This is a genomic window from Stenotrophomonas sp. 2YAF26, from assembly GCF_052114625.1.
In the GTDB taxonomy this organism is placed as follows: Bacteria; Pseudomonadota; Gammaproteobacteria; order Xanthomonadales; family Xanthomonadaceae; genus Stenotrophomonas; species Stenotrophomonas indicatrix.
The window spans coordinates 57672-150073 of sequence record NZ_JBFRFC010000010.1 but is presented as its reverse complement, the minus strand read 5'-3'; the positions used below and the strand labels follow the sequence as shown (position 1 = coordinate 150073).

The window sequence follows — 92402 nt, the reverse complement described above, 5'->3', positions numbered from 1 at the left end:
ATACACCTTCATCCACGCATGGCGTGGAGAACCAACCGTCACCGGAAATCTGTCGGGGGTGGGGCGGTGTGGGTGGGCAGGACCGTTGGCGCCATGGATGGYGCCATCGAGCCCCCAGGGATGGGTTTACGGCGTGTCCTGCCCACCCATACCGCCCCGCCCAACCAGCAATAACCCAGAGCCGCCTTGGCTTCGGCCCTTGCCTTTGCCTGAAAAAAGCGGTGCAGCCGCAGGCTGCAAAACACCCTCAATCCTGATCCTGCGCGCGTGCTGCCTCCGCCTGGGTCTCTTCCTGCGCTGCCATCTCGCGTGCGATCCACGCATCGATCATGCGTCGCTGGCGCTGCGCCTGCCGCCGCTCCCGCGTGTACTCCTGGTCCAGGACCCGGTACAGCGACACCATCACCAGCACCATCAGCAGCGCGAACGGCAACGCGGCAATCGTGATCATGCCCTGCAGCGCATCCAGCCCGCCCGCCAGCAGCAATGCCGCCGCAATCAACGCTACCGCGATGCCCCAGGCCAGCTTGCGCTTCAGCGGCGGATCCCCGGCTTCGTCGGTGGACATGCTGGCCAGTACCAGAACCGCCGAATCGGCCGAGGTCACGAAGAAGATCATCAACAGCACCAACGCCACTGCCGACAGCATCAGCGACGCCGGCAGGCTGTCGAACAGGGTGAACAGCACCGTCTCATAGCCATTGCCCAGCGCCTGCACAAGGTCGGCGTGGCCGAAGATCTGCGCCCACAATGCCGTTCCCCCAAACACGGCGAACCAGAAGAAGCCCAGCAGGGTCGGTGCCAACACCACGCCGATCACGAACTCGCGCACGCTGCGGCCGCGCGAGATGCGCGCGATGAAGGAACCCACGAACGGGGCCCACGAAATCCACCAGGCCCAGTAGAAGATCGTCCAGTCGGCCACCCACGTGCTGCCGGAGAACGGTGACATGCGCAGGCTCATGGTCACCAACTGGTTGAGGTAGGAACCCAGCGTGGTGGTGAACGTATCGAAGATGAAGCCAGTCGGCCCCAGCACAAGTACGGTCGCGGCCAGCAATGCAGCCAGTGCCAGGTTGAAGTTGGACAGCCACTTCACGCCGCGCTCCACACCGCTGGCGGTCGAGGCCATGTACAGCACGAAGGCAATGGCGATGATGGTCATCTGCACCGGTACAGTCGCCTGCAGGCCAAATACGCGCTCCACGCCTGCAGCGATCTGGATGGTGCCGAAGCCGAGCGTCGTCGCCACGCCGATCGCCGTGGCGACCACCGCCGCGATGTTGACGACACGGCCGATCCAGCCGCGATGGTGGCGGCCGATGATCGGCTGCAGCATATCGCTGACCAGCCCGCGCCCATTGCGGTTGAACTGGAACCAGGCCATCGCCAGGCCGATCAGTGCATAGATCGCCCACGGATGCAGGCCCCAGTGGAAGAACGCATAGCGCATCGATGCACGCGCGGCATCCATGCTCTGCGGTTCAATTCCTTCCGGTGGCTTGGTGAAGTGTGAGATCGGCTCGGCCGCGCCCCAGAACACCAGGCCGATGCCCATGCCGGCAGCGAACAGCATCGACATCCAGCTGGCGCGCGAGAACTCGGGCTCGGCGTCTTCGCCACCGATGCGCAGGTTGCCGAAGCGGCCGAAGGCCAGGTACATCAGGAACACCAGCGCCAGGAATACCACCAGCAGGTACAGCCAACCGACGCTGCGGATAACATCACCCAGCGCCGCCTGCACGACGGTATTGAAGGGGCCGGGCGCGAGGCCGGCGAGCAGCACCAGGGCAAGCACCAGTGCGATGGAAATGCGAAACACCATGAAGGAGCTTCTCCGATCAAGGGATTGAGGGGAGCGAGCGAAAGCTTGCAGGGAGTGGGCCGGCGAAAGTGTGCGCACCGGACAGGTACCGCTATGGCGGCAGGGAAAGCGCCGCGTGCAATGGTGCGGCGCGCGTGCACGTTACTGAATGCGACGTCACGGTTCTGTTAACGCAGGCGCGGTAGATCCGCGCCCTGCGTGGGCGATCGGCCAGGAGACCGAGTGGTTTCTATGCTCTAATGCCCACCAAGAAGCGGGGGTACCGCGGCCTTGTGGCCACGGTTGAGATAGTCCCTTGGAACCTGATCCGGCTCATACCGGCGTAGGGAAGCTTTGCAATGCAGCCGTACCCGGAACCTGCCCAAGGAGCGCTTTGGTGCCGTCCGGGCGCGGGGGCAGTGCGCCGCCGCTTCGTCCCTGACCTTCCTGGACGATGCCCGATGAACGCACAGCTCTCCGCCCTGCAGCAACAGGCCCAGCAACTCTCCGAGTCCGTGACCCGGCCCATACCCGGCTCGCGCAAGATCCACGTGCCCGGCTCGCGCCCGGATCTGCAGGTGCCGATGCGTGAGATCGCGCTGACCCGCACGCCCACCGTGTTCGGTGGCGAAGAGAACGCACCGGTCACCGTCTACGACACCTCCGGCCCGTACACCGATCCGGACGTGCGCATCGATCTGTCTGCGGGCCTGCCGGCATTGCGGCGTGGCTGGGTGGAGGAGCGCAACGACACCGAACAGCTCGACGGCCTCAGCTCCTCGTTTGGCCGCGCGCGCGAACATGATCCGAAGCTGGACCCGGTGCGCTTCCCCGCGCGCAGCCTGCCACGTCGCGCGCGGGCCGGCGCCAACGTCACCCAGATGCACTATGCGCGCCGCGGCATCATCACCCCGGAAATGGAATTCGTGGCAATCCGCGAAAACCAGCGGCTGGAAGCCATCCGCGATGCCGCACTGCTGCAGCAGCATCCTGGCGAGGCATTCGGTGCGTCGATCCAGCAGATCATCACCCCGGAATTCGTGCGCGAGGAAATCGCCCGCGGCCGTGCGGTGCTGCCCAACAACATCAATCACCCGGAAAGCGAGCCGATGATCATCGGCCGCAACTTCCTGACCAAGATCAACGCCAACATCGGCAACAGCGCGGTGTCCTCGGGCATTGCCGAGGAAGTGGAAAAGCTGGTGTGGGCGATCCGCTGGGGCGGCGACACGGTGATGGACCTGTCCACCGGCAAGCACATCCATGAAACGCGCGAATGGATCATCCGCAATTCGCCGGTGGCGATCGGTACGGTGCCGATCTACCAGGCGCTGGAGAAGGTCGACGGCCGCGCCGAAGCGCTGACCTGGGAGATCTTCCGCGACACCCTGATCGAACAGGCAGAGCAGGGCGTGGACTACTTCACCATCCATGCCGGGGTACTGCTGCGCTATGTGCCACTCACCGCCAGGCGTGTTACCGGCATCGTCAGCCGCGGCGGTTCGATCATGGCCAAGTGGTGCCTGGCCCACCACAAGGAAAACTTCCTCTACACCCATTTCGAAGACATCTGCGAAATCATGAAGGCCTACGACGTGACCTTCTCGCTGGGTGATGGCCTGCGTCCTGGCTGCATTGCCGATGCCAACGATGCGGCGCAGTTCGGCGAGCTGGAGACGCTGGGTGAGTTGACGAAGATTGCGTGGAAGCACGACGTGCAGACCATGATCGAAGGCCCCGGCCATGTGCCGATGCAGCTGATCAAGGAGAACATGGACAAGCAGCTGCGCGAGTGCGGCGAGGCGCCGTTCTACACGCTTGGCCCGCTGACCACCGACATCGCACCGGGGTACGACCACATCACCAGCGCGATCGGTGCGGCGATGATCGGTTGGTTCGGCACTGCCATGCTCTGCTACGTCACGCCGAAGGAGCATCTGGGCCTGCCCAACCGACAGGACGTGCGCGACGGCATCATGGCCTATCGCATCGCCGCCCATGCTGCTGACCTGGCCAAGGGGCATCCGGGGGCGCAGGTGCGTGACAACGCGCTGAGCAAGGCACGCTTCGAGTTCCGCTGGGAAGACCAGTTCCACCTCGGCCTGGACCCGGAGAAGGCCAAGGAATTCCACGACGAGACCCTGCCCAAGGACGCGCACAAGCTGGCCCACTTCTGTTCGATGTGCGGCCCGCATTTCTGCTCGATGAAGATCACCCAGGACGTGCGCGAGTACGCAGAGAAGGGCATGCAGGAGAAGTCCGAACAGTTCCGTGCAGCCGGCGCCGAGGTGTACCAGCAGGGCTGATCGCAGAGGGGCAGTGCCGGGTCATGCCCGGCACCGTCCAGTCCCCCATCTCACAGCCTTGCCGTTATCCTCGCCCCAACGTTCCCTGGGGATAAGGAACCATGCCCATTGCCGTAACTACCCGCTGGCTGGCCATCGCCCGCCGTCACCCCTCTGCCTGGCTGCTCGGGGCACAGCTGCTGTCGGTACTGCTGTACCCGGCGTTGGACGAAACTGCTGCCGGGCGCGCGGCAGTAGGCATATTCGGCATGGCCGTGCTCGGCCTGGCCCTGTGGGTGGTGCAGCGCAGCCCGCTGGGGACATGGCTGGCGTTGGTGCTGGCCATCCCGGCGGTGGTGTTTTCCCTTTCGGCGGCCCTGCTCGACCGGCCTGCACTGGGCATCACCGCGCAGCTGCTGGAAAGCCTGCTGTATTTCTACACCGCCGGAGCGCTGATCGCTTACATGCTGCAGGACCACAAAGTGACGCGCGACGAGCTGTTCGCCGCCGGTGCCACGTTCACTCTGCTGGCATGGGCATTCGCTTTTACCTTTGCCGTATGTCAGCAGTGGTATCCGGGCAGTTTCCAGGGCGCCAGTGGCGGCGCGCAGCGCACATGGATGGAGCTGCTTTATCTGAGCTTCAGCTTATTGTCCGGGGTAGGTCTCAGCGACGTCGTGCCACTGCATCCGCAGGCCCGCGCGCTGGTAATGCTGGAGCAGTTTTCCGGCGTCATGTACGTAGCGCTGGTGGTTTCGCGGCTGGTTGGCCTGACCATGCTGAAACGCTTCTGAAAATGAACGCCAGATAAAAATATCGCGCCCAAAAGGGCGCGAATGATGATGCGTATTATGTGAATGCGTCGGCGAGAGAGAGCCTGATGTCGACCACGCGATAGGCGAGGTAACCCGCATAGGCTAATATCCGGAGGCTTCGTTTTTTTTGCGGTATGCGCCGATGCTTTGTGCGGAATCTGGCTTCTTGCTGTGCCAAGGATGGGAAGGGATCGATGGTGAACAGTGTTTGCGGCCTGTTTCAGCCCCATAGCAACGAATGATCAACAGCGAAATCCAGTCGCCTGAATCCGACCGCGTCCGCGTCGGTGAGTGCATCGTTACTTTGTCCTCGCGTGAGGTCGAAGTCGCCGGTGCCCGCCGTACACGCCGTTTGACGCCCAAGTCGCTGGGCGTGCTGCGCATGTTGATGCGGCAGCCGGGGCGGGTGGTGACCCGTGACGAGCTGTTCGCCGAAGTGTGGCCGGACACGCTGCCGACCAACGATGTGCTGACCCAGGCTGTTACCCAGCTGCGCAAGGCGTTCAGCGTCGACGACGACAATGGCCAGGCGTACATCGAGACCATTGCCAAGACCGGCTACCGCCTGCTGGTGCCGGTGCAGCCGTTGCCGGACCACGAGACCGATGCGATGGCTGTTGCAGAGGAATCGTCCGCACCGCAGTCGCCTGCGCCGAACGCCGTGGCCCCCGCAGCCGCGCCCGTGGTTGAACGCGGGAGCCGCCGCTGGCGCCGTCTGCGCCGTCGCCTGCTGCTGGCGCTGGGCGTGGTGATGCTGCTTGCGCTGGTGGTGTTGAGCGTACTGCTGCTGCGCCGCCCGGCGCCGGTGAATTCTCCGGTGGATGCGGCAGTGGAGAACGGCACGCGGGTGATCGGAAGCCCTGAGCGGCCGTATCGATTGATTACCGCGACGGCCGGTTTTGAGACCTATCCCACACTTTCTCCTGATGGATCGCAGGTCGCCTACGAAGGCGCCAACGACGATGGCACCGGCGGCAACGCCATCAAGGTGCAGACCTCCGGCAATGCGCCCGCGCGCCAGCTGCTTTCGCCACCGGCAGGTGCCAGCGACCGCTTCCCGAACTGGTCGCCCGATGGCCGCGAAATCGCCTTCGCCCGCTTTGGTGCCGATGCCAGCTGCCAGGTGCTGATCGCCAGCGCCACCGGCGGCGCCGTGCGCAAGGCCACACGCTGCGACGGCACCGAGCTGCTCAGTTTCGACTGGACGCCCGATGGCCGTGGCCTGGTCTTCGGCAGCATGGTCGGTCGCTATGCCCATCGCGGCATCCGCGTGCTCGATCTGGCCACCGGCCAATGGCGTGCGCTGGAGTACGCTGTCGACGAGGATGATTTCGACTACGCCCCGCGCTATTCCCCGGATGGCCGATGGCTGGTGTTTGTCCGCAACCCTCAGCTGGGCGATCTGTGGCGGATGCCTGCCAGCGGCGGCACGCCCGAGCAGTTGACCACCGAATCGGCCGAACTGCGTGGATGGGCGTGGCTGGGCGACGGTCGGCATATCGTGTTCGGTCGCCGCGTGGACAGCGAAGCACGCCTGTACTACCTCGACGTCGAGCGCCGCACATTGCGCGACGCTGGGCTCGACGATGCGCAGTGGCCGGCAGTGTCCCGCCGCGGCGACATGCTGGCGTTCGTGCATCGGCGCGCGCAGTTCGGGGTGTTCAGGATGCCCGCGCAGGGCGGTGCCGGTGAGCGCCTGTTCGCCTCCAGTGGCCGCGACGGGCAACCGATGGTGGCACCGGATGGGCGGCAACTGGTGTTCAGTTCCGATCGTTCCGGCAGCTTCGCCCTGTGGTGGGCCGACATGCAGCGGCCGGAGTCGCTGCGGCCGATCGAGGGGCTGAAGCCCGAGGCACGGCAGGCGCCCGACTGGTCGGCCGACAGCCGGCATCTGCTGGTGGTGGGCCGCGATGAGCATGGCGAAGCGGTTGTCTACGAGATCGCACCGCGCGATGAACAACTGCATCGCCTTCCGGTTCCCGCCGAGCAGCCATTGCAGGCGTTGTACGGCGCAGACGCGGAGCAGCTGCTGGTGGTTGAACGTGATGCCGACCAGCACACCCGCTTGAGCCTGTTCGACCGCAGCGCGCAGCCGTGGCGGCGGTTGGCCAGCCTGGAAGGCGTATCGCAGGCGCGTTTCGACCGCAGTAGCGGGCGGGTGCTGTTCACCCGGCTGGCAGCCGGTGGACTGTGGTCGGTGGACGCGGCGTTGACGCCTGCCAGCGTGCAGCAGGTCAGTGAGGACCGGCCCAGCCGTTGGCGCTACCGGACCTGGACGGTGGCCGGCAACGGCAGCATCGACTACCTCGGCAGCAGTGCCAGCTGTGGCACGACCCTGGTCCGTATCCAGTCCGGACGCGAAGAAGCGGAGCGTTGCCTGGACGCGCAGCGGCTGAGCGCGGGCAATGGACTCAGCGCCAGTGCCGACGGAAACAGCCTGTACCTGGCCCTGGCCATCAGCGATGGTGCCGACATCGGTGTGATGCGATTGCCCGAACAACCGCCCGCACTGTTCCCGGCATTCTCCAAATTATTGATCTTGAACGAGAAAGGGCCTTCGTAATTTCTTCGTGACGATCTCGCCGCGAATTCGTGGCGATCTCGGCAGTCTTTCCTGACGCGCTGTCACCTCATTTGGCAAAACGGAGGCCTGTACTTGGCAAATCCGTGGTGCCCCTATGCGTCAACTCTCGCTGGCTGATCGTGGCCAAACCGTATCCCTGGACAAGGCGATCGACGATGTCGCGCCGACCTGCATGGGGGTTGCCCGCCTCGGCAGCCTGCAGACCGCCGGCACCAGTTTCAGCGTCTGGATGCAGGTGCGCGGCACCTCGTGGGTGGAAGCCAAGGAAGGGCGGTTCCGGCTGCGCCAGGGCGAGTGGATCGCGTTCGAGAAGGAGTCCAGGCCACTGGTCCAGGCCGGACGCAACGGCTTGTGCGTGGGCATGAACCTGAACGTGGAAGCGCTGCGCGTGCTGACCGAAATGGCCGACTGCGGCCTGTACGCCGGTCGTGGCCAGATGAACCGCGCTGATGCGCGGGTGGCATTGCGCCTGTGGCGGGACGCCCTCGCCAGCGGGCAGCCGGCGCAGGCACTACGTCCGTTGCTGCTGCATCTGGCCGGTCTGCAGCGCAGCCTGGCCGACAACGTACAGCGTTGCCCCGGCCGCTCGCGCAGCCGCAAGCGCCAGGTGTTCGGTCGCATGCAGCGTGCGCGCCTGTATCTGGAAGGCAACAGCCACCGTGTGGTGCGCATCGGCGAACTGGCCGAGCTGACCAACTTCTCCAGCTGGTATCTCTCCAAGACGTTCCAGAGCCTGTACGAGGAAAGCCCGCAGTCGCTTTCGGCACGGTTGCGTCTCGAGCGCGCAGCCGATCTGCTGCGCGACACCGACATGATGGTCGGCGAGGTCGCTGCCGCCAGCGGTTTCGACAACTGCTGCAGCTTCGCGCGCGCCTTCCGCGCCCGCTACGGCCAGTCCGCCTCGCGCTTCCGCGAGAACGACGGACAGCTTCCGCCACACTCCGCAAAGTCTCCGGTTGTGTCGCGCAAATACAGCGCTGCAACGCAATCGTAACGTGCTACGGCGTTTTAACACGCTACTAACACGTACCTTGGAGAGATTGATGAACGTTCGTATTCCCGCAGTGCGGCTCGGCTTGCTGCCGGCCGGCATTGCGCTTGCCTTGGCACCGTCCTTCGCTTCGGCGCAGGACGCAGCTGCCGGCGGCACGACCGACCTGGACCGCATTTCGGTCACCGGTTCGCGCATCCGCCAGGCGAGCATGGAAACCGCGCAGCCGGTGATCGCGCTGCAGCGCGCCGACATTGAAAAGCAGGGCTTCACCAGCGTTGCCGACATCGTGCAGAACCTGTCGGCAACCGGTTCGCCGGCAATCAGCCGCGCCGATGCCCTGACCTCGGGCGAAGAAGTCGGCGGCCAGTACGTCGACCTGCGCAACCTCGGCCCGGAGCGCACCCTGGTGCTGCTGGACGGCAAGCGCATGGGCACCAGCACCGGCGGCTACACCGACCTGGCCTCGATCCCGACCTCGGTCGTGGAACGCATCGAAGTGCTGACCGACGGTGCATCGGCCATCTATGGTTCCGACGCCATCGCCGGCGTGGTCAACATCATCACCCGCAAGAACTTCGACGGCCTGGAAGCCAGCGTCTACGGTGGCCAGTACGGCCAGGGCGACGGCCAGAAGCAGGTCTACAACTTCGTCTACGGCCAGACCGGTGAGCGCGGTTCGATCACCTTCGGCGCCGAGTACAGCAAGGAAGACGAGGTCCAGGCCAAGGATCGCTCCTTCAGCCGCTACCCGAACGGTCGCTTCCATCCGAACCCGACCGCGGACGATGCCAATGGCTGGTCGCCGGCTTCCAACCATGGCGTGCTGATCGACGACATGGGTACCCCGAAGGACGCCAACGACGATATCTGGTACACCCGTGCCAATACCGGTGCCGGCAACGGCATGGGCGACTTCCGTGAGTTCGGCACCGCCGACTACACCAATGCCAGCCAGGAAATGTGGCTGCAGAACAAGCTGACCCGTCGCTCGGTCTTTGCCAACGGCAACTACGACCTGACCGACAACATCCGCGCCACCGCGAACGTGCTGTACACCAAGCGCACCGCGACCTCGCAGATTGCCGGCTACCCGTACCAGTCCGAGGTCTACGGCACCCCGCTGTCGGCCGACAGCATCTACAACCCGCTGGGCAAGGACGCGAACTTCATCCGTCGCACCTCCGAATTCCCGCGCCAGACCGAATCCGAGCAGGAAACCTTCCGCTTCTCGGCCGGCCTGGAGGGTTCGTTCGAGTTCGCTGACAAGTTCTGGGATTGGGACGTGGGCTACGTCTACAACCAGAACAAGGGCGTCAAGACCGGCACCGGCAACCTGTTCATCCCGAACGTGCAGAACGCCGTCGGTCCGTCCTTCATGGACGGCGACGTTGCCCGTTGCGGCACCCCGGGCAAGGTGATCGCTGGTTGCACCCCGTGGAACCCGCTCGCACCGTACGGCTCCACCGGCAACGGTTCGCTGGCTGACCCGGCACTGCAGGCCTACCTGTTCCTGCCGAGCCACGACACCTACACCAACACCACCAAGGCTTACAGCGCCAACATCTCCGGCTCGCTGTTCACGCTGCCGGCCGGTGACCTGGCCATCGCCGCCGGTTACGAGCACCGCCAGGAAAGCGGTGAGTACAACCCGGATGCACTGCTGCAGTCGGGCCTGAGCACCGACCTGGCCGGCGCGCCGACCAAGGGCAGCTACAAGCTCGACGAGTTCTACGTCGAACTGAACGTGCCGGTGCTGGCCGACATGCCGTTCGCCAAGGAACTGTCGCTCGACATGGCTGGTCGCTACTCGGACTACAACACCTTCGGCGACACCATCAACAGCAAGTTCGGCCTGAAGTGGAAGCCGATCGACGACCTGCTGGTGCGTGCGACCTATTCGACGGGCTTCCGCGCGCCGAACATCGCCAACATGTACGGCGGCACCTCGCAGACCTTCGACGCCTACACCGATCCGTGCGACAGCAGCTTCGGTTCGGCTTCGCGCAACCCGTCGGTTGCCGCGGCCTGCGGCGCACGTGGCGTTCCGGCGAACTTCCGCCAGATCACCTCCGGTGGCGCACAGTCGACCGGCCCGGGCACCCAGTCCTACAGCGCCTTCGAATCCGGTTCCAACCCGGAACTGCAGCCGGAAACCTCCAAGACCTGGACCGCTGGCCTGGTCTACAGCCCGAACTTCGTGCAGGGCCTGGACGTCAGCCTGGACTGGTGGAAGATCCGCATCGACAACGTGATCGCCGCCGAGTCGGTGACCTCGATCCTCAACCAGTGCTACGTGCTGGGCGTGGCGTCGGCGTGTGACCGCTTCAGCCGCGGTACCGAAGGCCGCACCGTCAACCAGGTGGTCGACGTTACCCGTACCCTGATCAACGGTGGTTACCAGGAAACCGCAGGTTACGACCTGGGCATCAAGTACCGCCTGCCGGAGTTCTCCTTCGGCAAGATCGTGGTTGACTGGAAGACCACCTACGTCGATTACCTCGAGTACAAGCGCGACAACGAAGCCGAGACTCCGGTCGAGCAGCACACCAGCTGGGCAACCGGCGACTGGGGTGCGAACTTCCGCGTCCGTTCGAACCTGAATGTCGATTGGAGCCTGGGCAACCTGGGCGTGAACTGGGCCGTGCGTTACTACTCGAGCATGAAGGAGCCGTGCTCCTACGACACCGAGTGCAACCTGCCTGACTTCAGCTCGGCCTACACCCTGGGCCAGCCGACCCGCAAGGTCGGTTCGAACACCTTCCACGATGTGCAGGTGCGTTACACCCTGCCGTGGCAGGCCACGGTCTCGGTCGGTGCCAACAACGTGTTCAACCACGAAGGCCCGGTCATGTACAGCCAGCCGAACTCGAGCTTCTCGTACTACGGTGGCTTCGACATCGGTCGCTACTACTACATGAAGTACACCCAGCGCTTCTGATCCATCGAAGCGTGACAGCAGAATGAGGAGGGCGGGCCGCAAGGTCCGCCCTTCTTGTTTGTGGATGCGAAGACGGTGGATACATGGGGCCAGAGTACGCTTGGGCGGCACAGCATCGGGAGGGATAATCCGGTCTGCTGCCGCCGACGCAATTGACTCTATAAAAGATGCTCCGTGCGCTGCTATCTTCGATGTATCACGCGCCACATCACTGGCAGGCGCAACATCGTTCATCCGGCAACGCGGGTCGAGCAGAATGCAGACAGGAAGCAGGTTCAAAGGCGTGGTTCTGATGGCCATGTGTGCAGCGGCGATGGCCCCCGCATCGGCCGCAGACATCATCCGTCATTCATCCGGAGTCGTTCCCGTCGCCTACGCCGTGGAGGTGCCCCCCGGGCGCACGACGGTGTACCTCAGTGGCAAGCTGCCGGAACCGACCGGCGCTGGCTCCCCGCTGGTCTATGGCGATACCAGAACGCAGACGATCAGCGTCCTGCGGCAGATCCGCCAGCAACTGGCAAGCATGGGATTGCGAATGGAAGACGTGGTGAAACTGCAGGTCTACCTCGTCGGCGGTGACGAAACCGATGGCAGGATGGATCTGCCAGGGTTTGCTGCGGGTTACTCGCAGTTCTTCGGCACCGCAAAGAACCAAGCTCTGCCAGCACGCTCGACCTTCCAGGTGGCGGGCTTGGCCCATCCTGCCCACAGGGTGGAGATCGAGGCGATCGCGGTCCGCCCCCTGAGTGATAGCAGCCCCCGCCCGACCACCGTTGTATCTGACCTCCCCGCTATGTGACCCTCAGGCGTCGCTCGGCACCAGCCCCATCAGGCTGTTGGCGTGCTCGCGCCACTGCGGCAGCTTGTTCAGTACACCGGCCCGCTGCAGATACTCTTCATCCACCGGATCGCCGTTGACCAGTGCCAGTGCCACGTGCACCGCACCGGTCACCCAGAAGCTGCGGGTATTCGCGCGTTGCGGCTGCAGATGGAACGCCACGGCCTCGATGATCGGCATCGGCAGCCCCCACAGGCCCAGCAGATAGGCGCCGGCTTCGGCATGCCCGGGGCGATCATCATCGGCCGGCTCCGGTTCGCTGCGCTCGTTGCGTACGCCCGGCAGCAGCAGGCCGATGTCGGCCAGCAGGGCGGCGGTGGCACCGAGTTCGGCGCTGGAGTCGGGCAGCAGGCGTGCGGCCAATCGCGAGGCCATCAAGGCACGCTGCTGCAGCGAGTTGCGCTCGGCGCCGGACAAGGTCGGTGCGGAGAACACCTCGCTGGCCAGCACCAGGTCGCGCAGCGTGGCCAGGCCCAGCCGGGTCACGGCGGTGCGCAGGTCGGCGATGGTGCGGCCCTGGCTGAAGAAGGCCGAATTGGAAAGCTGCAGCACCTTGGCCGCGATCGCCGGATCGGCGGCGACCAGCTTGGCAACATCGGCGCTGTCGGCGTCGTCGTCATGTTCCAGTGCCTGGGTCAGGCTCAGGTACAGGTGCGGCGGCGAGGGCAGCTTCTCGATGCGGCCGATGGCGTCGCGCAGGCGTGGGCTGTCCAGCACTTCGCGCAGCTCTTCCAGGCTGGTCAATGCTTCCAGCAGCACTTCCGGTGCCAACGGCAATGGCAGGAAGCGATGGGCGACCCCGATCAGGCGTGCCGGCGGCGGCCGGTTGCCATGCTGTGCATCGACCAGTGCGATGCGGATGGTCTCCGGGCGCAAGGTGCGGATCTGTCCCAGCAACGTGGTCGCGTTGAGATCGGGCAACTGCGGGCAGACGATCACCGCGTCCACGCCCTGGGTGGCGACCGCGGTCATCGCGGCATGGCCATCGGTGGCGGTCAACGGCTGCCAGTCTTCCCCAAGATCGGCAATGAATTCGGTCAGCTCAGCCGGCAGGCTGGCTGTATCCCCAACAAGCAGAATACGCACGACACATTCCCCTGGCTGTCTCGACGGTCGATGTCGAAGACGTGTGAAGTGACGCAATTTACCTAATACGGCGGCAAAGGTGATGTGCCGCCGTCATGAAACGTGACCCGCATCGCTCCGACGCCGTGCGCCGGAGCAATGCTGTTCAGTCTCAGGCCTTGCTGTCGAGGTGGCGCTGGTGCGCCTCGATCAGGATCTGCTTGGCCTCGGCCGCGCCGCCCCAACCGTCCAGCTTGACCCACTTGCCCTTCTCCAGGTCCTTGTAGTGCTCGAAGAAGTGACCGATGCGCTCCAGCCAGTGGCTGGACACCTGCTCGATGTCTTCCACGTGCGCGTAGCCGCCGAACACCTTGGTGACCGGCACGGCCAGGATCTTCTCGTCGCTGCCTGCCTCATCGCTCATCTTCAGCACGCCGACCGGACGGCAACGCACCACCGAACCCGGGACCAGCGGCAGCGGCAGCACCACCAGCACGTCGGCCGGATCGCCGTCGCCGCACAGGGTGCTCGGCACGTAGCCGTAGTTGCAGGGGTAGCGCATCGGGGTGGAAAGGATGCGGTCGACGAAGATCGCGCCGGTTTCCTTGTCCACTTCGTACTTCACCGGCTCGGAATCCTTCGGGATCTCGATGATGACGTTGATTTCTTCCGGCGGGTTCTTGCCGGGCGAGACGAGTTCCAGACCCATGGTGTGCTCCAGGTGGGGGATGTAGACGGATAGCTCTCCATTTTATGCCTTTGCCGGTCGCTGTGCAGGGTGGGGGGCTGACGGCACGGCGCGGCAGGGGCCCACGCCGTCGGCCGGGGTTCACCGATGGGGGCGGCGCGTCCAGCCCGGCAGGCTGGACGCACCTTCCCGAGGAGTCCCCGCATGAACGTGTTCGCCCTGCCATTTGGCCTGTTCTGTGCGTTGCTGGCCGCGCCTTCGGCCCAGGCCTTCCCCTACGTCGATCTGATCGACTACCCGCATAAGGAAGCCAACTGGGACCGCTTCTTTGCCCTGGAGGGCCGTCTGCAGCATGGCTTCGACGCGATCTGCGGCGACACCTTCTGCGAGGGCGAGTACAGCGATATCCGTGCCCTGCGCCTTCGCTGTTCGGTGGATGCGGTACGCGGCACCGTCCACGAATGCCTGTGGGCGTTTGCCGCCAGCGATCTGGACGTCTCCCGGAATGACGGCACAGTGGAGGCCCGGCAGCCGACCTGGTTGTGCCGCCTTCCGCTGGAGCCGAGTACTCCGGTGGAGGCCTTCCACACCGCGCTCGCCGCCCGCAACCCGCTGCATGACCCGCTGCCCGGTACCTCGCGGAGTACCTATGATGGCCTGACCGAATGCATTCATTGATGAGAACGTGACTGATTCTCATTAACGGAGTAGCATCCGCGGCGCCTTCCGTCTGTCGTCCCGGTTCCGCGCATGTCCTCCAATGCCGCCTCTCTCACCGAACTGCTGATCCGCGAGCGGCCGGCACTGCTGCGCCGGGTGCAACGCATCCTCGGCGGCGACAATGGTGCCGAGGATGTGATCCAGGCGGTGTGGTTCAAGGCCCGCGGGGTCGACGACAGTCAGGCCATCGACAACCCGCGTGCCTACCTGTTTCGGCTGGCGACCAATCTGGCCACGGACCACGGCCGCGAGTCGACCCGGCGCAACCGTCTGCTGGCCGATCACTACCTGTGGGGGCCGGACGAGGTGATTTCGACCGAGGAACAAGCGATGGCACAGGACGAACTGCAGCGCGTGCTTGACGCGGCGGGGCACCTGCCGGAGCCGACCCGCACCATCTTCCATCTCAATCGCCTGCAGGGCCTGACCCAGGCCGAGATCGCGCGCCGCCTTGGCGTATCGATAACCACGGTCGAGAACCATGTGCGTGGCGCGCTGCAACGCCTGGCTTGGGCGCGCACTGGTCGATGATCGCCCGGACTTGGGGATGAGCTTCGCTGAAACGTCTTGATTACTGGACCGCGGATGCGGTCTAGTTCCCCCGCCCGCGCTTGAATGCGCCTGTCTGCCAGCCAATGAGCCCGCCGAACATGCTGCCCGCCGCCAATGACGATGCCCTGGCCGAACAGGCTCAGGGCTGGATCGCATGGCTGGCATCAGGTGATATCTGCGATGCGCGCATGCACGAGTTCGAGCACTGGCTGCAACTGCCGGGACACCGTCGGGCCTTCGAGCACGAGCGCGCGCTGTGGCGCAGCGTGGGCCCACGCCCGCAGGCTGCGACCGTCGAGCGACGCAGACCACATCGCCTGCGCTGGGCAATGGCGGCCACGGCCGCGCTGGTGATGCTGGTGGCCTGGCCGGAAGCGTGGTTGCGCCTGCAGGCCGATCACCGCAGCACGCATGTCGTGCAGAGCGTGCAGCTGCCTGATGGCAGCCGTGCCGTGCTGGATGCGGACAGTGCAATCGCCGTGCGCTTCGATGCGGAGGCACGCCAGATCGAGCTGCTGCGCGGGCGTGCCTGGTTCGAGGTCAGTCCGGATGCGCAGCGACGCTTCAGCGTGCACGCGGGCAATGGCGTGATCGAGGACATCTCGACCGCGTTCACCGTCGCGCGCGGCGATGACCGGGTGGAAACGCAGGTCGGGCAGGGCAGGGTACGCGTGGCCAGCCCGGCTGACGGCGGCTGGACGTACCTGCAGGTGGGCCAGCGTGCGGCCTATGGCGAGCACAGCGGTGTGATGCGTCTGGAGGACGTGCCGGCCGACAGCGTGGGTGCATGGCGGCAGGGCGAACTGCTGCTGGACCAGGCCAGCGTCGCCGATGCCGTGCACTGGGTGGGGCGATATCGCGCCGGTCCGACCTTCGTGCGTGGCGATCTGTCGCGGCTGCCGGCGGTGAGCGCGGCGCTGCGCATCGATCGCCCGGAACAGGCGCTGGACGCGCTGGCCGCAACAGCAGGGTTGCAGGTTACCCGTCTTCCGTTCGGCGTCGCCATCGTGCAGTAGATCCACGCCGCCATCGTGCAGTAGATCCACGCCATGCGTGGATGATCAGCGCGAATCATCCCAGTGTGCCGACCAACGGTCGGCACCCACCGCTGCAACCGGCCGACCAACGGTCGGCAGCCACCGCGACCGCAAATCCCTCTTGGGGTTGTCGCGCGCCCATCCGTCTTACCCCGCGAACGTACTCGCCGCCGCCACGTACGTCGCCGTGTCCGCCTGTGTTGCGGATGACGCCGCGTTCGCGGCACCGATTACCTGACAGGTTCCCCCATGTTCGACTCCCACCGCCCGGGCCGCATGCTGCGCCCGTCCCGCCTGTGCATCGCATTGCTGGCTGCCGGCCTGGCCAGTGCCGCACCCTCCGTACTGGCGCAGAGCGTCAGCGGCGACCACGCTGCCGTTCAGCGCTTCGACATTCCGGCGCAGCCCCTGGACGAAGCGTTGCGCAGCTACATGCGCCAGTCCGGCGTGCAGGTGGTGTACCCCGCATCGCTGGCGCAGGGTGCAACCTCGCGCGCGGTCAGTGGCAGCCTGTCGGCCAGCGAGGCGCTGCAGCACCTGCTGCAGGGCACGGGCCTGGCAATGCGCAGGGTCAGCGCCGATGCGGTCACCCTGGAAGCGGCAACGCCGGTGCAGGCCGGCAGCGGTGTGATCGTCACCGACACGCTCAGTGTGGCCGGCGACCGTGTTGACAGTGGCGCCACCAGCGACGAAGCGCGCCTGCTCGACAGCTATCGCAGTGTCGGCTCCACCACCACGCTCAACCGCGCGCACCTGGAGCGCTTCCGCGGTACCTCCAACGGCGATATCGTCAAAGGTGTGGCCGGCGTCACTGCGGGAGACCCACGCGTGGGCAACGGCTTCGACGTCAACATCCGCGGCATCCAGGGCCAGGGCCGCGTACCGGTGATCATCGACGGTGGCCAGTCCAGCATGGACACCTATCGGGGCTATGCCGGCCAGTCGCAGCGCACCTATCTCGACCCGGATCTGATCTCCAACCTGACCATCACCAAGGGCCCGAGCCTGCAGGCCAATGCCTCCGGTGGCATCGGTGGCGTGGTCGAAATGGAGACGCTGAAGATCGGCGACGTTCTGCGCGAGGGCCGCGACTTCGGCGTGCGCGTACGGGGCGGCCTGGCCAACGCCAGTGCCAACAACCTGCCGGCCTACAGTGCCGCGCCGCGTACCGATCGCAGCGCCACCGGCAGCCAGTTCTTCAACGTGGCTGCGGGAGGTCACTGGGACCGCTTCGATCTGGTCGCGGCCTATGCGTATCGCGACAACGGCAACTACTTCTCCGGCAAGCATGGCTACGACGACTTCCCGCAGACCCGGCGGACGCTGGCGCCACTGAATCCGCCACGTACCGAGGTGTTCAATACTTCTTCGCGCTCGAAGTCAGCGCTGCTCAAGGGCACTTGGCGCATTGATGACGCGCAGACGCTGGAAGCCGGCTATCGCCGCTACGAAGGCACCGCCGGCGAGATCATGGCCTCGCAGATCATCCGCGTCGAACGTGACCGCATCCCGCAATGGGATCCAGGCCACGTCGACATGGACAGCTACAGCCTGCGCTACCGCTTCAACCCGGACAGCGACCTGGTCGACCTGCGCGTCAACGCTTCGTACACCGACACTGACAGCGTGATGTACAACAGCCTGACCGGCATCACGCCGTGGTACTTCGACCGCCGCACCGAGTGGTACGACGCACCCAGCTTCAGCGGCGACCCCGGCTACAAGGATGCCTACCGCAACCCGCTGCGGCAGAAGCGCTTCAACCTGGACGCCAGCAATACCTCGACGTTCGACACCCGCGCCGGTGCGTTCACCCTCGACTACGGCCTGTCCTACAGTGACGAAGACATCGCCCCGGGCAGCTCCGGCCCGATCATGCACGACGACCTGGTCAACAACCGCTTCCTGCGCAATGCCGAGCGCAAGGAATACAGTGCCGTGGCGTCGTTGAAGTGGCAGCCCGACGAACACTGGGAGCTGTTGGCCGGTGGCCGCTGGAACCGGGTGGATGTGCACGACCGCAACCGCCTGGCCACGCCTGACGCCTACGAGGTGCAGGGCCAGTACCGCTACACCGAGCTGCTCAACGGCAACCCCAAGCTGCCGTCGTGGCGCGCAAAGCGCATCGCGCTGCTGAACTGGTATCCGGATGCGAACGGCAATTTCACCCAGGAATCGCTGCTGGCCTCTCCGTACAAGAAGGGCACGGTCGGCGACATCGGTGGTTGGAACTTCTACGACGCCGGCAAGGCGCAGGATCTGGAAGTGCCGGTCAGCTGGACCTGGTCGCAGCCGATCCGCCGTCGCGACACCGCGTTCTCGCCGACCGCCAGCGTGGCCTATCGCTTCAGCGAAGACACCATGGTCTACGTGAAGTACGCCGAAGGCACCAAGCTGCCGAGCCTGTTCGAGACCACGCTGGGCCTGTTCACCGCCGCCAAGCCGGTGGGCGAACTGAAGCCGGAACGTGCGCGCAGCTGGGAGATCGGTGCCAGTACCATCCGCTACGACCTGTTCACCAACGGTGACCGCCTGGCGCTGAAGCTGGCCTATTTCGATACCCGCATCGACGACCTGATCACCCGTGACTACCGCACGTTGTCGGCCGGCCTGATCCGCAACGTCGACCAGTTCAAGGTCTCGGGCATGGAGTTCCAGTCCAGCTATGACAGCGGCAAGGTGTTTGCCGACCTGTCCGCGCACTACTACTTCAAGGCCAAGACCTGCGCGCCGGACATCGCCGCAGAGCGTCGCGCCTACGGCGGACAGCGGAAGAATGACGAGCTGGTCAACACGCCCAACTGCGTGGATGGTGGCTTCGAGGGTTCTTACACCAACACGCAGAACCCGCCGCGCTACATGGTCAACCTGACCCTGGGGTCGCGCCTGTTCGACGAGCGGCTGACCTTCGGTACCCGCGTGGTTCACAACGCTGGTCCGATCAGCAAGCTGGACAAGGACTGGAACGTAGGCCTGTCGGCGATCCAGCAGTTGTACCGACCGACCACGCTGGTGGATCTGTTCGCGAGTTGGAGCTTCAACGCCCAGTTGTCGGTGGAGGCGGGCGTGGACAACCTGACCGACCGCTACTACCTCGATCCACTTGCCCTGGGCGTGATGCCGGCGCCGGGCCGGACCGCGCGATTGGCGTTGACCTGGAAGTACTGATCGACGGGGTCAGAGCCCTTTCCTGTGATCGACGGGGTCGGATCCCTTTCCTGCGGAAAGGGCTCTGACCCCATCGGGTAATGAAGCGGTAGTGCCGGTCCATGCCCGGCGTCTGCTTACAGCCCGGTCGCTGCCTTCACCGCCTCTTCGTGCAGCGCCTCGTTCAGTTCGTCCACCACGGTGCTCCACGCCGCGTCGGCCTGCAGCGATTCGGACAGGAACTGGCGCTGGGCATCGTTCCAGTAGGGTGCCTTGGCCACTTCCACATCGGTGGCCAGCTGGTGCTCGCGGATGAAGCGGGCGATCCCCTCGGCGCTGGCATCCAGGCCCAGCTGCAGGAACAGGTTGGTCATGCGCGGTTCGGTGGTGATCATCGTCGGTTCCGGGTGGAAGAAGGGGATGGCCCATTATCGGTGCACACGAGCTTGGGGAAAGCCCCGCGGTGAACGTCTACAGCAAGACGACCCTCCTGGCATTCCCCCATGAACGCACACATCGCTCCCGAAGACAGCCGCAGCCTGCGGCTCAAGGCCGCCACCCGCGACAGCCACGGCGCGCTGGACAAGCGCATCATGGCCGGCGACATCTTCGCCGACCGCAGCAACTTTGCCCGCTTCCTGCGCGTGCAGTACCGCTTTCACCGCAGCATCGATGCGCTGTATGCCAACCCCGCGCTGGACGCACTGCTGCCTGATCTCGATGAACGCCGCCGCCTGACACAGGTCGCGCGTGACCTGCAGGATCTGGAACAGACCCTGCCGGATGCCGACATCCCCGCACTGCCGTTGCATCTGGCGCTGCCGGCAGCGCTGGGCTGGCTGTACGTGGCCGAAGGCTCCAACCTGGGCGGCACCGTGCTGTACAAAATGGCTGCCAAGCTCGGCCTGGACCGCGACTTCGGCGCCCGTCACCTGGCGGCGCATCCAGACGGTGCCGCGCGCCACTGGCGTGAGTTCACTGCTGCGCTGGACGCGGTACCGCTGAGTGCCGAGCAGGAGCAGCAGGTGATCGATGCGGCCGATGCCGCGTTCCGCAGCGTGCACGGCCACGTCGAAGTGGAATTCTCCTGATGAACGCCGACCGCGTGCAGGCGCAGGGTTGATGCGCTGGCTCTGGTTTGCGCTGGGCTGGGTGATGGTCGGCCTCGGCGTGATCGGCGCGCTGTTGCCAGTGATGCCGACCACCATCTTCCTGATCCTGGCGGTGGGCTGCTTTGCGCGCAGCTCGCCGAAGTTCGAGCAGCGCCTGCTGGCGCATCCGCGCTATGGCCCCTCGTTGCGGTTGTGGCGTGAGCAGGGCGCGGTGTCGCGCAAGGGCAAGGCGTTCGCCAGCGCCGGCATGGCGGTGGGGTTCGCGATGTTCTGCTGGGGCGCCCATCCCTCATGGCGTCTGCTGCTGGGCGTGGGCCTGTGCTTCGCGGTCAGCGCCGGCTATGTGCTCAGTCGACCAGCACCACGTATGGAACCCACGCCGCTGGTGGAAGTGGACGACGCTCATGATCCGCGCACGGCTCGCCGCCGTGCCGTGTCCCCTGATTCTGATGGAACCCGAGATGATGCTGCCTGCTGACCTGGCTCCTGTGGCCGCCCCCGCACTGACCCCGTGGGGCATGTACCTGGCTGCCGATGTGGTGGTGAAAGCGGTGATGATCGCGCTCGCCTTGGCGTCGCTGGCCACCTGGACCGTGCTGCTGGCCAAGGGCTGGGAGCTGGGCCGGCAAGCGCGGCAGCTGCGAGCGGCGCGCGCGCTGTTGCTGCAGGCGGCGAGCCTGCCTAACGAACACGCCGATGCCTGCGTGCAGCAGGGTACCGCGCGGGTGATGCTGGATGCCGCGCGGACCGAACTGCACCTGTCGCAGGATCTGGATGGCCGCGAGGGCATCAAGGAGCGTGTTGCCTCACGCCTGGACCGGATCGAACTGGAAACCGCGCGCGTGCAGCGGCGTGGCATTGGTGTCCTGGCCAGCATCGGCGCGGTGGCCCCGTTCGTCGGCCTGTTCGGCACGGTGTGGGGCATCATGAACAGCTTCATCGGCATCGCACACAGCAACACCACCAACCTGGCGGTGGTTGCGCCGGGCATCGCCGAGGCCCTGCTGGCGACCGCGCTCGGCCTGGTGGCGGCGATTCCCGCAGTACTGGTCTACAACCACTTCAGCCGCGTACTGGCCGGCCTGCGCGGCCTGCTCGGCGATCTGTCGGCGGCGGTGCAGCAACTGGTCTCGCGTGATCTCGACCGCGCCGCTCCACGTGCAGCAGCCGCGCCGCTGCGCGCGGTGCACTGAGGGGCGACGATGGCGATCAGGACCGCGTCCGACCGCGACGACACGCCGGAAGAAGCCCACGAGATCAACGTCACGCCCTTCATCGACGTGATGCTGGTGCTGTTGATCATCTTCATGGTGGCCGCACCGCTGGCTACCGTGTCGGTGCCGGTACAGCTGCCGGCCAGCAGCGCCAGTGCCACGCCGTCGGAACAGGCGCCGGTGTATGTGACCGTGCAGGCCGATCTGTCTCTGCGCGTCGGCGAGCAGGCGGTGGCGCGTGATGGACTGGCGGCTGCGTTGCAGGCAGCTACCCACGATGACACCGCGCAGCGCATCTTCCTGCGTGCCGATACCCAGGTGCCTTACGGCGAATTGATGGCGACACTGGATGCACTGCGTGCGGCAGGGTACCTGAAGGTAGCGCTGGTCGGCCTGGAGCAGGGCGCGCGATGAAAGGACTGCGGCGCTGGGCGACCAGCCTGGCGATCGTGCTGCTGGTGCATGCGCTGCTGATCGGCACGGCCTGCTGGTGGGCGGCACGTACCCCGGCTCTGGCGGCCGCTGCGCCGCCCGCAGCGCTGATGCTGGAACTGGCACCGATGGCACGGGCACCATCGGTGCCGCCACGCGAGGTCGCCACGGGGCCGCTGCAGCAGCAACAGCAGCGGCAGGCGCCGAAACCCGCCCCGCGCGAGCAACCCAAGGCGCCGTTGCAGCCGCAGGGGGACCTGCCACCGCCGCGTACACCGGAACTGGTGCCCTCGCCGGACGCCGCCGAAGCCAACGTCGCACAGACCAGCGCACCACCACAGGTGGCCGCCGATGCGGCCACGCGCTACACGGCACCTCAGACCACGTCCGGTGAGCGCAGCCGTGCCGAGGCGACCTGGGAAGGACGCCTGCTCGGGCACCTGCAGAAGCATCGGCGCTATCCACGCCAGGCCGAACGACTGCGCCAGCAGGGAGTGGTCTACGTGCGCTTCGCGGTGGCCCGTGATGGAGCAATCTCCGGCGTGAGGCTGGGCCGCAGCAGCGGCTTCGCACTGCTCGACCAGGAGGCGCTGGACACCGTGCAGCGCGCCAGCCCGGTACCGGCGCCGCCGGCCGAAGTGGCCGGCGACCCGGTGGACGTGATGGTGCCGGTGTCGTTCTTCCTGCGTGGGCGCTGACCGTCGGCAGGGTCTGCAGCGGGGTCGGATCCCTTTCCGCAGGAAAGGGCTCTGACCCCATCGGAGCCGACATCCACGCATGGCGTGGATCTACAGCAACGGCACCAGCAGCAGCGCCACGATGTTGATGATCTTGATCAGCGGGTTGATCGCCGGGCCGGCGGTGTCCTTGTACGGATCACCCACGGTGTCACCGGTCACCGCTGCCTTGTGCGCCTCGCTGCCCTTGCCACCGAAGTGACCATCCTCGATGTACTTTTTGGCGTTGTCCCAGGCGCCGCCGCCGGTGGTCATCGAAATGGCCACGAACAGCCCGGTGACGATCGTACCGATCAGCAGCCCGCCCAGCGCACGTGGCCCCAGCAGCAGGCCGACCACCACCGGCACCGCCACCGGCAGCAGCGACGGTACGATCATTTCGCGGATCGCCGAGCGGGTCAGCATGTCCACCGCCTTGTCGTACTGCGGCTTGGCGGTGCCCTGCATGATGCCGGGAATCTCGCGGAACTGCCGCCGCACTTCCTCCACGACCGCGCCGGCCGCGCGACCGACGGCTTCCATCGCCATCGCACCGAACAGGTAGGGAATCAGGCCACCGATCAGCAGGCCGATGATCACCGTGTGGTCGCTGAGGTCGAAGCGGAACTCCTGGCCGGGATTGGCCGCCTGCAGGTTGTGCGTGTAGTCGGCGAACAACACCAGTGCGGCCAGTGCCGCCGAGCCGATGGCATAGCCCTTGGTGACCGCCTTGGTGGTGTTGCCCACTGCATCGAGCGGATCGGTGATGTCGCGGATCTCCGAGGGCAGCTCGGCCATCTCGGCGATGCCACCGGCGTTGTCGGTGATCGGCCCGTAGGCATCGAGTGCGACAATCATGCCCGCCATCGACAGCATTGCAGTGGCGGCGATGGCGATGCCGTACAACCCGGCCAGTGCGTGCGCGCCCCAGATCGCCGCGCAGACGGCGATCACAGGTAGCGCGGTGGACTTCATCGAGATGCCGAGGCCGGCAATGATGTTGGTGCCGTGGCCGGTGGTCGAGGCCTGCGCAACATGCTGCACCGGCTTGTACTGGGTGCCGGTGTAGTACTCGGTGATCCACACGATCAGGCCGGTCAATACCAGGCCGATCAGCGCACAGCCATACAGCGCCATCGGCCCGTGCACGTTGTCACTCATCAGTCCGGTGGTGATGGGGTAGAACGCGATCGCTGCCAACACACCGGAGACGATCACCCCCTTGTACAGCGCTCCCATGATCGAACCACCGGGCTTCACCTTCACAAACAGCGCGCCGATGATCGAAGCGATGATCGAAACACCACCCAGCACCAGCGGATACAGCACCGCATTGGCACCAGCTTCGGCCAGCATCAGGCTGCCCAGCAACATGGTGGCGATCACGGTGACGGCATAGGTTTCAAACAGATCGGCGGCCATGCCCGCGCAGTCGCCCACGTTGTCGCCGACGTTGTCGGCGATCACCGCCGGGTTGCGCGGGTCGTCCTCGGGAATGCCTGCTTCGACCTTGCCGACCAGATCGGCGCCGACATCGGCACCCTTGGTGAAGATGCCGCCGCCCAAGCGCGCGAAGATCGAGATCAGCGATGAACCAAAGGCCAGGCCGACCAGCGCATGCAGTGCCTGTTCCATCGGTAGGCCCAGCCGCAGCAGCAGCGCGTAGTAGCCGGCCACGCCGAGCAGGCCCAGGCCGACCACCAGCATGCCGGTGATCGCGCCGCCGCGGAAGGCCACGTCCATTGCCGCGCTGATGCCGTGGCGCGCGGCCTCTGCGGTGCGTACGTTGGCGCGCACCGACACGTTCATGCCGATGTAGCCCGCAGCACCGGACAGCACCGCACCGACCGCGAAGCCGATCGCGGTGTACCAGCTCAGGAAGACGCCGACCAGCACGAACAGCACGACGCCGGCGATGCCGATGGTCAGGTACTGGCGGTTGAGGTAGGCGCGCGCACCTTCCTGGATGGCCGTGGCGATGGCGACCATGCGTTCATTGCCGGTGGGTTGGCGCAGGATCCAGCGCGCCGAGACGATTCCGTACAGGATCGCGAGAATGGCGCAGCCCAGCGCCAATGACAGCCCGTGACGTTCCAGCATTAGACCCCTCCGCAGAATGGATGGACAAGCATCCAGTGGCGATGAACGGCACCACGAGGGGGACGACGGGCTGCAGCCTGGAACCAACCCGTACCGACCTTGGTGGTCGTCCGACGTATGGCGGTGTTCAGCATTCCCTGGTGTCCGCAGTATGCGTGCCACCACCTGTGGAGTCGAGCGGCGCTCGGCAGGGTCTTCTTTGCACCCCGTTAAGCCAGCCTCTGCAAGCCTGCGCGCAGTCCCGTCGGAGATTCCCCATGCGCCTGTCCCTGTTGATGCTTGCCGTTCTGGCCCCGGCCATGCCTGCCTTCGCGGCGGAAGCACCGGAACTGCAGCGAGCGGTGGGTGCACCACAAGCGGTCGGCGCCGTGCATACGCTGCGGCAGATTCCCGAAGCCTGTGCCCGCCTGGAAGGCGCGTTCACCGGCCAGGCCGCCGAGCCCTATCGTTTCTCGGCGGTGCGTACCAGCGAGCAGTGCCAGCCGCGTGCCCGGTTTGTCGACTACAGCAAGGCGCAACCAAGCGCGGACAAGGGCTGGAAACTCAATGATGTGATCCGTGTTCCGAATGCCGCCTGTCCGGCACAGCAGGCGGTGGTGCGCGTATGGCGCCTTCCGGTGAACAACGCGCAGGCGCTGGATGGGCAGGGACAGTCGCGCATCTATCTGGAAGAAGCCAAGAAGCAGGCCGCCGCCGGCAAGATCCCGCAGGTGACGATGTTCGCCGCGCAGCTGCAGATGGAAGGCAAGGCCTGCAATTGAGGCTGAGCATCCACGCATGGCGTGGATCTACTGGGAGGGAGACCTGGGCAAGGCCTGCAATTGAGGCCAGGCATCCACGCATGGCGTGGATCTACTGGGAGGGAGACCCGGGTAGTGCCGGCCGCTGGCCGGCAACCCCGCGATCAATCCGCAAGCCTCGCTCCACGCGCCACCAGCAGCTCGCGCAGTGCCGATCTGTGGCACTGCGCCTCGTCCTCGCAATAGCAGCCCACCGCGATATCGCTGTGCTGCGATAGTGCGGCCAGCAGATCCAGCGCATGCGCCGCATCAGGCGCCTTCATCTCGGCTTTGTAGTGGCGGAAGAACGCATTCCAATCGGCAGCGGTCTTCGCCTCATGCGCCTGCTTCACCAGCTCGGCGCTGGGTGACAGTGTCGGGAACCACACGTCGTACCAGTCCTGATCCGCGAACTTGCTGCGCGGCACACCGCGCGGCGGGCGCCGCACAGTGCCGATGCGCAGGCCTTCACCGGGCGCACGCGGAGAGCCAAGTCGAACAACACGCAACGCCATGGCATTCCTCGCAAAAAGGGGGCGGAGGGGATTAAGTCGTATCCGACCCGCTGCTGACACTGGTGGAGGTGACGGAAGGGCGTATACGACTTAATCCCCTCCGTCCCCTTTACGGCTTCAGCCTTCGAACGCTGGCAGCTTCTGCTTCACCGCCACGTTCTTCAGCGTCACGTACTTCGGCAGGCCGTCGGCACCATACGGAAGCGGCGCTTCGCCCTTGATCAGCGGCGACAGGTAGGCGCGTGCCTTGGCCGTGATGCCGAATCCATCGCGACGGATGAAGCTGGCCGGCATCTTCTTCTCGTGGTTGGCAATCTTCGACAGCGGTGCGGCTTCGATCTTCCAGCGATACGGTGCATCGCTGCTGCGCACGATCACCGGCATCACCCCGTTCTGACCCTTCAGCGCCAGCTGCACCGCAGCCTTGCCGACCGCCTGGGCCTGTTCCCAGTCGGTTTTGCTGGCCAGGTGGCGGGCTGAGCGCTGCAGGTAGTCGGGCAGGGCCCAGTGCACCTTCAGCCCCAGCTGGTCCTTGACCCGCCCGGCCAGATGCGCGGCCACGCCGCCCAGCTGCGAATGGCCGAACGAATCCTTGCCGCCACCGGCGTCGGCGACGAAGCGGCCATCGGCGGTAGCTATGCCTTCCGAGGCCACCACCACGCAGTAGCCGACGCGGTCGACCACGGCCTTGACCTTGGCCAGGAACACCGCCTCGTCATAGGCGCGTTCGGGCAGCAGGATGATGTGCGGTGCTTCGTCATCGCCGTTGCCGGCCAGGCCAGCGGCCGCAGCCAGCCAGCCAGCGTGGCGGCCCATTGCCTCGTAGATGAAGACCCGGGTGGAGGTCTCGGCCATCGCCGCCACGTCCAGCGCCGCTTCGCGCACCGACACGGCGGTGTACTTGGCCGCCGAGCCGAAGCCGGGGCAGGTGTCAGTCACCGCCAGGTCGTTGTCGATGGTCTTGGGCACACCGATGCAGGTCAGGTCGTAGCCAGAGGCCTTGGCCAGCTGCGAGACCTTCAGCGCGGTATCGGCCGAGTCGTTGCCACCGTTGTAGAGGAACCAGCGCACGTCGTGTGCGCGCAGCACCTCCAGCAGGCGGTCGTAGCGGGCGCGGTCGGCGTCCAGCGATTTCAGCTTGACCCGGCATGAGCCGAAGGCGCCGCCCGGGGTATGGGCCAGCGCGCGGATGGCCGCGGCGCTCTCCTTGCTGGTGTCGATCAGCTCCTCGCGCAGGGCACCGAGGATGCCGTTGCGGGCAGCCAGGACCTTGATGCCCTTGGCCCGGGCCTGCTCGATCACCGCTGCGGCTGTGGCATTGATGACCGCGGTGACACCGCCGGACTGGGCATAAAGGAGAGTACCGTTGCGCATGCTTCTACCTGCTCGGGGGAGGGGACATTGCAGGGACATTACCCGTATGCGGTAAAGTGGCGCTATTGCGGTGCAGCGATACCGGACCGTCCGGGACGCGAACCTTCTTAATTTTCAACACGTTGGAGTCAGGTCAATGCGATTGGTTCTGTTGGGACCGCCCGGTTCGGGCAAGGGGACACAGGCGACGCGCCTGAAGGAAAAGCTGGGTATCGCCCACATTTCGACCGGTGACATGCTGCGCGCGGAAATCGCTGCCGGCTCCGAGCTGGGCAAGCAGGCCAAGGCGGTGATGGACGCCGGCAACCTGGTCTCGGACGACATCCTGCTGGGCATGCTGGAGTCGCGCCTGACCCAGGCCGATGTCGCCAAGGGCTTCATCCTGGATGGCTACCCGCGCAATGTGGCCCAGGCCAATGCGATGGACGGCCTGCTGGCCAAGATCGGCCAGCCGCTGGACGCGGTGGTGCAGCTGGACGTGGCCACCGAGCTGCTGGTCGACCGCATCGCCGGTCGTGCCAAGGAGCAGGGCCGCGCCGATGACAGTCCGGAAGCGGTGCGTCAGCGCCTGCAGGTCTACAACGACCAGACCGCCCCGGTGGTCGACTTCTACGCTGCCCGTGGCACCCTGGCCCGCGTCGACGGCGTCGGTGAGCTGGACGAGATCGAAGCCCGCATCCTGGCGGCGATCAAGCGCTGACCCTCGTGGCCGGTTGATGCCGGCGACTGAAGGCGCAAAAAAACAGGCCTGATCCGCGAGGATCAGGCCTGTTTTGTTTCATAGGTGCCAGCAAAGGGCTTGCTCAGGGCCCCCACAGCATGAGCTCCCTTGGGGATGGCCTCTTGGGGAGTAGGACCGGTTCGGGTACTGCGGCTGGCATCCTGAATTGTGTCCGGGTTCACAGAACATCGCTATCGGGAATTCCCTGACATGCGGTTGGAGTTTTCTCACAGTGGCTGTAGGGGTTCTCTTACCCTGTTGCCGGCAATGGCCCTATACAGCCGTGATCGGTCACAATCCACGGTCATGAGCAGCGTACATATCCTTGCAATCGCCGGCACCTTCATGGGTGGCGTGGCCGCCTTGGCGCGGGAACTGGGCCATACGGTCAGTGGCAGCGACCAGGCCATCTATCCGCCGATGTCGACCCAGCTCGAGCAGCTGGGCATCACCCTGGACCAGGGCTACCGCGCCGACAGCGTGCCGGAGGGCACCGGGCAGGTGGTGATCGGCAACGCGCTGTCGCGCGGCAATCCTGCCGTCGAAGCCGTCCTGGATGCCGGCCAGCGCTACATTTCCGGCGCCCAGTGGCTGTCCGAGCAGGTCCTGCCGGGCCGTGACACCCTGGCTGTGGCCGGTACCCATGGCAAGACCACCACCACCACCATCCTGACCTGGCTGCTGGAGAATGCCGGTCGCTCCCCCGGCTTCCTGATCGGCGGCGTGGCCGAGGACTTCGGCGTGTCCGCCCGCTTGGGCCAGGGCCGCGAGTTCGTTGTCGAAGCCGACGAGTACGACACCGCGTTCTTCGACAAGCGCAGCAAGTTCGTGCACTACCGGCCGCTGGTGGCGATCCTCAACAACCTTGAATACGACCACGCCGACATCTTCCCCGACGTGGCGGCGATCCAGCGCCAGTTCCACCACCTGGTGCGCACCGTGCCGGCGCGCGGCCGCCTGATCGTCAATGGCGAAGACGCGCACCTTGCCGAAGTGCTGGCGATGGGCTGCTGGACCCCGGTCGAACGCTTCGGCTTCGACCCCGCGCTGGAATGGCATGCCGAGCTGCTGGCCGCCGATGGCAGCGCGTTCCGCGTCCATCATCGCGGGCAGGCGCTGGGCGATGTGCACTGGTCGCTGCTGGGCCGGCACAATGTGCTCAATGGCCTGGCTGCACTGGCCGCTGCGCACGCAGTGGGTGTTGCGCCGGCCGAGGTGATCCCGGCGTTGGCGCGCTTCCGCAGCGTCAAGCGGCGCATGGAAGTGATCGGCAACCACGATGGCATTACCGTCTACGACGACTTCGCCCATCACCCGACCGCGATTGCGACCACGCTCGAAGGCCTGCGTGCCAGGGTCGGTGATGCCCGCATCGTGGTGGCGATGGAGCCGCGCAGCAATTCGATGCGGTTGGGCGCTCACGCACAAGCACTGGCACCGTCCTTGGCACTCGCCGATGAGGTGGTGTTCCTGCACCGCCCGGAGCTGGCCTGGAATGCGGCAGCGGTGATCGCGGCGGTGCGCGGACAGGCGCATGCCGTGGCCGACACCGATGCGCTGTTGGCGCAGCTGCAGGCCGACGTGCGCAGCGGCGACCATGTGGTGTTCATGTCCAACGGCGGCTTCGACGGCGCGCCGCGCCGCTTCCTTGCAGGGCTGCAGGCACGATGAGCAGTGAGGGTTCGCTGCCGCTGTTCCCGCTGCATACGACGCTGCTGCCGGGCGCGGCCATCGGCTTGCGTGTCTTCGAGCCACGCTACCTGGATCTGGTGCGCGAAACCGGCCGCAGCGGTGAAGGTTTCGGTGTCTGCCTGATCCTGGAAGGAAACGAAGTGGGAGCGCCGGCAACGCCGGCCGCCTTCGGCGTGCAGGTGAAGATCGAGGATTTCGATGTCGGCGCCGATGGCGTGCTGCAGCTGCGATTGCGCGGCACCCGTCGTTTCCACGTCGAGCGCACGCGCGTGCGCGACAACGGGCTGGTGGTTGCCGATGTGCGCTGGTGCGATGAGGATCCCGATGACGAACTGCGTCCGCAGCATGCGCTGCTGGCGACGGTACTGGACCACATCATCGAGCAGGCGGGCACGGCGTTCGCACCGGCTACGCCGGCATTGATGGATCAGGCCAGCTGGGTCAGCTGGCGGCTGGCCGAGCTGCTGCCGCTGAGCGAGCAGCAGCGCCTGCAGCTTCTGCAGCTGGACGACCCGCACCAGCGCCTGCAGCAGCTGCTGGGTTGGATGCCGTAAAAACCGGCCGTCGTGCTCGCCGGGCATGGCCCGGCGGCTTCGGTAGATGCCAACCTTGGTTGGCAGCCTTTCCCGAAAGCGCCAACCAAGGTTGGCGACTACCAGGCGGAGCAGTCGCGCCGGGCCATGCCCGGCGGCTTCGTTACGGCGTGGCGGTCTTCAACCGCAGCACTGGCAGGCCGGTCTCCGGGTGCACGGCTTCCTGCTGAGGCAGCGTCTGCACCGCTTCCTTCACGGCGTTCAACGCCGGATCGATCCCACGCACGGGGTGCCACATGCCGATCCACTGGAAGTGACGCTCGTAGCGCAGGGTCTGCGCGCTGCCCAGCCACAACGGCGTGTCACCCGGCTGCAGCTGCGCCGGCGCCTGCCACAATCGCAGCACGTAGCGCTCATCGGCCTGCGCGCCCTGGCGCACCATCAGCAGTGCTTCGACGCGCGTATCCAGCGTCGCCGGCAGCACCGGCAGTTCATCGGCGCCGGTGTTCTTGTCCAGCATCAGCAGTGCTTCCTGCCAGCCGGCCTGGGCCTGCACCTGCCAGCCGCGCGCTTCCAGCTGCGCCTGCAGCGGCGCCAATGGACCGGCCACCTGCACGTCCAGYGGCCAGCGCTGGTCATCGTCGAATTCGTTGCGGCGTGCCGGCAGCTTCGCCCAGTCATGCTGCCACCAGGCCTGCGCGTCCATCGCCAGCGGCGCCGGAAGGGTCGGCTCGAAGCGTTCCAGCTTGATGGCGATGTTGCGCGGTGCGTACCACATTGCCGCCACCGCGAAGACGCCGTAGAACAGCCATGCCACCGGTTTGACCCAGAACGAGCGGTTGAAGCGGCGGCGGTAGGCGATGCCCAGCACCAGCAGCCAGAAGGTGCCGAACAACATGCCGCCGATGACGTCGCTCAGCCAGTGCGCGCCCAGGTACAAGCGCGAGAAGCCGATCAGGCTGACCACGATGCCCGATACCAGGTACGGCCAGACGCGGGTGCGGCCGGGCATTTCGCGGGCGATCAGCACCGCGAAGAAGCCGAAGGTGATGGTGGCCATGGTCACCGACACCGACGGGAAGCCGAAGCCGCTGCTGGCATCGATCGGGCGCACCACATCGACGGTGGCGCCGAGCAGTTTGGTCAGGGCCAGGCCGAAGGCCAATGCGGCCAGCCAATGTGCAGCCGCCATCCAGCGCCGGCGCCAGACCAGGTAGCCCATCGCTGCAGCGGTTGCCGGCAGCAGCACCTGCCATGCGCCCAGCGATGCCAACGCGGCCATCGGGTAATCGGCCAGCGGATTGCGCAGGGCCAGCATTGCCTGGTGCACCAGCAGATCCACCGCCAGGGGTTCGCCGTGGGCGACCACTACGGTCAACAGCGCGAACCAGCCCCAGCCCAACAGCAGCAGCATCAGCGCCAGCATCGCCAGCGGTACCGACTCGCGGCGCTTCGGATCAAGCACGCCGACGGTGTAGCGGCCGAGTGTCGGGTGGCGGTTGGACCAGTCGAGCAGGCGGGCCAGCCAGTTGTCCATGCGTGCGGCCGACCAGCGATAGCCGTACAGCACGATGGCCCAGACCAGGCTGAGGATCACCGCCAGCAGGCCCGCCACCACGACCAGCCGGCCGGCAACCGCAGCGACGGTGTCATAGGCCTCGCCGAGGATCCAGCCAGGGGCCAGGAACAGTACGGCCCAGGAAATACTGGCGATGCCACTGGCCTGTACATAACGGCTGGCGGGCATTTTCATCATGCCGGCGATGGCGGGCACGAATGGCCGGATGGCACCGACATAGCGGGCGATCAGGATGCTCTTGAACGCATTGCGGCGGAACAGGTTCTCGCCCCGGTCAAGCAGCTGCGGGTAGCGGCTGAACGGCCAGACGCCACGCAGGCGGTCGCCCCAGCGCCGGCCTATCCAGTAGCTGATGCCATCACCGGCGAACGCACCCAGCGCTGCGGCTGCAACCGCATACGGCCCGGAGATCTGGCCCAGGCCGATGAACACGCCGACGGCGAACAGCAACGGCAGCGCCGGCACGATGGCGCCAAGAATGATGACCGCATCGCAGAAGGCGATCAGAAAGATGACCGCACCCGCCAACACGGGATGAGCGGCAATCCACGCGAGGGTGGCGTCGATCCATGAAGAGTCCATTTCCCGATTATAGGGGCGTGAAGGTGACTGGTTCCCAGCCGCTTGGTGACCGTTTGCAACCGGCGCCATCGCCTAGAATGTCGCCATGCCTGTATCCAACGACGCGCCAACGCATGCACTGAAGGCCGACAGCTTTGGCCGGATCCTCCTCGTGCAGGGCCCAGAAGGCCCCTTCGTGCGCCGCGATCTGGGTGCCACGCCGCTGTGGCTGCGGTTGCCTGCATGGTGGTTGGCGCGGCGCGAAGCGCGCGCGCTGAAGCACATCCACGGCATGGCCGACGTGCCGCAACTGCTGGACTGGAATGGTCGTCATCTCGACCGCAGCTTCATGGCTGGCGATGCGATGTACCAGCGCCCGCCGCGCGGCGACGTGGCCTGGTTCCGTGCCGCGCGTCGCCTGCTGCAGCAGCTGCATCGTCGCGGTGTGGCCCACAACGACCTGGCCAAGGAAGCCAACTGGCTGGTGACCGAGGATGGTCGCCCGGCCCTGATCGACTTCCAGCTGGCGGTGATCGGCGACCCGCGCTCGCGCTGGATGCGCTTGCTGGCGCGCGAAGACCTGCGCCACCTGCTCAAGCACAAGCGCATGTACTGCCGGGAGTCGCTGACACCGGTGGAGAAGCGCGTGCTCAAGCGCACCTCGTGGGTACGTGATCTCTGGTTCGCCACCGGCAAGCCGGTCTACCGCTTCGTCACCCGCCGCATCCTGCATTGGGAAGACAACGAAGGGCAGGGCCCCAAGCCATGAGCGCACTTCTGAGCGAAGGCAGCGTGCTGCGTTCGCAACTGCCGGGCGCCGATTTCGTCCATGCCTGCCAGGCGGCGGCGCCACGCAACGGACGCTCGGCACTGCAGGCCTACCGCGATATGGCAGCGACGGTGCCCGGCTGGTTCGATGGACTGATGGCGCTGCGCAACAGGGGCATGCGGCTGCTGGGCATGAAGGATCTCGGCTCGCTGCGCGTGGTGCAGCAGACCGCTGATCCGCAGCCCGGACAACGCCTCGGCATCTTCACCCTGCAGGCGCTGGACGAGGATGCCATCGTGCTGGAAGACAACGACCGCCATCTGCGCGTGCAGCTGGCGCTGCAATGGCACGACGACGCGTTGGAAGTGGCGACGGTGGTGCATACCCACAACGCGTTCGGCCGTCTGTACATGCTGCCGGTGGCACCGGTGCATCGATGGATCGCGCCGCACCTGCTGAGCAAGCAGGTGCGCGGATATCAGTAGATCCGCGCCATGCGTGGATGCGCGTTGCCGCATGGCGCGGCAAACCTCTACGGCGTCACCGGCACCGCCTGCTGGCCGATGAAGTTGCGCTTGCCATCGAAGTCATAGCCGATCTGCAGCTGGCCCACGTCCGGGCACGCATGGCAGTCGCGCAGCGGCGTGCGGTACAGCAGGCGGATGCCGCCCCCGTCCAGCGCTGCGGTACCCGCGGCCTGCGCCGGCGCGAACGGCGTGGCCTGCGGATGCACCTTGAGCACCTCCTGCACGCCGGGATCGGCGCGCAGCGTGTCGTCCAGCTGCACCGCATCCACGTCGATACGCTTGCCTGCGGCATCGACCAGGCGCGTGCCTTCATTGGTATTGGCGCGGAACGGATATTCGACGGTGGCCACGCCCAGGCCGTCGTGCTCATGCCAGGCAGTCACGTAGGCCAGTTCGCCACCGGTGGACAGCTGCTCGGCCGCGGTGACCGCATCAGCACTGGCCCCACCGGACCGCATCGCATCGCGCAGGCAATCGCGGGTGGCCGCGCTGTCGCCCTGGCGGCAGGCGTTGAGGTCACCATCCCAGACAACGGCCTCGCTCCAGCGCAGCTTGCCATCGCCGGCCGCCTTGTCGACGCTGGCGGCGTCATCCTTGGCCGGCGCGCTGCCGGGTTCGGGCGAGCGGCCCTGGCAGGCGGTGAGCAGGGCCAGGCCCAGGGCAGGCAACAACAGGCGGGAACAGCGCATGGCATGGACCTCGTGCAGTGACCGGGGCACCAGTATCRTCAACGTGCGGTGAACTCCGCGTCGGCGCGGCATACTAGCGGCTCATTGCATACGCTGGAGTGTGGAACGTGGGCAGTCTGCAGGGCAAAACCCTTTTCATCACCGGTGCCTCGCGTGGCATCGGCCTGGCGATCGCATTGCGCGCCGCGCGCGATGGCGCCAACGTCGCCATTGCTGCCAAGTCGTCGGTGCCCAATCCCAAGTTGCCGGGCACCATCCACAGTGCCGCCGAGGCGGTGACTGCAGCGGGTGGCCAGGGCCTGGCCCTGAAATGCGACATCCGCGAAGAAGACCAGGTGCAGGCAGCCGTTGCTGCCGCCGTGGACACGTTCGGTGGCATCGACATCCTGGTCAACAACGCCAGCGCCATCTGGTTGCGCGGCACCCTGGACACGCCGATGAAGCGCTTCGACCTGATGCAGCAGGTCAATTCGCGCGGTAGCTTCCTGTGCGCGCAGGCCTGCCTGCCGTACCTGCTGCAGGCCCCGAACCCGCACATCCTTACCCTCGCGCCGCCGCCGAGCCTCGATCCCAAGTGGTGGGGCGCACACACCGGCTACACGCTGGCGAAGATGGGCATGAGCTTTGTCACCCTCGGCCTGGCCGCCGAGTTCGGCCCGCAGGGCGTGGCCGTCAATGCGTTGTGGCCGCGCACGGTCATTGCAACCGATGCGATCAACATGATTCCGGGCGTGGACGTCGGCGGGTGCCGTACGCCGCAGATCATGGCCGATGCTGCACACGCGGTGCTGGTGCGCGAAGCGGCCGGCTTCCACGGCCGTTTCCTGATCGATGATGAGGTGCTGGCCGAAGCCGGCGTGACCGATCTTTCCGGATATGCGGTGGATGCGTCGCGTCCGTTGCTGCCGGATCTGTTCCTGGATTGAGCCAGGAGCATCCACGCATGGCGTGGATCTACTGTGCTGGCTTCGGTGGGGCTTCATCCACGCATGGCGTGGATCTACTGTGCCTACGGTGGTACCGGCCGTCGGCCGGGCTCACCCTCAGTGGCTGAACGTATCCGGCAACGGTCCGCCACACTTGCGGCAGTGCCGTGCATCCGGCTCGTGGCCTTCCAGCCCGCAATGCGGGCAGCCACGGGCATCGCGGCGCGCAGCCAGCTCGGCATCGCGCATGGTGCTGGCCAGTTCGGCGGTGTAGATGCCGGTGGGCACGGCGATGATGCTGTAACCGATCAGGATCAGCACCGAGGTGACGAAGCGGCCGAGCACGGTCTGCGGCACGATGTCGCCAAAGCCGACCGTGGCCATCGTTACCACCGCCCAGTACATGCTGCTGGGAATGCTGGTGAAGCCGTGGTTCGGTCCCTCGATCACGTACATCAGCGTGCCGGCGATGATCGTGATGGTGACCACCGTGAACAAGAACAGCAGGATCTTGCGCCGACTGCGCCACAGCGACTGCATCAGCACGCCGCTTTCTTCGATGTAGCGGGTCAGCTTGAGGATGCGGAACACGCGCAGGATGCGCAGTGCGCGCACCACCAGCAGGCTCTGCGCACCGGGAATGAACAGCGACAGGTAGGTCGGCAGGATCGAGGCCAGGTCGATGATGCCCCAGATGCTCACCGCGTAGCGCAGCGGGCGCTTGACCACCAGCAGCCGCAGCACGTATTCGGCGGTGAACAGGATGGTGAAGCCCCATTCCAGCACGTACAGCCAGTCGGCATGGGCGATGTGGAAGCGCTGCACGCTGTCGAACATCACCACCAGCACGCTGGCGATGATCGCGTACACCAGCAGCAGGTCGAAATTGCGCGAGGGCCGGCTGTCGTGGCGGTAGATGATGTCGAACCACCGGCGGCGCCAGCCGGTCTCGGTGGCGGGGTTCAGCTGGGGGGCGGAAAACGGTCGCATGCGTGCATTGTGCCGCACGGGTTCCAGCGCGAGAATGGGCATTCCTGAACCCTGCTGACCGCCATGACCGCCGCTACCGATCCGCTGATCTCCCTGTCGCACTACTACCTGCCGGTGTACAAGCCCCGCCAGGTGGTGCTGGAGCGAGGCCAGGGCGCCCGCGTGTGGGACAGCCAGGGCCGTGAGTTCATCGATCTGGCCGCCGGCATTGCCGTGTGTGGCCTGGGCCACAACGACCCGGATCTGGTCGCCGCGCTGGTCGAACAGGCCGGCAAGCTGTGGCACACCAGCAACGTGTTCTACAGCGCGCCACCGCTGCACCTGGCCGAGGAACTGGTGAAGGCCAGCCGCTTCGCCGAGCGCGTGTTCCTGTGCAACTCCGGCGCCGAAGCCAACGAAGTGGCGATCAAGATGGTCCGCAAATGGGCCTCCAGCCAGGGCCGCCCGGCCGACAAGCGCGTGATCATCACCTTCCGCGGCAGCTTCCACGGCCGCACCATGGGCGCGGTGACCGCTACCGCGCAGCCGAAGTACCAGGAAGGCTACGAGCCGCTGCCGGGTGGGTTCCGCTACATCGACTTCAACGATGAAGTGCAGCTGGAAACGGCGATGGCCGCCGGCGACGTGGCGGCGGTGATGCTGGAGCCGATCCAGGGCGAGGGCGGGGTGATGCCGGCCAAGTCCGGTTTCCTCAAGCGCGTGCGTGAACTGTGCGACCAGCACAACGCACTGCTGGTGCTGGATGAGATCCAGGCCGGCATGGGCCGTACCGGTACCTTGTTCGCGCATTGGCAGGATGACGTGGTGCCGGACATGGTGACCCTGGCCAAGGCGCTGGGTGGTGGTTTCCCGATCGGCGCGATGCTGGCCGGCCCGAAGGTGGCCGAGACCATGCAGTTCGGTGCCCACGGCACCACCTTCGGCGGCAATCCGCTGGCCGCGGCCGTCGCCCGCGTGGCGCTGCGCAAGCTGGCCTCGGCCGAGATCGCGGCCAATGTCAGCCGCCAGTCGAAGGCGCTGCGCGATGGGTTCGCCCGCATCAACGACGAGTTCAAGGTGTTCAGCGAAGTCCGCGGTCGCGGCCTGATGCTGGGTGCGGTGCTGAGCAAGGAGTTCGCTGGACAGGCCGGTGCCATCCTCGACCACGCCGCCGAACAGGGCCTGTTGACCCTGCAGGCCGGCMCGGACGTGTTGCGCTTCGTGCCGTCGCTGAACATCACCGACGAAGAAGTGGCGGAAGGCCTGAAGCGCCTGCGCGCGGCGATTGCCGCGTTCGTCGCCGCGCGCTGAATTCCCGACGCCGGGGTCGGACCCCTCTCCTGTGGAGAGGGCGCTGACCCCGTTGCTGCCGCTGCGCTAGTCGGGCATGGCCCGGCGCTACCGCACCCTGTAGCGCTTCAGCACCTTCCCCAGTCCGCGTCCGTCCTGCACGGTTTCCGCGTGCAGGCCCGCTGCGCGTGCACCGCGCACGTTGACGAACAGGTCATCGACGAACAACGTGTGCGCCGGTGCCACGTCGAGGGCTGCGAGCGTGCGCAGGAACACCTCCGGCGCAGGCTTGCGCAGGCCGAAGTCCGCGCTGCAGAACACCCGGCCGTGCAGCATGGGATACAGCTCCGGCAGCAGCGTCGGCAGCGCCTGCGTCATCAAGGCACCATTGTTGGTCAGCACCGCCATCGGCACCTGCAGGGCGTTCAGCCGTTGCAGCACGGCGTGTTGCGGGTGGCTGGCCGCGTGCCGTGCGGCGATCCAGGTGTGCAACGTTACCGTTGTGCCGAGCCGTTCGCCAAGCTGGGCCAGATAGCGCTCGCGATCCAGCGCACCGCTGTCGTGTGCCGCTTCGAGTCCGCTGTCGTACAGCGCGGCCTGCACGTGCGCGGCCGGCACTTCCAGCGCCTGCGCCAGATGCAGCACGCGCTGGGCGCGCTGGTAGTGCACCAGTACGCCATCGACATCGAGCAGGAGAAGGTCGATCCGCATCGGTCGAGCATGCCATTGCCGTATCCCCGCGCAAACCCTGGAGCACGACTGCGACACACGGTCGCAGCCAGGCGGACAGGCCGCTGCCTAGAATGGCCATTGAACCTGCAGGAGACGCGATGATGAAGGCTTGGATGGTAGCGGTGGGACTGGGCGCGTTGATGCTGGCGCCGTCGGCGATGGCGCGCGTATGTGCGGTGAGCATCGACAGCACCGACCAGATGAGTTTCAGCAGCCGCGAGATCAAGGTGGCCGCCGATTGCAGCGAAGTTGACCTGACCCTGCGCCACACCGGCAGGCTGGCCGCCACCGCGATGGGCCACAACTGGGTGCTGACCCGCACCGCCGACTACCAGCCGGTGGCGATGGCGGGCATGCGCATGACCCTGGCCGACAGTTACCTGCCGAAGGCCGACAAGCGCGTGCTGGCCCACACCAAGGTGATCGGTGGTGGCGAGACCGCCCGCGTGCGTTTTTCCACGAAGGGCATGCAGAAGGGCGGCGATTACACCTTCTTCTGCTCGTTCCCCGGCCACTTCGCGATGATGAAGGGCAAGTTCGTCTTCGGTTGAGTGCGCAGCAGCCACGCATGGCGTGGCTCTACTCTTGCGACACAGCGCAGTAGATCCACGCCATGCGTGGATGAGGGCAGGCAGTGCCGACCAAGGTCGGCACCTACCAAGCCGGGGTTCAGCCCTTGGCCGCCTTGAACGCCACGCGTGCCGCTGCCAGCGTGGCCTCGATCACGTCATCGTCGTGTGCGCTGGACAGGAAGCCGGCCTCGTACGCCGACGGTGCCAGGAACACACCCTGGTCCAGCATCGCGTGGAAGAAGCGGTTGAACGCCGGGATGTCGCAGGCGGTGGCCTGGGCATAGGTCTCCACCTTCTCAGTGGTGAAGAACAGCCCGAACATCGCGCCCACCTGGGTGGTGGTCACCGCCACGCCGGCGTCGGCTGCTGCTGCTTCCAGGCCCGCGCACAGGCGTGCGGCGCGCGCGCTCAGATCGTCGTGGAAACCCGGCTGCTGGATCAGCTCCAGCATGGCCAGGCCGGCGGCCATCGCCACCGGGTTGCCGCTGAGCGTGCCGGCCTGGTAGATCGGGCCGGCCGGTGCGATCTGCTGCATCAGCTCGCGGCGGCCGCCGTAGGCGCCCACCGGCATGCCGCCACCGATGATCTTGCCGAAGGTGGTCAGGTCCGGAGTGATGCCGTAGTGCGCCTGCGCACCGCCGAGGGCAACGCGGAAACCGGTCATCACTTCGTCGAAGATCAGCAGGGTGCCGTGCTGCGTGCACAGCGCACGCAGGTGCTGCAGGTAGCCTTCGCGGGGCGGAATGCAGTTGGCGTTGCCCACCACCGGCTCGATGATCAGGCCGGCGATCTCGCTGCCACGTGCCTCGAACAGGGCGGTGGCCGCCTCGAAGTCGTTATAGGGCAGGGTCAGGGTCAGTTCGCTCAGGCCGGCCGGCACGCCGGGCGAGGTCGGCACGCCCAGGGTCAGCATGCCGCTGCCGGCCTTGACCAGGAACGAGTCGCCGTGGCCGTGGTAGCAGCCTTCGAACTTGACGATGCAGCTGCGGCCGGTGGCACCGCGCGCCAGGCGGATCGCCGACAGGGTGGCTTCGGTACCGGAGTTGACCATGCGCACCATCTCGCACGACGGCACCAGCCGGGTGATGGTCTCGGCCATGGTCACTTCCGCTGCGCACGGCGCACCGAAGGACAGGCCGTTGTCGATCGCCTTCTTCACCGCCTGGCGTACGGCGGTGTGGTTGTGGCCGACGATCATCGGGCCCCACGATCCCACGTAGTCGATGTAGCGGTTGCCGTCGACGTCGTACAGGTAGGCGCCGTCAGCGCGCTCGACGAAGAAGGGTTCGCCGCCGACCGACTTGAACGCGCGCACCGGTGAGTTGACGCCGCCAGGCAGCAATTCCTGGGCGCGGGAGAACAGGGCGTGGGACTGGTCGTGGTTCATGGGGTTTCCTGGGGGTTACTGCTGCGTATCGAATCGGGCGAGGTAGGCGCGCTGGGTCGCGACCGGGTCCTGCGCGGCGTAGATGCCGCTGACCACGGCCAGCAGATCGGCGCCGGCATCGATGATGGGACCGACATTGTCCGGGCTCAGGCCACCAATCGCCACCCGCGGCACGCCCAGTGCGGCGCTTTGCCGCAGCAGGTCGGGGTGGGCGCGGCTGCTGGTGACCTTGGTGGTGGTGGGGAAGAAGGCGCCGAAGGCCACGTAGCTGGCGCCGGCTGCCACGGCGCGCTCGGCGTTGGCCAGCTGGTCGTAGCAGGAGGCGCCGATGATGGCGTCCGGTCCGAGCAGGCTGCGTGCGGCGCCGATGTCACCGTCGGTGCCGCCCAGGTGCACGCCGGCCGCGCCGATGGCCTGGGCAAGCGCCGGGTCGTCGTTGACGATCAGTGGCACGCCGTGGGCGGCGCACAAGGCCTGCAGCGCCGTGGCCTGTTCCCGCCGCAGGGCATCGCTGGCGGTCTTGTTGCGGTACTGCAGCCAGGTGGCGCCGGCGGCGAGCAGCGGCGCGGTACGCGCCAGCAGGCGGGCGGTATCGGGTTCATCCGGGGTGATCAGGTAGACGCCGCGGGGCGCCGGGGAAGCAGAAGTCATCGATGGCTACCGGTGAGTGGACCGCGATGGGACAATGGCGGCCCGTGAATCCAGCCCTGATTATCCGATGAGCGAAGCCACCCCCACCACCCTGCGTACCTGGATGTGCGTGGTCTGCGGATTCCTGTACCGCGAAGCGGATGGGCTGCCGGAAGAGGGCATCGCCCCGGGCACGCGCTGGGAAGACATCCCCGAGACCTGGACCTGCCCGGATTGCGGTGTGACCAAGGACGATTTCGAGATGGTCGAGATCGATTGATCGGACCTGTCTGTGGGTGCAGACCTTCCTGTGGGTGCGGACCGTTGGTCCRCACACCGGACAACCTCAATGCAGCCGCGGTACCGGTCCGCCCAGGTCGATCAGCTTCTCGCGCAGCCATTGCGCGTCGCTGGCTTCGGGATTGCGCTTCAGGTACAGGCCCAGGTCGTTGCGCGCGCCGGCCAGGTAGTCCAGCTGCAGATAGGCCAGGCCGCGATCGCGCAGGGCATCGTCCTGTTCGGGGGCCAGCTTGAGCAGGCGGTCGGCACTGCGCGCGGCACGGTCCCACTCGCTGGCCTCGGCATAGACCCCATGCAGGTTGCGCAGCATGCGGATCAGGATCGCGCGGCTCGGTGCAGGGTCGAGGATCTGCGCCAGCACCTGGTCGTCGGGCATCTGCCCGCCCAGGTGCGACTTGGCGCGTTCGCGCAGTTCGTCCACGTCCAGTGGGCGGCCCCCATTGAACGGGTCCATCACCAGCACGCCATCGTCAACCGGCAGGCGCACCAGGAAATGACCGGGGAATGACACACCGTCCAACGGAATGCCCAGCCGTCGCGCCACCTCCATCTGCACCAGCGCCAGCGAGATCGGATTGCCCAGACGGCGCTCGAAGACCTGGTTGAGGTAGCTGTTGCGCGGGTCGTAGTACTCCTGGTGGTCGCCGCTGTAGCCCAGCTCATCGAACAGATGCCGGTTGATGGCCGCCATCTTCAGGGGGCTGTGCTCGATGCTGTCCACCTCGGCACGCAGGTGCTCGACGTGGCTCTGCACCAGCGCATCGTAGGTTGAAGGCTGCAGATCGGGATATTCATCGCGCGCGATCAGCAGCGCGGTCGGCAGCAGTGGCAGCGCCTCGTCGTCGAAGTCGGCCAGTGCATCCCAGTCGGGGAGTGTGATCCGGTCCTGCATGTCCACAGACTGGCGGCAATCGCAGGCGGTTTCAAGCAGTGCGGCGTGAATTCATCATCCCTACGTGTCCCCCATCCACGCATGGCGTGGATCTACCGTGTCGACCAAGGTCGACACCTACCAACAGCAGCAGGAAGCTGTCGAAGGCGGGGTGGGTCCGGTTGCGGGGGTGTCCGCGGCATGGATGCCGCGGCCAAGCCCCCAGGGACGGGTTTACGGCGTCCCCCGCAACCGGACCCACCCCGCCAACCCAAGGAATGCACGCTTTTGCTGTTGCTCTGGCCTTGGCTTCGGCGGGTGCCGGGCGCAGCCCGGCCGTACCTTACTTCTCGATGCCCGGGCCGAAGATCAGCTCGGTGCCATCCTTCAGCTTGAGCTTCTCCGCCTGGCCGGCATTGAGTTCCAGCACGAAGCGTGCCGGGCCACCGCTGGGGTAGGGCGGGCACATGTCACCGGCCGAGCACGGCGGCACGTCGCGCTGCTGGCTCACCAGCCGCCGCTCGCTGTCGAAGTACAGGATGTCCAGCGCGATCTTGGTGTTCTTCATCCAGTACGCCTGCATTTCCTCGCGGTCATGCACGAACAGCATGCCGTGGTCCTCGGCCATCTGGTCGCGGAACATCAACCCGCGCGCACGGGTTTCATCGTTGGTGGCCAGTTCAACGTCATAGCGCGCACCATCAAGTTCCACCCAGTGGCGGGCAGCATCGGTGGCGCAGCCGGTCAGGGCCAGCAGCGGGAGCATCAGCAGTGAGCGCAGCAACGACATCGTCAGGGTCCTTCGAAAGGGTCAGAGCACGATCGGCGGCTCGCCGCCGACGATCACCACATCGGCACGGCGCCGTGCGAACAGGCCGACGCAGACCACGCCCGGCAGCTGGTTGAGCTCACGCTCGAGCTTTTCCGGATCGGTGATCTGCAGGTTGTGGATGTCCAGGATCTGGTTGCCGTTGTCGGTCACCACGCCCTCGCGCCAGGTCGGCTGGCCCCCGGTCATGTCGCGGATCTGGCGGGCGACCAGGCTGCGTGCCATCGGGATCACTTCCACCGGCAGCGGGAACCTGCCCAGCACCGGTACCTGCTTGCTCGGGTCGACGATGCAGACGAAGCGCTCGCTGGCCTCGGCGATGATCTTCTCGCGGGTCAGCGCAGCGCCGCCGCCCTTTATCAGGCACTTGTTGGCATCGCACTCGTCGGCGCCATCCACGTACAGCGACAGGGTGCCGGTGTGGTTCAGCTCGATCACCTCGATGCCATGCTGCTTCAGGCGCGCGGTGCTCTGTTCGGAACTGGACACCGCACCCTTGATGCGATGCTGGATGCGGGCCAGCGCATCAATGAAATAGGCGACGGTGGAACCGGTACCGACACCGACGATCATGCCGTCTTCGACGTACTCGATGGCCTTTTCGGCGGCCAGGCGCTTGGCTTCAGACATTGCGGAGAGCTCTCAGGCAGGGAATCAGGATTTCTTTTCCAGCGACAGCAGCAGCTTCCACTGCGCAGCGGTCACCGGGAACACCGACAGGCGGTTGCCCTTGGCAACCAGCGGGAAGCCTTCGCCGAGTTCCTCGGCATGCAGCTTGATCTCGTCCAGCGCGATCACCTGCTTGAGCTTGCGGTCGAAGGCCACGTCCACCAGCATCCAGCGCGGGTTCTCGCGCGTGCTCTTGGGATCGTGGTAGTCGGATTTCGGGTCGAACTGGGTGTCGTCCGGATAGGCCGCGCTGGCCACCGTGGCCAGGCCGACGATGCCTGGCACCTTGGTATTGGAGTGGTAGAACAGGATGCCGTCACCGACCTGCATGCCATCGCGCATGAAATTGCGCGCCTGGTAGTTGCGCACGCCGTTCCAGGGTTCAACCTTGACCTTGGCCAGGTCATCGATGGAAAAAGCGTCCGGTTCGGACTTCATCAGCCAGTAGCGCTTGCGGGCGGTCATGCGTTCACGGGGGCAGCGGAAGGGAGCAGGGTGCCGGCTTCAGTGCAGATCGCATCCACCGGCACGTCCCAGGACGCTACCGGCAAGGACTCGACCTGCTGCACCGAGAATGCCGCGCCAACCAGCCAGGGTGGCGCCGGCCGATCATGGCGGAAGGCGAAGCTGCGATCATACCAGCCGCCTCCCATGCCCAGCCGTCGGCACTGTGCGTCGAAGCCCACCAGCGGCGTCACCACCAGGGCCATCTGTGCCGGTTCCAGCGTGTCTTCGATGGCAAGGTCCGGTTCGGGGATGCCGTAGCGGTTGCTGGTCAAGGGTTGGCCGGGGCGCCAGGGCGCGAAGCGCAGCACGTCGCCGTGCAGTACCGGCAGGCAGTAGGTCAAGCGATCGGGCAGCTGCAATTGCCAGCGATGCAGGGCGATTTCGCCATCCAGCGCCCAGTAGCCGGCCACGGCCCCTTCGCGCGGGGCGAACGGCAGTGCCAGCAGCGCATCGGCCAGCGATTCGGCAGCGGCGATACGGGCGGGGGCGGAAAGGTCGCGGCGGCGTTGCCGCAGGTCGTGGCGCAGGGCCTGTCGCGGGTCGTTCATGGCAGCGTGCGGCAAGGATCAGCCGTCATTGTGCCGGAAAGAACAAGGGCGACGCCCGAAGACGCCGCCCTTGCTGGAATATTGCATTCTCCGCAATGTCGATGCATGCGAAACGACCTTGAACCCGGGGGCTCAAGTGGGAACGCTGGAGAACCATCGGGCTTCCCGCTGCAAGGCGGACCTGCACTCCCGGCGCTGTCGCGCTCCCGGTGTCGTTCTTAAGGGACAAGGCGAATGTTTGCACATGCCGTCGAGTACCGCAGAGAACGCGTGGCCATTATAGCTACCGCGCGTGATCTGGATAGGCCGTTCGTCGGCAACAGTGCGTGCCAATTCAGAAAAGAGAATGCGCATTCCGCGCCTTTCTCACGTGCTGCTGTCGATTGCACGGTCCAGGCGCCGGTTCAGGTCGGCCAGGGTCTGTTGCAGGGCAACCGCCTGGCGGGCGTTCTCGTCGCGCAGCAGCTGCAGCTCGTGCGCCAGGTTGAGTGCCGCCAGCACCGCGATGCGGTCCACCGCGGCCATCCGGTTGCTGCCACGGATCTCGCGCATGCGCGCATCCAGCAGGCGGGCGGCCGCCATCAGGCTGTCGCGTTCATCGCCACCGACGCCGACTGTGTATTCACGGTCGAGGATACGGACGCTGACCGGTTCGGCACTCATGTGTGCTGCTCCAGGGATTTGAGCCGGGTGATCATCGCTTCCACCCGCGAACGCGCCTGCTCGTTCTTGGCCAGCAGCGTCGAGCGCTCGGCCACCAGCTGTTCCTGCTGGTGGCGCAGGCTGCGGTTCTCCTCGGCCAGCCGCTGGTTGCGGTCGAGCAACGCCTCCACACGGGCGGCGAAGGCCTGCAGCTGGGCAAGGGGATCGGCGGGTTCCATGCCCGCACGATAGGCAAGCCGGGTCAGGGCGGTCAAGCACTGCCGCAGCAGGGCCCGGCGGCTACGGAGAGCAGGCGGACAGATTGCTACACTACCCGGCTCACGGGCGCGCGCGTGCGCGCTCCGCAGTTTCCCTTCCGAACGAGCCGCACGATGACCGAACTTCCCTCCGTCGACGACGTTACCCGCGCCAGCCAGGAACTGGGCCTGGGCGCCACTGCTGCCGAGCTGCATGGCGGGCTGTGCGGCTGGCTGGCCGCTGGCGGTGCCCCTGGCAACGATTGGCCGGCGCGCGTGCTGGCCGACGACAATCTGCCGCAGGTGGCTGCCGACAGTGCGCTGGCGCAGTTGCTGGAGGCCACCATCAAGCAGCTGGAAGACCGAGACTTCGCCTTCGAGCTGCTGTTGACCGACAGCAGCGACGTGGCCGCGCAGGCAGATTCCATGTTCAGCTGGACCCGCTCCTTCCTGGGCGGCTTCGGCCTGGGCAGCGGCGGCCACCGGCCGACCCTGTCCGAAGAAGGCGAGGAGGCACTGAACGACCTGGCCAGCCTGGCCCGTGCCTCGAGCGAGGACTTCGAAGCCGGCGGTGACGATGATGACGAAGCCCTGTCGGAGATCGAAGAGTTCATCCGGGTGGCGGTGCTGCTGCTGCACGGTGATGTGGTGCTGGCCGCGCGCCATCGGCAGCGCCTGAACTGATGGATATCAAGCAGCGCACCGGCATCGCTGCCGGCGAGTACAAGCGTCGTCGCCGGCAGCTGATGGACATGGCGGGCGAAGACGCGATCCTGGTGCTGCCGGCGGCATCGGAGAAGGTGCGCAGCCTCGATACCCATTATCCGTACCGGCAGGATTCGGATTTCCAGTATCTGTGCGGCTTCCCGGAGCCGGAAGCGGTGCTGGTACTGATTCCTGGTCGTCGCCACGGCGAAGCCATCCTGTTCTGCCGTGAGCGCGATCCCGAGCGTGAAGCCTGGGATGGCGGTCGCGCCGGCCAGGAAGGCGCCGTGGCGCAGTTCGCGATGGACGATGCGTACCCGATCACCGACCTGGACGACATCCTGCCGGGCCTGCTGGAAGGGCGGTCGCGGGTGTACTACCACTTCGGCCGCGATGCGGACTTCGACCTGAAGCTGATCGGCTGGGTGAACCGCGTGCGTTCGCAGGTGCGCCACGGTGCGCAGCCACCGCATGAGTTCCTGGAACTGGGCCACCTGCTGCACGAGCAGCGGTTGTTCAAGTCCGGTGCCGAGGTGGCGTTGATGCAGCGCGCGGCCGATATCAGCGTGCTGGCGCATCGTGCGGCCATGCAGAGTGCGAAGGCGGGCATCCACGAGTACGAACTGCAGGCCGAGCTGGAGCGGGTGTTCCGTGCCAGCGACGCGGTGCCTGCGTACTGCAGCATCGTCGGTGCCGGCCGCAACGCCTGCATCCTGCATTACCGCGACAACAACGCACGCTCGCGCGACGGTGAACTGGTGTTGATCGATGCCGGCGCCGAGTACCGCGGCTACGCCAGTGACATCACCCGTACGTTCCCGGTCAATGGTCGTTTCAGCGCCGAGCAGCGTGCGCTGCATGATCTGGTGGGTGCGGCGCAGGCGGCGGCGCTTGCCCAGGCCAAACCGGGCGTGGCGTACGAAATGGGCCATCTGGCGGCGGTGCAGACCCTCACCGAGGGGTTGCTGCAGCTGGGCCTGTTGAAGGGCACGCTGGAAAAGAATCTCACCGAAGGCTTGTACCAGCGCTTCTACCGGCACAAGACAGGGCACTGGATCGGGCTGGATGTGCACGACGTAGGTGACTACCGCCTGGCCGGCGATTCGCGCCTGCTGGAGCCGGGCATGGCCTTCACCATCGAGCCGGGGCTGTATATCGGCGTGGAAGACACGACAGTGGAACCGCGCTGGCGCGGTATCGGCATCCGTACCGAAGATGACGTGCTGATCACCGACGACGGCCATCGGGTGTTGACCGAAGGGCTGGAACGCAGCGCCGACGAGATCGAAGCGTTGATGGCGGGGTAAGAGGGGTTTCGGCAGGGCTTGCAGCCCTGCACCCGCTACAGGCCAGGGCAACAGCAACAGCAACAGCGGCATTCCGTGGGATGGCGGGGTACTGTGGGTTTGCGGGGACGCCGTGAACCCATCCCTGGGGGCTTGGTCGCGGCATCCATGCCGCTCACACCCCGCAAACCCACAGTACCCCGCCTTCGACAGTTTCCCGCGGCTGTTGGTAACGGCGGTTGTCGGCACGCGGGACTATTGGTAGGTGTCGACCTTGGTCGACACGGAGCGAGCGCAGCGAGCGACCCGCTTTTGCTTTTCTTTCTTTCTTCCGTGGCTGGACGCACACGGAAACTGTCAGAGGTGGGGCGGGGTGGGTTGGCGGGGGTGTCCGCGGCATGGATGCCGCGGCCAAGCCCCCAGGGATGGGTTCACGGCGTCCCCCGCCAACCCACCCCGCCCCGCCAAGCGCGGCTTTTGCTCCAAGCGACCAGCCACGAGGGGCTCAGCCGTTCGCCGCCGCAAACACCGGCCGCGTCAGGTTGTCCGCCTCGCCATCAGTGCACAGCACTTCGTCTTCAATGCGGATGCCGCCGTACGGACGGAAGAAGTCCACCCGCTCCCAGTTGATCGCATCGCCATGACCGGCGTCCTTCACTTCGTTCAACAGCATGTCGATGAAGTACAGGCCCGGCTCGATCGTCACCACCATGCCCGGCTCCAGCACGCGGGTCAGGCGCAGGTACGGATGACCCGTCGGACGCTCGATGCGGCCGCCTTCATCGCTGGCCGCGAAACCGGCCACGTCATGCACCTGCAGGCCGATCAGGTGGCCGATGCCATGCGGGAAGAACGCGGCGCTGACGCCGGTTTCCAGCGCGGTCTGCGGCGACACCTTGATCACGCCAAAGTCCTTCAGCACGCCCATCAGCGACAGGTGCGCATCCACGTGCAGCTGCTTGTAGTCGAAGCCCGGGCGTACGGCCGCGCACATCGCCTGCTGCGCGGCATCGACCGCTTCGATCATCGCCGCGAACTCGTCATGGCCGGCGGCGGCGTAGGTACGTGTGATGTCGCTGGCATAACCGTGCGCGCTGGCGCCGGCGTCGATCAGGAAGCTGCGCAGCGGCTGCGGTGCCTTGCGGCCCAGTTCGGTGTAATGCAGCACCGCCGCATGCTCGTTCAAGGCCACGATGTTGCCGTACGGCAGCTCGGTGGCGTCCTGGCCCACGGCCTGGCAGTACGCCATGTGGATGCTGAATTCGTCGGCGCCGTTGCGGAACGCCGCTTCGGCTGCCCGATGGCCGCGCACACCCAGCACCTGCGCCTGGCGCATCAGGGCGATTTCATACGGCGTCTTGCTGCCACGATGCCATTCCAGGTAGTTCACCACCGGCGCTGGATTGTTCGGCACATACGCGCCCAGCGCGCTCTGCGGTTCACCCAGGATCGCGCAGCGCGCCGGGTCGGGCGGCAGCAGTGCCAGCGCTTCGTCCGGCGTGCGGATGATGTGGATGTCGAAGTGCTCGACCCACCAGCCGCTCGGTGCATCCGGCACCACATGCCAGTAGTCGAACGGCTGGTGGAAGATCACCGCCGGACGCTTGCCCGGGGTGAACACGATCCAGCTGTTGGGTACACGGGTCAGCGGCAGCCAGGCCTTGAACTGCGGGTTTACCGCATACGGGTAGTCACGGTCGTCGAAGACCTGGTAGTGCAGGGTGCCGCTGGGCACCACCAGGTGGTCGAAGCCGCCGCGTGCCAGCGCCTGCTCGGCGCGTCGGCACAGCACGGCCAGGTGGTCGGGATACAGGGCGCCGGGGTCTTGCTGGATCATTGCGGTGGCTCGACACGGAAAACGGCCCTAGATTCTGCCGGATACCGACGCAATCCGCTGTGCCGGAACCGGCACTCAGCCCGTCGAAACCGGTGTCTCGTCGTTGTCTTCGCCGATCCACCGGCGCAGCAGCTGCCGATGCTCGCGTGACAGGGTCAGGAAGCGGAAGCCTGCCCAGCTCTGGCCGGGTGCATGCGCCGGTTCGCTCCACAGCAGGTGTACGCCGACGTCGATCCACTCGCTGCGGCCATCGGCCGATGGCAGCGGGAAGCGCAACTGATACAGCGCATCGTCGCGCAGCGTGGCGCTGGCCAGCATCAGCATGCCGGTCTCGGACACATTGCCAAGCCGGCCGACCACGCTGTCGCGCATCTGGTCGGTCACCGGTACCAGATCGGAGACCTGCCGGCGCGGCGCACGGCGGGTATCAACGGGCGGTTGCGTGCTCATGCGTTGGGCTCCTGCGGTCGACGTCCGGCGAGCGCGCGCAGTGCGCTCAGGCTCGCCTGCCAGGCGCGGTCGACCAGCCGGCCCTTTTCTTCGGTGACCAGTTGCGCGCGTCCGGCACTCATCTGCCGGGCCAGCGTATCCAGGGTGGTTTCGCCGATCTTCTGCCCACGCGCGTTGACGAACAGCACATGGCCGGTCAGCAGGCTGTACCAGGACAGGCGCTGGCGGCGCAGTGTGCCTTCGCCATCGTCGATATCGAACCAGCTGCCGAAGGGCAGCGTGCATAGTTGCTGATAGCTGGCCTCCTCGGCCTCGCTGCGCGGCGCGGCCTCATTTGCCTGGGTCTGCGCGCCTGCGTGTTCGCCTAGCCGCGCATGGGCCTTCAGGCGCGCACTGAGTTCGGTGCGCGAGGTGCTTTCGTCTTCGCCACCCGGCGTGGACAGGCGGCGCGCGACCGCCGCGGCTTCCTCTGCGTGGTAGCCGACCTGCAGCAGGGCCGATTCAACCTCGGCGGCCAGCGGAGCGTCAGTCGCGCTGCTTTCGCTGGCAGCCTCGGCAGTGATCGTCGCGATGCGTTCGGTCTGCTGCAGGCGCTCCTGCCATTGCGGCGAATCATCACCGTGGCGCAGACGGGTCAGCGTCAATGCGTCCGCCCAGGCCTGGCGCAGCAGTGTCTGCACGAAGCGTGGCGGTTCCTGCGTGTCGCAGCACTGGTCGATCTGCGCATTGGCCTGGCGGCGCGCAAGCTCCAGCCGTTCCTTGCCGCGTGCCGCTTCCACGTGACGGCGCTCTGCCAGTTCAGCGCGGTGCGCGGCGGCACGCTGATGCTGCTGTATCTCTTCGTTGGCGGCGGCAAAGGCCTCGGGCGTGCGCGCATCCTTGCCCAGCAGTCCCTGCACGCTCTGCGCCAGCCGTTGCAGCAGCTGCGGATCGACGTCGTCATCGCCGAGCCAGCTGGCGCCGGCTTCAGCGACATGGTTGAGCAGTTCGCGCGCCGGGTGTTCGTCGCGCACGAAAAACCCCGGGTCAGCCATCGCTGCGCGCGCCAGAGGAACCTGCAGGCGCGCGAGCAGGGCGGCCGGCACCGGGTCCGGCCGTTGCTGCTGCTGAACCTGCTGCAGCAGCAGGCGCAGCAGATCGAGATTGTCGCGGTCGTGGCTGCCAAGGCTTGCCTGCGCGCCATGTTCGCTGCGCAGCTGGGCCACCACGGCCGCCTGCAGATCGGTCATGGCGCTGGCGGCGCTGGCCTGCCCCTGCAGGCGTGCCAGCACGGCATCAACCGCTGCACTGGGCAGGGCCGCCGGATTCGCCGCTGGCTGCGGGGTCTGCCGCGCCTGTTGCAGCATCTCGTGCAGCACGCTGCTGGCCGGTACCGTCATGCCGGCCGACGCACCGGGCGCATCCGCATCGGCGAAGGCGTCCTGCATCAACGTCGACCATGAGCCGGCCGGTGCCGACCCACCCCAGCCGGTCATCGGGGTGGGCACGCGCGGTGACGGGCGTCCACTGCGGCCGCTGCCGACCGACTGGGTGATGATCCGGCGGGTGCTTGAGGAACGGGCCAGGTACGGGGTGTAGACCAGGCCTGGCAGGATCCCGTGCTGCGCCAGCAGCGCATTGGCACGGTCGAGCACATCGCCCAGCCGCTCCAGCACCTGCCGCTCGAAGCTGCGGTACAGCGCCATCTGCACGTCGGCGCTGAGGGCATCCTGTTCGGCCAGCTTGCGCACCATCGCGCACAGGGCCTGCGGTGCCAAGGGCAGGGTGTCGGCTTCAAAGGCTGGTGCGCCGGCAACAACACCCAGACGCTGGCCCAGCAGGTTCAAGGCGTTGGCCGAGCGCAGGGTTTCCCGGCGCACCATTTCGGTCAGCAGCAGGTCGCGGTCGACTTCATGCTCGGCCACCAGGGTCAACCCCAGCATGCCGGGCAAGGGCGGTGGTGTGGCGGCAGCCACGACCGGGGTGATCGGTTCACGCAGCCGCACAAGCGCATCGGCCAGCGCATCGAGCATACGATCGCTGAAGTGGCCGGCGAACGCATGCAGCTGGCCGCGTTGGCCCAGCAGATCGGCTTGCTGTTGCGGGTTGCGGGCATGGTCGGCGTCATGCAGCAGGGTCTGCTCCAGCGCTTCCACGGTCAGGATCAACGGCGCCGTCAGGGCCTGACGGCACAGGCCGATCAACGCGCCCAGCAACTCGCGCACACGCGGCGGCAGGTCGGCCGCGGCCAGGCGGGCAGTGTCGGCACTGGAAAGAGAGAAGACAGCTGACATCGGCGAGGGGGTCCGGATTCCCGCGGATCGATCTTGGAATCTACCGTGTCGGCCGGTGAAGGCGCTACTTTAGCGATGGATTCATTCAGGGCAGCCTTCCATGGCTGCGCCGCAGGCGGATCATTCTTCCAGGAACAGGCTGACCACATCGTTGGTGAAGCGCCGGCCGAGCTCGGTCGGCTGCACGTACCCGTCCGCCACGACCAGCCAGCCGCGCTGCACTGCTTCGGCCAATGGGACATCCAGCACGTTGCGGGGCAGGCCGGTCCGCGATTCGAAGTCGCGCAGGCTGAAACCTTCGTGCAGGCGCAGCAGGTTGAGCATGTACTCGAACGGCAGGCGCTCGGCGGCAATCACCTCATCGCCACCGAACGATGCGGCCGTGCCGGCGGTATCCATGAACGTCTGCGGGTGCTTGTGCTTCCAGCGTCGCAGCACATGTTCTTCGGCGCCGGAACTGATCTTGCCGTGCGCGCCGGCGCCGATGCCCAGGTAGTCACCGAAACGCCAGTAATTCAGGTTGTGCGCACTCTGCCGGCCGGGGCGGGCGTAGGCGCTCACCTCGTACTGGCCGAAACCGGCCTGCGCCAGCAGCGCCTGGCAGTGTTCCTGCATGTCCCAGGCATGGTCTTCATCGGGGATGCCCTGCGGCGGCCGCGCGAAGAACACGGTGTTCGGTTCCAGGGTCAGCTGGTAGTGCGAGATGTGGGTCGGCTGCAACGCGAACGCGCGCTCCAGATCGGCCTCGGCACCGGCCAGGGTCTGTTCCGGCAGTGCGTACATCAGGTCGATGTTGAAATTGTCGTAGCCCGCGTCCTGCGCCATCTTCACCGCGCGCTCGGCCTCGCCACTGTCGTGGATGCGGCCCAGTCTTTTCAGCGCGGCATCATCAAAACTCTGGATGCCGAAGCTCAGGCGGTTGACCCCGGCCGCGCGGTAACGATCAAAGCGACCGTGCTCGGCGGTGCCCGGGTTGGTTTCCAGGGTGATCTCCGCATTCGGCGCGAAGCGCAGGCGGGCGCTGGCCTGCTGCAGGAAGCGGTCGATCGCCTCGGGCGGGAACAGGCTGGGCGTGCCGCCACCGAAGAACACGCTGCTGACCACCCGGCCCCAGACCAGCGGCAGGTCCTGGTCGAGGTCGCGCACCAGCGCATCGATGTAGGCGTCGAAGGGCAGTTCGCCCTTGGCCTGGTGCGAGTTGAAGTCGCAGTATGGGCACTTGCGCACGCACCATGGCAGATGCACGTACAGCGCCAGCGGCGGTGGGACCAGACGTGGTGGGGCGTCGTGGTCGCAGGACTCGCCGGGCAGGTGGTTGCAGTGGTCGTGGTCGTGGGCGTGCGGCATGGCTGGCGTGATGCGGACGTGGGGGAGCGGCAGATCAGTCCGCCGCTCGCAGAAGGGGGTCGACCAGGGAGCGCGGCTGCGCGCGAAGCACGGCAGCGGCAATCTGGCGGAAGAAGGGCGAGGGCCCTTTGTAGCTGCCTATAGCGTTGTCCATCAAACGGTGGCGCGCCGGACTGCAGCCATTGCGCATGCACAGATGGAGACCGGAGACCATGGCCTTGCGCTTGTCGGCAAAACTGTCAATCCGTACTTCCAGCACGTCCACCAACGCTACATGGCGCCACCGATGCAGGCTGCCGATGTTGTGATAGCGCATGTGGCCGGCAGCAGCGTCCAGTTCGACGCGCTGCCACATGATGGGCGCGCCGATGAGCGTGATGACGGTCATGCCGACCAGCGCAACCACCGGTACCGCCCACCAGGATTCCTTCCCTGTCCACGCCAACATGCCGCCAAGGATCGCACCACTGATCAGCCCCAGTACGGCAGGCAGTTGCACCAGTTCCATTCCGGTGCGGTAGCGCTTCACGGTCATCCTTGAGTCTCCTGTCGAATGCTGGTTCAGTCCGCGAACTGCTGCTTGAGCTGCTGCTTGAGCTGCTGCAGGGCGATGGCGCGATGGCTGATGGCGTTCTTCAACGCAGGTTCCATTTCCGCAGCGGTCAGGCCGTGGGTGGTATCCAGGAACACCGGGTTGTAGCCGAAGCCGTTGCTGCCGCGCAGTTCGCGGATGATCTGTCCTTCCCAGCGGCCTTCGCAGATCAGCGGCTGCGGGTCGGTGGCGTGCCGCAGCAGCACGATCACCGCATAGAAGCGGGCGCTGCGCTGGCCATCGGCGATATCGGCCATTGCTTCCAGCAGCTTGGCGTTGTTGGCCGCTGCATTGGTCGGATGGCCCGCATAGCGGGCGCTGTACAGCCCCGGCGCACCACCGAGGGCATCGACGATCAGCCCCGAATCATCGGCCAGCGCCGGCAGGCCGGTCGCTTCGCAGGCGGCGCGCGCCTTCAGCAGCGCGTTCTCAACGAAGGTCAGGCCGGTCTCTTCCACATCGCCCAGGCCCAGTTCGGCGGCCGAAGTGATCTGCAGCGGCAGATCGGCGAGGATTTCCTGCATTTCCACCAGCTTGCCAGCGTTGTGGCTGGCCAGGACAAGCTTCTTCATCAGCGGGGCTCCAACAGGTCCCAGGTATTGCCGTACAGGTCGCGGAACACCGCGACCGTGGCGTAGGGTTCTTCGCGCGGTTCTTCCAGAAACTGGACACCGGCAGCCAGCATCGCCGCGTGGTCGCGGCGGAAGTCATCGGTGTTGAGGAAGAAGCCGACACGACCACCCGTCTGGTTGCCGATACGGCTGCGCTGCTCGTCGTCGCTGGCGCGGGCCAGCAGCAGGGCGGCGGCGCTGCCATCGGTCGGGCCGACCACTACCCAGCGCTTGCTGCCCTGGTCGATGTCGTCCAGCAGCTGGAAGCCGAGCTTGCCGGTGTACCAGGCAATGGCTTCGTCGTAGTCGGCCACCACCAGGGTGGTCAGGGCGATGCGCCGGTTCATGCCGACAGCGCTGCCTGCTGCGCGGCCAGCAGCTCGGTCACGCCCTTCTCGGCCAGGCCCAGCAGCGCATCGAGTTCGTCACGACGGAAGGCATGGCCTTCAGCGGTGCCCTGCAGTTCGATGAAACCGCCGCCGTCGTTCATCACCACGTTCATGTCGGTGTCGCAGTCGCTGTCTTCGGGGTAATCCAGGTCCAGCACCGGGGTGCCGCGGTAGACGCCGACCGACACCGCCGCCACCGCGCCGAGGATCGGGTTGCGCTTGATGTCACCGCGCTTCATCAGCACGTTCACTGCATCGACCAGGGCCACATAGGCGCCGGTGATGGCAGCAGTACGGGTGCCACCGTCGGCCTGAAGCACGTCACAGTCCAGGGTGATGGTGCGTTCGCCCAGTGCGTTGCGGTCCACGCAGGCGCGCAGGCTGCGGCCGATCAGGCGCTGGATCTCCAGCGTGCGGCCGCCCTGCTTGCCGCGTGCGGCCTCGCGGTCGCTGCGGGTGTGGGTAGCGCGCGGCAGCATGCCGTACTCGGCGGTCACCCAGCCTTCGCCCTTGCCACGCAGGAAGCCCGGCACCCGGTTCTCGATGCTGGCCGTGCACAGCACGCGGGTTTCACCGAAGCAGACCAGCACCGAACCTTCGGCGTGGCGGGTGAAACCGCGCTGGATGACGACCGGGCGCAGCTGATCGGGCTGACGGCCACTGGGGCGGAAATCGGACATGGGGCAGGTTCCGTAGGGAAAGGGAGTACGCCACCATCCCCGCGGCCTTCACGGGGCGGGGAAAGGGGCTCAAAAGAGACCGCTAGGGTACCATTCCCCCTTTGCAAGCACCGGATACATCCATGATTCGAAGCATGACGGCCTATGCCGGCGGCGAGCGCTCCACCCCGTGGGGAACGCTGGGCTGCGAGCTGCGCTCGGTCAACCACCGCTTCCTGGAAGTGGGCACGCGCCTGCCCGAGGAACTGCGCGCATTGGAACCGCAGCTGCGCGAACGCATTTCCGCGCGCCTGAGCCGTGGCAAGCTGGATCTGGTGATGCGCCTGCGCGCGCCGGAATCGGCTGCCAGCCTGCAGGTCAACGAGGTGCTGCTGGGCCAGCTGGGCCAGCTGGCGCACCGCCTGACCTCCGATTTCCCCAACCTGCAGGTCAGCTTCACCGACCTGCTGCAGCTGCCGGGTGTCACCCAGGGCGAGGCCACCGATGCGGCAGCCCTGCAGATTGAAGCACTGGCGCTGCTGGACCAGGTGCTGGAGGGCTTCATCGCCGCCCGCGAGCGTGAAGGCAATACGCTGGCCACCGCCGTCGCCGAGCGCGTGGATGCCATCGAGCGCATCGCCGCCGAGGTGCGCACGCTGATTCCGGCCATTCGCGACGGCCAGCGCACCAAGCTCGCCGCCCGCCTGGCCGACCTGCCGCATCCGGTTGATCCGGGCCGCGCCGAGCAGGAACTGGTGATGTGGCTGCAGAAGCTGGACGTGGACGAGGAGCTGGATCGCCTGTCCAGCCATATCGTCGAGATCCGCCGCGTGCTCAAGCAGCGTGAACCGGTCGGCCGCCGCCTGGACTTCCTGCTGCAGGAGTTCAACCGCGAGGCCAACACGCTGGGCTCCAAGTCGGTGGACAGCCGCACGTCCAACGCCGCCGTCGAGCTGAAGGTGCTGATCGACCAGATCCGCGAGCAGGTGCAGAACATCGAATGAGCATTTCCACGCCCCCGGCCGCGATCGCACGCGGCACGCTGTACATCGTTGCCGCGCCCTCCGGCGCCGGCAAGAGCAGCATCGTCAACGCCACCCTGGCGCGCGACCCGCAGATCGCGCTATCGATCTCGTTCACCTCGCGGGCCATGCGCCCGGGTGAAGTGAACGGCCAGCACTACCACTTCGTCAGCGCGGAGAAGTTCGAGGAGATGATCGCTGCCGGCGACTTCTTCGAACACGCCTGGGTGCATGGTGACTGGAAGGGCACCGCCCGCCAGTCGGTGGAGCCGCAGCTGAACGCCGGCCAGGACGTGCTGCTGGAAATCGACTGGCAGGGCGCGCAGCAGGTGCGCCAGCTGGTGCCGGGCACGGTGACGGTGTTCATCCTGCCGCCGTCCAAGCAGGCCCTGCAGGACCGCATGCGCAAGCGTGGCCAGGACAGCGAGGCGGTCATCGCCCAGCGCTTGGGCGCCGCCCGCGATGAAATGCTGCACTTCAACGAATTCGACTACGTCATCGTCAATGAAGTGTTCGACACCGCCGTGGACGAACTGTGCGCGATCTTCACCGCCAGCCGCCTGCGCCGGGACGCCCAGAAGGTCCGGCACGCCGGCCTGATCCAGGCGCTATTGACCCCGGATGCGAGTTCAACTGATTGATTCCTAAAGGGTCCGGTGGGGGTTGGCTTGATTTTGTCCAGCCCCTGCCAGTACACTCCGTCCCCTTTCCCTCATTCGACTGAGCGGCCGACCGGTCGCCGGGAGCCCGTATGGCCCGCATTACCGTAGAAGATTGCCTGGAAGTCGTTAACAACCGTTTCGAGCTGGTGATGATGGCTTCCAAGCGCGCCCGTCAGCTCGCCAATGGCGTGCAGGCCACGCTGGACAACAGCGAGACCGAGGACAAGCCGACCGTGCTGGCACTGCGCGAGATCGCTGCCCGCAAGATCGACAACGCGCTGATCGACGAAGTCGAGAAGGCCGAGCGTGAGCGCGCCGAGCGCGAAGCGCTGGAGTGGGCCGCCGCTGAAGTGGTCGCCGACGAAGACATGTCCAAGAACGACGATTGATCGCATCGATCAACGTCATTGCTGGATACGCCGAACAGCCCGCCCCGTGCGGGCTGTTTCGCATTCAGGGTTTGCCGTAAACGTCGCGCTGGCATAGGCTTTGGCCATGAACCCAGGCCCCACTGCCAAGGTCGCCGCAGTCCCCGCTGCCGCCGTACCCGATTACGTCCTCCAGCTCGAACGCGCCGCCCACTATCTGCCGCCCGAGCAGCTGCCGCTGCTGCGCCGTGCGTGGGAAGTCGGCGCCTCCGCGCACGCTGGGCAGACGCGCAAGTCGGGCGAGCCCTACATCACCCATCCGGTGGCCGTGGCCCAGGTGCTGGCCGAGCTCGGCCTGGACGTGGAAGCGCTGATCGCCGCGATTCTGCACGACACCATCGAAGACACCCCGCTGACCCGCGAGGCCCTGTCCGCCGAGTTCGGCGAAGCCGTGGCCGAACTGGTGGACGGCGTCACCAAGCTGGACAAGCTGAAGTTCCGCGACCGCCAGGAAGCGGCCGCCGAAAGCTTTCGCAAGATGCTGCTGGCGATGTCGCGCGACCTGCGCGTGATCATGATCAAGCTGGCCGACCGCCTGCACAACATGCGCACGCTGGGCGCGCAGAGCCGCGAAGCGCGCGGCCGCATCGCCCGCGAGACGCTTGAGATCTACGCCCCGATCGCGCAGCGGCTGGGCATGAGCCTGGTCAAGAGCGAACTGCAGAACCTCGGCTTCAAGGCGCTGTACCCGTGGCGCCACGCGATCCTGGAAAAGCACATCCGCAGCCAGCCGGTCGTGCGCCGCGAGGCGCTGGCGCAGGTGGAAGTGCAGCTGTCGCAGCGCTTGGCCAAGGAGGGCATCGAGCACCGCCTGGTCAGCCGCATCAAGACCCCGTGGAGCATCTACAACAAGATGCGCGACGAGAACAAATCCTTCGACCAGGTGATGGATGTGTTCGGCTTCCGCCTGGTGGTGCGCGGCGTACCGCAGTGCTACCACTCGCTGGGCGCGGTGCATGCCGCGTTCAAGCCGCTGGATGGGCGCTTCCGCGATTTCATCGCCATTCCCAAGGCCAACGGCTACCAGTCGCTGCACACGGTGCTGTTCGGCCCGTATGGTTCGCCGATCGAGGTGCAGATCCGCACCGAGGAAATGGACCTGATCGCCGAGCGCGGCGTGGCTGCGCACTGGACCTACAAGTTCGGCGGTGATTCGCCCAACAGCGCGCAGAGCCGCGCCCACGCCTGGATCGTCGAACTGATCGATTCGCAGCGGGCCGCCGGTTCGTCGCTGGAGTTCCTCGACAACGTCAAGGTCGACCTGTTCCCGGACGAGGTCTACCTGTTCACCCCCAAGGGCAAGATCCTGGCCCTGCCGCGCAATTCCACCGCGCTCGACTTCGCCTACGCCGTGCATACCGACGTCGGCAACATGGCCGTGGCCTCGCGCGTGGACAAGAAACTGGTGCCGCTGCGTACCAAGCTGGTGTCGGGGCAGTCGGTGGAGATCATCACCGCGCGCTCGGCCACGCCCAAGCCGCAGTGGCTCGAATTCGTGGTCACCAGCAAGGCGCGCACCGCCATCCGTCACCAGCTCAAGCAGCTGGAGCACGAAGACGCCGTGCAGCTGGGCCACCGTATGCTCGATCGTGCGCTGGAAGCGATGGACAGCTCGCTGGAACGCCTGCCCAAGGGCCGCCTGGATGCCTTCCTGGCCGAGCACCGGTTCCCGCGTCTGGAAGCCCTGCTGGCTGAAGTCGCGCTGGGCAACTGGATGCCGACCCAGGCCGCGCAGGCACTGATGGCCTACGCCGAACTGCGCGGCGGCGTGCATTCGCGCCACAGTTCGCAGGAAAAGATTCTGATCAACGGCAGCGAGCGTGGCGTGGTCACCTTCGCCGGCTGCTGCCAGCCCATTCCGGGCGACGACATCATGGGCTACCACACGGCCGGCAAGGGCATCGTGGTGCACCGCATGGATTGCCCGAACCTGGCCGAACTGCGCAAGTCGCCCGAGCGTTGGGTGCTGATCGGCTGGGATACCACCGTATCCGGCGACTACGACACCTCGCTGGTGGTGGAAGTGGAGAACGGTACCGGCGTGCTTGCACAGCTGGCCGCGGCGATCGCGCAGAGCCATTCCAACATCGAGCGCGTGGATTACCTGGACCGCGATTTCAACGCCGCAGTGCTGGCGTTCAACATGGATCCGTTTCCCGCCGGGAAACGGATCCGACCCCAGCCGACATTGCCCCCACCCGGTACAATCACCGCTCTGTTTTCCCCCAACGCACCGGAGCGACCCATGTCCCGCCAGATCATCAACACCGAAAAGGCCCCGGCCGCCATCGGCCCGTACTCGCAGGCCGTGCGCGCCGGCAACACCGTGTATTTCTCCGGCCAGATTCCGCTCGACCCGGCCACCGGCGACATCGTCGGCGTCGGTGACGTCGAAGCGCAGGCCCGTCGTGCCTTCGACAACCTCAAGGCCGTGGCCGAAGCCGCTGGCGGTTCGCTGGACAAGGTCGTGCGCCTGGGCCTGTACCTGACCGACTTGGCCGAATTCGCCAAGGTCAACGCGGTGATGCAGGACTACTTCCAGGCCCCGTTCCCGGCCCGTTCCACCATCGAAGTCTCCGGCCTGCCGAAGGGCGCCAACTTCGAGGTCGACGCGGTGATGGTCATCGACTGACCGCCACGTGGCACGCAAGGCGGCGGTCACCCCGGCACTGGCACCGTCCGGTGAAGCATCGCTTGCGATGCTCGCCGGCGTCGGGCCGGCCGTGGCCGCCAAGCTGCAGGCGCGTGGCCTGGCCACCCTGCAGGATCTCTGGCTGCACCTGCCGCTGCGCTATGAAGACCGTACCCGGCTGACCCGCATCGAAGACCTGCGCAACGGCATTCCGGCGCAGGTGGAAGTGCGGGTGGTCGCCGTCGAGCGCGGCATGCGCTACCGGCCGATGCTGAAAGTAGCGGTGGAGGATGAAGGGCAGGGCACGCTGGTGCTGCGCTTCTTCCATTTCCGCCAGCAGCAGGTCGGCCAGTTCGCGGTCGGCAACCGCCTGCGCTGCTTTGGTACGCCCAAACCGGGGCACCTCGGGTTGGAGATTGTCCATCCCAGCTACCAGGTACTGGGCCGCAACGACGATCCCGATCTCGGCGACCGCCTCGACCCGGTGTATCCCACCGTCGAAGGTGTCGGCCCGATGACGATGCGCAAGCTGATCGGCCAGGCGCTTGATCGCCTGCCGGAAGAAAGCACGCTGGAACTGCTGCCGACCGGCTGGCTCGAGGGCCTCGGCCTGCCATCGCTGCGCAGTGCGCTGCTGACCGTGCATCAACCACCGCCGGATGCAGACCTGGCCGCACTTGCCGCCGGTACCCATCCAGCGCAGCGCCGGCTGGCAATGGAAGAACTGCTGGCGCACCACCTCAGCCTGCGTCGCCAGCGCATTGCGTTGCAGGCGCATCACGCGCCGCCGCTGGCCGGTCCCGGCAAGCTGGCCAAGGCGTTGTTGAAGCAGCTGCCGTTCGCCTTGACCGGCGCGCAGGCACGTGTGTTCAAGCAGATCCGCGAAGACCTTGCGCGCCCCAGCCCGATGTTGCGGCTGGTGCAGGGCGATGTCGGCTCGGGCAAGACCGTGGTGGCGGCATTGGCAGCGATGCTGGCGGTGGAACAGGGCAAGCAGGTCGCACTGGCCGCCCCCACCGAACTGCTGGCCGAACAGCATCTCAACAACCTGCGCGGCTGGCTGGAGCCGCTGGGCGTGCGCATCGCCTGGCTGGCCGGAAAGGTCACCGGCAAGGCGCGCGCAAAGGTGATGGAACAGGTCGCCAACGGCGAAGCGCAGGTGGTCGTGGGTACCCACGCGCTGATGCAGGAGGCGGTGGTATTCCACGATCTGGCGCTGGCCATCGTCGATGAGCAGCACCGCTTCGGCGTGCACCAGCGCCTGGCGCTGCGCGACAAGGGCAAGGGCGGCAACAACGTGCCGCACCAGCTGGTGATGACCGCCACGCCGATTCCGCGCACGCTGGCGATGTCCGAATACGCCGATCTGGATGTATCGGCCATCGACGAACTGCCGCCGGGCCGCACGCCGGTGCAGACCGTGGCACTGAACAACGATCGCCGCCCCGAGCTGATCGAGCGTATCGCCCTGGCCTGCCGCGAAGGGCGGCAGGTGTACTGGGTGTGCACGCTCATCGAAGAAAGCGAAGAACTGGATGCCACCCCGGCACAGGCCACCTACGAATCGCTGCAGGCGCTGCTGCCGGGCGTGCGCGTGGGGCTGGTGCATGGCCGGCTGAAAGCGGCCGAGAAGCTGGCGACGATGGTCGCGTTCAAGGCCGGCGACATAGACCTGCTGGTGGCCACCACCGTGATCGAAGTCGGCGTCGACGTGCCCAATGCCTCGCTGATGGTGATCGAGAACGCCGAGCGCCTGGGTCTGGCCCAGCTGCACCAGCTGCGTGGCCGCGTCGGCCGTGGTTCGGCGGTGTCGCGCTGCGTGCTGCTGTACCAGGCACCGCTTTCGCAGATGGCGCGCGAGCGCCTGCAGACCATGCGCGAAACCAACGACGGTTTCGTCATCGCCGAGAAGGATCTGGAACTGCGCGGTCCCGGCGAACTGCTGGGCACCCGCCAGACCGGCCTGGCCGGTTTCCGCATCGCCGATCTTGCGCGCGATGCGGGCCTGCTGCCAGGTGTGCATGAACTAGCCGAACGGTTGCTGGCGCAGCAACCGGCGCTGGCAGATCGCGTGGTGCAGCGCTGGATCGGCACCGCCGTGCGGTACGCCTCGGCGTAAGCTGTGTGGTCGGATCCCTTTGCATGGCAAAGGGCTCTGACCCCATGCCCTGGCGCTCATCCACGCATGGCGTGGATCTACTGCGCGCTGCGCGCGTGAGTCGAGCACGGCTCGACTCTACAGACAGCCTTCTCGACCATCTCGTGGATGTGTCGACCAAGGTCGACACCTACCAGTACAGGACGCTGTTCCGACAGGCCGCGGAAATCTGTCGAAGGCGGGGTGGATCCGGTTGCGGGGGTGTCCGCGGCATGGATGCCGCGGCCAAGCCTCCATGGATGGATTCACGGCGTCCCCCGCCACCGGGCCCACCCCGCCATCCCCCGGAACCGAGCTTTTGACGTTGACGTAGACGTTGATTCTGCGGGTGCCGGGCGCAGCCCGGCCGATACTTGCAACGGTCATCTTCCCGGTCCACACTTCGTTGCCGATCTGAAGACGGCAACGATGACCAAGAAGATCCCGCTGTTGATCGATACCGACCCCGGTGTCGACGACGCACTGGCCCTGCTGATGGCCTTCGCCGATGAACGGCATGACGTGGTCGCGCTGACCATCGCCGCCGGCAACGTAGGCCTGCAGTACACCGTCCGCAACGCCCTCAAGCTCTGCGACATCGTCGGCCGCACCGACGTGCCGGTGTTCGCCGGCAGTCCCGATCCGCTGCTGCATCCGTCCGTTGACGCCGCCCACGTGCATGGCCGTGATGGCTACGGCGACGTGGACCTGCCGCCGCCCAGTCGCCAGGCCGACGCCGAGCACGCCGCATTGGCGATCCTGCGTTTGTCGCACGAACATGCCGGCGAACTGATGCTGGTGATGCTCGGCCCGCTGACCAACCTGGCGCTGGCGCTGAAGCTCGATCCGACCCTGCCCCAGCGCATCAAGCGCATCGTGGTGATGGGCGGCGCAGTCACCTGCCACGGCAACATCACCCCCGCCGCCGAATTCAACATCGCCTTCGATCCGGAGGCGGCGCATGTGGTGTTCACCGCGTTCCCGCACCTGCTGGTGTCGGACTGGGAAGCCACCGTTGCCCACGGCCTGCCGCTGACCGAAGCCGAACAGTGGCTGGGCGCCGATTCCGATCGCGCGCGCTTCTACGAGCTGATCTCGCGCAAGACCCGTGGCCTGTCCGAAGACAGCAAGGGCGGCCGTTGGTACACCGCCGATGCGCTGGCCATGGCCTGGGCGTTGAACCCGGAAGGGCAGCTGCAGGTCGAGTCGCGGCCGCTGAATGTGGAACTGAACGGCACGTTCAGCCGTGGCGCCACCATCGTCGACTGGAACCGGCAGACCGGCCAGCCCGACAACTGTGATCTGCTGATGGCCTACGACCAGGGGCGTTTCGAGGCCCTGGTACGCCAGGCCCTGGGCGCGGACTGAGATTCGCCCCCCGCACTGGTTGCCCCGGGCGGCAACCAGTGCTTATAATGCCGCTCTTGACCACCAGCCCATTTACGGTGTGAGCCCATGAAGGCCGATATCCATCCGAACTACCGCGACGTCGTCTTCCATGACGTCACCTCCGATTTCAAGATCCTGACCCGCTCGACCATGGCGACGAAGGAAACCATCAAGTGGGAAGACGGCAACGACTACCCGCTGGTGAAGGTTGAAATTTCCTCGGCTTCGCATCCGTTCTACACGGGCAAGCACAAGGTCATCGACACCTCGGGCCGTATCGACAAGTTCCAGAAGCGCTACGCGCGCTGATACGTCGTACCCGGTTCGAACCGACGGCCGCGCTCTGCGCGGCCGTTTGTTTTTGTCCAGCGCCTACCCAACGGGCGTTTGGATGGACGGAACACTGCGTCCTTGTGACAACGCGTTTGCCGATCCCGGCCGCTCGCTGGCAGGGTGCCGGCTGCCTGTCGTCTACGACTTCTGTCTAGCGCCCGGCAAATGCTGCTGTGCGATAATGACCTGATCCCCGGCACAGGCCGAGGACGTCATTCACGTGCCTGACCAATGCGCTTGGGCAGGCGCCTTCCCATGAAGGAGCGCACACAGTGTCCGATCTTGATCAGGTCACGCTCAACGCCGGCGATAAGTCGGTCGTTCTGCCCGTCATCAAACCCACCCTCGGCAACGACTGCGTCGACATCGCGAAGCTGACCAAGGAAACGGGGTATTTCACCTACGATTCCGGTTTCACCGCGACGGCCAGCTGCAAGTCCGCCATCACCTACATCGACGGCGACAAGGGCGTGCTGCTGTATCGCGGCTACCCGATCGAGCAGCTGTCGGAGAAGTCGAGCTACGTCGAAGTGGCCTACCTGCTGATCAACGGCGAGCGCCCGAGCGCCGAGCAGCTGAAGGCCTTCACCGACGAGCTGGCAGCCGAAGCCAACGTCGATGCGTCGATCAACACCCTGATCGGCAGCTTCGCCAAGGATGCCCATCCGATGGCCATCCTGACCGCCGCCATCGCGCAGCTGTCGGGCATCTACCACGCCTCGCTGGACCTGTCCGACGCCGAACAGCGCCGCCAGGCCGCCGTGCGCCTGATCGCCAAGGTGCCGACCCTGTCGGCGCTGATCTACCGCCACGGCAAGGGCCTGCCGGCCAACAAGCCGGACACCTCGCTGGACTACGTTAGCCGCTTCCTGAAGCAGACCTTCGAGTCGGCCGACGGCAAGTACGAACTGAACCAGGACGTGGTCAAGGCGCTGGACCTGCTGTTCATCCTGCACGCCGACCACGAGCAGAACGCGTCGACCTCGACCGTGCGTCTGGTCGGTTCGACCGGTGCCAACCCGTACGCGTCGGTCGCCGCTGGCGTCACCGCGCTGTGGGGTCCGGCCCACGGCGGTGCCAACGAAGCCGTGCTGAAGATGCTGGAAGAGATCGGTTCGGCCGACAACGTCGAATCGGCCGTGCTCAAGGCCAAGGACAAGACCTCCGGCTTCCGCCTGATGGGCTTCGGCCACCGCGTGTACAAGAACTTCGATCCGCGCGCGAAGGTCATCGGTGAGATGACCGGCAAGGTGCTCAAGCAGCTGGGCGTGCAGGATCCGCTGCTGGACGTGGCCGTGAAGCTGGAACAGGCCGCGCTGCAGGACGAGTACTTCGTCGCCCGCAAGCTGTACCCGAACGTCGATTTCTACAGCGGCATCATCTACAAGGCGCTGCAGATCCCGACCGAGATGTTCACCGTCATGTTTGCCCTGGGCCGCACCTCCGGCTGGGTCTCGCATTGGCTGGAACAGCAGGTCGACCCGGAAATGAAGATCGGCCGTCCGCGCCAGGTCTACACCGGTCACGACGTGCGCGACTACCAGGGCTGATCGCTCTGCGTAGTTTGTGCTGAAGGCGCCCCGCATCCGCGGGGCGTTTTTTTTTGCTTCGCTTCGGTAGATGCCAACCTTGGTTGGCACGCTTCGGCATCCGCCAAAAAAACATCCACGCATGGCCTGGATCTACTGCGGCCCTCTGTTTTGGTTGGCACGCTGTTCGCCGCGCCAAGACCGCGTGATTCAAGGGTCTCACCAGCTTCACAAGCGCTCGCGCAGCCTCAGGACGCCAGCTGCACCCGCAGCACCTGATACGGAGCGTTCGACCCCATGAGTACCCGATTCGACCCGCCTGAGCGCGGCCCGCTTGGTCCCGACGTCGTCACTGTCGTCACCCCTCCCATCGTGCCGCCCACCAGCGAAAGCGCCGTGTCCTGGGGCGCGATCCTGGCCGGCGCCGTTGCCGCCGCCGCACTGTCTCTCATCCTGCTCATCCTGGGGGTCGGCCTGGGTCTGTCCTCGGTCTCGCCGTGGTCGTTCGAGGGCGTTTCCAAGGAAACCTTCGGCTGGACCAGCGTCGTGTGGCTCACCTTCACCGCGCTGGCCGCTTCCGGTCTTGGCGGCTATCTGGCCGGTCGCCTGCGCACCAAATGGACGCAGCTGCACGGCGATGAAACCTACTTCCGCGACACCGCGCACGGCTTTGTGTCGTGGGCCGTGGCCACGCTGCTCACTGCCGGTCTGCTGACCTCGGCCATCGGCGGCGTGCTGGGCGCCGGCGCAAAGGTGGCTGGGGCCACCGCAGGCGCCGCAGTCTCCACCGCAGGTGTTGCTGCTGCCGGTGTCGGCACCGCGGCTGCCGGCGGTCAGGAAGGCGACCTCAACTACTGGGTGGATTCGCTGTTCCGCAATGCCACCACTCCGGGCCCGGACGCAGCCGGTGCACCTCCAGTTCCGCCGGCACCGGGCGCAGCGCCGGGCAACGGCCCGATGGACCCTGCCGCACCACCGCCGCCCCCGGCCGCCGCCAGCGTTGGCCCACGTGATGCCCGCATGGCCCCGCCGCCGCGCCCGATGCCGGGCAATGGCCCGATGGGTGACCGTCGCGAAGTGCGTGCCGAAGTGAACCGCATCATCATCAACAGTCTGCAGGGAGATGGCCTGGACCCGGCCGATACCCAGTACCTGTCGCAGCTGATCGCGCGCGAGACGGGCATGAGCCCCGCCGAAGCGCAGGCCCGCGTGACCGATGTGCAGACCCGCATGCGTGCCGCGCTGGAAAAGGCCAAGACCACCGCCAAGCAGGCTGCTGATGACGCCCGCAAGGCCACGGCCTACGCCGCGCTGTGGCTGTTCATCACCCTGCTGATCGGCGCGTTCTTCGCCAGCCTCAGCGCCACCTGGGGCGGCCGTCGCCGCGACCTGTAACCCGCATCTGATGCAAGGAGACCTGCCATGAAGACGCTTCTGCTCTGGTTCTTGGGCGTACCGATTCCGCTGCTGATCCTGTACGCGATCTTCTTCTGAGATCGTGTCGTTGAGTGAGACCCATCAGGCCGCCGCAAGGCGGCCTGATGTCATCCAGGTGCGCATGAGCATCTGTAGCGTCGAGCCACGCTTGACTCACGTGCACAGCACGCACGGCAGCCAGACGCGGGCCCGGTACTACGCCTCCGCGTACCGGCTCGGCGAACACCCTAGTACACGCCGGAAGGCCGCAGAAAACGCACTCGGGCTGGCATACCCCAGGTCCATGGCGATACGGGTCACGGCCTGTCCCTGTGCCAAACGCTCGATGGCCGACAGCAGGCACACCTGCTGCCGCCACTCGGCAAAACCCACCCCGGTATCTGCGCGGAACATGCGCGTGAACGTGCGCCGGCTCATGCCTGCGTCGGCGGCAACGTCATCGAGGCGCGCTGCCAGCGAGGGAGTATCGAACAGGGCGCGGCAGACACGTGCAAGGCGCGCATCGACAGGCAGCGGTGCATGCAGGGAAAGCATCGGCATCGATGCGATTTCCGCAGCCAGCAACTGCATCAGCTTGCCCTCACGCCCGTTCTCGTCGTACAGCGCAGGCAGATCCACTGCGGCCTCCAGCAACTGCCGCAACAACGGCGATACCGCATACACGCGGCACTGCATTGGCAACGCCACCGCCGTCGCCGTCCCGGCAGACAGGAAGGCGTTGAGCATCGTCACCGGCCCCCGCATGGTCATCTCATGCGCCAGGCCTGCAGGCACCCAGCAGGCGCGCCGTGGGGGAACCAGCCAGCGCCCCTGCGGCGTGGCGACACTGATGGTGCCGCGCGCAGCGAACGCGAACTGCCCGCGCCGGTGGGCATGGCGGGGAAAGGTCGATTCCGCTGCGTAGTCGTTCGAGGTGACCACGACATCGCGTGGCAGGTCTTCGTAGGGATCAAGCAGCGAATTGCGCATGGCCCGGATTCTATAGCGATTGACCCGTCATCGACGGCGCCACTGAGGCGCGCTGCCTAGGATCGGGGATTCCCCCAACTGCACTGGAACCCTATGGCCAATACTTTTCATCGCGTGGGGCACGGATCGCACCCTGTCCTGGTCCTGCATGGCTGGTTCGGCGACGCGCACGCGTTCGAGCCCATCGAGCCATGGCTGTCGCGCAACGACTTCAGCTACATCTTCATGGACTGCCGGGGCTACGGCGGCATGCGTGACGCGCCCGGCGCGTACACCATCGACGAGATTGCATCCGATGCATTGGATCTGATGACCGCCCTCGGCCACGAGCGTTTCAGCGTCGCCGGTCATTCGATGGGCGGCATGGCCATAGAACGCATGGCGGTGCTTGCGCCGGAACGGGTGCGCGGCATGGTGGCCATCGCGCCGGTGCCCTGCGGTGGTATTGCCTACGACGCCGCGACGCGAAGCCTGCTTGAAGCGGCAGCCGGGGACGTCGGCATCCGTCGGACCATCATCGATCGCAGTACCGGCGGACGGCTGCCTGCGCAATGGCTCGACTGGAAGGCCGCGTACTCGGCGGCACATGCTTCACCTGCAGCATTTGCTGCCTATCTTCCAGCCTGGGCGGATACCGATTTCAGCAATGAGATCGTCGGCAATCATCGGTTGAAGGTGCTGGTGGGTGGTCACGATCCCACCTTCAACCGTGCACTGATGGAGCGCACCTATCTGCGCCGCTACCGGCAGGCCACGATGGAGGTCCTGCAGGATGCCGGGCATTACCCGATGAACGAGACGCCGCTGGCCCTGGTGGCGGCCATGGAATCGTTCCTGAAAGACGCGTCGGGTCCGGAATGAATGATTTCTGACATGGGATGTCGTTTTCACATCTTTTCGGATCTATTGCATGGGCATCACATTCGAGGCGATAGAACCTGAGGGTACTTATCCCTGCATGGAGAACACCATGAACCGACGACTCACCCTCGCGCTCTTTGCTACCTCCTTGAGCCTGTTCAGCGCTGGGGCCTTTGCCCAGTACACCGGCCCGGGCGCCACCAGTGCCGTCACCACGGTCGCCGAGGCGCGCGACCAGCGTGACGATCAGCCGGTGGTGCTGCAGGGCACGCTGGTGGCCAAGATCGGCCACGAGCGCTACCGCTTCAAGGACGCCACCGGCGAGATCGATGTGGAAATCGACGACAAGGATCTGCCCAGCCACCAGGCCGTCAGCGCGACCACCGTGGTGGAGCTGCACGGTGAAGTGGATACGCATCGCTTCAAGCCCACCGACATCGACGTGGATCATGTGCGGATCGTCGGCACGCGTTGAGACGGCGGCATTGCACCCGTACGTCGAGCATGGCTCGACTCTGCAAAGTGCATGCCGCGCAATGAGGTTTGTTGCAAAGACCGAATGAGGAAGTTTGCATAACCCTCAAACATTGAACGCCTTCAAGGAATCTCCTTAACGTTCAGCTATTTAGGAATGCTTGAATGGCCGGCGAGGGGTAGGCGTACCTAACATTCTCTCGTCGGCCGCACCCACCTCTGCGGACGGCGCTTCCCTCCCTTTCTCCTTGGGGAGGGGAGCTTTCATATCCCCCTGTCCGAGAGAGACAACCATGCACGCCATTCTGAAGAAGGCCACGCTCGCTGCAGCGCTGGCCACCGTTTCGCTGTCCGCCCATGCATTCGACGCCGACATCAAGGTCTGGGCCAATGTCGACCCGACCCTGGCCCTGCTCAAGGCCGATGGCACCGCGCTGGATTCGGTCGTCAACATGGTCCACAACCCGGTCACTGGCCTGGTGCCGTGGTCGCAGCAGGTGCGCGTCTACTCCAACGATGAAGACAAGGACATCGAAGTGCGCGTCGGCAGCACGCCGCAGCTGCTCAACACCGATGGCAGTGGCGCACCGGTGCCGCTGACCGTCAGCCTCAACGGCAAGGCGCTGACCGTGGCCGCGCAGGACTTCTCCGCCTCTGACCTCTACGACGGCGCGCTGCCGGGCGCATCGATTCCGATGCCGCTGCGTATCGCGCAGACCGTCCAGGCGCCGATCGCCAAGGGCGGTACCTACGAAGGCATCGTCACCATCGCCCTGGTGCAGAAGCCCTAAGTCTGCTGCCGCGCCGGCCCGCTTGCCGGGCCGGCCGCTTCCGGTAACACCCCCATGAAATCTCCCGCACCCGCCGTCACCCGGCTGGCGGTCGCGCTCGCCCTGTCGTTGGCCACGCCCTTGGTCGCGGCGCGCGGCGTTCCCGCCGGTTTCGAGGATCTGGTCGAAGGCCAGACCGAACAACTCGAGGTACGCCTGTTCGGTCGTTCGACCGGGCTGGTGCCGGTGCGCGTGACCTTGGAACACGTGCAGCTGGAGGCCCCGGCCGAGGCGCTGCAGGCATTGCAGCTGCCGGCCGAGGCACAGGCCGCGTTGTTGCCGGCGCTGTCGCAGCCGCTGCCGCGCAACAGCCATCTGGCCTGCCGTTATGGCGGCGCCAGTGCCGGTTGCGGTTACATCGATCCCCCCGAGGAGCCCACCGCCGTGCGCGCGCTGTATGACGAAGGCGAGGGCGCCGTGCGCCTGTTCGTCGCCCGCCAATGGATTCCCGGCGAGCCGGCCGCCGAGCGCTACCACCAGGTCAGCGCCAATGCCGAAAACGCCTTCCTGCACCAGCACACGCTCAATGTCAGTGGCGGCCGCGGCTACCAGTCGCTGGCCGCGCAGGGCATGGGTGCGCTGGGCGTGTTCCAGCGCGGGCACCTGTCCGCCGACTGGACCTTCAGCCAGCAGCATTACCGCGGTGGCCGCGCCAACCGCGACTTCCAGCTGGACAACGCCTATTACCGCCATGACCTGGGGCAGCAGCACTACCTGCAGGCCGGGCGCATGGATCGCCGCAACCTGAGCAGTCCGCAGGGCGGCACCTTCAGTTTCAGCATGCTGCCGATGGATCGCTTCCAGGGCCTGCGCCTGGGTACCACGCAGGCCTACGTGGATGCCGCCGCCGCCGTGCAGGCCACGCCGCTCACCGTGCTGCTGGCACGTGATGCGCGGGTGGATGCCTTCGACGGCGAGCGCCTGCTGCAGACCTTCTACCTGCAGGCCGGCATCAACCAGCTCGATACGCGCCGGTTCCCGCTGGGCAACTACACCATCACCCTGCGCATCTACGAAGACGGCGTGCTGGTGCGCAGCGAGGACGCGCCGTTCGACAAGGGCGGCGACTGGACCGACAGCAGCGTGCAGTGGTTCCTGCAGGGCGGGCGCCGCAACGAACGCCGCAGTGATCGTTTCGATGATGAGCTGGCGGCGATGGGCGGCGTGCGCGTGCCGATGTCGCGCAACGTGGCGATGACGGCCGGCCTCGCCGATCTGGGCGGTTTCAGCTATGGCGAACTGCGGCTGGACCTGCGCCACGTCTTCGCCACCCAGGAGATCCGCGCCACCTTCAGCGGCATGCACGGCAGCGATGGCAGCCGTGGCCAGCAGCATCAGCTTTCGTATCGTCTCCGCGCCTCGTGGAATGTGTACCACCAGCGCATGCGTGGCCGCGCCTGCCAGTTCGAGGACGATGCGCGCGACCGGCTCGGTTGTGCTGATTCGCTCAGCGCCTCGATGGCGCTGCCGGTGGCTGGCGGCAATGCCTATCTGGCCTACACCCGTCGCCAGACCTGGCGCGCAGGCACCGTGCAGCCGGGGCTGGGGGATGATCCGCTGGCGGGGCTGGACCCGCTGTTGCCGCCGTGGATTCCACAGCCCACGCGCGTGCCGCAGCTCAGCCGCACCTGGCAGGCCAGCTACAGCCGCAGCCAGCGCTGGGGCGAGTTCAGTGTCTCCAGCCGCATCGGCGTATGGCAGCAGACCAGCGGCGGCGGCCTGCGCGACGGGCGTGACCGCGGCATCTATTTCAACTTCAGCCTCAACCGCCTGCAGCGCGGCGACCACGGCAGCTCGCAGCGTCGCTACGGCCTGGATGTGCGCCAGCCGCATCACGCACGACCGGACGTCAACTACAGCGCCGGCCAGACCCTGCGCCAGGAGTACGAAGACCAGTACCGCGAAGTGTCCGGCGAACTACGCGGCAACAACAACGAACGGTACAGCGCCACGCTGAGCGGGCAGCTGCAGAACCGCATCGGCCAGACCGGTGCCACGGTATCGCGCTACCAGCACCAGGGCGGCAACGAGGTGGCGTACAGCGCCACACACAGTTCCGGCCTGGCCATCGGCTCGCGCGGGCTGTACTGGGGCGCAGGCGTGGGCGCCGATGCCGGGCTGGCGGTGCAGGTGGACGGCACTGACGATCTGGACCTGACCGGCGTTGCCGCCGAACTGCAGGTAGGCGGACTGCGCCGGCAGCGGCTGAAGCTGGGCGAACGCCGCCTGCTGCCGGTGTCCGCCTACCAATCGCACCGCGCCGAAGTGCAGGACGCCAGCGCTCTGGACAGCATCGCGGCCGTGCGGGTGAGCGGCGTCGGCGGCGCGCGCCCGCTGTTCCTGTCGCCCGGGCGGCTGGTGCGCATGCCGGTGCCGATTGAAGTGACCTACACCTTCATCGGCAACGCCCACGACATCGCCGGTGCACCGCTGCGCGGCGCCCGCATTCTCAACGCGCCGGTGCCCGGCACCGGCAGCAATGGAGGCTTCGTGGCCGACTTCCCACGACGCGAAACGACCCTGTACCTGCTGCAGGACGACCGGCTGCTGCACTGCCCGCTGCAGGTGCGCGAGCGCCGCAGCGTGGTGATGCTGGTGGGCACCGTGCAGTGCGAGCCCCTGGCCGTGGCGCAGTTGCCCGCCGACATCCGCCATCAGGCACGGGTGACGCGACTGCTGCAGGAGCAGGCGTTGATTGCCGCCACGCCGCAGACCGCGGCCGCGGGAGGTGCGCTGTGAACCGCCGGGTGTGGTGGGTGATGGCAGTGTTGTGTGCGTTGGTGGTGTTGGCGCCGCGGGCGATGGCGCAGCGGCCGCCGGAAACGCATCCGACCAGTGAGCATCGCGACATCGTGATGAGCTGGGATCGCTCTGCGATGCCTGGGGATATCGAGTTGTGGGCGCCGAGGACGGTTATGGGCTACAGCAGGGATCACAATCTGCAGTACGGTCGAATCCATCTGACATGCGAATCGAACTCGACCACGAGTACAGGCTTGTGCCCGACTAGTGGACTAGAGAGCCTCGAAAGCGGGCCGGCGCCCATTCTGACGCGGATGGTGGAGGAGCGCAGCGGTCTGACTGCAGACCTTCGCGTCATGGCGGCTCTAAGTCGAGCGATTGGCGAACGTGCATGTGGTCCAGAGTTCTGGCTTGGCTGGAAGCGACCGATCTGGACCTCGCGCCAAGAGGAGTGTGGCGGCGAGAAAGCAATAGGGACCTCTGTTGAACTGCTTCTTCCGGAGAGCGAACTTAATCAGCTTGTCGCTGGTCGTTGGCACGGGAAGCTGATCTTGAACTTGAGGACTGATCCAGCAGGCTCCGTTCTTGCTGTGAACACTTTCAATCTTGCATTCACCATCACCGACTACAACGCGGTCTCCATCTACTTCCCGCTATTCGACCAGGTCACGCCACACGTCGGCCTGAATCTGCAGTATGACCCGATCGCACAGACCGTCGGCGGTCGGGCCCAACTCGACATGTGCCTGTACGACGGACTGGGTTCGCAGAGCCAGTACCTGGGCGTCACCGTGCGCGATAGCGGGCCGCGTCTTCCGGGGCCTTCAGGCTACTCGGTCTGGCATACCGACGGCGGCAGCGACGCCACGCAGCGCGTGGACTACACCGTCACCCTCGATCACAACGGCAGCGCTCTGCCCATGCGCAACGGTGTGGAGCAGCTGCTGCACAGCATCGACACCGCAAAGCTGCGCCTGGTGCTGCTGCCCGGCATGACCCAGCCGGTGTTCTGCGTGCCCACGCCATTGACGCTGGATACCCCCCGCGTGCCGGTCAGCAGCAAACGCCCCGGCTACTACGACGGCGATCTCAAGGTGGAACTGCGCGTTCCCACTGTCACGCCCTGATTCCCATGGAGCCCCCGATGAAGCCTCTCATTCGCTGCCTGCTTCCCTTGTCGCTGCTGATGGCGATGCCTGCCCACGCCAACCTCACCGTGCACCCCATGCGCACTTCGGTGGACGTGAAGAAGGGTGCACAGATCCGAATCTATTCGCAGTCCACCCTGCCGCAGTACGTGCAGGTCTCCATCAAGCGCATCGTCAATCCCGCCGGTGCAGACGAACAGGAGGTCGAGGTCGAGCCCGGCGAAGCGGCCATTGCCATCACCCCCGGCAAGTTCGCGCTTGCCGGTGGTGGCAATCGTCTGATCCGTGTGATTCCGCTGCAGCCGGTCGAGAAGGAAACCGCCTACCGCGTGTACTTCGAAGGCGTGCGTGGCCCTGAAGGGGCTGAACGCGCAGGCGAGGGCGAGCGTGCACAGGCCAACATCGGCGTCAGCCTGGTCTGGGGCGCGTTGGTCAATGTGCTGCCTGCGCAGCCCGCGATGGCGGTACAGGTGGAAGGCAATCGTCTGCGTAACACCGGCACGGTGCGCGTGGGCATCACCAGCATTGCCGACTGCGATGGCGCGCGCTGCACGGCACACGACGTGTCGCGAAGCCTGTATCCGGGTAGTGCGTTGGAGCTGCCTTTCACCGTGCAGCCGGGACACACGCTGCAGATGCGTTACCGCCTGACCCGCGATGGCTATCGCGAGCACATACAGACACACGACCTCTGACATCCCGTCGCTGCGGAACTGTTCCGCAGCGACGCTCACATTCGATTCCATTGTTAAGGAAATGCCATGAACAAAATCTATCGTCGTCTCTGGTCAACGGCTCGGCAGTGCTGGATTGTCGCCAGCGAGCTTGCATCTCCTCGCGGAAAGCGCACCAGTACCGTTCTTGCGGCTGGTACGGTTGGACTGGTCATGCTTGCGACGGTCGCGCAGGCCGCTGAGCCGGAGGTCGAGCCGGGTGATTTCGATGAACAAAGCCTGGTCGAAGACTATCCGGCGACTCCATCTGTTGCGGACCCTGCGTTGCGGAGCATGTTCGGTAATCTTCCGCTTCAGGCAGCTGCTACTGCAGGTTCGATAAACTCGCTGCACACACAGGTCGCGCTGACTACGGATAATTTTTACCGGGACTCGACAGTCTCAGGTGACCTGCAGATGATTCTCGGCTCACGCTCCAGTCTGACGGGCAGTAAGTCGGTTGGTTACGGAAGCCTGTTGACCGCGAGTGGAACCAACAACGTAGCCGTTGGCTATGGCGTCAGAGTGCGACAGGGGTATAGCACCGCAGTTGGCGCTGAATCTTATACCGACGGAGTCGGTGCGACGGCCTTCGGTAACAATGCTAAGGCGTACGCAGACAATTCGATTGCTGTAGGCAGTGGCTCCAGGACCAATGATGGCGCCGGCATTTCCAGGATTGCCATTGGTGGTGATGCGTACGCGGGCAGTAGTGGCTGGACGGGGGCGATCGCATTGGGTGGGGAATCGCGCGCAGAGTACGACGGTGTGGCTGTTGGTTATGGTGCAAAGACATCGGCAAATGGCACTGTGGCACTTGGTCGTGGATCGCTTGCCACAGAGGCCAACACCGTTTCGGTCGGTAGTGCCAGCGTGAAAAGGCGGGTGGTCAATGTGGCCGATGCGCGGCTGAACTCGACCAGCAGTGATGCGGTCACTGGTAAGCAGCTGTATGCCACCAACTCCAACGTCACCAAGGCCCAGACGGCGGCCGATGGAGCGAAGACGACAGCTACGGCAGCGCAGTCCACCGCCAACACGGCCAACAGCAATGCCAACTCGGCGCTGGCGAAGGCCAATGCGGTCAGTGGCCTGGTGAGCCAAGTATCGGCCGCTGGCAACGTAAGGCTGGGTGGTGAGAACACCGGCACCGTGCTGGATGTGCGCAACAAGTCCAATGCTGTTCGAAGCATCACCGGCCTGAAGGATGGGGCGCTTTCCACATCCAGCACGGAAGCTGTGACGGGCAAGCAGCTCAATGCAACCAACACGAATGTGACCAGTGCCAAAACTGCAGCCGATGCAGCGAAGACGACGGCTGCAGCAGCACAGTCAACGGCCACTACGGCCAACACCAATGCCAACACTGCATTAGCCAAGGCCAATACGGTCAGTGGCCTGGTCAGTCAGGTATCGGCCACTGGCAATGTGCGTTTGGGTGGTGAGAACACTGGCACTGTGCTGGATGCCCGCAACAAGTCCAATGCGGTGCGCAGCATCACGGGCCTGAAGGATGGAGCGCTGAGCACGACCAGCACCGAGGCGGTGACGGGTAAGCAGCTCAACGCCACTAATGCGAATGTCAGCAAGGCGCAGGCTGCTGCCGATGCAGCGGCTGCGCGGCTGAATGCCAGTGCCGTGGCACTGGGCGCGGGAGCTGTCGCGGAGCAGGCCAGCTACGGCATCAGTACGGCGCTGGGCAACAACGCCAAAGCCTACAACGGCAAGAGCGTCGCCATGGGCGCGGACGCTCGCGCGACGGTGGATGACGCGGGCAACAAGGTCAATGGTAACGGAGGGGTCTCCATCGGGGCTGGCACCCGCAGCGGCAACGGCGCGGTGGCGCTTGGGCTGGATGCCCTCGCAACGGGTGATCGTGGTATTGCGGTCGGGCATGAGGCATCCGGAAAAGGCACGCACGCAACGGCACTGGGCTTCCAGAGCAACGCGTCGGCCAACCAGGCCACGGCGGTCGGGCGCGGGGCCGTTGCCAGCAGCCTGTATGCCTCGGCGGTGGGCAACCAAGCGAACGCCACGGCACAGAGCGCGTTGGCCCTCGGTGATCGCGCCAGTGCGACACATGCGGGCGCGGTTGCGCTCGGCAATGGCTCAGCCACGACTGCAACCAATCAGGTCTCGGTGGGCAACGGCTCGTTGAAGCGCAAAGTGGTCAACGTGGCCGATGGCGCCTTGAGTACGTCCAGCAGTGAAGCGGTGACTGGCAAGCAGCTGCATGCCACCAACACCAGCGTGGCTGCTGTGAAGGCGACCGCGGACGTTGCGCAGGCGCGAGTGGCGGTACTGGATGGCCTGGTGGGGCAGGTATCGGCAAGTGGAAACGTACGCCTGGGTGCAGACAACACCGGCACCGTCGTCGACGTTGCCAACAAGGCCGGTGCCAAGCGCAAGCTGCAGAATCTGGCCAATGGCGTGCTCAGTACGTCCAGCACGGATGCAGTGACTGGGCAGCAGCTCAATGCCACCAATAGCGAAGTGACTAGCGTGCGCACGGCGGCAACCGCGGCGAAGACGGCGGCCGACGCTGCCCGTGGCGTAGCCGATGGCGCTGTGCTGAAAGCTGATGCCTTGGGCGGACTGGTGGGCCAGGTCTCTGCCAGCGGCAACGTCCGTCTGGGTGCAGAGAACACCGGCACGATTGTGGATGTGGCAAACAAGAGCGGTGGCAAGCGGCGCATCTACAACATCGCCAACGGCACGCTGAGTACGGGCAGCACGGATGCGGTGACCGGGCAGCAGCTGTTTGCGACCAATACCACGGTGGAGACTCAGCGACAGGCTTTGGCTGGGCACGCGCAGCAGCTGACGGATCAGGACGGGCGTATCGCCGACAACCGGATCGAGCTGGATGTGCTGCGTGCGGACTTCGATAACTTCGATCCGGATCTGGATGGCGTGGTTAAGTTCAGTGCTGATCGTCGCCTGGTGGATATGGAGGGTGCCCGCATATCGGGCGTGACAGCGGGGGATATCAGTTCTGCGACCAGCACGGATGCGGTGAATGGCGGGCAGTTGTTTGCGACTAACGATCGGGTAGAGAAGATCGAAAAATCAAATGGCTACCTGAGAGTTGGAGTGGATGATGAGAGCAATTACGCGCAGGCGGGATTGATGGGTGTGGCGATCGGAGATTCGGCAGAGGCAGCCATTCACTCTGATGGGGCTACCGCAGTTGGTTCATTCGCGCGCGCTCGTGGGCAGGGCTCCGTGGCTCTTGGCAGGGGGGCGCTTGTCGACGCCGCAGCAAAGAGTGGATTTGCACTTGGGACGGGTTCTAATGTCTACGCATCGGGAGGGGCAGCACTGGGTTCCTTCAGTCAGATTGAATCAGGAGCGGAAAACTCAGTTGCGCTAGGCACCGGTTCCGTAGCCGAGGACGCAAACGTTGTGTCCGTTGGGAACTCTCGGCTTATGCGGCGGATCGTCAATGTGGGGCGAGGGGTGAACTCCAGTGATGCAACTACTGTTGGGCAACTGAGCGAAGCCTTGGCTGCTCTTGGCGGGGGCGCAGGTCTGGATCGAAATGGCGATGTCGTTTCTCCGACCTACAACCTCCAGGGGGGAACACAGAAGAACGTTGAAGACGCTTTAGTTGCGCTGGATGGCGCGGTGGTAAGGGCTGACAGTCGCGTAGATGGCCTCGAAGGCCAGCTGCGTGCGACATTCCAACAATCAACCTCGACCCGGGCGGATGGAGTTGGTCAGCTGAATCTGGCAGGTGCGCAAGGCATGGTTCTGTCGAATCTGGCCGATGGGCGTATTGCTGCAGGTAGCCGTGATGCAGTTACGGGTAGTCAGCTGTACGCAGCCAAGCAGGAAATCGCCAGGAATGGAGATGAAATCGAGCGTATGAAGAGCATGTCAGAAGGAGGTGTGAAGCATGCCCTCCAGGAAGTACTTGATCTGCGCGGTGGACCGATCGATTTCGCTGGATCGCGATTGACTGGGATTGATTCGGGTGACATCTCATCTGCCTTCAGTACTGATGCAGTTAACGGTGGTCAGCTTTATGCGACCAATGAACGAATCGCGAGCGTGGAATCGACTCATCGATTCTTTAAGATCGGTCGGGATGATCTGAGTGAGGACGCCAAGGCTGGATCGTTTGGTGTTGCGATTGGTGAATCCGCGCAGGCGACACCGCAGGATGGAAACGAGGGTGGAACAGCCCTTGGCGCTTATGCGATTGCTTGGGGCAAGAATTCGGTTGCGCTGGGTAGAGGTGCCCTGGTTGAGGAGGGGGCAGAAGGTGCATTCGCTCTCGGTGCTGGGTCACGTGCAGCAGGGGCTGATAGCGTGGCGCTAGGCTTAGTTAGCAGAACAGAAGTCGGTGCGGTCAGGTCTGTCGCTATTGGCATGGGTGCGATCGCCACGGAAGCTGACACGGCGTCCTTCGGAAACAGCCGATACCAGCGCCGCCTCGTCAACGTAGCCAACGGCCGCAACGCCAACGACGCAGCCACCATCGCCCAGCTGCGCGGCGCGCTTTCCGCCCTCGGCGGCAACATCGACGCCAACGGCAACGTCACCACCCCCGGCTTCAACGTCCAGGGCCAGCACCAGAGCACCGTCAACGATGCCCTCGCCACGCTGGACTCCGCCGTAGTCACCACCGGCTCCCGCATGGACCGCGTCGAAACCCAGCTCCGCTCGGTCTTCAAGGAAACGCCCTCCACCCGCAGCGACGGCACCGCCCAGCTCACCCTGGCCGGCGCCAACGGCATGGTCATCTCCAACGTGGCCAACGGCCTGGTCGCCGCCGGCAGCCGCGAGGCGGTCAACGGTGGCCAGCTGCACGCCGTGCAGCAGCAGCTCAATGGCCGCATGGATGGTCTGGAGCAGCGCGTGGATGGCCAGCCGCAGTCGCGTGCGCTGGCCACGGCTTCGGCCGCGCCGACCGAACAAGTCACGCCAACGCCAGAAACCAGCGGTTCGCCGCAGGTGGCCTCGGCAGGCGAGGGCACTTCACCCGCGCCGCAGCCCAAGTCGAAGAAGGACGACACGCCGTCGCCCACGCCACAGGTCGATACCGCTGAACTGGAGAAGATGCTGGCCCGCGCCAACGAGTACACCGATGGTGCCATCAGCAACGTCGAACGCCGCTTGGACAAGATGGACAAGCGCTTCAACCGCATGGCCGCGATGAGCAGTGCGCAGACGGCCATGGCCATGAACACCGCAGGCCTGGCCACCTACAACCGCCTCGGTGCGGGCGTGGGCTACGCCGAGGGCGAGTCGGCCATGGCGGTGGGTTACCAGCGCGTACTCAACGACAAGGGCTCAGCCACCTTCAGCCTCAATGGTGCGTTCACCAACAGCGGTGAGCGCAGCATGGGCGTTGGTGTGGGCATCGGCTGGTAAGCCATGGCGCCCCGGTGTGGTGCGCGTAACGAGCCCCGCCGCGCCGGGGCCATTGCAGAGGAGGTTGCAATGTATCGCTTCATGAGCCGCTTCATGACCTATCGGCGCTACTACCTGTGGCGCGCCCGCATCCGCTATTTCACCCACGACATGGATACGTGGACGCTGGCCTGCCTGGTGCTGATGGTCTGCATGGGGTTGATGGTGTGGGGGTTCTGGCGCGTGGTGAACGTGCCGCAGCCGCGCATCCATCCGCAGGCCGCGGCCGTGCGGGTGGAAGTGCTGACCGACGAAGCGATCCATCGCATCGTGCTGGTGCGCCACGGTGGCACCACGCCGGGCCATCCCTTCTACAGTGCTGCGGAGATCCGCGGCAGCACCCAGCGCACGCTGCGGGTCCGGCAGACCCTGCAGGACCCGGTGGCGATGAAGCTGCAGGCGGACATGTACGCCGACATCGCTGACTACATCAACGCTACCGGTGCCTGCATGCCCTTTCCCTGCCGCCGCGTGAGTTTTCGCATCGAACAGCTGCAGCGGTCGGGGTACGAGAGTGCGGTACGCAACAAGGCGCTGGCCGAGATCCTGCAGGTGCCGTGGTACCTGGTGCCGAACCTTGATGGCGAACGCACGCGCGTGCGCAGTGGCTGGGCCGATGACTTCCAGGATGTGTATTCGCACGCCTGGAACCTGGATGACCTGCAGAAGATGCATGCGCGCATGATGGCCGAGTACCCGTACCGTGCGGCGGCGCCGTGGCTGGCACGATTGGCAACCCCTGCCCAGGAACAGCTGATCTTCCCATAGCGTCGGGCCATGCCCGGCTGCTCTTGGCGCAGAGCCGGGCACAGGCCCGGCTCTGCCATGATCAACCGCCGATGTAGGCGGTGATTTCCATCTCGGCCAGCAGCTGCCGCAACTGCGTGGCCGACGCCCGCCGCATGGGTTTCTCATCCACCGGCGATAGCGGGGCCTGGCGCAACGCATCGTAGGGCAGGACGGCCAGGTCGAAGGTCAGGTCTTCGGCACTGAACACCCACACCGGTACATCCAGATTGCGCTCACGGTCCATCCGCAGGCGCCGCGTACGCGATTCCGCAGGGATGCGATGTTCGTCCAGGAAGCGATGCACGGCTTCCGGGTCGTCACTGTGCAGGTGCAATTGCACGGGGCTGTTGGCATCGGCGGTGCCGTCCAGCACCGGTCCGGCCAGACGCGGCGAAAACCCGTGCAGGAACTCCAGCGCCCGCAACGCGGACTCGCGCCGCCGCTGTAGTTCGCTGCCGTGCTGTGGGCCGGAGAACAGCCGTTGGTACTCGCGCAGCGCCTGTTCGATCTCGACATTGCGGGGCAGGGAAGCATCGTCGTGGATGCCAAGGCGGCTGGCAGCCTTGAGTTTGGCCTGGTGGAAGTCGCGGATTCCGCCTTCGGCCATCAGCCGGGCGGCTTCGTGGGCGAGGCGATGACGCCGTTCGCGGGTCTGGCTGGCAGCATGCTGGTGAGCGCGGTGCATGCGATGACTCCCTGTTGCGACCTGGTCACAGACTAGCGCAGGCGTGTGACATCTGCGTAGGTATTTCGCAGAGGTGCCGCTGCGCTCGCCGGGCATGGCCCGGCGCTACCGGGAGAGGGCGCCCGACGGGTGCGGCATGGTAGCGCCGGGCCATGCCCGGCGAATGCATCGGCGCCAACCAAGGTTGGCGACTACCAGGGCAACGCCGGGCCATCGTGCCAACCAACGGTTGGCACCCACCGAATCTGTGCCTCAGAAGATATCGAACGCGGCCGCGTCAGCCTGCGGGGTGCTCTGCAGGTTGAGGTCGTAGTCGGTCAGGCGGTCCATGTCTTCCACCTTCACCCACTCCACCGCGCCGTTGAGGGTAGCCTGGACCATGCCGCTCGGCGGTTCGTTCTGTGCGATCGGGGTGTCCTTCAGCGCGGTGCGCATGTAGTCGATCCAGATCGGCAGGGCCGCCTTGCCACCGTATTCGCGGTAGCCCAGCGAGCGGAAGTCGTCGCGGCCCACCCACACGGTGGTCACGTACGGGCCGCCGAAGCCGGAGAACCAGGCGTCACGATGGTCGTTGGTCGAGCCGGTCTTGCCGCCCACGTCTTCGCGGCCGAGCACCTTGGCCTGCGCGCCGGTGCCGCGCTGGACCACGTCGCGCATCATCGACACCAGCTGGTAGGCGGTACGGGCGTCGATCGCACGCGGTGCGGTACGCGCATCCGGGTTGACCGGTGCGGCCGGCGTTTCGGTCTTGGCTTCCGGCTTGGCAGCGGCGGTGGCATCGACCTTGGGTGCCGGGGCGCCGAAGTTGAAGCCGTCCACGACCTGGTTCACCGGCTGGTCGCTGCTGCCGGCGCAGTCGCGGCAGGCCATCGCCGGGTTTTCCTTGAACACCAGGTTGCCATCGCGATCGTTGACCTGGTCGATCAGCCAGGTATCCACGCGCGAGCCGCCATTGGCGAACACGGCATAGCCGCGGGCCACCGACAGCGGCGTCAGCGAGGCGGTACCCAGCGACATCGACAGGTTCGGCGGCAGCTCGGATTCGGCAAAGCCGAACTGGCTGATGTACTTGCGCGCGTAGTCCACGCCCATGCCATCAAGCAGGCGCACCGAGACCAGGTTGCGTGACTGCACCAGCGCTTCACGCAGGCGCATCGGGCCACGGAAGCCGCCGCCGTCGTTCTGCGGCGCCCAGGTCTTGCCGCGGCGGTCGCGGAACACGACCGGGGCGTCGAGCACGATCGAGGCCGGGTTGTAGCCCTTGTCGAAGGCGGCCGCATAGACGAACGGCTTGAAGCTCGAACCGGGCTGGCGACGGGCCTGGGTGGCACGGTTGAACTTGTTGCCGGAGAAGCTGAAGCCGCCGACCAGCGCCTTCAGGGCGCCGCTGTGGGCGTCCAGCGAAACCAGCGCGGACTGCCCGCGCGGGAGCTGGTCGAGCAGCCACTCGCCCTCCTTGGCGCCGGCGCGCACGCGCACGATGTCGCCACGCTGCACCAGCTTGGCCGGGCTCTTGTTGGTCCACTTGGCGGCACCGGCCGGCAGCACGATCTCGCTGCGGTTGGCCAGCACCACAGTGGCGCTGCCGTCGGCGCCGGTGCTGGCGACGATGGCCGGCAGCAGGCCGGCCTGGCCGAACATGCCGCGCAGGTGCTCGGCCAGTGCAGCGGCATCATCGCCGGCGCCCAGCTGCACCTGCTTCTCTACGCCGTGCCAGCCGTGGCGATGGTCGTACAGCAGCAGGCCGTCGCGCACCGACAGGTTGGCGGCGGTCTGCAGGGTCGAATCGATGGTGGTGGTGACGTGGTAGCCCTTGTTGACCACGTCGCCGCCGAAGCGGGCGATCATTTCCTGGCGCACCAGCTCGGCCACGTAGGGCGCATCGACCTGCACCGGTGGCTCATGCGCAGTGGCATGCATCGGCACGGCCTTGGCCGCGTCGGCCTCGGCCTGGCTGACGAACTTCAGGTCGGCCATGCGCTGCAGCACATAGTTGTCACGACGCTGGCGGGCGCGCTCCGGGTTGGAGATCGGGTTGCCCGAGGACGGGAACTTGGGGATGCCGGCCAACGAGGCCATCTCGTCCAGGTCCAGTTCGCCCAGCTTCTTGCCGTAGTAGAACTCGGCAGCGGCGGCCACGCCGTAGGCGCGGTTGCCGAAGAAACTCTTGTTCAGGTACAGCTCGAAGATCTCGTCCTTGCTCAGCTCGGACTCGATCTTGCGCGCCAGCAGGATCTCGGCCAGCTTGCGGGTGTAGCTGTACTCGGAGCTGAGGAAGAACTGGCGGGCCACCTGCTGGGTGATGGTGGAGCCACCGGGCACGCGCTTGTCGTTGGTGGTGGCCAGCAGCCATACCGCGCGGCCGATGCCCTTGTAGTCCACGCCGCCGTGCTCGTAGAAGCGGGCATCCTCGGTGGCCAGGAACGCCTGCTTCAGCTTCTCCGGCACGTCCTTCATGGTGATGGGGGTACGCCGGGTCTCACCGAATACCGCCATCAGCTTGCCGTCGGCAGCGTAGACGTACATCGGCTCCTGCATTTCCACGTCGCGCAGGGTCTGCACGTCGGGAAGCTTGGAAGAAACGGCGTAGTACAGGCCGCCAACGGCGGCCGCTCCGACCAGCGCCAGGACCAGGACAACAAGAAAGATCCAGCGCAGCCAGCGGCGGAGACGTGTCATCGGTGTCAGATTCCGATTGCGAATTTCGTGGTCGCAGAGTATAGATTACGCAAGGTGGCGGCTGGGGCCGGCACTGGGGAGTGCAAGGGGACGCCAGGGGCTGCGTGTTCATCCTGTGAAGGATGTCACAGCAGGGCGGTTGCCATTTGCTAAGAATACGTTATTAATGCGCGGACGCAGCTCTTGCGTCCAAGTGCCCGTCGGCAGGGGAGAAACCGTGGGGCTCATCCCAAAAAGTCAGTCGCCGCTCATTGGCGTCGACATCAGTTCGACTGCGGTAAAGCTGTTGCAGCTTTCTCGCAGCGGCAACCGTTTCCGTGTGGAACATTATGCCGTGGAACCGCTGCCGCCGAATGCGGTGGTGGAGAAGAACATCGTTGAAGTGGAGGCCGTGGGAGAGGCCATCCGCCGGGCGATGAACCGTTCCGGCAGCAAGGCCAAGCTGGCCGCTGCGGCCGTGGCCGGTTCGGCGGTGATCACCAAGGTGATCCCGATGCCGGCCGACCTGGACGAGAACGACATGGAAGCCCAGATCGAGCTGGAAGCGGTCAACTACATTCCGTATCCGATCGAGGAAGTGAACCTGGACTTCGAGGTGATCGGGGCGATCCCGAACAACCCGGAAATGGTCCAGGTGCTGCTGGCGGCCTCGCGTTCGGAAAACGTCGAGCTGCGTCAGTCCGCACTGGAACTGGGTGGCCTGCAGGCCAAGGTGATGGACGTGGAGGCCTTCGCGGTCGAGAACGCCTTCGCCCTGGTGGCCAGCGAGCTGCCGGTGTCGGCCGAGGGCGTGGTTGCGCTGGTCGATATCGGCGCCACCATGACCACCCTCAACGTGCTGCGTGGTGGCCGTAGCCTGTACAGCCGCGAACAGGTGTTCGGCGGCAAGCAGCTGACCGACGAGATCATGCGCCGTTATGGCCTGAGCTACGAGGAAGCCGGTCTGGCCAAGCGCCAGGGCGGGTTGCCGGAAAGCTACGAGATGGAAGTGCTGGAGCCGTTCAAGGAAGCCACGGTCCAGCAGATCAGCCGCCTGCTGCAGTTCTTCTACGCCGGCAGCGAATTCAACCGGGTCGATCACATCGTGCTGGCCGGCGGCTGTGCCGCCCTTGCAGGCCTGCCGGAGATGGTCGAGGAACAGCTGGGCGTGCCGACCGTGGTCGCCAACCCGCTGGCACAGATGACCCTGGGGCCGAAGGTACAGGCGCACGCGCTGGCCCAGGACGCCCCCGCGCTGATGATCGCGACCGGTCTGGCGCTGAGGAGCTTTGACTGATGGCACGCATCAATCTATTGCCCTGGCGCGCCGAACGGCGCAAGCAACGCCAGCGCGAGTTCGGCATCATGCTGGGCATGGCCGCCCTGGGTGGCCTGCTTCTGTCGCTGTTGATCTGGTTCTACTACGACATGCAGGTCAGCGGGCAGAGCGATCGCAACGCCTACCTGCAGACCGAGATCGACAAGGTCAAGGAGCAGAACAAGGAAATCGACCGCCTCGACGAGCAGAAGAATCGATTGCTGGCCCGCAAGGCCGTGATCGAACAGCTGCAGGCCAAGCGTTCGCAGATGGTGCACCTGTTCGATGCGCTGGTCCGCACCATCCCCGATGGCGTGGTGCTGACCGCCCTGCAGCAGGAAGGCGACGTGCTGACTCTGGAGGGCCGCACCCAGTCCAATGCGCGTGTCTCGGCCTACATGCGCAACCTCGAGGTCTCTGGCTGGATGACCAATCCGGAGCTGGCGATCATCGAGGCGCGTGAGCCGGAAAAGGACAAGGAAGGGCGCGCGACCGGTCCTGTGGCGGACATCAAGGCATTGCCGTACGTGTTCAAGGTCAAGGTCAAGCTGCCCGCGCAGAGCGAGGAAGCGGCAACTACGCCGGGCCTGAACCCTGATGGCAGTGTGGCGGGCACGGCGCCGATGGCACCGACGGTCGCACCGCTCAGTGCCGGGCCCGATGCCGCAGCGCCTGCCGCTGCCGTACCGCAGTCGGGGACGGCACCGGCACCTGCTGCCACGCCTGCAACGACTCCGGCACCGGCGGCAACGCCTGCGCCGGCCAAGCCCGCGCAGGCCGCACCGGCAACCAAGCCTGAGGGCAGCCGCCTGGCGCAGCCGCCGCAGGCCTTCCACGCCCCGATGCAGGGGGATCGCGCATGAGCAAGAAAGTCGACATCAAGAACCTCGATTTCAACGACATCGGCAACTGGCCACAGAAGGCCAAGATCGTTTTCTGCGCATTGCTGGCGGTGGTGATCATGTTCGTGGCGTGGATGCTGCTGATCAGTGGCAAGCGCGATGAACTGGCCAGTCTGGAGTCGCAGGAAACCGCGCTGCGCGAGGAGTTCACCAAGGAACAGAAGCGCGCGGTCAACCTGGAGCCGCTGAAACAGCAGCTGGCACAGATGGAGCAGGTACTGCAGCAGATGCTGCGGCAGCTGCCCAGCAAGACCGAAATGCCCGACCTGATCATCGACATCTCGCAGACCGCGTTGTCCAGCGGCCTGTCCAACGAGTTGTTCGAGCCGGAGCAGGAGCAGATCAAGGAGTTCTACGCCGAGAAGCCGATCAAGCTGCGGATGGTGGGCAGTTACCACCAGTTCGGCGCCTTCGTCAGTGGCGTGGCCTCGTTGCCGCGGGTGGTGATCCTGACCATGCACGACATCAACCTCAAGCCGAAGGACAAGACCAGTGGCAATGTCCGCGCCGGTGCGCTGGAGTTGTCCGGTACGGTCAAGACCTACCGCTACCTGGATGAGGCCGAGGTCGAGGAACAGCAGAAAGCTGAAGCGGGCAAGGAGGAGAAGAAGTGACCGGTTCCTTCATTGCACGCGGTGGGATGGTATTGACGGTGTTGCTGCTGGCCGCCTGCGGTCGCGGCGTGACCAGCACGCCGGGTGATGCACCCAACCTGGAAAAATGGGTCGAGAGCGAGCGCGCACGACCGGCGGAGTCGATTGAGGCCCTGCCGGTGATGCAACAGTTCGAGACCTTCGAATACTCCGCGCAGGGCATGCGCGATCCGTTCACCGATGCCTGGACCAACCCGCAGCAGGGGAATGGGGGACTGCGGCCAGATCCGAACCGGCGCAAGGAGCCGATGGAAGGCTTCCCGCTGGACGCGCTGGACATGGTCGGCACCATCGGAACAGGCGCCGGCACCGTGGCGCTGGTGATGGGGCCGGACAAGGTGACCTATCGGGTGCGTCCCGGCGGGTACCTGGGGCAGAGCGACGGGCGGGTCACCGCGGTCTTCGAAGACCGCGTGGAGCTGATCGAACTGGTGCCGGATGGCGCGGGTGGCTGGCTGGAACGTCCAGCAACGCTCGCGCTTGAAGATCAATGATCGTTTACTGGGGATAGCACGATGACCTTTCACCAAGCCAAGGGGCTGCGTCCCATCCGGCGCTCTACCTTGAACCGCATCAGCGCGCTGGGAGTCGCGTTGATGTTGGCCTGCGCTCCGGCGCTGGCTGCCGCACCGTCGGAAAAACCGGCCGGCACGGCGCTGGCTGCGACGTCGGCCACTGCACCGGCAAGCCTGTCGGTGCAGCGTATCGACTTCAAGCGTGGCGATGACGGCGCAGGCCGCCTGATCCTGCAGTTCGACGGCCAGGGCGCCATGCCCGACCTGCGCAGCCAGGGCAACAGCGTGGTGGTCGATGTCGGCAACGCGCGCCTGCCGGCCAACCTGCAGAAGCCGATGAACGTCACCGACTTCGCCACCCCGGTGCAGCGCATCGACGCCAAGCCGTCCGGGGCCGGCACCCAGCTGGTGCTGAGCACGGGCGGTCCGGTCGAGTCGCTGGCCTACCAGAGTGGCAACGAGTATGTGGTGGAGATCAGCCCGCGGCAGGCGCAGGCCGCCGTTGGCGCAGTCACTGCCGGCAGCGTGACCCAGGCTGCCAAGGGCGTCCCGCAGCGCGGCTTCACCGGCAAACCGGTGACTTTCAACTTCCAGGACGTGCCCGTGCGCACCGTGCTGCAGCTGATCGCCGAAGAGTCGAATCTGAACGTGGTGGCCTCTGATTCGGTGCAGGGCAATGTGACCCTGCGTCTGGTCAACGTGCCGTGGGACCAGGCGCTGGATATCGTGCTGCGTGCCAAGGGTCTGGACAAGCGTCGTGACGGCAGCGTCGTGTGGGTTGCGCCGCAGTCCGAGCTGGCCAAGTTCGAGCAGGAGAAGGAAGACGCGCGCATCGCGATCGAGAACCGCGAAGACCTGATGACCGACTATGTCCAGATCAACTACCACAGCGCCACGCAGATCTTCAAAGCGCTGACCGAGGCCAAGGGCATCGGCGGTGGTGGCGGCGGTGGCGGTGGCGGTGGTGGTGGCAGTTCGCAGGAAGAAAGTGGCTTCCTGTCGGCGCGCGGCCGCATTGTCGCCGACGAGCGCACCAACACGCTGATGATCAGCGACATTCCGAAGAAGATCGCGCGCATGCGCGAGTTGATCAGTGTCATCGACCGCCCGGTCGACCAGGTACTGATCGAAGCACGCATCGTCATCGCTACCGACACGTTCGCGCGCGAACTGGGCGCCAAGTTCGGCATCAGCGGCAGCCGTGACAACGTCTACTTCAGCGGTGACCTCGCATCCAATGCGAAGAACCGCGAGTCGGAAGTGGCTACGTCCATTGCCAACCAGACCGCGTTCAATCAATGGGTGGCCGGTGGCAGGACCGGGCCGGCACCGGTGCCGGTGGGTCCTACGATCACCCGTGGCCTGAACTGGAACCTGCCGGTGGCAGCGGCCAGCAACCCGGGTTCGCTGGCACTGTCGATCCTCAACGCGGGCTATCTGCTTGATGTGGAATTGTCGGCCATGCAGGAAGAGTCGCGTGGTGAAGTGATTTCCAACCCGCGCGTGGTGACCACCAACCAGCGCGAGGCGCTGATCAAGCAGGGCAAGGAAATCGGCTATGTGACCATCAGTGGCGGCGGTACTGGCGGCGCACAGACCCCGAACGTGCAGTTCAAGGAAGTAGTGCTGGAGCTGAAGGTCACGCCGACGATCACCAACGACAACCGCGTGTTCCTCAACATGGCGGTGAAGAAGGACGAGGTTGATCAGCTGATCCAGTTGCAGGGCTATGGCACCGTGCCGTCCATCAACCGCCGCGAGGTCAACACCGCCGTGCTGGTGGAAGATGGCCAGACCGTGGTGATCGGTGGCGTGTATGAGTTCACCGACCGCAACAGTGTCAGCAAGGTGCCGTTCCTGGGCGATGTGCCGTTCCTCGGTAACCTGTTCAAGAAGCGTGGCCGCAACAAGGACAAGGCTGAACTGCTGGTCTTCGTGACCCCGAAGGTCCTGCGAGTGGCCCGCCAGAACTGAGGCATCACATCTGTTGTATCCGACCGGGGCCGCCACGTGCGGCCCCGCGTCGTTTGCGCCATCGCAGCTAGATCCACGACATGCCTCTCCGAGTAGATCCACGCCATGCGTGGAGGCTGTTCAGCCGTTCTTGATGCCAGCAGCCGGGCGGCCTGCGATGATGTGGGGAACCCGAGCCATCCCGCGCCGGTCAAAGGCCCCCATGAACCTGCCTCCGCCGATGCCCGAATCCATTTCTCCACCGCCTGCCCCCGTCACCTCGCGCCTGCATGCGGCCTTCAGCGACCTGCGCGATGCACTGTCGGCTGAGATCGTCGGCCAGGCGGCGCTGGTCGAACGCCTGCTGATCGCCTTGCTGGCCGATGGCCACCTGCTGGTGGAAGGTGCGCCGGGCCTGGCCAAGACCACGGCCATCCGGGCCTTGGCGGCACGGCTGGAAGCAGACTTCGCACGTGTGCAGTTCACGCCGGACCTGCTGCCTTCGGACCTGACCGGCACCGAGATCTGGCGCCCTCAGGAAGGTCGTTTCGAGTTCGTACCGGGGCCGATCTTCCACCCGATCCTGCTGGCTGACGAGATCAACCGTGCGCCGGCCAAAGTGCAGTCCGCGCTGCTGGAAGCGATGGGCGAACGCCAAGTGACCGTTGGCCGCCACACCTACGCACTGCCCTCGCTGTTCCTGGTGATGGCCACGCAGAACCCGATCGAGCAGGAAGGCACCTTCCCGCTGCCGGAAGCGCAGCTGGATCGTTTCCTGATGCATGTACGCATTGGTTATCCAGACCAGACGGCCGAGTCGGAGATCCTGCGGCTGGCCCGCGAGCGTGCCCGCGGCGCGCTTGGCGAGGCCGCAGCGGCGCCGGAAAAGCTGCCGATGCAGGATGTCTTCGATGCGCGCCGCGAGGTGCTGGAGCTGCACATGGCCCCCGCGCTGGAGCGCTATCTGATCGAGCTGGTACTGGCCTCACGCGACCCTTCGCGCTACGACACCTCGCTGGCGCGCCGCATCGCGTGGGGCGCCAGCCCGCGTGGCTCCATCGCACTGGAGCGGTGCGCACGGGCGCGGGCGTGGTTGGCAGGGCGTGACTTCGTCACCCCCGACGACGTGCGTGCCGTGGCCGCCGATGTGCTGCGCCACCGGGTTCTGCCCAGTTATGAAGCCATCGCCGAAGGCTGGGATGGTGAGCGCCTGGTGCAGGAACTGCTTGCCCGGGTACCGGCGCCCTGAGCGCGCGCATGACCGGCACGACCAACGGACCTGCTCCGGTTACCAGCGAAGGCGATGGCCTGCGACCGCAACTGGCCGAGCTGGTGGCATTGCGCCGCCTGGCACAGCGCCCGCCGCCGCCTCGTCGTGGGCGGGCGGGCAGCGCCGGGCAAGCACCTTCACCACTGCGCGGGCGCGGCATGGAATATGCCGAATCACGCGAGTACGTGGCGGGCGACGACGCGCGTCACATCGACTGGCGCGTCACCGCGCGCACCGGCCGCACGCACACCAAGCTGTTCCAGGCAGAACGCGAGCGGGTCACCCTGATCGTTGCCGATACTTCGCCTGCGCTGTACTTCGGTACCCGCGTGCGCTTCAAGTCCGTGCAGGCGGCGCGCGCGGGTGCCGTCGCGGCATGGTCTGCACAGCGTCGCGGCGACCGCATCGGTGCATTGCGCGGCAGTGATCGCGAGGCGCCGATCGCGCCGGCCGGCGGTGCCCGCGGCGTACTGCGCGTACTCGATGCACTCACGCGCTGGTACGCGCAGCCACCTGCCGATGACCTTGGCCTGGAACGCGCGCTGGACCATGCCGGGCGGGTGCTGCGCCCCGGCGCGCGGATGCTGGTGCTGGCCGATCCGCAGCAGGCGATCCGCATTCCGCCGGCGCGCTGGAGCGCACTGGCCCAACACCATGACCTGAGTCTGCTGCTGCTGGTTGATCCGCTGGAGTTGCAACCGCCAGCGGCTCCCTTGCAGTTTCTCGCCGCACAGCAGCGCATCGGTTTGGACCTGCGCCGCCACGATGTGCAGGCGCACTGGCAGGCGCATTTTGTCGAACCCCTGCAGCAGCTGCGCACGCAGCTTGCTGCGCGTCGCGTCGATGTGCAGGTGCTTTCCACCGATGCGGCCAGCGA

Annotated in this window: 82 protein-coding genes, 1 other RNA gene, 1 pseudogene and 1 riboswitch (1 of these 85 only partly in view); of the genes and pseudogenes, 52 read left to right on the top strand and 32 right to left on the bottom strand. The window is 66.0% G+C overall.

Annotated features, from left to right (window positions below; all coding sequences use genetic code 11):
* Positions 1-247: 247 nt before the first annotated feature.
* On the bottom strand, positions 248-1825 hold the full coding sequence (locus AB4Y98_RS12590) for a BCCT family transporter (RefSeq protein ID WP_223496468.1): 1578 nt from the start codon (positions 1823-1825) through the stop codon (positions 248-250).
* Between the two features lie 245 nt (positions 1826-2070).
* Positions 2071-2172: riboswitch (TPP riboswitch) on the top strand.
* A gap of 93 nt (positions 2173-2265) precedes the next feature.
* Between AB4Y98_RS12590 and thiC the strand changes: the two genes are divergently transcribed.
* From thiC to AB4Y98_RS12560, 6 genes are all read left to right on the top strand, one after another.
* Positions 2266-4110, top strand: a complete 1845-nt coding sequence (gene thiC, locus AB4Y98_RS12585; RefSeq protein ID WP_025874155.1) for a phosphomethylpyrimidine synthase ThiC — start codon at positions 2266-2268, stop codon at positions 4108-4110.
* Positions 4111-4211: 101 nt separating this feature from the next.
* Positions 4212-4883 carry an ion channel gene (locus tag AB4Y98_RS12580; RefSeq protein ID WP_312107191.1) on the top strand — a complete coding sequence of 224 codons (672 nt, stop codon included), beginning with the start codon at positions 4212-4214 and terminating at the stop codon, positions 4881-4883.
* A 259-nt stretch (positions 4884-5142) separates the two neighbouring features.
* On the top strand, positions 5143-7467 hold the full coding sequence (locus AB4Y98_RS12575) for a winged helix-turn-helix domain-containing protein (protein ID WP_442244454.1): 2325 nt from the start codon (positions 5143-5145) through the stop codon (positions 7465-7467).
* Between the two features lie 115 nt (positions 7468-7582).
* A complete protein-coding gene (locus AB4Y98_RS12570; RefSeq protein ID WP_025874158.1) occupies positions 7583-8482 on the top strand; it encodes a helix-turn-helix transcriptional regulator in 900 nt (299 codons plus the stop codon).
* A gap of 49 nt (positions 8483-8531) precedes the next feature.
* On the top strand, positions 8532-11420 hold the full coding sequence (locus AB4Y98_RS12565) for a TonB-dependent receptor (RefSeq protein ID WP_312107186.1): 2889 nt from the start codon (positions 8532-8534) through the stop codon (positions 11418-11420).
* A gap of 292 nt (positions 11421-11712) precedes the next feature.
* Positions 11713-12219, top strand: a complete 507-nt coding sequence (locus AB4Y98_RS12560) for a RidA family protein (RefSeq protein ID WP_230112416.1) — start codon at positions 11713-11715, stop codon at positions 12217-12219.
* 3 nt (positions 12220-12222) lie between these two features.
* On the opposite strand, the gene AB4Y98_RS12555 is transcribed toward AB4Y98_RS12560, so the two are convergent.
* Entirely contained in the window at positions 12223-13344 is a 1122-nt protein-coding gene (locus AB4Y98_RS12555; RefSeq protein ID WP_312786317.1) for an HDOD domain-containing protein, read from the bottom strand.
* Positions 13345-13495: 151 nt separating this feature from the next.
* Complete coding sequence (ppa, locus tag AB4Y98_RS12550; RefSeq protein WP_025874161.1) at positions 13496-14032, bottom strand: inorganic diphosphatase; 537 nt, start codon at positions 14030-14032, stop codon at positions 13496-13498.
* Between the two features lie 183 nt (positions 14033-14215).
* On the opposite strand from ppa, the gene AB4Y98_RS12545 reads away from it, so the two are divergent.
* The 4 genes from AB4Y98_RS12545 to AB4Y98_RS12530 all read left to right on the top strand — a co-directional run bounded on the left by AB4Y98_RS12545 (position 14216) and on the right by AB4Y98_RS12530 (position 19488).
* Positions 14216-14689 carry a hypothetical protein gene (locus tag AB4Y98_RS12545; RefSeq protein ID WP_442244453.1) on the top strand — a complete coding sequence of 158 codons (474 nt, stop codon included), beginning with the start codon at positions 14216-14218 and terminating at the stop codon, positions 14687-14689.
* A 72-nt stretch (positions 14690-14761) separates the two neighbouring features.
* Positions 14762-15262, top strand: a complete 501-nt coding sequence (locus AB4Y98_RS12540) for an RNA polymerase sigma factor (protein WP_312107180.1) — start codon at positions 14762-14764, stop codon at positions 15260-15262.
* A gap of 104 nt (positions 15263-15366) precedes the next feature.
* Positions 15367-16299 carry a FecR family protein gene (locus AB4Y98_RS12535; RefSeq protein WP_394198385.1) on the top strand — a complete coding sequence of 311 codons (933 nt, stop codon included), beginning with the start codon at positions 15367-15369 and terminating at the stop codon, positions 16297-16299.
* A gap of 270 nt (positions 16300-16569) precedes the next feature.
* A complete protein-coding gene (locus tag AB4Y98_RS12530; protein WP_442244452.1) occupies positions 16570-19488 on the top strand; it encodes a TonB-dependent receptor domain-containing protein in 2919 nt (972 codons plus the stop codon).
* 116 nt (positions 19489-19604) lie between these two features.
* On the opposite strand, the gene AB4Y98_RS12525 is transcribed toward AB4Y98_RS12530, so the two are convergent.
* A complete protein-coding gene (locus AB4Y98_RS12525) occupies positions 19605-19862 on the bottom strand; it encodes a DUF2789 domain-containing protein (protein ID WP_442244451.1) in 258 nt (85 codons plus the stop codon).
* Between the two features lie 108 nt (positions 19863-19970).
* On the opposite strand from AB4Y98_RS12525, the gene AB4Y98_RS12520 reads away from it, so the two are divergent.
* From AB4Y98_RS12520 to AB4Y98_RS12500, 5 genes are read left to right on the top strand one after another with little or no spacing between them, the layout of a single operon-like run.
* Positions 19971-20558 (top strand): biliverdin-producing heme oxygenase, encoded by a 588-nt coding sequence (locus AB4Y98_RS12520; RefSeq protein ID WP_442244450.1) that lies wholly within the window; start codon positions 19971-19973, stop codon positions 20556-20558.
* Between the two features lie 31 nt (positions 20559-20589).
* Complete coding sequence (locus AB4Y98_RS12515) at positions 20590-21057, top strand: YbaN family protein (protein ID WP_312787179.1); 468 nt, start codon at positions 20590-20592, stop codon at positions 21055-21057.
* A complete protein-coding gene (gene exbB, locus AB4Y98_RS12510) occupies positions 21044-21772 on the top strand; it encodes a tonB-system energizer ExbB (protein WP_312787183.1) in 729 nt (242 codons plus the stop codon). The genes AB4Y98_RS12515 and exbB overlap by 14 nt, the downstream gene beginning before the upstream one ends.
* A gap of 9 nt (positions 21773-21781) precedes the next feature.
* Positions 21782-22207 carry a TonB system transport protein ExbD gene (gene exbD / locus AB4Y98_RS12505; RefSeq protein WP_312787178.1) on the top strand — a complete coding sequence of 142 codons (426 nt, stop codon included), beginning with the start codon at positions 21782-21784 and terminating at the stop codon, positions 22205-22207.
* Entirely contained in the window at positions 22204-22923 is a 720-nt protein-coding gene (locus AB4Y98_RS12500; RefSeq protein ID WP_430767100.1) for a TonB family protein, read from the top strand. Before exbD ends, AB4Y98_RS12500 begins: the two co-directional genes overlap by 4 nt.
* A gap of 90 nt (positions 22924-23013) precedes the next feature.
* Here the strand turns inward: AB4Y98_RS12500 and AB4Y98_RS12495 are convergent, their stop codons facing one another.
* Positions 23014-25041: a sodium-translocating pyrophosphatase gene (locus AB4Y98_RS12495; protein ID WP_313249861.1), complete on the bottom strand. Its 2028-nt coding sequence runs from the start codon at positions 25039-25041 to the stop codon at positions 23014-23016.
* A gap of 257 nt (positions 25042-25298) precedes the next feature.
* Here AB4Y98_RS12495 and AB4Y98_RS12490 point away from each other — a divergent pair, with 257 nt between their 5' ends.
* Positions 25299-25802, top strand: a complete 504-nt coding sequence (locus tag AB4Y98_RS12490) for a hypothetical protein (RefSeq protein ID WP_223496440.1) — start codon at positions 25299-25301, stop codon at positions 25800-25802.
* 143 nt (positions 25803-25945) lie between these two features.
* Here AB4Y98_RS12490 and AB4Y98_RS12485 read toward each other — a convergent pair whose 3' ends face one another.
* Both AB4Y98_RS12485 and AB4Y98_RS12480 read right to left on the bottom strand, forming a co-directional pair.
* Positions 25946-26335 (bottom strand): DUF488 domain-containing protein, encoded by a 390-nt coding sequence (locus AB4Y98_RS12485; RefSeq protein WP_312786547.1) that lies wholly within the window; start codon positions 26333-26335, stop codon positions 25946-25948.
* Between the two features lie 117 nt (positions 26336-26452).
* Entirely contained in the window at positions 26453-27709 is a 1257-nt protein-coding gene (locus AB4Y98_RS12480; protein ID WP_442244449.1) for a 6-phosphofructokinase, read from the bottom strand.
* Between the two features lie 136 nt (positions 27710-27845).
* Here AB4Y98_RS12480 and AB4Y98_RS12475 point away from each other — a divergent pair, with 136 nt between their 5' ends.
* From AB4Y98_RS12475 to AB4Y98_RS12465, 3 genes are all read left to right on the top strand, one after another.
* A complete protein-coding gene (locus AB4Y98_RS12475) occupies positions 27846-28409 on the top strand; it encodes an adenylate kinase (protein WP_363731790.1) in 564 nt (187 codons plus the stop codon).
* 327 nt (positions 28410-28736) lie between these two features.
* Positions 28737-30101: a UDP-N-acetylmuramate:L-alanyl-gamma-D-glutamyl-meso-diaminopimelate ligase gene (gene mpl / locus AB4Y98_RS12470; protein WP_442244448.1), complete on the top strand. Its 1365-nt coding sequence runs from the start codon at positions 28737-28739 to the stop codon at positions 30099-30101.
* Positions 30098-30676 (top strand): LON peptidase substrate-binding domain-containing protein, encoded by a 579-nt coding sequence (locus AB4Y98_RS12465; protein WP_093817939.1) that lies wholly within the window; start codon positions 30098-30100, stop codon positions 30674-30676. Before mpl ends, AB4Y98_RS12465 begins: the two co-directional genes overlap by 4 nt.
* A 142-nt stretch (positions 30677-30818) precedes the next feature.
* Here the strand turns inward: AB4Y98_RS12465 and AB4Y98_RS12460 are convergent, their stop codons facing one another.
* A complete protein-coding gene (locus AB4Y98_RS12460) occupies positions 30819-32816 on the bottom strand; it encodes a bifunctional DedA family/phosphatase PAP2 family protein (protein ID WP_223496430.1) in 1998 nt (665 codons plus the stop codon).
* 85 nt (positions 32817-32901) lie between these two features.
* On the opposite strand from AB4Y98_RS12460, the gene AB4Y98_RS12455 reads away from it, so the two are divergent.
* Entirely contained in the window at positions 32902-33564 is a 663-nt protein-coding gene (locus AB4Y98_RS12455; RefSeq protein ID WP_108266319.1) for a serine/threonine-protein kinase, read from the top strand.
* On the top strand, positions 33561-34049 hold the full coding sequence (locus tag AB4Y98_RS12450; protein WP_442244447.1) for a DUF2867 domain-containing protein: 489 nt from the start codon (positions 33561-33563) through the stop codon (positions 34047-34049). The genes AB4Y98_RS12455 and AB4Y98_RS12450 overlap by 4 nt, the downstream gene beginning before the upstream one ends.
* A gap of 47 nt (positions 34050-34096) precedes the next feature.
* On the opposite strand, the gene AB4Y98_RS12445 is transcribed toward AB4Y98_RS12450, so the two are convergent.
* Complete coding sequence (locus tag AB4Y98_RS12445; RefSeq protein WP_442244446.1) at positions 34097-34780, bottom strand: hypothetical protein; 684 nt, start codon at positions 34778-34780, stop codon at positions 34097-34099.
* 107 nt (positions 34781-34887) lie between these two features.
* Here AB4Y98_RS12445 and AB4Y98_RS12440 point away from each other — a divergent pair, with 107 nt between their 5' ends.
* A complete protein-coding gene (locus tag AB4Y98_RS12440) occupies positions 34888-35706 on the top strand; it encodes an SDR family oxidoreductase (protein ID WP_165378006.1) in 819 nt (272 codons plus the stop codon).
* 117 nt (positions 35707-35823) lie between these two features.
* Here AB4Y98_RS12440 and AB4Y98_RS12435 read toward each other — a convergent pair whose 3' ends face one another.
* Positions 35824-36696 carry an ion transporter gene (locus AB4Y98_RS12435; protein ID WP_312111066.1) on the bottom strand — a complete coding sequence of 291 codons (873 nt, stop codon included), beginning with the start codon at positions 36694-36696 and terminating at the stop codon, positions 35824-35826.
* Between the two features lie 63 nt (positions 36697-36759).
* On the opposite strand from AB4Y98_RS12435, the gene AB4Y98_RS12430 reads away from it, so the two are divergent.
* The gene (locus AB4Y98_RS12430) at positions 36760-37986 is read left to right on the top strand and encodes an acetylornithine transaminase (RefSeq protein WP_442244445.1); all 1227 of its coding nucleotides are present in this window, start codon (positions 36760-36762) and stop codon (positions 37984-37986) included.
* Between the two features lie 87 nt (positions 37987-38073).
* Here AB4Y98_RS12430 and AB4Y98_RS12425 read toward each other — a convergent pair whose 3' ends face one another.
* Positions 38074-38676 (bottom strand): HAD-IA family hydrolase, encoded by a 603-nt coding sequence (locus AB4Y98_RS12425; RefSeq protein WP_442244444.1) that lies wholly within the window; start codon positions 38674-38676, stop codon positions 38074-38076.
* A gap of 122 nt (positions 38677-38798) precedes the next feature.
* Here AB4Y98_RS12425 and azu point away from each other — a divergent pair, with 122 nt between their 5' ends.
* Positions 38799-39248, top strand: a complete 450-nt coding sequence (gene azu, locus AB4Y98_RS12420; protein WP_363731809.1) for an azurin — start codon at positions 38799-38801, stop codon at positions 39246-39248.
* 118 nt (positions 39249-39366) lie between these two features.
* On the opposite strand, the gene hemL is transcribed toward azu, so the two are convergent.
* Both hemL and thiE read right to left on the bottom strand, forming a co-directional pair.
* The gene (gene hemL, locus AB4Y98_RS12415) at positions 39367-40656 is read right to left on the bottom strand and encodes a glutamate-1-semialdehyde 2,1-aminomutase (RefSeq protein WP_442244443.1); all 1290 of its coding nucleotides are present in this window, start codon (positions 40654-40656) and stop codon (positions 39367-39369) included.
* 15 nt (positions 40657-40671) lie between these two features.
* Entirely contained in the window at positions 40672-41307 is a 636-nt protein-coding gene (gene thiE / locus AB4Y98_RS12410; protein WP_032976730.1) for a thiamine phosphate synthase, read from the bottom strand.
* 34 nt (positions 41308-41341) lie between these two features.
* Between thiE and AB4Y98_RS12405 the strand changes: the two genes are divergently transcribed.
* On the top strand, positions 41342-41566 hold the full coding sequence (locus tag AB4Y98_RS12405; RefSeq protein WP_025874193.1) for a rubredoxin: 225 nt from the start codon (positions 41342-41344) through the stop codon (positions 41564-41566).
* A 66-nt stretch (positions 41567-41632) separates the two neighbouring features.
* On the opposite strand, the gene AB4Y98_RS12400 is transcribed toward AB4Y98_RS12405, so the two are convergent.
* From AB4Y98_RS12400 to AB4Y98_RS12365, 8 genes are all read right to left on the bottom strand, one after another.
* On the bottom strand, positions 41633-42478 hold the full coding sequence (locus AB4Y98_RS12400) for a SirB1 family protein (RefSeq protein WP_025874194.1): 846 nt from the start codon (positions 42476-42478) through the stop codon (positions 41633-41635).
* 322 nt (positions 42479-42800) lie between these two features.
* Positions 42801-43247: a DUF192 domain-containing protein gene (locus AB4Y98_RS12395; protein WP_025874195.1), complete on the bottom strand. Its 447-nt coding sequence runs from the start codon at positions 43245-43247 to the stop codon at positions 42801-42803.
* A 21-nt stretch (positions 43248-43268) separates the two neighbouring features.
* The gene (gene rpiA / locus AB4Y98_RS12390; protein WP_099820806.1) at positions 43269-43916 is read right to left on the bottom strand and encodes a ribose-5-phosphate isomerase RpiA; all 648 of its coding nucleotides are present in this window, start codon (positions 43914-43916) and stop codon (positions 43269-43271) included.
* A gap of 24 nt (positions 43917-43940) precedes the next feature.
* Positions 43941-44420, bottom strand: coding sequence for an EVE domain-containing protein (locus tag AB4Y98_RS12385; protein ID WP_025874197.1), 480 nt, complete (start codon positions 44418-44420; stop codon positions 43941-43943).
* Complete coding sequence (locus AB4Y98_RS12380; protein ID WP_312109305.1) at positions 44417-45010, bottom strand: 5-formyltetrahydrofolate cyclo-ligase; 594 nt, start codon at positions 45008-45010, stop codon at positions 44417-44419. Before AB4Y98_RS12380 ends, AB4Y98_RS12385 begins: the two co-directional genes overlap by 4 nt.
* Before the next feature lie 83 nt (positions 45011-45093).
* Positions 45094-45279, bottom strand: a non-coding RNA gene (gene ssrS / locus AB4Y98_RS12375) — 6S RNA.
* A 97-nt stretch (positions 45280-45376) separates the two neighbouring features.
* On the bottom strand, positions 45377-45673 hold the full coding sequence (locus tag AB4Y98_RS12370) for a cell division protein ZapA (protein ID WP_025874199.1): 297 nt from the start codon (positions 45671-45673) through the stop codon (positions 45377-45379).
* A complete protein-coding gene (locus tag AB4Y98_RS12365; RefSeq protein ID WP_025874200.1) occupies positions 45670-45891 on the bottom strand; it encodes a TIGR02449 family protein in 222 nt (73 codons plus the stop codon). Before AB4Y98_RS12365 ends, AB4Y98_RS12370 begins: the two co-directional genes overlap by 4 nt.
* A gap of 153 nt (positions 45892-46044) precedes the next feature.
* Here AB4Y98_RS12365 and AB4Y98_RS12360 point away from each other — a divergent pair, with 153 nt between their 5' ends.
* Both AB4Y98_RS12360 and AB4Y98_RS12355 read left to right on the top strand, forming a co-directional pair.
* Positions 46045-46593: a YecA/YgfB family protein gene (locus tag AB4Y98_RS12360; protein ID WP_230112415.1), complete on the top strand. Its 549-nt coding sequence runs from the start codon at positions 46045-46047 to the stop codon at positions 46591-46593.
* Entirely contained in the window at positions 46593-47921 is a 1329-nt protein-coding gene (locus AB4Y98_RS12355) for an aminopeptidase P N-terminal domain-containing protein (RefSeq protein WP_312786910.1), read from the top strand. The genes AB4Y98_RS12360 and AB4Y98_RS12355 overlap by 1 nt, the downstream gene beginning before the upstream one ends.
* A gap of 484 nt (positions 47922-48405) precedes the next feature.
* Here AB4Y98_RS12355 and pepQ read toward each other — a convergent pair whose 3' ends face one another.
* From pepQ to rph, 8 genes are all read right to left on the bottom strand, one after another.
* Complete coding sequence (gene pepQ / locus AB4Y98_RS12350) at positions 48406-49737, bottom strand: Xaa-Pro dipeptidase (protein ID WP_336031890.1); 1332 nt, start codon at positions 49735-49737, stop codon at positions 48406-48408.
* A 75-nt stretch (positions 49738-49812) separates the two neighbouring features.
* Complete coding sequence (locus AB4Y98_RS12345) at positions 49813-50187, bottom strand: PilZ domain-containing protein (RefSeq protein ID WP_223496410.1); 375 nt, start codon at positions 50185-50187, stop codon at positions 49813-49815.
* A complete protein-coding gene (locus AB4Y98_RS12340) occupies positions 50184-52460 on the bottom strand; it encodes a DUF1631 family protein (protein WP_442244442.1) in 2277 nt (758 codons plus the stop codon). The genes AB4Y98_RS12345 and AB4Y98_RS12340 overlap by 4 nt, the downstream gene beginning before the upstream one ends.
* Before the next feature lie 120 nt (positions 52461-52580).
* Positions 52581-53807: a radical SAM family heme chaperone HemW gene (gene hemW, locus AB4Y98_RS12335; protein ID WP_442244441.1), complete on the bottom strand. Its 1227-nt coding sequence runs from the start codon at positions 53805-53807 to the stop codon at positions 52581-52583.
* A gap of 34 nt (positions 53808-53841) precedes the next feature.
* The gene (locus AB4Y98_RS12330) at positions 53842-54342 is read right to left on the bottom strand and encodes a hypothetical protein (RefSeq protein ID WP_312786540.1); all 501 of its coding nucleotides are present in this window, start codon (positions 54340-54342) and stop codon (positions 53842-53844) included.
* 26 nt (positions 54343-54368) lie between these two features.
* A complete protein-coding gene (gene rdgB / locus AB4Y98_RS12325; protein ID WP_312786539.1) occupies positions 54369-54971 on the bottom strand; it encodes an RdgB/HAM1 family non-canonical purine NTP pyrophosphatase in 603 nt (200 codons plus the stop codon).
* A complete protein-coding gene (locus AB4Y98_RS12320) occupies positions 54971-55357 on the bottom strand; it encodes a VOC family protein (RefSeq protein ID WP_025874209.1) in 387 nt (128 codons plus the stop codon). The genes rdgB and AB4Y98_RS12320 overlap by 1 nt, the downstream gene beginning before the upstream one ends.
* A complete protein-coding gene (gene rph, locus AB4Y98_RS12315) occupies positions 55354-56079 on the bottom strand; it encodes a ribonuclease PH (protein WP_353099080.1) in 726 nt (241 codons plus the stop codon). The genes AB4Y98_RS12320 and rph overlap by 4 nt, the downstream gene beginning before the upstream one ends.
* A gap of 122 nt (positions 56080-56201) precedes the next feature.
* Between rph and AB4Y98_RS12310 the strand changes: the two genes are divergently transcribed.
* The 10 genes and pseudogenes from AB4Y98_RS12310 (at position 56202) to AB4Y98_RS12265 (ending at position 67585) form a co-directional block, all read left to right on the top strand.
* A complete protein-coding gene (locus AB4Y98_RS12310; protein WP_442244440.1) occupies positions 56202-57062 on the top strand; it encodes a YicC/YloC family endoribonuclease in 861 nt (286 codons plus the stop codon).
* Positions 57059-57721 (top strand): guanylate kinase, encoded by a 663-nt coding sequence (gmk, locus tag AB4Y98_RS12305; RefSeq protein ID WP_033831917.1) that lies wholly within the window; start codon positions 57059-57061, stop codon positions 57719-57721. The genes AB4Y98_RS12310 and gmk overlap by 4 nt, the downstream gene beginning before the upstream one ends.
* A gap of 110 nt (positions 57722-57831) precedes the next feature.
* Positions 57832-58131 (top strand): DNA-directed RNA polymerase subunit omega, encoded by a 300-nt coding sequence (gene rpoZ, locus AB4Y98_RS12300; protein ID WP_005410877.1) that lies wholly within the window; start codon positions 57832-57834, stop codon positions 58129-58131.
* Between the two features lie 106 nt (positions 58132-58237).
* A pseudogene (locus AB4Y98_RS12295) lies at positions 58238-60316 on the top strand (RelA/SpoT family protein); the annotation flags it as partial.
* Positions 60314-60802 carry a RidA family protein gene (locus tag AB4Y98_RS12290; RefSeq protein ID WP_442244456.1) on the top strand — a complete coding sequence of 163 codons (489 nt, stop codon included), beginning with the start codon at positions 60314-60316 and terminating at the stop codon, positions 60800-60802. The pseudogene AB4Y98_RS12295 and the gene AB4Y98_RS12290, both read left to right, overlap by 3 nt.
* A gap of 7 nt (positions 60803-60809) precedes the next feature.
* Positions 60810-62921, top strand: a complete 2112-nt coding sequence (gene recG, locus AB4Y98_RS12285; RefSeq protein WP_046987315.1) for an ATP-dependent DNA helicase RecG — start codon at positions 60810-60812, stop codon at positions 62919-62921.
* 447 nt (positions 62922-63368) lie between these two features.
* Entirely contained in the window at positions 63369-64307 is a 939-nt protein-coding gene (locus AB4Y98_RS12280) for a nucleoside hydrolase (RefSeq protein WP_205405173.1), read from the top strand.
* Positions 64308-64394: 87 nt separating this feature from the next.
* Positions 64395-64637 carry a type B 50S ribosomal protein L31 gene (locus AB4Y98_RS12275; protein WP_010484049.1) on the top strand — a complete coding sequence of 81 codons (243 nt, stop codon included), beginning with the start codon at positions 64395-64397 and terminating at the stop codon, positions 64635-64637.
* 296 nt (positions 64638-64933) lie between these two features.
* Positions 64934-66211, top strand: a complete 1278-nt coding sequence (locus AB4Y98_RS12270) for a citrate synthase (RefSeq protein WP_033831906.1) — start codon at positions 64934-64936, stop codon at positions 66209-66211.
* 276 nt (positions 66212-66487) lie between these two features.
* The gene (locus AB4Y98_RS12265; protein WP_442244439.1) at positions 66488-67585 is read left to right on the top strand and encodes a hypothetical protein; all 1098 of its coding nucleotides are present in this window, start codon (positions 66488-66490) and stop codon (positions 67583-67585) included.
* Positions 67586-67822: 237 nt separating this feature from the next.
* Here the strand turns inward: AB4Y98_RS12265 and AB4Y98_RS12260 are convergent, their stop codons facing one another.
* Positions 67823-68596: an AraC family transcriptional regulator gene (locus AB4Y98_RS12260; protein WP_363731852.1), complete on the bottom strand. Its 774-nt coding sequence runs from the start codon at positions 68594-68596 to the stop codon at positions 67823-67825.
* A 93-nt stretch (positions 68597-68689) separates the two neighbouring features.
* On the opposite strand from AB4Y98_RS12260, the gene AB4Y98_RS12255 reads away from it, so the two are divergent.
* The 8 genes from AB4Y98_RS12255 to AB4Y98_RS12220 all read left to right on the top strand — a co-directional run bounded on the left by AB4Y98_RS12255 (position 68690) and on the right by AB4Y98_RS12220 (position 81550).
* Positions 68690-69457 (top strand): alpha/beta fold hydrolase, encoded by a 768-nt coding sequence (locus tag AB4Y98_RS12255; protein WP_312787708.1) that lies wholly within the window; start codon positions 68690-68692, stop codon positions 69455-69457.
* A gap of 109 nt (positions 69458-69566) precedes the next feature.
* Positions 69567-69932, top strand: a complete 366-nt coding sequence (locus tag AB4Y98_RS12250; RefSeq protein ID WP_312787706.1) for a NirD/YgiW/YdeI family stress tolerance protein — start codon at positions 69567-69569, stop codon at positions 69930-69932.
* Positions 69933-70224: 292 nt separating this feature from the next.
* On the top strand, positions 70225-70722 hold the full coding sequence (locus AB4Y98_RS12245; RefSeq protein WP_442244438.1) for a CS1 type fimbrial major subunit: 498 nt from the start codon (positions 70225-70227) through the stop codon (positions 70720-70722).
* Positions 70723-70776: 54 nt separating this feature from the next.
* A complete protein-coding gene (locus AB4Y98_RS12240) occupies positions 70777-73500 on the top strand; it encodes a TcfC E-set like domain-containing protein (RefSeq protein WP_430766919.1) in 2724 nt (907 codons plus the stop codon).
* A 20-nt stretch (positions 73501-73520) separates the two neighbouring features.
* Positions 73521-74630, top strand: coding sequence for a CfaE/CblD family pilus tip adhesin (locus tag AB4Y98_RS12235; RefSeq protein WP_442244455.1), 1110 nt, complete (start codon positions 73521-73523; stop codon positions 74628-74630).
* A gap of 17 nt (positions 74631-74647) precedes the next feature.
* Entirely contained in the window at positions 74648-75346 is a 699-nt protein-coding gene (locus AB4Y98_RS12230) for a pilus assembly protein (protein WP_430766921.1), read from the top strand.
* A gap of 66 nt (positions 75347-75412) precedes the next feature.
* On the top strand, positions 75413-80743 hold the full coding sequence (locus tag AB4Y98_RS12225; protein WP_442244437.1) for an ESPR-type extended signal peptide-containing protein: 5331 nt from the start codon (positions 75413-75415) through the stop codon (positions 80741-80743).
* Positions 80744-80812: 69 nt separating this feature from the next.
* Positions 80813-81550, top strand: coding sequence for a hypothetical protein (locus AB4Y98_RS12220; RefSeq protein WP_442244436.1), 738 nt, complete (start codon positions 80813-80815; stop codon positions 81548-81550).
* A gap of 61 nt (positions 81551-81611) precedes the next feature.
* Here the strand turns inward: AB4Y98_RS12220 and AB4Y98_RS12215 are convergent, their stop codons facing one another.
* Together AB4Y98_RS12215 and AB4Y98_RS12210 are read right to left on the bottom strand one after the other, a co-directional pair.
* Entirely contained in the window at positions 81612-82256 is a 645-nt protein-coding gene (locus tag AB4Y98_RS12215) for a hypothetical protein (RefSeq protein WP_033831892.1), read from the bottom strand.
* Positions 82257-82508: 252 nt separating this feature from the next.
* The gene (locus AB4Y98_RS12210) at positions 82509-84935 is read right to left on the bottom strand and encodes a penicillin-binding protein 1A (RefSeq protein WP_336031790.1); all 2427 of its coding nucleotides are present in this window, start codon (positions 84933-84935) and stop codon (positions 82509-82511) included.
* Between the two features lie 217 nt (positions 84936-85152).
* On the opposite strand from AB4Y98_RS12210, the gene AB4Y98_RS12205 reads away from it, so the two are divergent.
* The 7 genes from AB4Y98_RS12205 to AB4Y98_RS12175 all read left to right on the top strand — a co-directional run.
* Positions 85153-86211, top strand: coding sequence for a pilus assembly protein PilM (locus tag AB4Y98_RS12205; RefSeq protein WP_032951624.1), 1059 nt, complete (start codon positions 85153-85155; stop codon positions 86209-86211).
* Positions 86211-87095: a PilN domain-containing protein gene (locus tag AB4Y98_RS12200; protein WP_442244435.1), complete on the top strand. Its 885-nt coding sequence runs from the start codon at positions 86211-86213 to the stop codon at positions 87093-87095. Before AB4Y98_RS12205 ends, AB4Y98_RS12200 begins: the two co-directional genes overlap by 1 nt.
* On the top strand, positions 87092-87748 hold the full coding sequence (locus AB4Y98_RS12195; RefSeq protein WP_223496380.1) for a type 4a pilus biogenesis protein PilO: 657 nt from the start codon (positions 87092-87094) through the stop codon (positions 87746-87748). The genes AB4Y98_RS12200 and AB4Y98_RS12195 overlap by 4 nt, the downstream gene beginning before the upstream one ends.
* A gap of 26 nt (positions 87749-87774) precedes the next feature.
* A complete protein-coding gene (locus AB4Y98_RS12190; protein WP_223497293.1) occupies positions 87775-88281 on the top strand; it encodes a pilus assembly protein PilP in 507 nt (168 codons plus the stop codon).
* A gap of 21 nt (positions 88282-88302) precedes the next feature.
* Positions 88303-90276 (top strand): type IV pilus secretin PilQ, encoded by a 1974-nt coding sequence (locus AB4Y98_RS12185; RefSeq protein WP_223496378.1) that lies wholly within the window; start codon positions 88303-88305, stop codon positions 90274-90276.
* A 202-nt stretch (positions 90277-90478) separates the two neighbouring features.
* Positions 90479-91504 carry an AAA family ATPase gene (locus tag AB4Y98_RS12180; RefSeq protein WP_442244434.1) on the top strand — a complete coding sequence of 342 codons (1026 nt, stop codon included), beginning with the start codon at positions 90479-90481 and terminating at the stop codon, positions 91502-91504.
* An 8-nt stretch (positions 91505-91512) separates the two neighbouring features.
* Positions 91513-92402, top strand: the 5' portion of a protein-coding gene (locus tag AB4Y98_RS12175) for a DUF58 domain-containing protein (protein WP_442244433.1). The gene runs 40 nt beyond the window's last position; 890 of the gene's 930 nt are visible here — the first part of the coding sequence; the start codon lies at positions 91513-91515; its stop codon lies beyond the right edge, outside the window.

Bases quoted from the DNA above. Each gene is read 5' to 3' on its own strand.
- AB4Y98_RS12590 (WP_223496468.1), bottom strand. From the start codon at position 1,825: ATGGTGTTTCGCATTTCCATCGCACTGGTGCTTGCCCTGGTGCTGCTC.
- thiC (WP_025874155.1), top strand. From the start codon at position 2,266: ATGAACGCACAGCTCTCCGCCCTGCAGCAACAGGCCCAGCAACTCTCC.
- AB4Y98_RS12580 (WP_312107191.1), top strand. From the start codon at position 4,212: ATGCCCATTGCCGTAACTACCCGCTGGCTGGCCATCGCCCGCCGTCAC.
- AB4Y98_RS12575 (WP_442244454.1), top strand. From the start codon at position 5,143: ATGATCAACAGCGAAATCCAGTCGCCTGAATCCGACCGCGTCCGCGTC.
- AB4Y98_RS12570 (WP_025874158.1), top strand. From the start codon at position 7,583: ATGCGTCAACTCTCGCTGGCTGATCGTGGCCAAACCGTATCCCTGGAC.
- AB4Y98_RS12565 (WP_312107186.1), top strand. From the start codon at position 8,532: ATGAACGTTCGTATTCCCGCAGTGCGGCTCGGCTTGCTGCCGGCCGGC.
- AB4Y98_RS12560 (WP_230112416.1), top strand. From the start codon at position 11,713: ATGGCCATGTGTGCAGCGGCGATGGCCCCCGCATCGGCCGCAGACATC.
- ppa (WP_025874161.1), bottom strand. From the start codon at position 14,032: ATGGGTCTGGAACTCGTCTCGCCCGGCAAGAACCCGCCGGAAGAAATC.
- AB4Y98_RS12545 (WP_442244453.1), top strand. From the start codon at position 14,216: ATGAACGTGTTCGCCCTGCCATTTGGCCTGTTCTGTGCGTTGCTGGCC.
- AB4Y98_RS12540 (WP_312107180.1), top strand. From the start codon at position 14,762: ATGTCCTCCAATGCCGCCTCTCTCACCGAACTGCTGATCCGCGAGCGG.
- AB4Y98_RS12535 (WP_394198385.1), top strand. From the start codon at position 15,367: ATGAGCCCGCCGAACATGCTGCCCGCCGCCAATGACGATGCCCTGGCC.
- AB4Y98_RS12530 (WP_442244452.1), top strand. From the start codon at position 16,570: ATGTTCGACTCCCACCGCCCGGGCCGCATGCTGCGCCCGTCCCGCCTG.
- AB4Y98_RS12525 (WP_442244451.1), bottom strand. From the start codon at position 19,862: ATGATCACCACCGAACCGCGCATGACCAACCTGTTCCTGCAGCTGGGC.
- AB4Y98_RS12520 (WP_442244450.1), top strand. From the start codon at position 19,971: ATGAACGCACACATCGCTCCCGAAGACAGCCGCAGCCTGCGGCTCAAG.
- AB4Y98_RS12515 (WP_312787179.1), top strand. From the start codon at position 20,590: ATGCGCTGGCTCTGGTTTGCGCTGGGCTGGGTGATGGTCGGCCTCGGC.
- exbB (WP_312787183.1), top strand. From the start codon at position 21,044: ATGCTGCCTGCTGACCTGGCTCCTGTGGCCGCCCCCGCACTGACCCCG.
- exbD (WP_312787178.1), top strand. From the start codon at position 21,782: ATGGCGATCAGGACCGCGTCCGACCGCGACGACACGCCGGAAGAAGCC.
- AB4Y98_RS12500 (WP_430767100.1), top strand. From the start codon at position 22,204: ATGAAAGGACTGCGGCGCTGGGCGACCAGCCTGGCGATCGTGCTGCTG.
- AB4Y98_RS12495 (WP_313249861.1), bottom strand. From the start codon at position 25,041: ATGCTGGAACGTCACGGGCTGTCATTGGCGCTGGGCTGCGCCATTCTC.
- AB4Y98_RS12490 (WP_223496440.1), top strand. From the start codon at position 25,299: ATGCGCCTGTCCCTGTTGATGCTTGCCGTTCTGGCCCCGGCCATGCCT.
- AB4Y98_RS12485 (WP_312786547.1), bottom strand. From the start codon at position 26,335: ATGGCGTTGCGTGTTGTTCGACTTGGCTCTCCGCGTGCGCCCGGTGAA.
- AB4Y98_RS12480 (WP_442244449.1), bottom strand. From the start codon at position 27,709: ATGCGCAACGGTACTCTCCTTTATGCCCAGTCCGGCGGTGTCACCGCG.
- AB4Y98_RS12475 (WP_363731790.1), top strand. From the start codon at position 27,846: ATGCGATTGGTTCTGTTGGGACCGCCCGGTTCGGGCAAGGGGACACAG.
- mpl (WP_442244448.1), top strand. From the start codon at position 28,737: ATGAGCAGCGTACATATCCTTGCAATCGCCGGCACCTTCATGGGTGGC.
- AB4Y98_RS12465 (WP_093817939.1), top strand. From the start codon at position 30,098: ATGAGCAGTGAGGGTTCGCTGCCGCTGTTCCCGCTGCATACGACGCTG.
- AB4Y98_RS12455 (WP_108266319.1), top strand. From the start codon at position 32,902: ATGCCTGTATCCAACGACGCGCCAACGCATGCACTGAAGGCCGACAGC.
- AB4Y98_RS12450 (WP_442244447.1), top strand. From the start codon at position 33,561: ATGAGCGCACTTCTGAGCGAAGGCAGCGTGCTGCGTTCGCAACTGCCG.
- AB4Y98_RS12445 (WP_442244446.1), bottom strand. From the start codon at position 34,780: ATGCGCTGTTCCCGCCTGTTGTTGCCTGCCCTGGGCCTGGCCCTGCTC.
- AB4Y98_RS12435 (WP_312111066.1), bottom strand. From the start codon at position 36,696: ATGCGACCGTTTTCCGCCCCCCAGCTGAACCCCGCCACCGAGACCGGC.
- AB4Y98_RS12425 (WP_442244444.1), bottom strand. From the start codon at position 38,676: ATGCGGATCGACCTTCTCCTGCTCGATGTCGATGGCGTACTGGTGCAC.
- azu (WP_363731809.1), top strand. From the start codon at position 38,799: ATGAAGGCTTGGATGGTAGCGGTGGGACTGGGCGCGTTGATGCTGGCG.
- hemL (WP_442244443.1), bottom strand. From the start codon at position 40,656: ATGAACCACGACCAGTCCCACGCCCTGTTCTCCCGCGCCCAGGAATTG.
- thiE (WP_032976730.1), bottom strand. From the start codon at position 41,307: ATGACTTCTGCTTCCCCGGCGCCCCGCGGCGTCTACCTGATCACCCCG.
- AB4Y98_RS12405 (WP_025874193.1), top strand. From the start codon at position 41,342: ATGGCGGCCCGTGAATCCAGCCCTGATTATCCGATGAGCGAAGCCACC.
- AB4Y98_RS12400 (WP_025874194.1), bottom strand. From the start codon at position 42,478: ATGCAGGACCGGATCACACTCCCCGACTGGGATGCACTGGCCGACTTC.
- AB4Y98_RS12395 (WP_025874195.1), bottom strand. From the start codon at position 43,247: ATGTCGTTGCTGCGCTCACTGCTGATGCTCCCGCTGCTGGCCCTGACC.
- rpiA (WP_099820806.1), bottom strand. From the start codon at position 43,916: ATGTCTGAAGCCAAGCGCCTGGCCGCCGAAAAGGCCATCGAGTACGTC.
- AB4Y98_RS12385 (WP_025874197.1), bottom strand. From the start codon at position 44,420: ATGACCGCCCGCAAGCGCTACTGGCTGATGAAGTCCGAACCGGACGCT.
- AB4Y98_RS12380 (WP_312109305.1), bottom strand. From the start codon at position 45,010: ATGAACGACCCGCGACAGGCCCTGCGCCACGACCTGCGGCAACGCCGC.
- AB4Y98_RS12370 (WP_025874199.1), bottom strand. From the start codon at position 45,673: ATGAGTGCCGAACCGGTCAGCGTCCGTATCCTCGACCGTGAATACACA.
- AB4Y98_RS12365 (WP_025874200.1), bottom strand. From the start codon at position 45,891: ATGGAACCCGCCGATCCCCTTGCCCAGCTGCAGGCCTTCGCCGCCCGT.
- AB4Y98_RS12360 (WP_230112415.1), top strand. From the start codon at position 46,045: ATGACCGAACTTCCCTCCGTCGACGACGTTACCCGCGCCAGCCAGGAA.
- AB4Y98_RS12355 (WP_312786910.1), top strand. From the start codon at position 46,593: ATGGATATCAAGCAGCGCACCGGCATCGCTGCCGGCGAGTACAAGCGT.
- pepQ (WP_336031890.1), bottom strand. From the start codon at position 49,737: ATGATCCAGCAAGACCCCGGCGCCCTGTATCCCGACCACCTGGCCGTG.
- AB4Y98_RS12345 (WP_223496410.1), bottom strand. From the start codon at position 50,187: ATGAGCACGCAACCGCCCGTTGATACCCGCCGTGCGCCGCGCCGGCAG.
- AB4Y98_RS12340 (WP_442244442.1), bottom strand. From the start codon at position 52,460: ATGTCAGCTGTCTTCTCTCTTTCCAGTGCCGACACTGCCCGCCTGGCC.
- hemW (WP_442244441.1), bottom strand. From the start codon at position 53,807: ATGCCGCACGCCCACGACCACGACCACTGCAACCACCTGCCCGGCGAG.
- AB4Y98_RS12330 (WP_312786540.1), bottom strand. From the start codon at position 54,342: ATGACCGTGAAGCGCTACCGCACCGGAATGGAACTGGTGCAACTGCCT.
- rdgB (WP_312786539.1), bottom strand. From the start codon at position 54,971: ATGAAGAAGCTTGTCCTGGCCAGCCACAACGCTGGCAAGCTGGTGGAA.
- AB4Y98_RS12320 (WP_025874209.1), bottom strand. From the start codon at position 55,357: ATGAACCGGCGCATCGCCCTGACCACCCTGGTGGTGGCCGACTACGAC.
- rph (WP_353099080.1), bottom strand. From the start codon at position 56,079: ATGTCCGATTTCCGCCCCAGTGGCCGTCAGCCCGATCAGCTGCGCCCG.
- AB4Y98_RS12310 (WP_442244440.1), top strand. From the start codon at position 56,202: ATGATTCGAAGCATGACGGCCTATGCCGGCGGCGAGCGCTCCACCCCG.
- gmk (WP_033831917.1), top strand. From the start codon at position 57,059: ATGAGCATTTCCACGCCCCCGGCCGCGATCGCACGCGGCACGCTGTAC.
- rpoZ (WP_005410877.1), top strand. From the start codon at position 57,832: ATGGCCCGCATTACCGTAGAAGATTGCCTGGAAGTCGTTAACAACCGT.
- AB4Y98_RS12290 (WP_442244456.1), top strand. From the start codon at position 60,314: ATGGATCCGTTTCCCGCCGGGAAACGGATCCGACCCCAGCCGACATTG.
- AB4Y98_RS12280 (WP_205405173.1), top strand. From the start codon at position 63,369: ATGACCAAGAAGATCCCGCTGTTGATCGATACCGACCCCGGTGTCGAC.
- AB4Y98_RS12275 (WP_010484049.1), top strand. From the start codon at position 64,395: ATGAAGGCCGATATCCATCCGAACTACCGCGACGTCGTCTTCCATGAC.
- AB4Y98_RS12265 (WP_442244439.1), top strand. From the start codon at position 66,488: ATGAGTACCCGATTCGACCCGCCTGAGCGCGGCCCGCTTGGTCCCGAC.
- AB4Y98_RS12260 (WP_363731852.1), bottom strand. From the start codon at position 68,596: ATGCGCAATTCGCTGCTTGATCCCTACGAAGACCTGCCACGCGATGTC.
- AB4Y98_RS12255 (WP_312787708.1), top strand. From the start codon at position 68,690: ATGGCCAATACTTTTCATCGCGTGGGGCACGGATCGCACCCTGTCCTG.
- AB4Y98_RS12250 (WP_312787706.1), top strand. From the start codon at position 69,567: ATGAACCGACGACTCACCCTCGCGCTCTTTGCTACCTCCTTGAGCCTG.
- AB4Y98_RS12245 (WP_442244438.1), top strand. From the start codon at position 70,225: ATGCACGCCATTCTGAAGAAGGCCACGCTCGCTGCAGCGCTGGCCACC.
- AB4Y98_RS12240 (WP_430766919.1), top strand. From the start codon at position 70,777: ATGAAATCTCCCGCACCCGCCGTCACCCGGCTGGCGGTCGCGCTCGCC.
- AB4Y98_RS12235 (WP_442244455.1), top strand. From the start codon at position 73,521: ATGGCAGTGTTGTGTGCGTTGGTGGTGTTGGCGCCGCGGGCGATGGCG.
- AB4Y98_RS12230 (WP_430766921.1), top strand. From the start codon at position 74,648: ATGAAGCCTCTCATTCGCTGCCTGCTTCCCTTGTCGCTGCTGATGGCG.
- AB4Y98_RS12225 (WP_442244437.1), top strand. From the start codon at position 75,413: ATGAACAAAATCTATCGTCGTCTCTGGTCAACGGCTCGGCAGTGCTGG.
- AB4Y98_RS12220 (WP_442244436.1), top strand. From the start codon at position 80,813: ATGTATCGCTTCATGAGCCGCTTCATGACCTATCGGCGCTACTACCTG.
- AB4Y98_RS12215 (WP_033831892.1), bottom strand. From the start codon at position 82,256: ATGCACCGCGCTCACCAGCATGCTGCCAGCCAGACCCGCGAACGGCGT.
- AB4Y98_RS12210 (WP_336031790.1), bottom strand. From the start codon at position 84,935: ATGACACGTCTCCGCCGCTGGCTGCGCTGGATCTTTCTTGTTGTCCTG.
- AB4Y98_RS12200 (WP_442244435.1), top strand. From the start codon at position 86,211: ATGGCACGCATCAATCTATTGCCCTGGCGCGCCGAACGGCGCAAGCAA.
- AB4Y98_RS12195 (WP_223496380.1), top strand. From the start codon at position 87,092: ATGAGCAAGAAAGTCGACATCAAGAACCTCGATTTCAACGACATCGGC.
- AB4Y98_RS12190 (WP_223497293.1), top strand. From the start codon at position 87,775: ATGGTATTGACGGTGTTGCTGCTGGCCGCCTGCGGTCGCGGCGTGACC.
- AB4Y98_RS12185 (WP_223496378.1), top strand. From the start codon at position 88,303: ATGACCTTTCACCAAGCCAAGGGGCTGCGTCCCATCCGGCGCTCTACC.
- AB4Y98_RS12180 (WP_442244434.1), top strand. From the start codon at position 90,479: ATGAACCTGCCTCCGCCGATGCCCGAATCCATTTCTCCACCGCCTGCC.